Consider the following 114,619-nt stretch of genomic DNA (forward strand, 5'->3'; position numbering starts at 1 on the left):
ACGTCACGCTGATCGAGTTCGACAGCCAGCTGCGTGCCGACGCCGTGCTGCAGAAGAAGCTGCACAGTCTGCCCAACGTCACCGTGATCACCAGTGCACTGACCAGTGAAGTCATTGGCGACGGGCAGAAGGTCACCGGTTTGACCTACAAGGACCGCAATTCCAGCGAGTTCCATAACCTGGAACTGGAAGGCATCTTCGTGCAGATCGGCCTGCTGCCCAACTCCGATTGGCTGAAGGGCACCGTCGAACTGACCTCGCGCGGCGAGATCATCGTCGATGCGCGGGGCGAGACCTCGCTGCCAGGCATCTTCGCGGCGGGCGACGTCACCACAGTGCCGTACAAGCAGATCGTTATTGCAGTCGGCGAAGGAGCCAAGGCATCGCTGAGCGCCTTTGACCATCTGATCCGCAGCTCCGTCGAAGACTGAGTCTGACGGGCACAAAAAAGGGGGAGCAGATTTCGGTCTGCTCCCCCTTTTCGTTTTTGTGGTTCGCTACGCTGGCTGAGGGCTGAGGGCTGAGGGCTGAGGGCTGAGGGCTGGCGGCGAAGGATAGATAGCGAAGTTCCGGGGTCTATTTCATTACACCGGATCCGCGTCGGTCGGGTGGAAACGAGCGAAAGATGCGGCAACGCAGACCGTGAAAACGTAGCGAGCGAAGGTTAAGCAAGGCAAAACAGGTGAGAAAGCGGACTGGGCTCGCATCCGAGCCTGTTTTAACGCGGCATAACCGAGCGCAGTAGTTTTCAGTCTGAACGGGTCGCTTCGTCGCACATGTACCAGTCGTCCATGGAGCGAATCCACCTATGAAAAAAGCGGATACGCCGCAAGACGTCCGAGGCGCTGTCGTAACCTTTGCCAATCGATCCAATGAACCTCAACACGAAAGAGTCGTGCACGAGCAACTCGCCAAACGCCTGGCGGAGTTGCAAGGGTTCGCCTTTCTCGGGGAATACGACCGCAGCGTCAGCTATCCACACCAGCTTTACTTCGTTCCATCCGGCACGGTGATCGGCACCGAACAGGCGCGTGAGCTGGGGCTGGAGAGCGAGCAGGATATGTTCGGTGGGGTCGTACCGCATGCGTTCATCGAAACCAAGGCCATCACGCATCCGCTGGTACGGCCGGATGCCGATTCGCCGCTGGGCTGGTCGCGGAGTTTCACCCGGCGCGTCACGGGCGGCGTTCTGCCCGGTTACAGCGTTTTTTCCCTGCACGATGCGCGAGAGGCCGGCCGGCGATTGCTTAACGAAGGCGCGCTGCGCATCAAACCTGTGCGTGCCACTGGTGGGCGAGGGCAGAAGCGGGTGACGACCGAGCAGGAACTCGACCATGCCCTGGAAAATATCGACGAGACCGAACTCAGCCAGTACGGGCTGGTGCTCGAAACGCACCTGGATGACGTGACGACCTTGAGCGTCGGGCAAATTCGCGCAGCGGGGAGGGTACTGAGTTACTACGGTACCCAGCGACTGACTCAGGACAACACGGGCGAAACGGTCTATGGCGGCTCGGATCTGTTGGTCGTCGAAGGCGATTTCGATGCCTTACTGAACCTGAATCTGCCCGAAAAGACCCGTCTAGCCATCTCCCAGGCTCAAATCTACGACGCTGCCGCCTCGGCCTGCTTTCGCAATTTCTATGCTTCTCGGCGCAACTACGATATCGCTCAAGGCATCGATGGCCGAGGGCGCGCCTCTTCCGGCGTGCTGGAGCAATCCTGGCGCATTGGCGGCGCGAGCAGTGCCGAGGTTGCGGCACTGGAGGCGTTTATCCGGGGCGAGGGCGGTCCGGTGGTGCGCGCGTCATCGGTTGAAGTCTACGGGGAATCAACCGTGCCCGAAGGCGCAACGGTGCTGTTTCGCGGCGAGGACGCCGAGGTCGGCTTCATAACCAAATACGCAGTGGTGGAGGCTCATGGCAACCCATAGTGAAAGCGTGGATATCCTCGTAGATGACGAGCACATTGCCGGCACCTTTCTGTCGCCTCCGACGAAATTGCCGGGTGTGCTCTTCGTGCATGGTTGGGGCGGTAGCCAAGAGCGTGACCTGACCCGTGCTCGCGGTATTGCCGGTCTGGGCTGTATCTGTCTGTCGTTCGATCTGCGGGGCCATGCCCAGACGCTGGCGCAACAGCAGACCGTCACGCGCGAGCAGAACCTGCGTGACCTGCTGGCGGCCTACGATCTCCTGGTACAGCATCCGAACATTGATCCTTCCGCAATCGCCGTGGTCGGCACCAGTTACGGCGGTTATCTGGCTGCGCTGCTTACTTCCTTGCGTCCGGTCAAATGGCTGGCGATGCGCGTGCCGGCGTTGTACAGGGATGATGACTGGGCGATACCCAAGCGCCAGTTGAGTCGCGATCTGCTCAATGAGCTGCGTGGTCGGCGGGTCGTTCCAGAGGAGAATCGGGCGTTAGCGGCCTGTGCCGAGTTTCGTGGCGATGTATTGATCGTCGAGTCCGAGCACGATCATCTGGTCCCGCACAGCACGATCATGAGTTACCGGGCGGCATTCCATCAGACCCATTCGCTGACTCACCGCATCATCCTTGGGGCCGATCATGGTCTGACCCATGAGAATTGCCAGCAGGCCTACACCGATATTCTCGTCAAATGGGCCACCGAGATGGTGGTCGGTGGACGTGTCGGCCAGCAGCACGGCGCAGCCGCCGCGCGGTTGGGCTAACCCGGCGGCGTCGGCGGCTCGATGGGGCCGACGAAGCGGCTCCAGCGCCGGTCGAGCACCTGCTGCTTGAGCACTTCAATGACATCGACCAGCAATTCTTCCAGCGCGAGGTCGGTGTTTTCGTCCTGATACACCCAGGCCTCGAAGCACTCGTCAGCAAGGCTCCGAGCCAAACGCCGGAATTGCGGGCCCTGCAGCCCGTCCACAGCCCCTTGGAGAAGCCGAGCCGCGATATCGGTGAGTGCATCGTCCAGGGTATCGACGACCCGGTCGCCAAGCGGCAGGCGACGCAGGCGGATGACCTCCGGATTATTCGCCAGCGCCTGGTGGATCAACCCGTCGACATAGCCTTCGATGGCGCCGCGGTTGTCCCGATAGCCGTTCTCCAGCATGGCGTTCAGGCGTCGCGATAGATCGTCGAGCAGTCGCTCTTTGCGCGGTCTTACCACCTCCTGCAGCAGCCGACGGGAAAGGTCGTCGCTGGCACCGATCTCCTGCTGCAGGCGGCTGAACAGCCGAACCATGACGCGATCGGACAGCTCTTCCAGCAGCAGCGAGTAGTAGCGGTGAACCAGCCCATAGACCGGCCACCGGCGCATGTCGATAAGGCCCAGCCGTTGCAGTCGGATCAGCAGACTGCCGACCCTCAATACGCGAAGCCAGCGGAAACCGCTCAGGGGAATGCAGCCGAGTACGTCGTACCAGTGAGCGAAAGGGTAGTAATACCAGCGTGCGTAGCGTCGCTCGAACAACGCAACGGTCCAGCCAAGCAGCACGTCGAGAATGAATACCGCGACGAAGCCGAGATCGATCAGCTGGAAATTGCGGTGGATCAGCGTGTCGTAGCGCTGATGCAGCTCGGGCAGCCATCCAGCGAGGGCCTGATTGATTGGCTGCACGATGAACAGGCTGTCGAACAGGATCAGCCCAAGATTGATGCACACCAGCAGGACGATGAACGCTTCCCAGGCTGCGTGCAGCCCGTCGCGCAAGCGTGCGTGCTGGCCTGCGGCTAACTCAGGCATCGGCGCTGACAGGTGCGCTGGCGGGTTGCCAGAGGATTTCGGCACAGCCCTGGCGACGTGCGATCAGGCGCGCCACGACGAAGAACAGATCCGACAGGCGATTGAGGTAAGCCAGCCCGACTGGACGTAGCGGTTCGATGGCATTGAGCTGTTGGCAGCGCCTTTCGCTGGTGCGAGCCATGCTGCGGCATAGATGCGCGAGCGCGATCAGCCGGGTGCCGCCAGGCATGATGAAATCTTCCAGCGGTCCGAGCTCCGCATTCCAGCGGTCGATCGCCGCCTCCAGGCGCGCTACCTCGGTAGGGGTCAGCGCTTGATAGTCCGGCATCGCCAGTTCGCCGCCCAGATCGAACAGGCGGTGCTGGCAAGGGCTCAGCACCTCGATAAGTTCAGCCAGATCCGGCCAGCGCGCCTGTGCTTCGGCCAGTTCGGCAAGCAACAGGCCAAGTTGACTGTTGAGCGTATCGATTTCCCCCATGGCTTCGACCCGTGGGTGATCCTTGGGGACGCGGCGGCCATCGGCCAGGCCGGTTTCTCCGGCATCGCCGGTGCGGGTATAGATCTTTGACAGTCGATTGCCCATCTCTAGGTTCCTGGTGGTGCTTCAGTTGGCGTCGGACGCGGATAGTAGCGGCAGGCGCAGGGTGAAGGTCGTTCCCTGGTCCGGCTTGCTTTGCACTTCCATCTGGCCCTTGTGATTGTTGGTGATGATGAAATACGAAACGGAAAGACCCAACCCGGTTCCCTGGCCCACCTCTTTGGTGGTGAAAAAGGGTTCGAAGATTCGCTTGCGGATGTGTTCGGGGATGCCACCGCCGTTGTCTTCCACATGAATTTCAGCCCATGGCGGGTTCAGGCGCGTCCGCAACGTGATCTGCCCACGGCCTCGCTCCGGTTTCTGGTGGATGGCCTGGGCCGCGTTTTTCAGAAGATTCAGCAGCACCTGTTCCAGCTCGTTGCCGATGCAGGGGACTCGGTCCACTTGCGGATCGAAGTCGCGGATAATTTCCAGCGAGCGAAAGTCGAAGCCCTCCATCAGCGCGAAATCGTTACCAGCGATCTCCAGCGCCTGATCGATCAGTACGGGCAGTTGGCATTCGGCCAGTTGCCGGTTGCTCATGCGGCTGAAGCTCAGCATGTGGCTGACGATCTTGGCCGCGCGCGAGCCGGCCTGCTGGATGCCGTCGAGCAGCTGCGGGATTTCTCGCCGTTGCAGGTATTGATTCACCGCTTCCAGTCGAACGCCGGTGTCGTCGGCCGCTTCGCGGTTTCGCTCCAGGTCCGGTGACAGACGTCGACGGATGTTCTGTGCGTTATGCAGGATCGCCCCGAGGGGGTTGTTGATCTCATGTGCCATGCCTGCGGCGAGACCGCCCACCGAAAGCATCTTTTCCGATTGCACCATGATCTCTTCCATGTTGATGCGTTCGGTGATGTCGTCGATGCGAATGACTACGCCACCGCCGCCCATCAAGGGGTAGAGCGTCAGCGCGTAATGTCGGGGCTCGTCGTCGAAGGCCCAGGTGACGCGCTCGATCTTTTCCACCTGATGCCGTTCGGATGCTCGGCGAATCTCGGTCAGGAAGGGCCTTAGCGGTTCGAAGGCGATGAACACGGGCTGGTTCAGCGCATCGTCGATTGAGGTACCCGAGAGCTCGCTGGCCTGCTGGTTCCATTGGGTCACGTAGAGCTGCTCGTCCAGGGCGATGAGCACCGATGGCATCGAGTCGATGATGCTGTTCAGGTAGCTCTGGAATCCGGTGAGCTTCTTCTCGATCTTGCTGCGAACCTGTACCTCCAGTTCCAGCTTGCGGTTGGTGTGCCGGGTTTCCTCTGCCAGCCCCTGGGCATGGTCGAAGGCGTCCTGGGCATCGTCGCGGGCGCGCTTGAGCTGTTGTTCGCGTGCCTCCATGCGCGACAGCATGGTGTTGAAGGCATCGGCCAGATGTCCGATTTCGTCGCGGTTCCTCGGTGTTGCGCGAAGCGAATAGTTTTCTTCGCGCGTGACCTGGCGGGACAGGGCCTCGAGGTCATGGATCGGGCGGGTGATCATCTGCCGGATCTGCCGGGCGACCAGTATCCAAAGCAGCAGGCTGGTCAGAAGAATGGCGACGCTGGCGGTCAGGGTTCCGGTGTAGAAGGCCCCGGGCAATTCGCTACTGGCCACGATCAGCAGGTGGCCCGGAGGCCCTTCGGCTTGCGGTAGTTCCACCAGTAAATTGGCGCGCATCTCAGTCTTTTGCCATGCGGGTAGCTCGCTTACCTGCTGCGGCAGGCCCAGCGAATCGCCGTGATACAGCTGTGCCAGGCTCTGGCCTTCGCTGTCGTAGATCGCCGCTGCGCGCAGCGGGGCATAATCGTTCAGCTTCTGCAGGAGCCCGTCGGCTGCCGCTTCGGATGCCAGGGCGCGGTTACTCAACTCGGGCGTAGCGAACAGCGCCCCAAGGGTATGCATGGCCTGCGGCGCGACGCTCTGGCGGGAGATCCAGTAGGCCGCGCTGATGAAGACGAGATTCGATACCAGCAGCACTGCGGCAAGCAGTACGAGCAGGGCGATCAGCAGCTTGCGGCCGACCGGGAGATTTTCAAGGCGCTGGCGCAGGGTCATGGCAGGCACTGGCTAAGGGTGTTTCAGCAGGGTAGCGGTGCCTCAGTCCGCGGGCAATCTGCGAGCGTGCAGGAATGCCTGGAGCTGTTGCTGCAGGCTGAACAGCGCCGGCACGTGCAGATCGTGCTGCTCGGCGGTCCGGCACGCCTGACCGAGCAGGAAGCTGACTTCGGTCCGGCGTCCGTTTCGTACATCTTGGTGCATCGACGAATAGTTGTTGGCCGTTGCCTCGATGATCGAGAGCACTTCGTCTTCCAGTCCACGAGCCGCATCACGCTGATTGGTGGCCTTGAGCACTTCCGCAAGTTCGTTGCAGAGTCGGTGGAGCTGCTCGGGGAACGCGCGCAAGTCGCCGTTGCGGCAATCATTCAGGACGGTCAGGGGATTGATGGCGCAGTTGATCGCCAACTTGCGCCAGAGTTTGCCCATGATGTCTTCCGTCCAGCCGTGCGGAATGCCGGCGGTGACCAGATCGGCGAGCCAGGATGGCTGGTTGCGATGGCCGGGTTCGCCCAGCCAGTTCTGCCCCTGACCGGCATGGACGATTCGGAAGTCAGCCTGACGATAGGCGCCCTCGGTACTTGAAACGAATATGCAGCGGCTGCCGGGCCAACGTGCCGCAATGGCCTGCTGACTGCCCAGGCCGTTCTGCAACAGAAGAATGTGCGATCCCTTGACCAGACGCGGTGCCACCTCGGCGATTGCGTCTTGCGCATCGTATGCCTTGCAGGCAACCAGTAGCCGGTTTATCGGTGTAGCTGCATCGGGTAACTCTACGGGTACCGGATAGACAGCGGTGACGCCGGCCTCGGTCAGGCTCAGGCCACCCGCGGCTCGGTAATCAGCGAGGCGTTGCGGGTTGCGCAGGATGATTTGCACCGGTACGCCGGCACGGAAAAGGCGCGTTGCCCAGAGCCCGCCGAGGCTACCAGCGCCCAGAACATGCCAGGTGTCGTTCATCAGGCTGGCTGCCGGTAACGCAGGGGCACGATACGTCCTGTGGTGTACGCGTCGGGCAGCAGAGCGGCGGCGCTTTCGATCAGCGTCTGGGGCTCGACCGGCAGGGCACTCGCATCGAGGCTGACCAGACCGATGCCGGCCTTGATCGAAATGAACCCTTCGCTGGTCTTGAACGCTTTGAGGTTGAGCCCTTCGTGCAAACGTTTGAAGCTGCTCGGCGAGCAGCCGCGTAAGTCGTCGACCAGGGCGAGCAGGCCGAAGTGGTGATCATCCAGGCGGGTCAGCGTGTCCAGCGGCCGTACAAGTTGCCCCAGTCGCCGTGCCACACCTCTGAGCAGCTCGTGATGAAGAAGCTCGCCGTAGCGCTCTCGCTGACCGAGGAGTTCCGGCAGACCGATCACCAGGTAGCACAACGCGCCGCCACGGCTCTCGATATGGCTCAGGCTGTCGCCGAGCCGTTGGCGAAGATGACGCAAGTTGCCCAGTCCGGTAATCGGGTCGATCAGGTTGCGATTTTCCAGGCTGGCGATGTTCTCCGTCAGCAGACGGTTTTCCCGCATCAGCCGCTGTAACGAGCCACAAAGCCGGTCGGCGGCATATACCCGAGGTACCAACTGCTCGTTCATCACCGACTTGCCGATGAAATCATCCACGCCATGATCGAATGCCTTGCTCAGCACGTCCTGGCCGTCCCGCCCGGTCAGTAGAATGATATAGGTGTAGTGATGGGACATTTCGTCCTGCTGACGCACCTGGGTGGTCAGTTCCAACCCGTCCATTTCGGGCATCAGCCAATCGGCGAGCAGAACATTCGCCGGGCGTTGCTCAATGAGTTCCAGTGCAGCACTGGCGCTATTGGCGAAGCGAATGTCCTCGTACCCGGCCTTGGACAGGGCGCGGCCGATCATCACGCTTGAAAACTTGGCGTCGTCGACCACCAGGATGCTGAGTTGGGGGTTGGGCATTCATGCGCTCGGTTAAGAAGGGTTGCCGTAACAGGCCGGTGGCCGGGCGTTATTGGCCTGAACCGTTATAATGATCGCGCATTTGAATCGTCAAGCTAAGCGCGCTGGGTCACACCGCAGCGCCCTTTTTATAGGAGGAAAGGCCATGCCTTCGTTCGACGTGGTGTCCGAACTGGACAAACACGAAGTTACTAACGCCGTCGACAATGCGCTCAAGGAACTGGACCGGCGTTACGATCTGCGCGGTAAAGGTACCTTCGAGTTCAAGGAGCTGACGGTCCATCTGACCGCCGATGCTGACTTCCAATTGGAGCAGATGCTGGAGATCCTCAAGCTGAGCCTGGTCAAGCGCAAGATCGATATTCAGTGCCTGGAGTTCAAGGATCCGTACCCATCCGGCAAGTCGGTCAAGCAGGACGTGGTGCTGCGCGAAGGCATCGACAAGGAGCTGGCGAAGAAAATCGTCGCCCATATCAAAGATGCCAAGCTCAAGGTGCAGGCGGCCATTCAGGGCGAGCAGGTTCGGGTGACCGGCAAGAAACGCGATGATCTGCAGGAGGCCATCGCCCTGCTGCGGGCCAAGGATTTTGGCATGCCATTGCAGTTCAACAACTTCCGCGACTGATGCCCCGGGCATCGTTGATGCCTTCCGCTTTAGCCGAGCGGCCGTCTGACGGCACGCTCGGTTTCCCTGAGGAGTTTTCCACTGATGGATTTCAGTGTCGATTATCTGGTCGATCTATCCGAGGCTTGGCTGCCGATCGTCCTGCAATACGGTGCTCAGCTATTGCTGGCGCTGGCAACTTTCCTGATTGGCTGGTGGCTGATCAACAAACTCGTCAGCAATCTTGGCGGCCTGCTACAGCGACGCCAGGTAGACCCTTCACTGCACGGCTTTATCGAGAGCCTGTTGGGCATCGTGCTGAAGGTGCTGCTATTGGTCAGCGTGGCGTCGATGATCGGGGTGGAAACCACCTCCTTCATCGCCATGATCGGCGCGGCTGGTTTGGCCATCGGTCTGGCACTGCAGGGCAGTCTCGCGAACTTTGCAGGTGGGGTATTGATCCTACTGTTCCGTCCGTTTCGAGTCGGCGAGTGGATCGAGGCTCAGGGTGTGGCTGGCACCGTGCATTCGATCCAGATCTTCCACACGATTCTTAAATCGGGCGACAACAAGACCATCGTGGTGCCCAACGGCAGCCTGTCCAACGGACACATCACCAATTATTCGCGCGAACCGCGTCGTCGCGCCGATATCAACGTCGGAATCGACTACAGCGCGGATATCAAGCTGGCGCGCAAAATCCTGCTGGAAATCGCAGGGGACGAGCGCGTGTTGCGTGACCCTGAACCGGCGGTCTTCGTGACAGGGCTGGGTGATAGTTCTGTCAATCTGTCGCTGCGGGTCTGGGTAGCGACCGGCGACTTCTGGCCGGTGACCTTCGATTTCACCGAGCTGCTGAAAGAACGCTTCGACGAGGCGGGCATCGGCATTCCGTATCCGCAGCGTGTGATGCATCTGGTCCAGAGTTGACGCTCAGTAAAGACGCTCAGTAAAAAAAAGAAGCCGGCGATTTCGCCGGCTTCTTTTTCAGCTTCGCTCGGTAGACGGGACCGAATCAGAGGCTTCTGGTGGCCGGCGGCTGCGGGACCACTGCCAGGCAATCAGCACCAGAGTCGGTACGCCGAGCAGTGCCGTGACCAGGAAGAAATCGCTGTAACCCAGGTGCTCGACCATGACGCCGGAGTAGCCGCCCAGCAGGCGCGGCAACAGCAGCATCAACGAACTCAGCAGGGCGTACTGGGTTGCCGAAAACTTCAGGTTGGTGAGGCTCGACAGATAGGCGACGAACGCCGTGGAGGCCAGGCCGCCACTGAAGTTGTCGCAAGAGATGGTGACGATCAGCATGTTCAGGTTGGCGCCCATCTCCACCAACAGCATGAACATGAGGTTGGTGGCCGCTGATGCGACACCGCCAATGAACAGGATCGGCAGGATGCTGAAACGGACGATCAGCAGACCGCCAAACGCCGCGCCGAGCAGCGTCATGATCAGTCCGAACAGCTTGCTGACGCTGGCGATCTGATCCTTGCTGAAGCCTTGGTCGATATAGAAGACATTGGCCATCACGCCCATCACCGTATCCGACATCCGGTACGTGGCGATCAGCCCCAGCAGCAACAGCGCCTGCCAGCGATAGCGCAGAATGAAATCGGTGATCGGCGTCAGCACCGGCCCCATCAGAATGCGGCCAGGACCGGACAGACAGCCCCAGCAGATCAGCAGATACATGGTGCCGCGTGGCCAGTAGCCGCCCCAGTACGACTGGAACATGCCGGTGGTCGAAACCATCAGAATGATCAGCACGATCACCGAGACCGCCTGATGCACGAAGTCGAATCGTGCCGGGCGCTGACGCTGTCCGGCCTGGTGCAGCATCTGTCGAACGGGGAACAACAGCGCGCGGCCCCAGGGCGACAGCGAGCCGATGATGAATAGCAGATACAGCGTTGCGCGGGGCCAGGCTTGTGCGATCAGCGCGTTGATCATCGCCGGTACGGATATCAGCAGGACCAGCAGCAAACCGACTCCCGCCAACTGGTGGTTGAAGCTGTATTTCGAGGGCTCGTTGGGCAGCGGCGCGGCGCCCTCCGGCTCGGGAATCAACAGGCTGGTCACCAGGCCCGGCAGTATCAACAGCGCGAAGGCGATATAGGTCGTAGCCCAGGCGCTCTGGCTGTATTCGAGATTGGTCGAGCCCAGCCATTCGGCGAGAAACAGTGCGCCGGCGCTGGCCAGCAGCATGGCGATCCGGTAACCGGTCATGTAGCTCGCGGCCAAGGTTGCTTGCAGCTTGTCCTCGGCGATCTCCAGCCGATAGGCGTCGATGGCGATGTCCTGGGTGGCCGAAGCGAAGGCCACAGCGACAGCCAGGGCGATCAACATGGTCAGGTTGTGCTGCGGGTTGCACAGCGCCATGCCGATCAGCCCAACGGCGATCACCGCCTGTGACAGCACCAGCCAGGAGCGGCGGCGCCCCAAAGCGCCGATCCAGGGCAGACGCCACTGGTCGAGCATCGGTGACCAGACCCATTTGAATGCGTACGCCAGGCTGATCCAGCTGGCGAAACCGATGGTTTCGCGCGATACGCCTGCTTCCCGCAACCATACCGAAAGCGTGGAAAACACCAGGATTGCGGGCAAGCCTGCTGCGAAGCCGAGCACCAGCAGGGTCAGCGAAGCGGGGCTGGCATAGGCGGCGAGTGCGGCGCGCCATGTTTCACGGGACATATGACGGGACGGACAGGAATATGAAGCGCGCACTCTACCCGCTGTGCTCCGACGAATGCCAGCCGTGCCGACGTATGTCGACGCGGTCGTTGATGATGGTCACGCCCTCGGCGCGTAACCGCATGCGCTGCTCATGCCCCGCGGCGGTGCCTGCTGGCAGGCTGAGCCGTCCGCCTGCGCCGATCACCCGGTGCCAGGGCAGGCTGGTGCCATCCGGTAGTTGCGACATCAGCCGGCCAACCCAGCGCGCGGCACGACCGAGTCCGGCCATGGCGGCCACCTCGCCATAGCTCACCACCTTGCCCGTCGGGATCTGGGCCATGATGAGGTAGACGGCGGCGCGACGCGCTTCGGCGTCGGCACCCGGAGGTAATAAAGGTGGCTGGGCAATCATGTGGAATGCTTCCTTCGTGAGCCGGGACCGATTGAGCGGCGCTGAACTCGTTTCCCGTTCAGCGGTCAGTGCTTGCTGTGACCAAAAGCATAGGGATAATGCCTGCCTTTTAACCGCATCTGCCCAGAATTTCAGTCATCTATGCTCTCTAGAACCCTGCTTTGCGTGTCTCTTTCCGTACTCTCCCTGCCTTCGTTCGCCGATACCGTATGGTTGAAGAACGGTGATCGCCTGACCGGCAAGATCAGTGTGATGGATGGCGGTAAATTGCTGATCGAGACCGACTACGGCGGCTCGATTCCAGTGAAGTGGAGCCAGGTCGCGACGCTGGAAAGCAACCAGCAGTTGCTGATCAAGCATGACGATGTGACCGGAGAAGTGGCCAAGTCGCTCCAGGCTGCTGACGACGGCACGGTCACGCTGAGCAACGGCGGGGTGCCGCGTACGGTTTCGCTGGCCAGCATCACCCAGATCATCCACCCGAAACCGCTGATCCAGGATCTGACCTGGAAAGGCAATATTGACGTGGCGCTGGATTACAAACGCGCAGAAACCGATACGGACGATTACGACGTCTCCTTCGATACTTCGGCACGTCATGGTCTCTGGCGGCATAACGGAACGGCCAATTACAACCGTGAATACCGCGACGGCGTGACCGCGACCGATAACTGGGACGCCGAATACGCGCTGGATCGGTTCATCGACGAGCATTGGTTCTGGCAAGGACGCTTCGAATACAAGCGCGACAAGGTCGAGGACGTTCGCCGTCAGCGCACACTGGGTACCGGTCCGGGTTATCAGTTCTGGGATAACGAGCTGGGTGCCTTCTCCCTTGCCTCGCTAATCAACCGCAGCGACTACGAGTTTGCGAGTGGAGAGACGGAAAATTTCTATTCGTTGGCTATGAAGTGGCAGTACAACCGCTATCTGGTGGGCAAAACGTTCGAACTGTTCAGCAACGGTGAAATCGGCAAACCGCTGGAAAACGTCGCCGATTATGAGCTCGATGCCGAGGTGGGGTTGCGCTACAAGGTGACCGACTGGGCGTCGCTGAACATGAAAGCCGAAAAGGACATCGTCAGCGGCTCAGAAAGCGAGATGGACGAAACGCGCTACAGCATCGGCTTCGGAGTGGGTTGGTAAGCGCCTAGTAAAGACGAAGAGAAGCGCTGAACGCTGGAGGCTTGACGAAAGCTTGCCGGCGTACAGCGCGGAACCTGCAATATTGCCTCCAGCCTCCAGCCTCCAGCCTCCAGCCTCCAGCCTTCTTCCTAGAGGCGCAGCCCGCCATCCAGCTCCAGAATGCGTCCGGTGTAGTAATCGTTTTCGAAGATGTAGGCGACCGAGTGGGCGATTTCCATCGGCTTGCCGAGCCGCTTCAGTGGAATGCCGGCGGCCATCTTTTCCAGCGCTTCGGGCTTCATGCTGGCCACCATCTCGGTCTCGATGAATCCGGGCGCAACGCCAGCGACTCGAATGCCATAGCGTGCCAACTCCTTGGCCCAGACTACGGTATCAGCCGCAACGCCGGCCTTGGCGGCGGAATAGTTCGCCTGGCCCATATTGCCGGCTCGTGAAATTGAAGAGATGTTGACGATCGCGCCCTGACGCTTCAGCTCGATCATCTTCGCGGCCACTTCGCGGGTGCAGAGAAACACGCCGGTCAAGTTGACATCAATCACCGCCTGCCATTGCGCCAGGCTCATTTTCGACAGCTCGCCATCCTTCACCTTGATGGTCAGGCCATCGCGGAGGATGCCGGCATTATTGACCAGGCCGTCCAGGCCGCCGAAGTCGTCGCTGACCTGGCTCACCATGTGGCTGACCTGTTCTTCATTGGCCACGTTGCACACGTAGGCCCGTGCATCGCCACCCGCGCTCTTGCAGGCCGCGACCGCTTCGTCCAGTCGATCCTGATTGAGGTCGACCAGCGCCAGTCGCGCGCCTTTGCCGGCGAGGTATTCGCCCATCGCGCGACCCAGGCCCTGGCCACCGCCCGTAATGATGATGACTTTGTCTTTGAGCTGCATGCGAATCTCCGTCTGTGGTTCTTGTCGCGGGAAACGACGCCCGCAAGTGAAACCGTTATGCTGAGCGCCCCGCCGAATCGAACAAACCTATCGAGGAATCCCTGTGAGCGCTGAAGCCGTCAAGCATGCCCGACAACTCCTGCTCAAGGAATACCGAGGCGTGCTCTCGACGCACTCCGCAGCTATGCCCGGATTTCCCTTCGGCTCCTCGGTGCCCTACTGCCTGACCGAAAACGGCTGGCCGCTGATGCTGATCAGCCGAATCGCCCAGCACACGAAGAACCTCAAGGCCGATCCGCGCTGCTCGCTACTTGTGGCCGAGCGCGGTGTCGAAGACGTACAGGCCAACGGGCGCCTGACTGTGTTGGCCGAGGCGCGTCAGCTCGACGATGCGTCAGCCATCGACGCCGCGGCAGCGCGCTATTACCGCTATTTCCCCGAATCGCGTGATTACCACAATGCACACGACTTCGATTTCTGGGTCCTGCAGCCGGTGCGTTGGCGCTACATTGGCGGCTTTGGTGCGATTCACTGGTTGGACGACGTGGCGCTAGGCAACCCATTCGCGCGTGCGGGCGGCGCTGAGAACGGCATGCTTGAGCATATGAATGACGACCATGCCGCAGCCATCGCCCATTATGTCGAGCGGGCCGGGTTGCCATCCGCGCCTGCTGCGCAGATGGTAGGAATCGACAGCGAAGGCTTTCACCTTCGCATCGGCCAGGCCATTCACTGGCTGGCGTTTCCAGACACCTGCGACAACCCGGGTGCGGTGCGCCAGGCCCTGGTGAGCATGGCACGCAACTGATTCAGCCTGATGTAAGCACAGGGGTGAATAATCCGGTTACAGCCTGCTCTTTGGGCGGGTTGAATTCGGTACAAGCTGCCGTCATCTACACGAGATCGGAAGCCGTTCTTCCGCCAAGGACTATCGATGCGTATTTTCTTACTGCTGTTTCTCCTATTTCCGCTGGCCGAGCTGGCGTTGCTGATTCAGGTCGGCAGCTCGATCGGTGTGCTGCCGACCATTCTGCTGCTGGTCATTAGCGGTATGGCCGGCATTCTATTGTTGCGTCTGGCAGGTTTCGCCACCGCCTGGCGGGCACGCGAGCGATTGGCGCGCGGCGAGTTGCCAGAGCGCGAAATGCTTCAGGGTCTGATGATGGCCATCGCGGGGGGCTTGCTGTTCCTGCCTGGCTTCCTCAGCGACATCATCGCGTTGCTGGTGCTGTTTCCGCCCTCGCGCAAGCTGTTTCTCGGCTTCGTTGGCCGCCGTGTCGAGGCCCAGGCTCAGCGCCGTCGAGCTTTTGCCGATGACCTGCGCCAGCAACAGGAGCGTCAAGCCGGGCCACAACGCCCCAACGTGATCGAAGGCGAGTGGGAACGCCGCGACAAGTGACGCTCGGTGTTCGTGAGAAGGCATGCGCAGGCATGCCTTTTTCATTTTTCAATGCAAAAAATCAACGCTGTGCCCTTGAAATCATTTTTGCCGCCCGCATGTAGCGGTCACCGCAAGGTCGCTGTCGTGTTCGACAGTCCGTCTTCTGCGGCTCGCATTGCGGGCCGCAACCGGCACCGCCGGATTTGCCCAACCCGCCGATGAGAATGCATCGGCATGGAAACCACTGTACTAGGAGAGATCGACAATGAAGCTTCGTCCTCTGCATGACCGCGTCGTGATTCGCCGCAGCGAAGAAGAAACCAAGACCGCAGGCGGCATCGTGCTGCCGGGCTCCGCTGCCGAAAAGCCGAACCGTGGCGAAATCGTTGCAGTTGGTACTGGTCGCATTCTGGACAACGGCGAAGTACGTGCGCTGGCCGTCAAGGTTGGCGATCAGGTCGTATTCGGCCCTTACTCCGGCAGCAACACCGTCAAGGTCGACGGTGAAGACCTGCTGGTGATGAGCGAGAACGAAATCCTCGCCGTCGTCGAAGCCTGATCAGCGCTCGCCCCATAGCGAACTGCGCTCCATCAACAGAATTTGAGGAAGAATCAACATGGCTGCTAAAGAAGTTAAATTCGGCGACTCCGCTCGCAAGAAGATGCTCACCGGCGTCAACGTCCTGGCTGACGCGGTAAAAGCGACCCTCGGCCCGAAAGGCCGTAACGTGGTTCTGGAAAAGAGCTTCGGCGCTCCGACCATCACCAAGGACGGCGTTTCCGTTGCCAAGGAAATCGAGCTGAAATGCCGTTTCGAGAACATGGGCGCGCAGCTGGTCAAGGACGTTGCGTCCAAGGCCAACGACGAAGCCGGTGACGGCACCACCACCGCTACCGTTCTGGCTCAAGCCATCGTCAACGAAGGCCTGAAAGCCGTCGCTGCCGGCATGAACCCGATGGACCTCAAGCGCGGCATCGACAAGGCGACCATCGCCATCGTTGCCGAGCTGAAGAATCTGGCCAAGCCATGCACTGACTTCAAGGCCATCGCCCAGGTCGGCACCATCTCCGCCAACTCCGACAGCTCCATCGGCGACATCATTGCCGAAGCCATGGAAAAGGTCGGCAAGGAAGGCGTCATCACCGTTGAAGAAGGCTCGGGCCTGGAAAACGAACTGTCCGTCGTAGAAGGCATGCAGTTCGACCGTGGCTACCTGTCCCCTTACTTCATCAACAAGCCGGACACCATGGTTGCCGAGCTCGACAGCCCGCTGCTGCTGCTGGTCGACAAGAAGATCTCCAACATCCGCGAATTGCTGCCGGTGCTGGAAGGTGTCGCCAAGGCCGGTCGTCCGCTGCTGATCGTCGCTGAAGACGTCGAAGGCGAAGCCCTCGCCACTCTGGTCGTCAACAACATGCGTGGCATCGTCAAAGTCGCTGCCGTCAAGGCGCCAGGCTTCGGCGATCGCCGCAAGGCCATGCTGCAGGACATCGCTATCCTGACTGGCGGTACCGTGATTTCCGAAGAAGTCGGCCTGAGCCTGGAAACCGCTACCCTGGAGCATCTGGGTAACGCCAAGCGCGTCGTGCTGAACAAGGAAAACACCACCATCATCGATGGTGCTGGCCAGCAGGTTGACATCGAAGCCCGCGTTGCGCAGATCCGCAAGCAGGTCGAAGACACCACGTCCGACTACGACAAAGAGAAGCTGCAAGAGCGTCTGGCCAAGCTGGCTGGCGGTGTTGCCGTGATCAAGGTCGGTGCCGGTACCGAAGTCGAGATGAAAGAGAAGAAAGCCCGCGTCGAAGACGCCCTGCACGCCACTCGCGCAGCTGTCGAAGAAGGCGTGGTGCCTGGCGGCGGTGTTGCCCTTGTACGCGCTCTGCAATCCATCTCCGAGCTGAAGGGCGAGAACGAAGACCAGAACGTCGGTATCGCGCTGCTGCGTCGTGCGGTCGAAGCGCCGCTGCGTCAGATCGTTGCCAACGCCGGCGGCGAGCCGAGCGTGGTGGTCGACAAGGTCAAGCAGGGTGAAGGCAACTACGGCTTCAACGCTGCGTCCGACACCTACGGCGACATGATCGAAATGGGCATTCTCGATCCGGCCAAGGTTACCCGTTCCGCACTGCAGGCTGCTGCCTCCATCGGTGGTCTGATGGTTACCACCGAAGCCATGGTCGCCGAAAGCATTGACGACAAGGCTGCTCCAGCCATGCCGGATATGGGTGGCATGGGCGGTATGGGTGGTATGGGCGGCATGATGTAAGCCAGCCGGCTCCCGCTTAGCTGTATGAAAAGGCCCCGCTTCGTGCGGGGCCTTTTTTTTCGTAACTGAAGCGACATTCATGGCGCTGTCATGCTTCGGTGGCAGCGTGACCACCTTTGCCGTTCGTTGCCCTTGCGAGCGAAAGCGACCATTGGTCGTCTGGCTGGGCGGCAGGCTAAATTGTGATCTATGGTGAGTTTCTCGACTCACCTAATAACAAGGGCTTGCGCGATGAAGCTTGAAATTGCTCGAGGACTTTTTTTAGTCGGCGCACTCAGCGTTGCTTCCTTGTGCGCTGCTGCCTGGAGCGAGCCCGACGCTCGCGTCGTGTCGCGCAGCGATGTCAGTGATCATTGTCCAGTGCCGCGAGTCGCTCGAGTTTCTTCGATCGACGTGCGGCCAGATCACGATCTGCTGCTATTCATGTACGGCCTATCTCAAAGCCTGATCGGGCGTGGTTGACGGACAAGCTCCGCGCTATCGCTGACGGGGCGGTGTTCTTCAAGGAGGCGGTAATGAAACGCGCTGCGCTTATCTCGGTGTTAGGCGCGTTTTTTCTTGGACAAGCCCATGCAGCAACCATGCGCTGTGACGGCGGACTAATTGCCACAGGCGCAGGTTCGTTTGAGGTGCTGACCAAATGCGGCGAGCCTTACGACAAGGAAATCGTGGAGCCTGCAACCCGGCCTGACGGGAATCCGGCAAGGGGATCTGTGACTGTAGAGACATGGATTTATGGTCCAGATAATGGGGCGCATCGCTTCCTGCGTTTTATAGACGGGCAGTTAGTCAAGATCGAAACCCGTCGGTTATAAGCCCCACATCAGGCTATTTACTCAATCAAGCCGCCCTGTCTGGACTTGCCAATAGCGTGTAAACGGCCGGCAGAACGAATAGCGTGAACAGGGTGCCGACCGTCATGCCCGTGGCGATCACCATTCCGATATCGAAGCGGCTGACGGCGCCGGCACCACTGGCCAGGATCAGCGGAATCATGCCGAATACCGTTGCCGCCGTCGTCATCAGGACCGGTCTCAGTCGAATCGCCGCCGCTTCTTCCACGGCTTCGCGGCGGCTCATACCCTGCTCGCGGCGAAGCTGATTGGCGAACTCGACGATCATGATGCCGTGTTTGCTGATCAGCCCGATCAGCGTCACCAGTCCGACCTGGGTATAGATGTTCATGCCCGACAGGCCGAGAAAGAGCGGCACCAGCGCGCCACAGATCGACAGCGGCACCGTGACGAGGATTACCAGCGGATCGCGGAAGCTCTCGAACTGCGCCGCCAGCACCAGAAAGATCACCGCCAGCGCGAGCGCGAAGGTCGTGTACAGGGCGTTCCCCTCCTGAATGTACTGGCGCGACGCGCCGGCGTAATCGAAGGTGAATCCCTGCGGCGCTTCTTCCTGAGCGATGCCGAGCAGCGTGTCGATCGCCTCGCCCATGCTGACGATAGGGAAGCCCTGTATCGTCGCTGCGTTGAGCTGCTGGAACTGCTTCAACTGCGTCGGCCGAGCCCGGTCGCGCACCTTGATCAAGGTCGACAAGGGCACCATCTCGCCCTGGTCGTTCTTCACGTAGTAGTTCTTCAGCCAGCCGGGATTGTCCCGGTAGGCCCTTTCAACCTGGGCGATCACCTTGTAACTGCGACCCTCGATGGTGAAGCGGTTGATCTCGCTTTCGCCGAGCAGGGTGGCCAGCGTCACGCCGAGGTCTTCCATCGTTACGCCCATTTGCGCGGCCTTTTCGCGGTCGATATCGACGACGATTTCGGGTTTGTCGAACGCCAGATCCACGTCGAGGAAGGCGAACTTGCCGGACGCTTCGGCTCTTTCCTTGATGCGCTCGGTGACCTGCAGCAGCGACTCGTAGTCGCTCGCGGTATTGATCACGAACTGAAAGGGAAGGCCTTCGCCAGTGCCGGGCAAGGATGGCAGGTTGAAGCCGAACACCTGCAAGCCAGGAATGCTGTCGAGCTTGGCCTGGACCTCCGGCAATACCTCCATCTGAGTACGCTCGCGCTCATCCCAAGGCTTCATCAAAAACCCGCCAATGCCGCTCTGTACGCCGTCGAACCCATTGATCTGGAACCAGGAGTAGTACTCGGGGAAGGATTTGAAGATTTCCAGAAACTGGTCGGTATACGCGTTCAGATAATCGAGGTTGGTCGTTTGCGGTGCGCTGGCCATCATGAAGATGATGCCCTGATCCTCTTCCGGAGCCAGTTCGCTTTCGGTGAATGTGAGCAGAACCGGAATCAGCCCGAGCACGATCACGGCGAACACCAGTACCACGGGACGGGTATTCAGCGTGCCGTGCAGGGCGCGCTGGTACCGCAGTTTCAGGCGGTCGAACAGATTGTCCAGCCGGTGCGCCAGGCCCGTCGAGCTCTCTTCATGACGCAACAGCCGCGAGCACATCATGGGCGACAAGGTCAGCGCCACAACGCCGGAGATCAGCACCGCGCCGGCCAGCGTCAGCGCGAATTCCTGGAACAGCGCGCCGGTCAGCCCTTGCAGGAAGCCGATGGGCGCATACACCGCCGCCAGGGTGATGGTCATGCTGACCACCGGCATGGCGATCTCGCGCGCCCCGTCGATGGCCGCCTGGAAGGGGGTCTTGCCTTGTTCGATGTGCCGGTGGATGTTTTCGACCACGACAATGGCGTCGTCCACCACCAGGCCGATCGCCAGCACCATGGCCAGCAGCGTCAGCAGGTTGATCGAATAACCCATGGTCTGCATGAAGAACATCACGCCGATCATCGACAGCGGAATGGTCACCACCGGAATCAGTACCGAACGCAGCGAACCGAGGAACAGGAAGACCACGATGATGACGATGACCACCGCCTCGGCGAGGGTTTTAACCACTTCGTCGATCGACGCCTGGATGAAGCGCGTCGCGTCATAGGCGATGGTCACCTTCAGATTCGGTGGCAGTTGCGATTCGATCTCCGGCATCACTGCACGCACTTCGCGGATCACATCCAGCGGGTTGGCACTCGGCGTGCTCTTGACGCCGATGTAGACCGACGGGATGCCGTCGAACGAGCTGATGGCGTTATAGCTTTCGGCGCCCATTTCGACCCGTGCAACATCGCCGAGCAGCACGCGACTGTCGCCCTGGGTTTTCAACGGAATCGCCGCAAAGGCTTCCGGCGTCTTCAGATCGGTGTTGGCATTGATGCTGGTGACGACGTATTGGCCTTTCACCTCGCCGGCAGCAGAAAGGAAGTTGTATTGACGCACCGCCTCGTTCACGTCGCTTGCGGACAGGCCATGGGCGGCGAGTTTCACCGGGTCCAGCCAAAGCCGCATGGCGAAGACCTGATTGCCGAGAATCTCCGCCTCGGCCATGCCGGGCAGGGTGGCCAGCTTCGGCTGAATCACCCGCGATAGGTAATCGGTAATTTGCGGATTGCTCAGCTGCTCGCTGTAGAAGCTGATGTACATGAGCGCGGTCGAATCGGCGGCTTGCTTGTTCAGCACCGGGTCTTCGGCGTTCTGCGGCAGCTGGTTCTTTACCGAGTTGGCCTGGCTCAACAACTCGGTGTAGAGCCGGTCAGTGTCGGCGCCGATGCGGGCGTAAACCGAGATGACCGACAGGTTCTGCCGGCTCACCGAGGTCATGTAATCCACGCCTTCGGCGCTGGCCAGACTCTGCTGCAGTGGTTGAGTGATATAGCCCTGGATCGTTTCGGCGTTGGCGCCGGGATAGGCGGTGGTCACCGTGATCAGCGCGCTTTCCATCTGCGGATACTGACGAATCACCAGGCTGTTGAACGCCTGGAAGCCGAGCAGCACGATCAGCAGGCTGACCACGCTGGCCAGCACCGGGCGGCGAATGAATGGGTCGGTAAAAGCCATGAGGATGTCTTTCCTGTGTCGACGTCAGCGGGCGTCGGACCCGTTGTTCGGCTCGAGTTCGAGCGTGCGCTTGTCGGCGATGGCCACGTGCGTGCCGGTGTCCAGCTTGAGCTGGCCGGCAATCACCACCTGTTCGCCGGCATCGAGCCCGTCGAGGATCACCACGCGGCCGTTGCGCCGCTCACCGGTTTCGACGAAGCGACGTTCCACCACCAGATACGGCTCGTTGCGTTCGGGCGCTTCGTCGCCTTCCTCGGGTTCGGGCGCCTGGCCTTCCTTCACCAGCAGTACCGAATTGCCGTACAGCGTGTAGGTGATGGCAGTCTCCGGCACGACGACCTGGGGCTCGTCGTCCGGCAACAGCACCTGCAGGTCGGCGAACATGCCGGGTAGCAGCCGCTCGCCGGGGTTGGCCAGCTCCGCGCGCACCTGAATGTTGCGGGTGGTGATGTCCACCTTGGGATTCAGGGCGACGAGGGTGCCCGTGAACCGCTCGCCGGGAAAAGCCGGCACCTGGATGTGCACGGGCAGGCCGATGGCGAGCGAGGGAACCTGTTGTTCGGCCACGTAGAAATCGACGAACAAGGTGGACAGGTCCTGCAGCGTCGCGATCGGCGTACCGGCGGCGACGAAGTCACCGACGTCCACCTGGCGAATGCCGATGGTTCCGGAAAAGGGCGCAAGAATGCGTTTCTTCGCCAGGCTGGCTTTCAGCTGCTCGACCGCGGCAGCTGCTTTTTGCGACTCGGCATTGAGCCGATCGAACTCGCTGCGCGAGATGGCCTGAGTGTCGATCAAACTGCGGGCTCGCTTGAATTCCACGTTTGCCAGATGCAGATCGGCTTCGGCCGCCGCAAGGCTTGCCTGCTCGATCTCGCTGTCGAGCAGAACGATCGGCTGGCCCTTGCTGACCTTTTCACCCGAACGAAACTGTACGTCGCTGACGGTGCCGACGACCTCCACGGATAGATCGATGCCCTGGGACGCCGTGAGCGTGCCGATCGCCGAAATTTGGCGCTGCCACGGCTGTCGGCGCGACTCCACGACCTCGACGTTGACGGGCGGCTTCGGGGCCTCGAACTGTTGGATCTGCGTGTATATGGAATTGAACTTGATGGCGGCGAGAATCAATACAACGACGATCACCGCGCCCAGCATGAGCAGCATGCGGCGCAACATTTTCCGTATTCCCTGGAGAGGTGAGCCGGCTGACTACTGCCATGAACGAGGCAGCCGTGCGGGTAAACACTGGATCACCGAATGCCGCCCTGACGGGATGCTCGGCCTTTTACTGTTCCGACCGGTGTGGTCGAGAACAGCGAAATTAGTCCCGAATTGAATGTATGTAAAGCAGTCGATAGACAGGCCCGACGTGCAGTCTTGGGCGCGCAAACAAGAGGGATAGAGCGGTGCGTCCAGCATTCGCCGTCACCGGCCCGCTTTTATGGCGAGGCCGGTGGGTCAGGGCAGGTTTGCGTCAGCCTGCGAGACGGTGGGTCACTTCACTGAGCTGCGCCGACAAGCCGTGCAGGTTCTGGCTGGCTTTTTCGGTGCGCTCGACATTGCTCTGATTGGTGGTGGCGATTGTGGTGATCTCGGTGAGGTTGCGTGAGATGTCTTCCGCCACGGAGGTTTGTTCCTCGGCAGCGGTGGCGATCTGCCGGTTCATGTCACGAATCGCTTCGACTTCCAGCGTGATGCGTTGAAGCATGCTGCCCGCTTCGGTGACCCGCTCGACTCCTTCATCGCTACGGCTCTGGCCGTTTTCTATCGCGCGCACCGCATCCACCGCGCCGGTCTGCACCGTATCGATGATCTGGTGAATCTCGGCGGTGGAATCCGCCGTGCGCCGGGCCAGCGTACGCACTTCATCGGCCACGACGGCGAATCCGCGGCCTGCATCGCCGGCCCGTGCAGCTTCGATGGCTGCGTTCAGGGCCAGCAGATTGGTTTGATCGGCGATGCCGCGAATGACCTCCAGCACCTTGCCGATTCGGCCACTGTCAGCCTCCAGACGGCGAATGACGTCGGCCGTATTGCTGATCTCGCCACGCATGTGAGTAATCGTCTGAATGGTCGAGCGCATCATGCTTTCGCCCTGCTGCGCCGAGTGGTCGGCAGCGTCCGCGGCGCGCGCGGCGTCAGCGGCGTGGCGTGCCACTTCTTGAGCCGTAGCGGACATTTCGTGCATGGCGGTTGCGACCTGATCGGTGCGCGAGAATTGTTCACGGGTACCTTGGCCCATCAACGCCGCGATGGCGTTCAGTTCGCCGCTGGCATTGTCCAGGTCCGAGGTGCTGCGTTGCAGGCGGGTGAATGTATCAGCGAGAAAGTCGCGCAGAATGTTAGCTGCGGCTGCTAGACGTCCTAGTTCGTCGGCACGGCTGCTGTCGACGTGTTCGCTGAAATTGCCCTGGCTGAGTTTGGCGATGTGGTCGATCAGATGACGGATCGGGTTAATCAATTGGCGATTGACTAGCCACAGGCTGAGAAGAGCGACCAGCGCGCCAGCGATCACCATGATCAGCGACCCGGAAATGATGGCCTGGTCGGCGGCGTGGCCGATTTCATCGGAGCTGTGCAGCGCTGACTCACGCAGCTGTTCGACCAGAGCGCTCAGCTGTTCGCTGGTGGCGCGATCGATTCCCTGAACGGCTTCATCGCCGGCTACCGGATCGTTACCGGCGGCGATGTAAGCATCGCGCCCGGCTCGATAAGCGACACCGAGGGCACGATGTTCCGCTCGTAGCGCTTCGATCTTGCTCGACAGGTCCGGTCTGTGGCTGCTCAGTTGTACGAGCGTGGACAGTAACTCCTGGACGTTGCGCTCCTGCTTTTCGAAGCTCTGCCAATACTTGTCCATGGCGTCAGGCGATTTGCCACGCAGCAGGACGTTCTTCCACTCCTGCACCTGCACCTTGAATTCCAGATTGGCTTCGTCAATCAATCGTGACGCCTCGATCGGACCTTTCAGCAGCGTCTGGTAGGCGGAAATGTCCTTGGACAGGAAGGAAAAACTGGCGAGGGCGATCACGAGCATCACCAGCAGGCTGGCGCCGATCAGGCCCAGCAACTGAGCCCGTAGGGATTTTTTCAGAAACATCAGAGCGTTCTCGTATCGAGGAGGTGCGCTTGCACTATTGGCAAGAACTAACCGGGTGCTCACAAGTGTGACCGCCCGGTCGCTCTGTTTTTCGGCGCGTCGTCTCGATACTTGAGAACTTTCAGACCAGGCGCAAATGGTTGTCCCAGAGCCCTGCCGGAAGTTGCAGTGGGGTACTGACGAAGCGCTCGCCCTGGCAGTCGACCAACCGGCAGCGGCCTTGCCCCGAACTCACCACGAAGCCCTGTTCGACCGCCGCGACGCCGGCGCAATCGGGCAGGTGGATTTCTTCGCGCAGCGCAGCGCTGTCCAGATCCCAGATGAAGACCTTATTGCCGCGCGGCGCCGTCACGGCCAGCAGGCGCAGCGGATCATTGATCGCCAGGCTGGCGGTGTACTGGTTCATTGTCTGGCGCTGCGCTTCACCCAGCGGGAACGCCTGGAACGCCTCACCGGGACGCTTGATCGCCAGCAGCGGGACCGCGTCCATCGGATCACCTTCGTACTGCTGGCCCGATACCACGGTGCCGTCTGCGGCAACCGCGAGGTGACGCACGCTATTCATCTGCTCGGGCAGTTGCTCCTTGCTGATTAGCGCGCCGTCGCGATGGAGCAGCACCAGACTCGGCTCCATGGCATCGAGATTCATCATCTCGCGGCTGTCGGCCTCGGTGCGGATGCCGCCGTTGGCAATTACTAGCGTCTCGCCGTCGGGCATCCAGAGCAGCTGATGCGGGCCGATGCCGTGGCTGGAGTGTTCGCCTTCGCGGACCAGCCGGCGCTCCTCGACGCGATATATGCCAATCACTCCGCGACCGGCATCCGTGGTGTCGTTCTCTGTGGCGTAGAACAGGTCGCCGCTGGCATGGAACACGCCATGACCATAGAAGTGGCGGTCGGGTGGCGAGGCGATGATCTGTAGCAAGGTGCCGTCCCTGCTGTCGATCAGATAGCTCTCGCGGCTCGGCCGGCGCCCGACGAATACCGCCAACGGCAGATGGGGATGGACATAGACATCATGGCAGCGCTCATTGACCGGCGTGGCGAACACGCGGCTGCCGTCGAGTCGATAGCCGACCGCGTAATGACGGCCATCGGCATCGTCGCGCGCGGAGAGCAGCAGCGGTTGCTCGCTATGACGGGTCAGTGTCCAGCCACCGACGGCGGAGACGGCGACCAGAGCACTGCCCAGTCCGAGAAAGGCTCTACGTTTCATATCAATCTCCGTCGTGAGCGTTGAAGCCGATCTGTACGCCCAGCGCGCGGGCCAGTTCCGTCTGGTGCAAGCGGTGTAGTACGTCGATGTCCTGGTACAGCGCATTCAGTCTTTCGCGACCGGCCTCGTCGGCGATTAGTTCGCTGAACGGCAGCATGATGTCCGTCAGGTGTTGGCGGGCCGTCGCGTAGGCGACGTCGATGCGTTTGACCAGGTCGGCCTGATCGGCCGGTACCAGACGTTTGAAGCCGTTGTCATCGGCGCCTTGCCACAGTTTTTGTGCACCGGCGAGGGCGGCATCGATACTGCCGAGCGTGGCGTCGCTGCGCCAGGCTTCGGCCTGGAATGGCTGCGGGTAGCCTTTGGTCTGACGACCCAGCGGGGCGCCGAGCTTTTTCTTCAGGCCGTCCAGCGCGGTGACCTGGACGCGCAACAGATCGGCGATCGCCTCTTGCGATTCGGCGTAGCGCTCGTTGGGAAATTCGCTGAGTTGCGTGACCATGCCGCCTTCGGCCTGCCATTCCTCAAGCATGCTCGCGGCGAGCTTCTGCTGATGCTCGCCAATGGCCTCGAGCAACCGGCAATGACGCGCCTTGGACGCGTCGTCCTGCAGGTCGACGGCCTTGTCGAACAGCACGTATTCGTAAGCCGAAAGGCCCTGCAGCACGACGCTGGCGTTTTCCAGATCGGCCTGGGTCAGCTGGGGGTTCTTCTTCAGCAGGGCGGTGACCTGCCGTCCTACCAGGTTCTTTTTGTCGGGCCAGAACTGCACTTGCCAGGCTCGGTTGCCTTCGCCCATCGGCCCGATCAGCAGTGGTTGCAGGCCCGCCCAAGCGAATTGCGCCTGCAGGAAGGCCTTGCGCGCGTCGTCCAGCTCTTCGTTGCCTGCGCAAAAAGCAATGCTGCTCGCGGCCATGCGCCGGTTGGTTTCGGCCCACTGGCTATATGAAGGAAGCAGGACTTCATCGGCCAGGCTCTTGCTCGTTTCGGTAAAAGGATCGGACGGCGCGCAGGCGCTTAGCATCAGCCCCAGTGCGGTGACGGTAATGGCTGAAAGGTAACGGTTGGGATACATGTTGCTCCTCGGCAAAGGCAGGCGCCGGTTGAAACGGCGCTAGAGTGATTCGAGAAAGGCCAGCAGGGCGCTGCGTTCATTGCTGTTTAAACCGAGCACGGCCTGTTTGGCTCGTTCCGCTTCGCCGCCGTGCCAGAGTATGGCTTCGAGCAGGTTGCGCGCCCGTCCGTCATGCAAAAACTGAGTATGCCCGCTGACCGCTTCGGTCATGCCGATGCCCCACAGCGGGGGGGTTCGCCATTCGCTGCCGCTGGCCTCGAACTCGGGACGATGATCGGCAAGCTCTTCACCCATGTCATGCAACAGCAGATCGGTATAGGGGCGAATCAGCTGATTGGCCAATTCAGGCTCGGCGGCATCGCCAGTGGTGAACGTTGGTACATGGCAGCTCTGGCAGCCGACGCGGTGGAACAATGTCTTGCCCTGGAGAACCTGAGGCGCGTCAACGTCGCGGCGCGCCGGTACACCTAGATTGCGAGTGTAGAACGACACCAGATTAAGGATGTTGTCACTGACCTCCGGCTCGCCACCGTGGGGCATGGCTAGGCAGTCCAGCTGTCGATCGGTACAGCTGTTGCCGGTGAACAGGCTCGTGGTCAGGCCCATGTCGTTGAAAAACGCATCGGCATTCTGCTGGTTGAGGTTCGGTTGTCCGGCTTTCCAGCCGAAGCGGCCAATCGCGGTGTCACGCGTGACCTGATCGAACACCCGATTGGGGCGGCCGGAAATGCCGTCGCCGTTGCTGTCGTCCGGGTCGGCGTTGGCCAGTAACGCTGCTTCGGGAATGGCCTCCAGAAGACCCAGGCCGATCATTTGCGGTGCCACACGAACGGAAAATTGTGTATCGGGATGCATGGGGCCGTAACCGAGCTCGGTGATGGCCAGCTTCGGTTCGCGCAGCTCGACTTCGAATCCGTCGGCGAATCGCTCGGTCCGGGTGGCATAGCTAAGACGGACCTTGCCCTCCGGCGCCACGCCCGGAATGGCCATGTCCTGCAACTGACCACCGTAGACGGGCTCCGGTGCGATACCGCGCTCGCGGACAACCTCGGCGTGCTCGGCACCAGCGGGAATCGACAGCCGTACCAGCATGGAAACGGCATTGCCGCGCTCGGCATCCGCGGGATGGCCGCGACCGTCCTTGATGTGGCAGCTTTGACAGGCGTTGGTATTCATCAGCGGACCGAGGCCGTCGCGCGCCGTGGTCGAAGCCGGCGCAATGACCCAGGGATTTCGGAAGAAGCTGTTGCCGACACTGAAATCCAGTCGCCTCACAGGCGATAGATTGGCAGAGGGCATCGAGAAGGCGTTCTGATCGAACTTCATCACGGTCGCGCTACCGGCGGAAAGCGCTTCGCCCGGCTCGGCCTGCTCGAAGCGTGGCGCCTGCTCGTCACAGGCGGCGAGGCTCATGGCCAGCAGCAGGGCGATAGCAGAGCGAGAAAGCGGGTGCATCAGGTGTACCTGGACGTGGCAGGGCGGCAATCTTAGCAGCCTAACGGAGTGTGAATAAGAGCAGTTTGCATTTGGTCTGGCTCTGGTTGCTATAGCTTGGCTGTTAGCGGAAGAGCGCACCATGAAACGGCATTCAGGGAGCGGCCTTGCACCGCTCCCTGAAACACAGGATCAGAACTGATGATCGGCAGTGTCCGGGTTCAGGTCGCTGATACCCAGTGCGGCAGCGGCTTTCTCGATCGAGCCGGTTTGCTGTACCAGTGCCCCGATCGCGGCGCGGACTTTTTCCTGCCCTTCATTATTGTCAGGTGCGATCAGCTGATCGAACGCTTCACCCTCGTTGGCGCTGACGACCAGCACCTGCATTTTGGCTTCGGTGGTTTCCAAATCGGTCTTCAGCGTGGTGTTGACCTGCGGATCGACGCCATCGACCAGCGAGGCCAGGCTCGGCCCGCTGAGCGTGCTGCCATCGACGCGAGTGTACTCGCCGAGGTAGACGTTCCGGATGCCCTTGGCATTGAAGAAATGCGAGTTATGGGTGTTGTCGCTGAAGCAGTCGTGCTCGTCTTCCGGCGAGTTGGCTTCCAGCGCGACCTTCATACGCTCACCTGCCAGTTCGCCGAGCGAAAGGCTGCCCATGCCGAAGAACATCTTGCGCAGGCCATTCTCTGCAGATTCGCTTTCCAGGCTGGCGCGATAGTTATCCGCGACACCGGGCTTCCACTCGTTGACCATTTCTTCGAGATCGGTGACCAGAAGATCGGTCGCGGCTTTCAGGTAGGTGCGGCGACGGTCGCAGTTATCGCCGGTGCAGCCTTCTCCTTCGATATAGTCGCTGACAGGGCGGTTACCAGCACCGGGGCCGGTGCCGTTCAGGTCCTGCCCCCAAAGAAGAAATTCGATGGCGTGATAACCGGTGGCGACGTTGGCTTCCGAGCCGGCCAGTTCGTTCAGGCTGGCGAGCTTCTCGCCCGTGATTTCGCTGACGTCGATCTTGTCTTCACCGATCTGCAATTCCTGGTTGGCGATGATATTGGCGGTGGCGCCAGGGTTGCCCAGGGCATGCTGATAATCGCCCTCGACGTAGTCGATCATGCCTTCGTCCAGCGGCCAGGCGTTGAGCTGGCCTTCCCAGTCATCGACCACGGCGTTGCCGAAGCGGAACACTTCTGTCTGCATGTAGGGCACACGTGCGGCGAGCCAGGCGTCCTTGGCGGCCTGCAGGGTTTGCTCTGTAGGGTCGGCAAGCAGGGCGTCGATGGCTTCCTGGAGCTTCATTGCAGTGCTGTGCGCATCGCTGAAGATGGCATGCGCCATGTCCGCATAATGCTTGACCACCGCCTGTGCGGCTTCTTCGTTCAGGGTCGCTTCTGGCGCGCTCGCTGCTGCCGGCTCGCTCTGGGTGGTTTGCGGAGCGGCGGCCTGTTCGGCTGGCGCTTTGTCTTCGCCGCAACCTGCGAGTGAAATGGCGACAGCGAGAAGGCTGGCGGTGGCCCAGACGGGGGTGCGTAGCATGGCGGGTTCCTTTGCTTGCAGGTGAGTAAAGGGAATGCCGACCGACGAGGTGCGGCTATTCGCTGCAGGGCATAATGCGAAAGATTTGCATTTTGTGCAAAGAAATTGCGTGGAGCAGGTCGCGTCTGCGATTCGGCTGTGTGGCTAGAATGCGTCTCCGAATCCGGACCTTTAATGGAGATATTCGATGAGCCTGGGCGCCGTGCTTTCATGGGTCGTGCTGTTTCTTGTCGTCGCTTATGCGGTGGTGCTTTACAACGGTCTGGTGCGCCTCAAGCACGGCGTAAGCAAGGCCTGGTCGAATATCGATGTGCTGTTGCGTCAGCGACATGAAGAGCTGCCCAAGCTGGTGGAAACCTGCAAGCAATACATGCAGCACGAGCGCAGCACCCTGGAGCAGATCATCAGGGCGCGTAACGCCGTGTCCGATGCGCGCGAGCAGGGCGATGTCGGTGCACTCGGGCAGGCCGAAACCGGGCTGCGTGCGGGGCTCGGGCGGCTGTTCGCGCTGGCCGAGAACTATCCGGAGCTGCGTGCCAACGAGAGCTTCCGGCATTTGCAGCAGCGCATCAGCGGGCTGGAAAGTGGTATCGCTGATCGTCGCGAGCTGTACAACGAGTCGGTCAATCTGAACAACGTGCGCATCGAGCAATTCCCCGACGTGCTGCTGGCGCGCGCATTTGGTTTCCGCGAGGCGCCCTTGCTGCAGTTCAGCGAAGCGCAAAAGGCGGACGTCGACCTGAAACCCCTGTTCGGCTGAGCGGGCTACCGAAGTGCTACTAGCGGGGGTTGGCGTGGCGATGTGTCTGGGCGGCGGTTGGCTGTGGGTCAGCCGATGGTCGAAGGTTCGCCATCTGCTGGACACGCCGACGTCGAAAATACGCTCGGCCGCGCAGGGCTATGTCGAGCTCGCCGGTATGTTGGGCGAGGTTGCCGATCTGCCGGTCATGCTGGCGCCGCTGACCGCCAAGCCCTGCCTCTGGTGGCGCTATCGGATCGAGGAATACCGCGCCGCGGGCAAGCGCAGCAGTTGGCGGGTCGTCGAACAGGGCAGTAGCGAACGCCTGCTGCGCTTGAGCGACGCCACCGGCGATTGCCTGATCGACCCAAAGGGTGCCGAAGTATTGCCTGCGCGCCGCGACGTCTGGACCGGCGACTTGCGTCATCCCAGAGGCCTGCCGCCGACGGGACTTCTCGCCTGGCTAAGCGGAAATCGCCGCTACCGCTACACCGAAGAACGCCTGCACGCGGGCGAGCCGCTGTACGCCATCGGCGATTTCCGGACCACGGCGGGCGGTCGGCAGGGGCTTGATCTTAATGCGGCGCAAGGACAGGTCGTGCGGGAGTGGAAAGGTGATTACGCCGGTTTGCTGCGGCGTTTCGATAACAATCGTGACGGCCAGCTCGACGACGCGGAGTGGGCGCGGGTTCGGCTCGCTGCCGGTCTCGAGGCGGAGCAGCGTCACCGCCTTGCCAGTAGTCGTCCGGCGGAGCATCGGCTTGCACGGCCGACCGAAGCGCTGCCATTCGTGCTTTCCAGCCATGGCGAGGAAGTCCTTGCGCGCCGCTACCGCTGGCAGGCGATCGGTGGCGCTGCGCTATGCGTTGGCGGTGCCTGGTTGCTGACAACGCAGCTGGCGTTTATCTGATCCACAGCTTCGCGATCTCGGCCGCGCATTATCATTGGTTGAGGTTATCCCGGGCTTGTTGGTTGTCCGGCCTAACGAGGTTTTTTCTCTGCTATCCAGATTGTGTGTCGCGTGCCGCGGTTGCCATGGGCGAATACCTGGACTTCTTGGGCCTTGAAGCCCGCCTTGGCCAAGCGCTGCGAGAAGGCTTGGTCCGCGCTGGCTGACCATACCGCCAACAGGCCGTTCGGGCGCAGAGCTTGCGCGCAGGTATCCAGACCCGCTGCTGAATAGAGCCAGCTGTTGTGCTTTTGGGTCAGCCCTTCCGGTCCGTTGTCGACATCCAGCATGATCGCGTCGAACCCTTGAGGTTCACGTCGCAGCACGTCGGCTACATCATGGTTGAGTACCCGGGTGCGTGGATCGTTGATCGGCAGTCCGGCCTTTTCTCCAAGGGCGCCGCGGTTCCACTCGATCACGCCGGGCACCAGTTCGGCGACCTGAACTTCAGCGTCCTCGCCGAGGTGCTTCAGGGCCGAGGCCAAGGTAAATCCCATGCCCAGTCCGCCGATCAGCACGCGTGGACGTGGGCGCTTGGCGATTCGTTCGCAGGGGATCTGCGCAAGGGCATCTTCGGAGCCGTGCGTGCGTGTGTTCATCAGTTGGTTGCCATTGCCGCCCTGAATCTTGATGACAAAATCGTCACCGTACTCAAACAGGCAGAGGGCGCCGCCACCGGGGATATCAGCGGTGTCGATCAATACGAAACGCTTCATGCAGGGCTCATTACGGAAAAAAGGGGAAACGCAGAAAGGGCTGCGCAATGGAGGAATAGCCTTATAGCGATTCTGAATTGAAGCTGCGTTCGAAACGTCTGGATTGGCGTAGTAGGGCGGTCAGCTCGGGGCCAGGCAGGGGCTTGCTGTAGTAATAGCCTTGGCCTTCATTGCAGCCTTCATCGATGAGATAGCGCTCTTGCTCGGCGGTTTCCACGCCCTCGGCGATCACCAACATATTGAGGCTCTTGCCCAGCTGGATGATCGCTCTGACGATGGTCGTGTCGCCATCATCGGCAGACATGTCGCGCACGAAGCTCTTGTCGATCTTGATCTTGTCCAGGGGCAAGCTTTTCAGATAGCTGAGCGAGGAATAGCCGGTGCCGAAGTCGTCGATGGCGATCAGCGCGCCGGAGCGGCGCAGGCTGTGCAGGTTGTGAGTGGCGGCGGCGATGTCTTCCATCAGCCCGGTCTCGGTCACCTCGAGCTCCAGGGTCTCGGGCGGCAGCCGATGGTTTTTGAGCAGGGTGTTGATCATCGTCGGCAGTTCGGCGTGGTGCAGCTGGACCGTGGAAAGGTTGACGGCCATGCGCAGGTCGTTGAAGCCCTGCTGATGCCATTCGCTCAGCTGTTGGCAGGCCTGATCGAGCACCCATTCGCCAATGGCGATGATGCTGCCGTTCTGTTCGGCGAGGGGAATGAAAATGTCCGGCGGAATCATCTTTCCGTTCGGCTGCGTCCAACGCAGCAGGGCTTCGACGCCGGTGATTCGCTTTAGTCGATAGTCGATCTGCGGCTGGTAGACCAGATGAAATTCATTGCGTTTGACCGCTTCGGCCAGGTCGTTCTGCAATTCCCGGCGCGTTCGCATTTCGCTGTCGATGCTCGCCACGTAAAACTGGTAGCGGTTGCGCGAGCGGTTCTTGGCCAAGGTCATGGTCTGTTCGGCTTTCTGCAACAGCTTCTCGGTACTGTCGCCATCTTCTGGGTACAGCGTGATACCGATGGTGGCGCGCAGGCGGATGCTTTGCCGATCGAGGGTGACCGGCCGCTCCAGATCGTCGAGTACTTTCTGCGCCAGTTCCGCGGCCTCGTAGGGTTGTTCGCAGCCGAACAGCACCAGCACAAACTGGTCGCCACCCAGGCGGGCAAGGGCGCCGACACGTCCGCTCAGGCTTCGCAGGCGATCGGCCAGTGCGACCAACATACGGTCGCCGCACTGGTAGCTGAACTGCTCGTTCACACCTTTGAAGTCGTCCAATCCCAGGCAGAGAACGGCCACACGGCGTTGCAGCCGCGCGGCCTCGCCGAGAATATTGTCGAGCTGTTGCTGCAGCTGTTGTCGATTGGGCAGCCCGGTGAGCGAGTCGTATTGAGTCATGCGTTCCAGGCTGCTTTCCGCGGCATGGCGCAGCTGCATGTTGTGCTGGATAGAGGCAAGCAGGCCGTTGGCGGTTTCGACCCATAGGCCCAGCTCGTTTCGCTCGTGCCCCTTCGGCATTGGTAATGAATGCTCGCCAGGGCGGCCTGGATTGATTCGCGACAGGTGCTCGGTGAGCTTGGTCAGCGGGCGCGTCAACAGCCATTCGTAAATCAGGTAAAGCAAAAGACCCAGGGCCAGCGCACGGAGAATGCCGACGAAGAAGATGACGATGGAGTCGCTGACGAATTCTTCTCCGTAGGGAGCGGTATCAAGCGTAATGCGCAAGTCGCCGTAGTACTCGTTGTAAGGAGGGCGGCCGATCAGTGGAATCGAAAAATTCTGACTGCGGCCTAGAATCGGATCGGTTAGCCAGCGTGTCGGCGCCGATATGAGTGGGCGGGTTTTGACAGCGAGAGGCTCCTCGCCAGGGTGGGCAATCGATGCTTCTTGAATCGACTCGTGCTGAAACAGGCCTTCCATGACCTGTGAGCCCATCTCGCGGTCCAGGCTGTAGATCGCCTGTGCCGAGGGGTCGCGCGTCATGCGCAGGATTCGCTGGGCCTCTGCATTGATCAGTTGGCGAGTTTTATAGGCATCGAAAACGATCTGTGCGCAGCTCAATACCAGCCCAACGGCGAGCGCTGACAGCAGAACGATACGGAGTAATTTCCTCGACAGGCTGTTGCGCAATGCAGTCAAAAGAATTTCCTTTTTCCAGGCCGATGCCAGCGCAAGTATTGGTAGTCATGAAGGAAACGTCAAAAGCTGGGCATGCCTATGGGGCAAAACGTTATCAGAACCCTCGATGACCCGCCGAACCTTCCGTCGACCACCTCAGGAATAGTGATATGCCGTGCAAGCGGCATGCTAGAGGCTTTGATAAGCATAGTTGGTTCAGCTGACTGCGGACGTTTCCTTTACCTCGCAACCCTTGATGACCATACGAATGATCGTATCGGCAGCGGCTTCGTAATCTGCATCGTCGAGAGAGGCTTTTCCCGTCACGGTGGATATCTGCCAGTCGAAATCGGCATAGGTCTGGGTCGCCGCCCAGATGCTGAACAACAGATGATTAGGGTCGACCTTCGCCATCAGTCCCTGATCGATCCAGCCCTGGATGCGAGCCACGTTGTGGCTGGCCTGGGCGTTGAGCTGCTCCGCCCGCTCGGCTGGCAGATGGGGCGCGCCATGCATGATTTCGCTTGCGAATACTTTGGAGGCGCAGGCGTGCTCGCGTGAAATCCGGATTTTGGTGCGGATATAGGCGCGTAACACATCGGCGGGTTCGCCGGGCTGATTGAAGGGGGCGGATGCTTGCAGCAGCGGCTCGACGATGCTGTCGAGCACCTCGCGGTAGAGGTTTTCCTTGCTCTTGAAGTAGTAATAGACGTTGGGCTTGGGCAGCCCGGCGCGGTCGGCGATGTCGCTGGTCTTGCTGGCGGCGAAGCCCTTTTCGGCGAATTCTTCACTGGCAGCGCGCAGGATCAATTCTTTGTTGCGCTCGCGGATACTGGACATAGGGCCTGTTCAATTCACGACCACCCGCCTGGTGGCCAGCCGCGGCATGCTAGCACCGGCCTCCAGACTGCCTCAAGGCGGGTCCGTCAATCCGTCTATTTGTGAACAAATGCTTAAGTCTTTGTACACAATTCTAAAAAAACGCTGCTACGCTACTGCCATCAGTGCAGCGTCATGGATATCGCCTTTCGCATTTTCCTGCCGGCTCGCCTCAAGCCTGCCGAGCGGGTCGTCCAACTTACAAGGAGTTCCAAATGAAGAAATTTCTTGCGGTCGCCTTGCTGGCGCTTTCAGTGCCTGTAGCCGCCGAGCAAACCTACGTAATCGGCGTCGAGCAGGCAGCATTCATGCCGCACTACAGCGGCGATGCACAAGGCAATTACGGGGGCTTCGCCCGCGAGTTGCTGGATAGTTTCGCCGCGTATAGCGGTGTGCGCCTGACATACAAGGTGTTGCCCGCGGACGAGCTTTTGCCGGCGCTGCTGGACGGGCGTGTCGATGCCAAATATCCCGATAATCCCAACTGGTCCGGACCCGCTAAAGCCGGGCATCGGCTCTACTACAGCCAGGCGGTGGTCAGCTATGTCGACGGTGTGATGGTGGCGCCGCGGCGTGTGGGGCGAGGTATCGATGAGCTCAGGCGGTTGGCGCTGGTCGATGGCTGGACGCCCTGGGGCTACGAAGACCGGGTCGCGGCCAACCAGATCTTGCTGGTCAGTAGCGAGAATCTGCCGCGCATGGTGCGACAGGCACTGCTTAAGGATAGCGACGGTGCCTATTACAACGTGGTGGTGGCTGCGCATTACTTGAACAACGTGCGCGCCAAGCCGGGAGCGCTGGTCTTCGATGCCGATCTACCGCACACACGTAGCACCTTCAACCTGTCCAGCCTCGATCATCCCGAACTGATCGAGCATCTCGACCGTTACCTCAAAATCCAGCAGCCCGCCGTCGCCGCGCTCAAAGCCAAGCACCAGGTGGAGGCGAACCTGTCATCGGAATACATCGGCATGGAGCAGTGGAAGATCGAGTTTCTGCAGCGACAGAAGGCCAAGGAAGCCGCCAGCAACTAGCGCATCGGTGGCGATGATCAACTGGTAGCTGTGCCCGTTGCGCTGCAGACCTGGTTGCGTCCGCCATTTTTCGCCCGATACAAGGCCCGATCGGCAGCGCCCAGCAGAGACTCCAGGTTACCGCCCGGTGACAGTTGGGCCGCGCCTATACTGACCGTCACTCGCAATGGCGTGCCTTCGAAGTCGAATGTCGCAGCCTCGGTGGCTGCACGGATTTTCTCCGCTAGCGCCAGTGCGGTGGCCAGATCGGTGTCCTTGAACATGATCACGAACTCCTCGCCACCCCAGCGTGATATCAAGTCGCTCTGGCGTATTTGTTGGGCCAGTAGCCTGGCGAAGCTGCGCAATAGAAAATCGCCACCGAGGTGGCCGTAGGTATCGTTGAACGTCTTGAAATGATCGAGATCCAGGATCAGGACGCAAAGGTCGCTACGCTGGCGTTTTGCTTCAAGCATCGCCTGCTCGGCGACCAGGCCGAAGCCGCGCCGGTTGAGCAAGTCGGTCAGCGCATCGTGGATGGCCATGGCTTCGATGCGTTGCAGATAGCGGCGACTGATCGAACCCACCAGCCCGAGCACTATCAGCATGACGCTGAATCCGATCAGCAGATTGATCCAAAGGGTGCGCTGTACCGGCGCCATGACGTTGCGTTCGCGCTTGTCCACCATCAGATACCACTTCAACTCGGGGATGTAGCGGATATTGATGAAATGCTGCTCGCCATCGCTTCGGTAAAGAAACGAGCCGGTCCGCAGCTCGGGTAACTGCTGCTTGAGGTCGTGCAGTGCGGGGATATCGCTCAGATGAGCACCGCGCGGAATCTCTTCCGAGCCAGCTTCGCTACCGGTTACGACGACGTTCTGCTGGCTGTCGACGAAGTAAATGGTGCGCTGATAGCGCCGTTGATAGGTATCCATCAGATGACGCATGCGATCCAGACTCATACCGACCCCGGCCACACCGAGGAACGAGCCATCACTTGCTGTCATTCGATAGTTGAGAAACAGGGTCAGACGCCGGACATCCACGACGACTTCCCAAGGCGTCCCGGCACCTTCGAAACGGTAGAACCAGTGGTGCGCCGGCTCATCGGGGCGCATGGGCTGGTGTGCATCATCGGTGTAGTAGATCTGCGAGCGATCGGAGGCGAAGAAGGCGTTTGACGTGTCGTAACGCTTCTTGATGGCTTGGAGGTAACGAGTGATCAGCTTCGTGTTGCGCTCACCCTGATCCACCCAGTCGAGCAGCAACGGATCTTCGGCCATGGCCGAGGCGACCTGGACCAGCTTGACCAGATCCTTTTGCAGCTCCAGGGAGATCACGTCTGCTGTCAAGGGAAGCTCGGTGCCGATGATGCTGTGGCGGATGGTGTCGCGTGACGCGAAGTAATTGGCGATGGTCGCGATCAAGAAGCCTAGCCCGATGATGAAGGCAAGCAGCGTCAACAGCGTGGTCTGCTTCAGATTCGGTTGATACATCCATTCCCCTTGTAGCCCGACTAATGCTGGCGAGGCGCTTTGCCTGAGCGCGATTGCCGAGCCGCCGGACGGTATCTAAAGGCATCGAAAACCTGGCCGATAGCCATTTAAGCTCTAGAAGCTAATATTTCGTATACATTTCGGCAATGAAATGTGTACGTTAAGAAAAAACAAAAGCGAGATACCTCCATGCCTTTCATGCGACGCAGTATTCAGTGGCAGTTGATCGTGAGTATGGGGGCAGCCCTGCTCACAAGCATTCTGATCGTCATCGCCGTTTATTCCTCGGCGGTCAACCGTCTGGCGGAACGCTATCTGATCGGAGAAGCGCTGCCAGCCAACGTCACAGCGATCCGTAACGATATCCAACGCACCTTGGCGGAGCCGATCACCGCGACGAGCGGCATCGCCGGCAATACCTTCGTGCAGGAGTGGATGCGCGATGGCGAGAGCGCGGACCAGGCGGCCGCGATCAGCCGCTACCTCGACGGTGTGAAGATGCAGCAGAACGCGCTAACGACCTCGGTCGTGGTGCTGGAGAGCGGCAACTACTACTCCGAGACGGGCTTGTCGCGCACGCTCAACCGCGGTGCTGCTGCCGATGGCTGGTTCTACAGTCTGATCGACGGCAACATCGAACAGCGCATCGAGATCGATATCGACAAGGCCTCGCGCCAGCCAACGCTGTTCATCAATCAACGCATCAGGTCCGGCGGCAAGACGCTCGGCGTGGCGGGGCTTGGATACAGCCTGAAAAGCATGTCCGAGCTGATCAGCAATTTCCGTTTCGGCGAGCGTGGGAATGTCTATCTGGTCGGCAGCGATGGCCGGGTCAAGGTCCATCCGGCTACCGAGCACAATGATCGTACCGAGCTTCGCACCTTGACCAGTGCGCAAGCGGCCCAGGAACTGCTTGCCGGCGCCAACAAGGCGATACGTTTCGAGCGTGACGGCGAGGTCATCCTCGCAGTGGCTCAACCGATCGAAGGCTTGGGCTGGTTACTGGTAAGCGAGGTTCCCGAGGCGGAGATCTTCGGTGAAGCGCGACGCACGCTGTGGACAATCAGCCTGATCGCCGCCTGTATCGCGCTGTTCTTCCTGGGGCTGGTGGTGGTGCTGGCACGCGGGCTGGTACGGCCTATTCGCCAGGTGACCTCGGCGCTGGTGGAAATCGGTGGCGGTGGCGGCGACCTGACCCGTCGGCTTGACGAGAGCCGTGCCGATGAGCTGGGTGATTTGGCGCGTGGCTTCAACCGTTTCATTGGCAGCCTGCGCGGTCTTATCGGCGACGTGCTGAGTACCAGCCAGCAGCTGCGTACCGCAGTGGGACAGGTGGCGGAAGTCGTCGATAACACCGCAAACCGTGCCGAGCGCCAGAACGAGATGACCGACATGGTCGCCACGGCCGTCAACGAAATGGGCCTGACGGTGCAGGAGATCGCTCGCAACGCCAGCAGCGCCGCACACGCTTCGCAAGGTGCGCGTGAAGAGGCGCTGCAGGCGGGCAAGGTGGTTGGAGAGTCCATCGCGCACATCGAGAAGATGTCCGGTGAGATTGGCCACGCCGCTGAATCGGTCACCGATCTGGCTCAGCAGGTGGCGTCCATTGATAAGGTGCTGGCCGTGATCCGCAGCATCTCGGAACAGACCAACCTGCTTGCGCTCAACGCGGCCATCGAAGCGGCACGTGCCGGAGAAATGGGACGTGGCTTTGCGGTCGTCGCCGATGAGGTGCGCACCCTGGCCAGCCGCACCCAGGCATCGACCGATGAAATTCAGCAGATGATTCAAGGCCTCAAGAGCGGCGCGGACAACGCGGTCAGCTCGATGCATGCCGGGCAGGCTGCCACCGGTACCGGTGTGCAAGCCAGCCAGCTCACCGGCCAGTCATTGAACGCCATCACCGAGCAGGTCGAAGCGATCAGCGACATGAACGCCCAAGTGGCCGCAGCGACCGAAGAGCAGAGCAGTGTGACCGAAGAAATCACTCGCAACGTCCAGGGCATCGCCGACCTCGCCCAAGCGACCGCCAGTGACGTACAGGGTTGCCGCGAGGACTGTCATGCGCTGAGTCGCCTGGCGGACGACCTGAGCCGGCAGATGGGCAGTTTCAAGTTGTGATGAGCGAAGGGCGCCGGGGAGAACTGGCGCCCTTCATTTACAGGATGAGTATGTTCGGCAACTGAATCCTGCAGAAACGAAGAAGGCAGCCATTGGCTGCCTTCTTTGTATTCATCAACCTGACCGTATCGTCAGAAGTGCGCTTTCACCAGCAGGCTGAAGGTGTTCTGGTCGGTTGGGCCAACGAAGTTCTCACTAACGAACCCGCCGTCCTCGATGCCATATTTGTTGGACCAGTAGTCGTACTCGATACCCACGTAGAGCTTGCCGGGCTCGCCGTCGAGCGCCTTGCCCAAGTCATATTTGATCTGCGGGTTGATGTGCAGGTTTTTCGAGATGAAATCGCCGCGGCTCTCGGAGCCGGCATCGTTGACTACCCAGTCGATATAACCATCGAAAAGAATGTCGGATTTGCCTACCGGGAAAGTCATGGCCCAGGTCGGCGTGACCTGCCATTGGCCGGACGGTTTGCCTGTGGTGCCGTCGGGCTTGCGGTAGTAGACGTTGATCGCCAGACGATCGAAGCCTGGCACATCCAGGTCGACGGCCGGGCCAAGCAAGTAGTTCTGGTTCGGGACCCCGTCGGTGCTTTCGCCGCGCTCGTAAGTGGCTGCCAGGAGAACATCCTTGATCGGGCCGAACGACATTTCCTGGCCGGTAATCTTGCCTAACGACAGGCGCGGGCTGAACTCGCCGTAGTAGGTATGCCCATCACTGCCACTGACGCCGTTGTACCAGATGTTATCGACGAACAGGAACATGTCGCCCCAACTCCAGCCGCTGGCATGTTCGAACGTGATCGTCTGTTGGATATCTGGGTTGATCTTGAAATCCTTGCCGTACAGGTACGTCAGGCTGTTGTTCTGCCAATGCATCTCTGCGAAGGCCGGAGCGGCAAGCAGACTGCCGGATAGCGCCAGCGAAAGAGGAGCGAGTTTGAAGTTCATGCGGAGTGCCCTTTGGTTTTGTTGTTGTGAATGCAGTGCTGCCAGGGCACCGTTGTGCCCTGGCGCAAGGGCTGATCAGCCCGTTGGTGTCAGGTGCGCTGAGGGATCGTTGCTGGTCGCCTTCGGTGCGACCTTCGAATAATCCGGGATGTTGACCGCCAGGGTATTGGTGCCGACCGAATCCTCGATCAGGTTGTCGGGGTCATAGTCGTCCAGTTCCTCCGGTTCGCGGGGCAGGATGAAGTTGAGCAGGATTGCGCTGAAGGCGCCAATGGTGATCGGCGACCCGAAGATGTTCTTCAATACCTCGGGCAGATTGTTCAGCACATCCGGTACCGCAGCCACGCCCAGCCCGAGACCCAGCGAGATGGCGACGATGAGCATATTGCGACGGTTCAGGCCTGCTTCGGCGAGGATCTTGATCCCGGCGATCGCGACGGTACCGAACATGATCAGCGTGGCACCGCCGAGGACCGGTTTGGGCATCAACTGCAGTACGCCGCCCACTGCCGGGAACAGCGCCAGCAGAATCAAGATGCCAGCGATATACAGCCCGACATGGCGGCTGGCGACGCCGGTCAGTTGGATCACACCGTTGTTCTGGCTGAAAGTCGTCATCGGCAGGCTGTTGAAGGTTGCCGCCAACAGCGAACTGCAGCCATCGCCCAAGATGCCACCCTTGATGCGCTTCATGTACAGGGGACCCTTGACCGGCTGGCGCGAAATCATCGAATTGGCTGTCAGGTCACCCGCAGTTTCCAGAGGTGTGATCAGGAAAATCACTGCGATCGGAATGAATGCCATCCAGTCGAAGGCGAAGCCGAACTTGAACGGCTGCGGCACGCTCACTGCCGGGAGCGCCGCGAGGCTGGAGAAATCCACCATGCCCATCATCCAGGCGGCAAAGTAGCCTACCGCCAAGGCGACGATCACTGCCGACAGCCGCAGCAGTGGCATACCGAAGCGGTTGAGCAGAATGATGGTGCCAAGCACTAGCCCAGCCAGCGCCAGGTTGTGTAGCTCGCCTGGATTTTCAACCCCGTAGCCGCCGGCAATATCCGTCATCGAAACCTTGATCAGCGACAGGCCCATCAGACAGATAATGGTGCCGGTAACCACCGGCGTGATGATCCTACGTAGCCGATGGATGCACTGACTTACCCCAATCTCCACGAAGGCGGCGCAGAAACCGACACCGAACAGCGTAGCCAGGATTTCTTCGGGGCTGCCGCCACGACCTTTGACAATGAAGCCTGCCGCTAGGATCACGCTGAGAAAGCCGAAACTAGTGCCTTGCAGGCAGAGCATGCCAGCGCCGACTGGGCCAACCCGTTTGGCCTGGATGAAGGTGCCGAGGCCGGACACGAACAGCGCCATGCTCACCAGATAGGGCACGTATTCGCCCAGGCCAAGCACGCTGCCAATGATCAGGGTCGGAGTGATGACACCAACGAAACTGGCCAGCACGTGCTGGATAGCGGCAAATGTGGCGGGAAGCGGACCCGGGCGATCCTCGAGTTGATAGATCAGGTCCTGGTTGGGAGCGTCACCGCTCCTGGATTCGGTTGCGGTCATGGTCAAGCCTGCCATTAGTTATTGTTCGGTCATGGGCTTTGGGGCTGCACGGACCCCGATCGCTGGTCGCCGAAAAGTTGTTCCGGCGGTCAGGATGAGCTGACTATAACAACCTGTGAACATATGGTTAAACAATTAATTTCAATATTGTGCACAATTGCGACAGGCGCAAATAGAAGGTGAGCGGCGCCCGATCGGGTGGGTAGTGCGGTTGGCTGGCGTTGGTGTCCGGCAGGGCGGTGACAGTTTGGTGGCGAGCTTTCGTCGGCGGGGCGGACGCAGCGGAGTCGGTTCGGCGCCGCGTTCCGTCGCGGCGCGCTCCGTCATGGATCAGTGTTGAGCCGCACCGGTCAGCGCATTGCGCTCCGGCCCGCCGAGCACGTTGAACAGCAGGTTCAGCGTCACAGCGCTGATGGTGGCTACGGCGATTCCGCTGTGGGTGATGGGCTCCATCCAGTGCGGCAGGTGCGCGAAGAATTCAGGACGGACTACCGGCACCATGCCTAGACCGATGCTCACCGCGACCAGCAGCTGGTTGCGACGGTCACCGATATCGGCTTCTTGCAGGATCTTGATGCCCGTGGCTGCGACCATGCCGAACATGGCGATGCCGGCGCCGCCCAAAACCGCCGCGGGAATCGAGGCGACCATGAACGCGGCCTTTGGCAGCAGGCTCAGGCTGATCAGGAACAATCCGGCAACGGCGGTCACGTAGCGGCTGCGCACGCCGGTCATCTGCACCAGACCGATGTTCTGCGCGAACGACGAATGCGTGAAGGTGTTCATGAAGCCGGCAAAGAACGTCGCACCGGCATCGCACAGCAGGCCGCGGCGCAGCTGTTTGGGGTCGACGTCCTGTCCCGTGATCTTGCCCAGCGCGAGGAACATGCCGGCGGACTCGACAAATATGATCACCACCACCAGACACATCGACAGGATTGGCGCGAGGAGGAATTGCGGTGCGCCGAAGTGATTCGGCGTGACCACCTGGAACGCCGGCGCCGAGTTGATGCCCGACAGGTCGACCATCCCCAGGCTGGCCGCCAGCACGTAACCCAACGCCATGCCCACCAGTACCGAGACGTTGACCCAGAAGCCGCGCATGAACTGGTTGATCAGCAGGATTACGGTCAGCACCGCAGCTGCTACGCCGAGGTAGGGCAGGGCGCCGAACTGGCCGGTGGTGCTGCCGCCACCGGCCCAGTTCACCGCTACGGGGAACAGCGATAAGCCGATGGCGGTGATCACCGTGCCGGTCACCAGCGGCGGAAACAGGCGAACGATCTTGGAGACGAAGGGTGCGATCAGCAGCCCGAAGAAGCCGGCGGCAATGGTCGCGCCGAAAATACCCGTCATGCCCACGCCGGGCATGCCGGCCATGACAACCATGCTGCTGACCGCAGCGAAGCTGGCGCCCATCATCACCGGCATGCGAATGCCGACCGGACCGATCCCCATGGATTGAACGATCGTGGCAATACCCGCCACCAGTAGATCGGCATTGATCAGGAAAGCGATTTCCTCACGAGAAAGACCGGCAGCCTGGCCGACGATCAGCGGCACGGCGACGGCCCCGCCATACATCAGCAGTACGTGCTGAAAACTCACCAGCAGCATCTGCAACAAAGGCAGCTGCTTTTCTGTAACGGGCGCGGTTTCCCGCTGGGTTACATCGTTCATGCAAAACACCTCGGACGCTTTTGTTATTGGATGTCGCGTGGCCCCGCTGAACGTGCGGGGCTGATATTCGAGCTGGGATTCTGCTAGGGCAGAACCCTGTTACGGCTATTCATGAGGTAGGTAATGGACAAAAAAAAGCCGCGCTCGAAAGCGCGGCCTGCGGGCACGATCAGTTGATCTGCGCGCCCTTGTCGATCCAGGCACCGAGCAAGTCGCGCTCTTCCTGAGTCATGTTGGTCATGTTGCCCAGCGGCATGATCTGGCTGGCCACGGTCTGAGCATGAATCTTCGCGGCTTGCAGTTTGATCTGCTCAGGCGTGTCGAACATGACCCCGGCGGGTGGCGCGCTGAATAGCGGGCTGCTCGGCTGGGCGGCATGGCACACGGTGCAGCGCTCGTCGATCACCTGCTTGACCGCGGCGAACTCGCTATTACCGGCTTCGGCGCTCGCGGTGCCGCTTTGCTGCGCGGCCATGCTCGCTTGCTCCGGGGAGGTGGCGGCCAGGTTGGGTGCAGCGGGCTGACGGTTAGGCGACAGTACGAAAGCCAGGCAGATCATGCCGACTGCCGCGGCGGGCAGGGCCCAGGCGAAGCGGTTGCTGTCGTGGCGGGTGTTGAAGTAGTGGCGTACCAGTACTGACAACGCGCCGAGTGCGGCCAGGATCAGCCAGTTGTACTGGCTGCCGTAGGTGCTCGGGAAGTGGTTGCTGATCATGATGAACAGCACCGGCAGGGTGAAGTAGTTGTTGTGACGCGAGCGCAGCAGGCCTTTGGCGGGCAGCACCGGGTCCGGCGTGCGGTTCTGCTCGATGGCGGCGACCAGCGCACGCTGGGCCGGCATGATGATACGGAACACGTTGCCGACCATGATGGTGCCGATCAGCGCACCGGTATGGATGTAGGCGGCGCGACCACTGAAGATCTGCGAATAGCCCCAGCACGCGGCGATCACCAGAACGAACAGGACCAGACCGAGCAGCGCTGGTTTCTTGCCCAGTGGCGAGTCGCAGAGCAGGTCATAGACGAACCAGCCGACGATCAGCGAGCCGAAGCCGACGGCGATAGCGGCGGCAGGCGAGAGGCCGCTGCCAGGCAGGATCAGGTACAGGCTGGGGTTGAGGTAGTAGACCACCATCAGCAGGGCGACGCCCGACAGCCAGGTGGTATAGGCCTCCCACTTGAACCAGTGCAGGTTCTCCGGCATTTGAGGCGGTGCGAGTTTGTATTTTTCCAGGTGGTAGATACCACCGCCGTGGATCGCCCAGAGATCGCCGGACAGGCCTTCTCGGGGGTTGGCACGGTTAAGGTTGTTTTCCAGCCAGACGAAGTAGAACGAGGCACCGATCCAGGCGATACCGACGATCATATGAATCCAGCGAATACCCAGGTTCAGCCATTCGGTCAGATGTGCTTCCACGATAATTACCTCTTGCACGGCTGGCGCACCAGCCGGTTATTTCTTCTTATTCGACTCGTTGCAAGTGTTCCGCTTGTTCGGCGGCGCGTATATCCGGCGTCGGTTGTGCGCGGCAACCGTGCCGGCGTGGCGCTTGGTCGATCAATCGGTCGCTTGCTCGGAGTCCCGGTGGGGGTCGAGGAGAACCAGTTCGTCCTCGGTGAAAAAATGCTCGTCGCAGTTGTTGCCAGAACCGCTGCGATCGACCACCAGGAATTCATCCCGCTTTTCGATCGTCAGCACCGGGTGGTGCCAGACGCCGCGGTGGTAATTGACGCCCTGCCTGCCGTTGCTGCGGAAGGCGCGGACGTGTCCCGGTACAGGTGCATCGCCAAGTGGCGCGACCACGACCAGAAAGGGGTTGCCGAGCAGCGGAATGAACGCCTGGCTGCCCAGCGGATGTCGTTCGAGCATGCGAATGGCCAGCGGCATCTCCAACGCATCGGCGGCGAAGATGCTGATGATGGCCTGATCTTCCGGCTGCGCGGTCTCTACCGACGCCAGCTTGTGATAGCGGCGGGTGGAACCGTTGTTGATCATGAAGTAATCGCTGCCTTCGGTTTCGATCACATCACCGAAAGGGGCGAAGGCTTCCTTGGTCAACGGTTCGATCTTGAGTGTTCGCATGGCTGGGTTACTCGTGTGTTCGTTGTTATTCGAGTGGGATGAGACTCTCACCCCATCCCTCGGCGCATGGCAGAGGGCTTGCTTCATTCTGTTGCTTGGCTACGCGGCGGCTTGCCGCGAAGCCAATGGTTTCGCCTCCGACGCTTTGCTCACATCGTCTGCAGACGGAACAGCGCGATCTTGTTGATCTCGCTCACTGCCCGGTCGAATTCCTGCTCCGGGGTGTTGTGCAGACGTTCCTCGAACGCCGCCAGGATCTGGTGCCGGTTGCTGCCCTTGACCGCCATGATGAAGATGAAACCGAACTTGTCCTTGTAGGCCTCGTTCAGCTCGGTGAAGCGTGCGAATTCCTCGGCGGTGCATTCATGGATGCCGGCGCCGGCCTGCTCCGAGGTGCTGGAGGCTGTCAGCTCGCCACGCACGGCGGCCTTGCCGGCCAGATCCGGGTGCGCGTTGATCAACGCCAGCTGCGTTTCACGCGGCGCGCTCAGGAGAATGTCGGCCATGCGTGCATGCAGCGTCTCGATGTCGTCGAGACTGGCATCGACACCCTTGTCATAAGCCTGCTCCGCGACCCACGGCGAGTGCTCGTAGATGTCGGCGAAGGCAGCGACAAATGCGTCACGGTCGAGGCTGGAAGGCTGCAATGTCTGAAAACGGCTCATGCGGCGGGTTCCTGTTTCAAAGGGTGAGTGGCGTGCCAGTGGCGTGCGATATCGACACGGCGGGCGAACCATACCTGCTCGTGACTCTTGGCGTACTCGACGAAGCGCTGCAGTGCGGCCAGACGTGCCGGGCGACCCAGCAGGCGACAGTGCATCCCGATGGACAGCATCTTGGGCGCGCCCTCGGTGCCTTCGGCATAGAGCACATCGAAGGCATCCTTCAGGTACTTGAAGAAGTCGTCGCCGGTGTTGAAGCCCTGCACCTGGGTGAAGCGCATGTCGTTGGTGTCCAGCGTGTAGGGGATCACCAGATGCGGCTTGTCCGGAGTGGATTCGGGGTCCCAGTAGGGCAGATCGTCGTCGTAGGTGTCGCAGTCATAGAGGAAACCGCCTTCCTCGCGTACCAGACGGCGTGTGTTCGGGCCGGTGCGGCCGGTGTACCAGCCCAGCGGACGTTCACCGGTGATATCGGTCAGGATGCGGATGGCCTCGAGCATATGCTCGCGCTCTTCGGCCTCGTCCATGTACTGATAGTCGATCCAGCGATAGCCGTGGCTGCAGATCTCGTGGCCATCGGCGACCATCGCCTTGATCACGTCCGGATGCCGTTGCGCGGCCATGGCCACGGCAAAAATGGTCAGCGGAATATCGTGTTTGCGGAACAGCTTGAGCAGACGCCAGACACCGGCGCGGCTGCCGTATTCGTAGAGCGACTCCATGCTCATGTGACGCACGCCCTGGAACGGCTGGGCAGAAACCATCTCGGAAAGAAAGGCTTCGGACTCCTTGTCACCATGCAATACGCAGCGCTCGCCGCCTTCTTCGTAATTGAGCACGAAGGACAGGGCGATGCGGGCATTGCCCGGCCATTGCGGATGGGGTGGGTTTTCGGCATAGCCGATAAGGTCACGAGGGTAGTCGGCGCTCACTTGTTATTCCTTATTTGAATACGGGTCGCCACCGTGAATTGCTGTACGACCGTCATGGATCAATTGTATACAAAACGTTTTGCAGTTTGTAAATCACCAATCTTTAAATTTTCTCGCGCGCCGTTCGGTGGTAGCGATTGCCACGCTCGTCCTTCAAGGACGTACGCTCTGGATAGGGCGTCTGCAACGGGCAGGGTGGTAGGTAAGATGAAAAGGTTTTAGATTGTGTACAATTTTTATTGAAACTGTCTTTCAAAAGCCTGTACGCATGCTATGCTCGAACCCAGTCCACACCAATCACAAGAGGAGGCGGGCATTAGCGGTTTATCCGCGATGCCAGAATCTATGGGACGTTTGACTACTCATGTACTGGATGCCGCGCACGGCTGCCCCGGCAGCGACATCCGCATCGAACTCTATCGGGTTGAAGGCGAGCGCCTCGAGCTGATCACCACGCGCCAGACCAATGCCGATGGCCGTTGCGATTCACCATTGCTGGAAGGGGACGACTACCGTTCCGGCGTTTACCAGCTGCAGTTCAGTGCCGGCGATTACTATCGCGGTCGTGGCGTGCAACTGCCCGAGCCGGCGTTTCTGGACGTGGTCGTGCTGCGCTTCGGCATCAGCGCCGAGCAGGATCATTACCACGTGCCGCTGCTGATTTCTCCGTACAGCTACTCTACTTATCGCGGTAGCTGAGCGGCAGTACGCGCTCCCATGCGTAAAACTTGACTCTCTTTGAGTCTTCGCCCCGCCTCTATGGCGGGTTTTTTTTGGGCTTAGGAAAGGGCCTGTGCAGGTGAACTCGCCTTGCTGTTCGCGAGCAAGCTCGCTCCTACAGACAGAGCATGGAGCTTAGGATCGTATAGGAGCGAGCTTGCTCGCGAACAGCAAGGCTAGAGCACAACCCGCACGCAGCGGAGTGGTTAGGGGCAAGCAGCGATGCCGTCCGATATCCACCGAACAAGGCGGTTTGGTGCGGTTGAAAGGCCTGGTCTTAGCAGTACGCGATAGCGCGCCGAGGCTGTACACCGGCTCGCAGCATAGATCCGGCACGGCTACAGATCATGCTGGCAGCTGCGGAGCGATGGGCAGGTCGGCGCTGAGAAGCTGCCGCAGAACGGCGGCGAAGAACAGACTAACTTGGCGCCCAAGCCGAAGAGCTGCCAGAGCAAGAGCGCTTGGCGCAGCCAAAACATAAAAAGCCCCACCGCCGAAGCGATGGGGCCGCTCGATTCGCCAGGCTTAGAGGAAGGCGAACTTGGCGATGAAGATCACGCAAAGTACATACAGGCTGATCGACACCTTGTCCCGCTGGCCAGTCAGGATCTTCAGCGTGGCGTAGGTCAGAAAGCCCAGGGCGATGCCGTTGGCGATGGAGAAGGTCAACGGCATCATCACCACGGTCACGATCGCCGGGATGGTATCGGTGTGGTCCTTCCAGTCGATGTGCGCCATACCACTCATCATCAGCATCGCTACGTAAATCAGCGCGCCGGCAGTGGCGTAGGCGGGAATCATGCCGGCCAGCGGGGCGAAGAACATGGCCGCGAGGAACAGCACGCCAACAGTGATTGCGGTCAGACCGGTGCGGCCACCGGCCGCCACACCCGCAGCGCTCTCCACGTAGCTTGTGACCGGCGGGCAGCCGACAAAGGCCCCGGCGACGCTGGAGGTACTGTCGGCTTTCAGCGCGCGGGAGAGGTTCTGGATCTGACCGTCGTCGTCGACCAGGTTCGCCCGATGTGCGACGCCCATCAGCGTGCCGGCGGTGTCGAACATATTGACGAACAGGAACGCCAGAATGACGCTGATCATCGCCACGTTGAAGGCACCGGCGACGTCCATCGCCAGGAAGGTCGGCGCCAGGCTCGGCGGCATCGACACCAGCCCGTTGTATTCCACCAGACCCATGGCCAGGCCGATGCCGGTGACTACGAGCATGCTGACCAGGATTGCGCCGAACACATTGCGATGACTGAGCACGGCGATCATCAGGAAACAGATCGCTGCCAGCAAGGCGTTGGGTTCGCCGAACGACCCCATGGTCAGCAGCGTGGCAGGGTTGTCGACGACGATACCGGCGGTCTTCAGGCCGATCAGACCGAGGAACAGCCCGACCCCGGCGCCCATGGCGAAGCGCAGGCTCATCGGAATGCTGTTGAGCAGCCATTCGCGTAGCCGTGACAGGCTCATGATCATGAACAGAATGCCTGACAGGAAAACCGCTCCCAGCGCAATTTCCCAGCTGTAGCCCATCTCGCCGACCACCGTGTAGGTGAAGAACGCGTTCAGGCCCATACCCGGCGCGAGACCCACCGGCCAGTTGGCATAGAGACCCATGAGCATGCAGCCCAATGCGGCACCGACACAGGTTGCGACGAACGCCGCGCCGTGGTCGATGCCCGCAGCCGCCATGATGTTCGGGTTGACGAAGATGATGTAGGCCATGGTGACGAAGGTCGTCAGGCCAGCGAGCAGTTCCGTTTTGACGCTGGTGCGGTGTTCGCTGAGTTTGAAGAATCGGTCGAGCCAGCCGGGGTTGTTTGGTTGCAGCGCGGCGGTCTGCTGTTCCTGCTTGGTGGTGTCCACAAGGTGTTCCTCATCGTTCTTGTTGTCTATCACCCAGAGCGCGGTACTCTCGAGGGCAGGTGATGGTTAGGCTCGTCCTGTTCGGTTTTTTTGACCGAGAGGTCAGGAAGGCTTGACGCGATTATGCTTTTGTATACAAGAATTGCAACTCGATTTGCAGAATTTCCGCCTGTTAATCGTCGCTGCAGAATTCTTCTCAGCCGTGCGGCGACTTTGCTGCTGGCAGAGGGGACTTCCCAAGAGGCGATGTTTCTTCTTGATTGTGCACAATAAATAGCTATTTATTTGCCTGTTTGACTATCTGACTACTGCCAGCAACGTCCCGAAGGCAGTAAAGTTCGGTCTGCCGAAATTTCTGACGCGAGTCACCATGAACGAACAGCTGCAGCCTCTGAAAAAGCCGACACGAAATGGCAAGGCCCGGACCGGAACCCAGGACGACATCGTTTACGCTCATATTTTCGACGCTATTCTCGAACAACGGCTGGCACCGGGCACCAAGCTCAGCGAAGAAGCGCTGGGGGAAATTTTTGGCGTGAGTCGCACCATCATCCGGCGCGCGCTGTCGCGGCTGGCTCATGAAGGGGTTGTGCTGCTGCGCCCGAACCGCGGCGCGGTGGTCGCCAGTCCGAGCGTCGAGGAGGCCCGGCAGATCTTCTTCGCGCGGCGCCTGGTGGAGCGGGCAATCACCGAGCTGGCGGTACAGCATGCTACTGACGAACAACTCGCCGAATTGCGACAGATGGTGCTCGATGAGCAGGATTGCTTCGCTCGTGGTGACCGTGGCGCCGGTATTCGACTCTCGGGCGAGTTTCACTTGAAACTGGCAGAGGCGGCGAAGAATGCCCCGCTGGTGAGCTTTCAGCGCAGCCTGGTGTCCCAGACCTCGCTGATCATCGCCCAGTACGAAAGTGGCAATCGCTCGCATTGCTCGTACGACGAACACAACCAACTGATCGACGCCATTGCCGCTCGCGACAGCGAGAAGGCGGTGAGCCTGATGCTGCACCACATGGATCATATCGACAGCAAGCTCAATCTTGACGAAGACAGCGCCTCGGATGATCTGCATGCGGTGTTTTCGCACATCTTAGGAAAGGCCGGGAAAGCCGCAAAAAAGCGCTGAACCCAATTTCACAGCGCTGTCGTCGTACATACGTAGGGTGAGCTAGCCCACCAGTAAGTTAGCCCTTGGTGGGCTGAAGCGGAACGCCGCCCGGCCCACCTGCCATCCTGGGGAAGTGGGAAAGTCGAAAAAGACGCTGAGGCTGGAACGGCTTATTCAAAGCCAAAGGTGCGCGGAGCGCACCCTACGGTGCTGACTCAGCTTCACAGCGCGGTCGTCGGATGCCAGCGTGAATAAGTAGGGTGGGCTTTAGCCCACCAGCAGAATAGTTCTTGGTGGGCTGAACCGGAACGCCGCCCGTCCCACCCTGGATTGCTGGAGAAGGCGGGAAAATCCGCGAAAGCGCGAAGGCTGGACGAAAAGCAGGCCCTACGGCGTAGCGCTTTTCTCCTCCAGCCTCCAGAGTTTCTATCGTCTTTACGCTTTCTTGTGCACCGAAACGCCAGCGGCGTAGGTTTCCTTCACAGCGCGGTCGTCGCCGAGGATCATCAGGGCGAAGAGCCGCTCTTCCAAACTGCGTGCCTGGTTCAGGCGGTACTCGATCAGCGGCGTGGCCTTGTAATCCAGCACCACGAAGTCCGCATCCTTGCCCGGTTGCAGGTTGCCGATCCGGTCGTCCAGATAGAGCGCGCGGGCACCGCCCAGGGTGGCGAGATACAGTGACTTGAACGGGTCCAGTTTCTTGCCCTGCAACTGCATGACCTTGTAGGCCTCGTTCAGCGATTGCAGTTGGGAGAAGCTGGTCCCGGCGCCGACGTCGGTACCCAGGCCCACGCGCACGCCAAAGCCTTCCACTTTCTCCAGATCGAACAGGCCGCTGCCCAGGAACAAGTTGGAGGTCGGGCAGAAGGCCACCGCCGAGCCGGTTTCGCCCAGGCGCCGACATTCGTCATCGCACAGGTGCACGCCGTGGGCGAACACCGAGCGCGCGCCGATCAGGCCGTGATGGTCGTAGACGTCCAGGTAGCCCTTGCGCTCTGGGAACAGCTCGCGCACCCATTCGATCTCCTTGCGGTTCTCGGACAGGTGGGTGTGCATGTACAGCTCCGGGTATTCCTTGAACAGCTTGCCGGCTAGCGCCAGTTGCTCCGGTGTGCTGGTCGGCGCGAAGCGTGGCGTGACGGCGTAATGCAGGCGGCCTTTGCCGTGCCAGCGTTCGATCAGTTCTTTGCTGTCGGCGTAGCCGGATTCGGCAGTGTCGGTGAGGTAGTCCGGTGCGTTGCGGTCCATCAGTACCTTGCCGGCGACCATTCGTAGGTTGCGCTTTTCACAAGCCTCGAAGAAAGCATCCACCGATTCCTTGTGCACGCTGCCGAACACCAGCGCCGTGGTGGTGCCGTTGCGCAGCAGTTCGCTCAGGAACATCTCGGCGACTTCGCTGGCGTGAGCCTTGTCGGAGAAGGCGCGTTCGGTTGGGAAGGTATAGGTGTTGAGCCAGTCCAGCAGCTGTTCGCCATAGGACGCGATCATGCCGGTCTGTGGGTAATGAATATGGGTGTCGATGAAGCCGGGGGTGATCAGCGCATCCTGATATTCGATCACCTCGGTGCCGGTCGGCAGGGTGGACAGCAGGTCGGCAGCCGCGCCGATACGCGCGACCTTGCCGTCCTCGACGACCAACAGGCCATCTTCGAAATATTCGTAGGAAGATTCGATGTCCACCTCGCGCGGGTCGGCGAGAGCGTGGAGTAGGGCGGCACGGTAGGCTTTGCGGGACATGACAATTCTCGGTACAGGATATTTTGTAGGGTGCGCTGCGCGCACCGTGACGGTGGTATTGATCGGTGTGCGGAGCGCACCCTACGGTCAGCCCCGGCGTGACGCGGGCACTAGCATCGGTACGGGCTTTTCGCCGTCTACGCTCTTTTCGCCGCTTTTGTCACCAAAATGGGCGTTGTAAGTGGCGATTACTTCGCCTGCGATGGAGACAGCGATCTCCACCGGCAGCTTGCCTTTCACCTCGGCGATGCCCATCGGGCAACGCATGCGCTGGACGGTTTCGGGCTGGAAGCCGCGGTCGCGCAGGCGGTGCTCGAACTTGGCTCGCTTGCTCTTCGAGCCGATCAGACCGTAGTAGGTAAAATCGTTGCGCTCGAGGATCGCCGCGGTCAGCTCGAGATCCAGCTGGTGATTGTGCGTCATAACGATGAAGTAGCTGCCGGCGGGCATGTGCTCCACCTCGTCGACCACTTCGTCATTGACGACCTTTTCCACGCCGGCGGGAATCTGCGCGGGGAATTCGTTATCGCGCGAATCGATCCAGCGCACCTTGCACGGCAGGCTGGCCAGCAGCGGCACCAACGCACGGCCGACGTGGCCGGCGCCGAACACGGCGATGTGCGCCTGCGGTTGGCCCATGGGCTCGAACAGCAGCACCGTGGCACCGCCGCAGCACTGCCCGAGGCTGGCGCCGAGAGAGAAGCGCTCCAGACGGGTGTCACGCACGCGGTTTTCCAGCATTTCGCGGGCGATCTTCTGGGCCTTGTATTCCAAATGACCGCCGCCGATGGTGTCGTACAGGCGCTCGCGGCTGACTACCATCTTCGAGCCGGCATTGCGCGGCGTCGAGCCGCGCTCCTCGATGATGGTCACCAACACGCAGGGTTCGCCGCGTTGCTGCAAGTCGGCGAGTGCTTCGATCCAGACCGTGTTGCTCATGGTTCTGTCCTTCGTTGTCCGGGTGGAAGGCCGCAAAGCGTCTTCCACCAAACGATCATGCTGCGACTTATTGTAGGAGCGAGCTTGCTCGCGAAAATGCGCTCGCCAACTGCTTCGGCGTTACGTCAAAAAGCTTCGCGAGCAAGCACTGGGCGTCCCCCTCGCTCCTACAGGTCAGTGCGCGGTTTCCACTGCGGGTTCGGATATGGACGCTGCCTGCTGCTTGAGCTTGCGCATCTGCTCGACGCCCCAGAGCACCCGCTCCGGCGTGGCCGGCGCGTCGATCTTCGGCTGTGCCTTGTAGTCGGCCAGGCTGGCCACGGCATCCTTGATCGCGCACCAGACCGAGATGCCGAGCATGAACGGCGGCTCGCCAACGGCCTTGGAATGGAACACCGTGTCCTCGGGGTTCTTGCGGTTTTCCACCAGCTTGACCCGCAGATCCAGCGGCATGTCGGCCACTGCCGGCACCTTGTAACTGGCCGGGCCGCTGGTCATCAGCTTGCCCTTGTCGTTCCACACCAGTTCTTCCATGGTCAGCCAGCCCATGCCCTGGACGAAGCCGCCTTCCACCTGGCCGATGTCGATGGCCGGGTTCAGCGAGGCGCCGACGTCGTGCAGGATATCGCTGCGCAGCATGCGGTACTCACCGGTCAGGGTATCGACGATCACTTCCGAGCAGGCGGCGCCGTAGGCGAAGTAGTAGAACGGCCGTCCACGCGCCTGGTCGCGGTCGTAGAAGATCTTCGGCGTGCGGTAGAAGCCCGTCGAGGAAAGCGACACCTGGCCGAAGTAGGCCTGCTGGATCAGCTCTTCGAACGATACGAACTGGTCGCGGATACGCACCTGGCCGTTCTTGAATTCGACATCTTCCTCGGTGACCTTGTAGTGCCGTGCTGCGAATTCGACCAGACGCTGCTTGATGATCAGCGCGGCGTTCTGCGCGGCCTTGCCGTTGAGGTCGGCACCGCTGGAGGCGGCGGTCGGCGAGGTGTTGGGCACCTTGTCGGTGTTGGTGGCGGTGATCTGGATACGATCGATATCGACCTGGAACACCTCGGCCACGACCTGCGCGACCTTGATGTTCAGCCCCTGGCCCATCTCGGTGCCGCCGTGGTTCAGGTGGATGCTGCCATCGGTGTAGACGTGCACCAGCGCGCCGGCCTGGTTGAGAAAGGTGGCGGTGAAGCTGATGCCGAATTTCACCGGCGTCAACGACAGGCCCTTCTTCAGGACCGGACTTTTGGCGTTGAACGCGCGGATTTCCTCGCGGCGCTTGGCGTATTCGCTGCTTGCCTCAAGCTCGGCGGTCATCTCCTGGAGCATGTTGTGCTCGACGGTCTGGTAGTACGGCGTGACGTTGCGCTCGGTCTTGCCATAGTAGTTGCGCTTGCGCACGTCCAGCGGGTCCTTGCCGAGGTGACGCGCGACGGCGTCCATGATTTCCTCGATGGCGACCATGCCCTGTGGGCCGCCGAAGCCGCGGTAGGCAGTGTTGGAGGCCAGGTTGGTCTTGCAGCGATGACCGTGGATCGTGGCATCGCCCAGGTAATAGGCGTTGTCGGAGTGGAACATGGCGCGGTCGACGATGGAGCCCGACAGGTCCGGCGAATAGCCGCAGTTGCCGGCCAGGTCGATCTGGATGCCACGTAGTAAGCCATCGTCATCGAAGCCCACGTCGTATTCGACGTAGAAGGGGTGACGCTTGCCGGTCATGGTCATGTCTTCCATGCGTGGCAGGCGCATCTTGGTCGGGCGACCGGTCAGGTGGGCGATCACCGCGCACATGCAGGCCGGCATCGAGGCTTGGGTTTCCTTGCCGCCGAAGCCGCCGCCCATGCGGCGCATGTCGATGACGATCTTGTTCATCGATACGCCAAGGACTTCGGCCACCAGCTTTTGCACCTCGGTGGGGTTCTGCGTCGAGGTGTATACGATCATGCCGCCGTCTTCGGTGGGCATCACCGAGGAAATCTGCGTCTCCAGGTAAAAGTGTTCCTGGCCACCGATGTGCAGTGTGCCCTGCAGGCGACGTGGCGCGGCAGCCAGCGCGCTGGCGGAATCGCCGCGCTTGTGGGTGTGGCTGTCGAGCACGAAATGCTTCTTGCGCAGCGCGTCGACCACATCGAGCACCGGCTCCAGATCTTCGTATTCGATGATCGCGGCCATGGCAGCCTTGCGCGCGGTTTCCAGGCTGTCGGCGGCGACGGCGATCACCGGCTGGCCGATGTACTCGACCTTGCTGTCCGCCAGCAGCGGGTCGCCAGCGACTACCGGGCCGATGTCCAGCTGACCGGGCACATCTTCGGCGGTAATGGCGATGGCCACACCGGGAATCTGGTAGCAAGGCGAGGTATCGATGCTGACGATGCGGGCATGAGCGCGATCGCTCATGCGTGCATAGACGTGCAGCTGATTGGGGAATTCCAGGCGGTCGTCGACATATACCGCTTCACCGGAAACGTGCTTGTCCGCGCTGTCGTGCTTGACGCTCCGACCGACGCCGGTGACCAGGTCCTGCTTGAACAGGGCGGCGATCTCTTCCTGGGTCTTGGCAAGGCTGTGGTTAGACATAAGCGGTCACCCTCGTTTCGGTTTTCGGTGCGTGCTGTTCCAGGAAGCACTTGCGCAGCAGGTTCTGTGCGACGAGCAGACGGTATTCGCGGCTGGCGCGGAAGTCGGTCAGTGGCGTGAAGTCCTGGGCCAGGGCTTCGCAGGCGCGCTCGGCCGTCTCGATGGTGAAGGACGCACCATTCAGCACGGTCTCGCAGGCAGCGGCCCGCTTCGGGATCGCCGCCATGCCGCCGAAGGCGATCCGTGCGTCGGCGATCACGCCATTCTCGACACGTATATCGAACGCCGCGCACACTGCGGAAATATCATCGTCCAGTCGTTTGGACACCTTGTAGGCGCGGAATATCTGCTCCGGCCGGGCGCGCGGCACGATGATCTTCTCGATGAACTCGCCTTGCTCGCGGGCGGTGACCTTGTAGTCGATGAAGTAATCCTGCAGCGGCAGGGTGCGGCTGTTGCCACCCTTGCGCAGTACCACCTGGGCGCCGAGAGCGATCAGCAGCGGCGGCGAGTCGCCGATGGGCGAGGCGTTGCCGATATTGCCACCCAGAGTGCCTTGGTTGCGGATCTGCAGTGAGGCAAAGCGGTGCAGCAGTTCACCGAAATCCGGGTACTCGTTAGCCAGCGCTTCGTAGCAATCGGTCAGCGCGGCAGCGGCACCGATTTCGATGCTGCTGTCTGTGACTTCGACTTTCTTCATCTCGGCGATGTGCCCGACGTAGATCATCACCGGCAGTTCGCGGTGGAACTGAGTGACTTCCAGCGCCAGATCGGTGCCGCCAGCGAGCAGGCGGGCATCAGGGTTGGCGCTGTAGATATCGGCTAGATCACTTACTGTGAGCGGCGACAGGCAGCGCTTATCGCCGCTGTTTAGCTCGGCGGTTTCGCGCGGTTCGATGGCTTTCAGCTGGGCGATGGTTTCGGCTTCGCGCGCGTCGAACTGGTCCGGCTGCTTGCCGCGGCAGGCTTGTTCGGCCGCTTCGAGAATCGGGCGATAGCCGGTACAGCGGCAGAGATTGCCGGCCAGTGCTTCGTGAGTCTGGGCCGGATCGTATTCATTGACGGCACCTGACGCGGCGCGACTGATCGCAGCCCGATTCTTCTGCAGGGCAAACAGGCTCATTACGAAGCCCGGCGTGCAGAAGCCGCATTGCGAACCGTGGCAATCGACCATCGCCTGCTGGACGCTGTGCAGCTGGCCTTGATCCTTCAGGTCTTCGACGACGATCAGTTGCTTGCCATGCAGGGCGGAAACGAAGGTCAGACAGGAGTTGAGCGTGCGATAGCGCAGCCGGTCGCCGTCCAGCTCACCGACAACGACGGTACAGGCACCGCAGTCACCGGAAGCACAGCCTTCTTTCGTACCGGACTTGCCGCGGTATTCGCGAAGGTATTCAAGTACGGTGGTATTCGGATCGAGTGTCTGCTCACGGCGCAGTTCTCGATTGAGTAGGAACTGGATCAAAGAGGGCCTCCGGGGATTTTTGTTCTGGGCTCTGGCGTGGAAATTATCCTTATCTGACTTTTCGGTCAAGAAATTGCTGACTGAAAGACAAATCGCCTGACAGGCGCGCCTGCCGGCAGAATTCTATGAATGCGCCGGGTTACCTCGTGTTTGCAGTAATGCCTGTTCAGGCCGTGTTGGCGTCGGCTTCGCGGCGGTAGGCATAGGTGTCGGCGAAGCGCGACAACATATAGGCCTCGCAGGTGGTTGCCGGGTATTTCGGTGGGTTGTCCGCATCGTGACAGCCGGGTAGGCAACTGATCGTCGTGTCTGGATGCGGCTCGGCGAAGAATGGCATCGAGTAACGATCCACGCCCAGCGGGCTGAGCACTCGATGCGGGGTGGATTTGTAGCGGTCGTTGCTCCAGCGCGCCATCATGTCGCCGATGTTGACCACGTAGGTGCCCTCGATCGGTGGCGCGTCGATCCAGTCGCCGTTGACGCTCTGCACCTGCAGGCCGCCGGCCTGGTCCTGATAAAGCAGGGTGATGCAGCCGTAGTCGGTATGGGCGCCGGCGCCCTGTTGATCGGGCCGAGTGGCGGTGAGCCGCGGCGGATAATGGATCATGCGGAACACGCTGATCGGTTCGACGAAGCGCTTGTCGAAAAAGCTCCGCTCGATGCCCAGGGCAAGCGCGATGGCGCGCAGCAAGGTGCCGGCCAGTTCGTGCATGTCGCGGTAGTGATCTTCCATCAGCGTGGCCCAGCCGGGAATCTGTGCCGGGTGCCGATTGGGACCGCGCAGGGATCTGCCGGCGAGCACGTCCGGATGCTCGGCGCTCATGTGAAACCCCATGTCGAAGGTTTCCTTGAGGTCGCACGGCTGATTCGGGTCCAACTGCTCGGTGGCAATGGCACCGTAGCCGCGATGATGCGGGCTGCGGGTGATGTCGATGTCGAGCTTCTGCTCGTCAGGCAGAGCGAAGAAGCGCTGGGCATGATCGCTCAGCTGGGCGATGCGCTCTGCGCCGATGGGATGGCCTTCGATATAGAAGAACCCCCACTCGCGGCATGCGCGGTCGATCTGCCGGGCGACCCCGAGATGCGCAGCCTCGTCGGCAGTGTAGAGCGGGGAAATGTCGATGATGGGAAGGGTAGTCATTCTGCAGACTCGTGCGTGTGCGTTTCGATACCGGCGCTGGAAGCTGAAGGCTGAACGAAAGACCGCCTCGTTCAGCCTGGAGCCTTCAGCCTCCAGCGGCTTCTCGTTTTACTTCGGCAGCTCGGCCTTCACGCCTTCGACGTAGAAGTTCATCGATGCCAGGTCCTTGGTGGTTGCGGTCTGGCCGTCGGCGATGCGCACCTGGCCGGATTGGTCCTTGATCGGGCCGGTAAAAGGATGGAAGGCACCGCTGCGAATGCTGGCGATGATTTCCTCGGCTTCTCTCTTCACGTCAGCGGGGACCAGGTCGCTGATCGGCAGGCTGATGCTCTCCTCGGCGAGGCCGCCCCAGAAATCTTCCGGCTTCCAGGTGCCGGCGGCGACCGCTTCAGCGGCCTTCACATAGTGAGGACCCCAGTCGTTGACAATGGAAGTCAGCACGGCCTTGGGGCCGAAGTGCTGCATGTCCGAGGCGTAACCGACGGAGTAGGCCCCGCGGCGCTCGGCGGCCTGGATGGGTGCTGGGCTATCGGTGTGCTGGAAGACCACGTCGACACCCTGATCGATCAGCGCGTTGGCGGCGTCGGCTTCCTTGCCCGGATCGAACCAGGTATTGACCCAGACGACCTTGATCTCGGTGCCCGGGTTGTACTTATCCAGGGCCAGCTGGATCGCATTGATGTCGCGAATGACTTCCGGAATCGGGAAGGAGGCGATGTAACCGACCTTCTTCGTTTTGGTCATCTTCGCGGCAAGGAAGCCGCCGACGTAGCGGCCTTCGTACGAGCGGGAAAGGTAGGTGCCGACGTTATCGGCCTGCTTGTAGCCGGTGGCATGCTCGAAGGTGACATCGGGGAATTGCTTGGCGACCTTGATCGTGGGGTTCATGTAGCCGAAGGAGGTGGTGAACACCAGGTCATAGCCGCCCTTGGCCATGTTGCGGATCACCCGTTCGGAGTCGGCGCCTTCCGCGACGTTCTCGACGAAGCTGGTCTGGACCTTGTCGCCGAGCTTCTCTTCCAGGTACTTGCGTCCCTGTTCGTGCTGGTAAGTCCAGCCGTGATCGCCGATCGGGCCGATGTAGACGAAGCCGATCTTCAGCGGATCGGCCGCCGAGACGCAGAAGGCGGTGCTAAGGCCGATGGCTGCGGCGAGGGTACGCAGCAGGGGTTTTCTTATCTTGGCTTGCATGGGTGACGCTCCTGTTGTCGTGATGCGAAAAGCCGTATGGCTACCGTTGCCAAGTGCAAAAAGCTGACCAAATGGACAGTTCCCCTCGGAGGTCGCGCTAAATCTGGGAACGCCGGCCGTTTGCCTGTCGCAGCGGGTGCGCAACTGGTGCGCGTCTCGCTGTGAATGCCCTGCGGCAGTGCATTCAATGCCCGGCTTTCCACGGCTGACTCAGCGACACCGGCGCGAACAGCCGGGTGCGGATGGCATCGCGCGACAGCAACACCAGCACCAGGATCGTCGCGACGTAGGGCAGCATCGCCAGCAGGTTGCCCGGGATTGCCAGACCAATGCCCTGGACCACCAGATGCAGGATGCTGGCGAGACCGAACAGGTAGGCGCCGAGCAGCACCCGGCCAACCCGCCAGCTGGCGAACACCACCAGCGCCAGGGCGATCCAGCCGCGTCCGGCGGTCATGTTCTCGGCCCACATGGGCGTGTAGGCCAGCGACAGGTAGCCGCCGGCGAGGCCGGCCATGGCGCCGCCGAACATCACCGCCAGGGTGCGCACGCGCAACACCGGCAGGCCAATGGCGCTGGCCGCGTCAGGGTTCTCGCCGACGGCCTGGATGATCAGGCCGATGCGGCTTTTCAGCAGCACCCAGGCGATCCCCGCGAACAGCGCGAACGACAGATAGACCAGCAGATCCTGGGCGAACAGCATGCGGCCGATCAGCGGGATCTCGGCCAACAGCGGGATGGCGACCGGCTCGAATCCGGCCAGCGGCTTGCCGACCCAGCTGGCGCCGACGAAGGACGACAGGCCAACGCCGAAGATGGTTAGCGCCAGGCCGGTGGCCACTTGATTGGCCGCCAGGCCGAGGGCGACAAAGGCGAACAGCAATGACAGCAGCACCCCGGCCAGACAGGCCAGCAGCACGCCCAGCCAGAGATTGCCGGTGGCGTAGGCGACGATGAAGCCGATCACCGCGCCGAACAGCATCATCCCCTCCTGGCCGAGGTTGAGTACGCCGGTCTTCTCGCAGACCAGCTCACCGAGCGCGACCAGCAGCAGCGGTGTACCGGTGCGGATCATGGCGTAGAGGATGTTGGTTAACAGATCGAGGTCCATGGGAAGTCCTTAGCTGGAAGCCAGAAGCTGGAAGCCGGAAGAAAAAGCGGAAGTGGAGGTCATGGCTGCGTCACCGACTTCAAGCTTCCAGCTTTCCGCTTCAGGCTCCGCGCGATGCGCGGCCGATAAAGAATCAGCACGTCGCAGGCCAGCAGGAAGAACAGCACCATGCCCTGGAACAGCTGAGTGATGGACTGCGGCAGGTTGGCGGCCATCTGGGCGTTTTCGCCGCCCAGGTAGAGCAGCGCCATCAGCAGGCTGGCGAAGACGATGCCGAGCGGGTGGAGGCGACCGAGGAAGGCCACGGTGATCGCCGCGTAGCCATAGCCCGGCGAGACTTGCGGCACCAATTGGCCGATGGGGCCGGTGACTTCCGCCACGCCGGCGAGCCCGGCCAGGCCGCCACTGATCAGCAGCGCGAGCCAGATCAGCCGACGCTCGCGGAACCCGACGAGGCCGGCGGCCCTTCGATCGAGTCCGAGCACCTTGATCTGGAAGCCGAGAAAGCTTCGCTGCAGCAGTACCCAGACGGCCACCAGTGCCAGCAGTGCGAACCAGAAACCGGCGTGCACGCGCAGGCCGTCGATCAGCTCCGGCAGGCGGGAGGCGTCGCCGAACATCGCCGACTCGGGAAAGTTGAAGCCGTCCGGGTCCTTTAGCGGACCATGCACCGCGAACAGCAGCAGATTCAGCGCGATGTAGTTGAGCATGATGCTGGTGAGAATTTCATTGGCGTTGAAGGCCGTCTTCAGCCAGGCGCAGAGGCCGGCCCAGGCGGCGCCGCCGAGAACGCCCGCGCCCAACGTCAACAGCAGCGCCAGGCGGGAATCCCAGTCGATGAAGTTGACCGCCAGCGCACTGCCGGCCAGCGCGCCGATCAGCAGCTGGCCCTCGGCGCCGATGTTCCAGATGCGGGCGCGATAGACCACCGCCAGCCCCAGGGCGCAGAGCAGAATCGGCAAGGCCTTGACCAGCAGCTCGGACAGCCCGTAGAGGTCGCTGACCGGATCGATCAGCAGCACCTTCAGTGTCTGCAGCGGCGGATGGCCAAGCAGGGCGAACAGCAGGGCGCCGCTGAACAGGGTCAGCAGCGCGGCGAACACTGGCGAGAGCCAGAGCATGGCGCGGGATTCGGCCCCGCGTGGTTGCAATGTGAACAGCATGGCGAGGGCTCGTCAGGCAGCGGTGGACAGGGAGGGTTGGTCGAACTGGCCGGCCATCCAGCGGCCGACGTCGCTAGGGGCGCAGGCTTCAGTCCGGTGTTGCGGCGAGAGACGGCCGTCGCAGAGCGCGGCGAGGCGGTCGCTGATCTGGAACAGCTCGTCCAGGTCTTCGGAAATCACCAGAATCGCCGCGCCCGCGTCGCGCAGCTCGATCAGCGCGCGGTGGATGGCTGCCGCGGCGCCGACATCCACGCCCCAGGTCGGGTGCGCCGCCACCAGCAGCCGGGGCTGCTGAAGAATCTCGCGGCCGAGGATGAATTTCTGCAAATTGCCGCCGGAGAGGCTCGCCGCCGCGGCCGCGCTGTCCGGCGTCTTCACCGCGAAGCGCTGGATCACCTTTGCCGCGAATTTCTGCACGCGCGTGCGCTGGATCAGCCCGTGCCGGAGCATGCCCCGCTGCTGGAAGGCGGTGAGCAGACCGTTATCGGCCAGGCTCATGCCGGGCACCGCGCCGTGGCCAAGACGCTCGGCGGGCACGAACGCCAGTCCCTGGCGGCGGCGTGCATCCGGGCGCAGGTGCGCCACCGGCTCGCCAAGAAAGCGGATGCGTTCGGCATCGCGCCCCTGCAGGGTGCGCTCGCCGGACAGCAGCGCGAGCAATTCGTCCTGGCCGTTGCCGGCGACCCCGGCGATGCCGACGATTTCGCCGGCACGTACGTCCAGGCTCAGGTCCTTGAGCGAAACGCCAAAGGGATCGACATTTCGCCAGGACAATCCCTCCACCTGTAGAAAGGCCGCGCGGCCTTCGGCCTTGCGGTACTTCGCTTCCAGACCCTCGGCGTCGCCCACCATCAACCGCGCCAGATCCAGGTCGCTGCACTGGCTTGGCACGCAGGTACCGGACACCTTGCCCGCGCGCAGCACCGTGGCCTTCTGGCAGAGGGCGCGCACTTCGTTCAGCTTGTGGCTGATGAACAGCACACTGCAGCCCTCGGCGGCCAGACGCCGCAGCACCACGAACAGCTCATCGGCTTCCTGCGGAGTCAGCACCGAGGTCGGCTCGTCCAGGATCAGCAGGCGGATGTCCTGCATCAGGCAGCGCACGATCTCCACGCGCTGGCGCTCGCCGATGGACAGGCTGTGCACCAGGCGCTGCGGCTCCAGTGGCATGCCGTAGCGCTGAGAAACCTCACGAATTCTCGGCTCCAGTTGCTTTGGCGTACCAGCGCCCGCGCCTAGCGCGAGGGCAATGTTCTCCGCCACGGACAGCGTTTCGAACAGCGAAAAATGCTGGAACACCATGCCGATGCCGCGTTCGCGCGCCTGGGCCGGGTCGCGCATGACCACCGGCTGTCCTTCCCAGACGATGCGACCGGCATCGGGCTGAACCACGCCGAAGATGATCTTCATCAGCGTGCTCTTGCCGGCGCCGTTCTCGCCGAGCAGTGCATGTATTTCGCCAGGGGCGATGGCCAGGTCGATGCCATCGTTGGCGACGGTTCCGGGGTAGCGCTTGGTAATGCCGCGCAGCGCAAGCCGCGTGGGAAGGGAAGATGTGGACATGATCATCGCTCATCGGGACGTTGCCAGGGAGGAAGCAAAAATCTGGCCATAAGGTCAGGAATTCGCTCGCAGCGCCCGCCGGGTGAGCTTGCGGCGCGGGGGCTTGAGCCACCCTGCACGCCGCTGTGTTGTCTCGTGGTGCATGGGCAGCCAGAGGGGAAGGGCTGCGCACCCCTAAGGTGCTCTGGCGAGGGTTTCTGTGGGTTACCAGATGCCCTCGTGCAGTGCAGCGGCTTCCTCTTCCAGCAGTGGGCCGAGCACCTCGACCTTGCGCTGGCCGGCTTCGAAGACGATGCGGCAGGGCAGGTCGAGTGTGGGGTTCTCCGGATGGTTGCCGGTGATTTCCTTCAGGCTGCGCTCGGACAGGCCATAGACCACTCGTCCCAGGCCCGCCCAGTAGGCGGCGCCGGCGCACATGGCGCAGGGTTCGGCGGAGGTGTACATGCTGCAGTCGGCGAGAAATTCCGGGCTGTAATGCGTCGAGGCGCGGGTCATCAGCACCCGTTCGGCGTGGCCGGTCATGTCGTGGTCGGGCATGTAGGCGTTGCCCTGTTCCAGCAGCACTTCGCCGTCCGGCCCGACGAGGATCGCGCCGAAGGGATGAGTGCCGTTTTCCAGCGCGCGGCGGGCCACGTCGAAACTCTTGCGCAGCAGGGTGAGGTCTTGTTCGTTCATGGGTATCTCATCGTTGGCAATGTTTTAGGTGAGCCGTTCTTGTAGCGCGGTCTGCAATCGCGCTTTTGTAGGGGCGAATTCATTCGCCCATGGGCCGCCAATACGGGCGAACACGTTCGCCCCTACAGCATTACGCTCATGACTGCTGCGTCTTGGGCAGGCTCCAGGGAAAGCACAGCTTCTGCAGCAGGCCGATCAGGTGAAACAGCACCAGGCTGATCACCACCAGCATCATCAGCGCGGCGAAGGCCTGCGGCACCTGAAACATGGAGGTTGAGAAGTTGATGAAGTAGCCCAGGCCCTTCTCCGCGGCGACGAACTCGGCCACCACCGCGCCGATCACCGCGAGGGTGATGGAGATGCGCAGCGCCGAGAACAGGTGCGGGATGGCGTAGGGCAGGCGGATATTGCGGTATTCGCGGGCCTTGGAGGCCCCCAGCGAACGCGACAGTTCCACCAGTTCCTCGGGCGTCGCCAGCAACCCAGTGACGCAGGACACCACGATCGGGAAGAAGGCGATCAGGAAGGTGATGAACACCCGCGGCAGGTCGCCAGCGCCCATCACCACCACGATGATCGGCGCCACCGCGACGATCGGTGTCGACTGCACGATCACCAGCAGCGGGTAGAGCGTGCGCGACAGCAGCCGCGAGGATGCCAGGGCGATGGCCAACGGAATGCCGATCAGGATCGACAGGCCGTAACCCATCAGCGTCACCCGCAGGGTGGCGAAGAGGTGTTCCGACCAGGCGGCGAAGCCGACCTTCTGTGTCGCGGCGAGAATGGCGCTGGGCGAGGGCAGCACGAAGCTCGGTAGCTTCAGCAGGCGGCAGGCTGCTTCCCACACCAGCAGCAGGACGAGCAGGGCGAGCCAGGGCGCGAATCGCTCGACCCTGGCCTTGAACCGCGGTGCCTTGAGCTTAATGGTTGGCATGGCGCGAGAAGACTTGGCGGCGGATATGGTTGGCGAGCTCATTGAAGCGGGGCTCCGTCAGGGTTTCCATGGACCGCGGGCGCGGCAGGTCGACGTCGATGATTTCCTGCACGCGGCCGGGGCGCGCCGACATCACCAGGATGCGGTCGGCCAGCAGCAGCGCTTCGGGAATCGAGTGGGTGATGAACAGCACCGTCTTCGGGCGCTGGGTCCAGATGTTCAACAGTTCCAGGCTGAGTTCGTCGCGGGTCAGGGCGTCGAGGGCCGAGAACGGCTCGTCCATCAGCAGAACCTCAGGGTCATGCAGCAGCGCCCGGGCGATCGCCGCGCGCTGCTGCATGCCGCCGGACAGTTCGTCCGGGCGCTTGTTGCCGAACTCCTTGAGCCCTACCAGTTCCAACAGCTCCTCGGCGCGGATGATTTCCTGCGCGGTGACGCGGCCGTACTTATGGCGCATGGGGAAGGTCAGGTTGTCGCGGATGTTCAGCCAGGGCAGCAGCGTCGGCTTCTGGAAGACGATGCCGATCTCGTCGCGCGGGCCATCCACCGGGCTGCCGTAGATGCTGACCTGGCCGTGGGTCGGTCGGACCAGCCCGGCGAGGATGCGCAGCAGGGTGGACTTGCCGCAGCCGGATGGACCGAGCACGGCGATGAACTCGTGGCGGCTGATGTCGAAGCTGGCATTGTCCAGCGCCACCACCTCGCTGCCATCGGAGGAGGTGAAGACCTGGCTGACCCGGTCGAAGCTGATGTTGGGGCGCGATGTGGCATTCAGGGCGGCGCTCATCAGCATCACTCGCTCAGGCTGGAATCGACGGCGCTGGCCGGATCGAGACTGTCGACGGCCATTCCCTGCGCCTTGGCGACCCATTCCCAGGTGGTGGCCAGGCGCTTGGCATCGAAGCTGCTGCCTTCGGCGGCGCTGATCTCGTTCTGCATCAGCGACACCGACGCGGCGAACTGTTCTTCGGCCTGCTGCTCGTCGACTTCGGAAACCATCTTCTTCAGCGCAGCCGCCGCCGCGGCCGGATCGGCGATGGCATTGGCCTGGGCCTGCTGGTAGGCCTTGACGAATTTCTTCGCCACTTCGGGGTTGTTCTGCACGAAGCGCTGCGAGGCCACCAGCGACAGGCCGTAGCCTTCGAAGCCATATTCGGACCAGGGAATGGTCGTCAGCGTCTTGTCCGCTTCGCCGAGGGCGCGGACGAAACCAGGAGCGACGGTTAGCCAGTTGATGGTGGCGTCGACCTTGCCGGTGGCGAGCATCGGTGCCAGCGCGCCGGGGTCGACCTTGAGCAGCCTGACACTGGCCGGATCGATGCCGTTGCGCTCCAGCAATAGCGGCCAGACCACGTTGGAGGCGGAGAAGGTCGGCGTGGCGACCGTCTTGCCGACGATGTCCTTGAAGCTGGCGATGCCTGAGCCTTCGGCGGTGAAGAAGGCGTCCGGCTGCTTGTTATAGATCGGCGCGACCGCCACCACCGGCACGTCGCCCTGGGCCTTGGCCTGCAGCAGCGAGGCCAGGCCGGCGGAACCGAAGTCGGCGCTGTTAGTGGCCAGCTTGGTCACCACGTCGCTGCCGCCGCGGGCGCTGGCGATCTCCACCTCGATGTCTTCGGCGGCGAACAGGCCCTGCTCGACACCGAGGTAGATCGCCGCCTTGTCGCCGGCCGGCAGCCAGTCATTGAGCCAGCGCACCTTGTCGGCGGCCAGGACGGAATGGCTGAACAGGGCCAGCAGGGCACTGGCGATCAGGGTTTTCTTGAACATGGGGAAGCTCCTTGAGAGTGGCCGCGAAGGGCCATGCAATAAACGCGTCAGAGAACGGGGTTTGGGTGGCGGGCGAAGAAATCCAGCAGGGCGGCAAGCAGCGCTTCGGGCGCAGCCAGCTGCGGTGCGTGGCCGCAATCGAGCGCTACCCGCTCGGCGCCAGGAACCAGCTGCTGCATGCGCTGCTGCACCCGCGGCAGCACCGAGCGGTCCCGCGTCGCCTCGATGTACAGGCGCGGCAAACGACCGAAGCGCCCGGCCGTCCAGTGCGCGGCGATATCGCGGCCGCCATCGGGTTGCACCGTCAGGCGGCGCGCCGCATCGACCGCGGCCCGTGCCGGTGCATCGTGGAAGAACACCGCGCAGGCAGCGTCGCTGGGTACGCGGTTGCCACTGGGCACGGCTTCGAGATAGGGGCCGATCCCGCTGACTTCAGGAAAGTCGCGGCTCATTTCGGCGCACAACTCGGCGAAGCCCATGCCGCTGGGCAGCATCATGCCGGCGACGTAACTGACCCCGGCGATGCGCTCGGCATAACGTTCGGCCAATGCCGTGGCCGTGACGCCGCCGCCGGAATGGCCAACCAGCTGCACCGGGCCGTCTAGCGCCTCGATCTGAGTGCCGACGTGCTCGACGTAGCGTTCCAGCGAGACCTCGGCGAGCGGCGTGGCGTCGCTGCCATTGCCCGGCAGATCGACCGCGTGGGGACGGTGCCCGGCGTTGCGCAGGCCGTCCTGCAGCGAATCCCAGACCCAGTTGCCGGCCCAAGCGCCGTGGATGAGGACGATGTCAGCCATAGGTCCTCCGGTACATCTCGCGCAGGTGCTCTTCCACGGTCACGGCGGGATAGCGTGGCGTCTCGCCCGGCCCCAGGCAGACGGGCAGGCACTCGACGGCCAGATCTAGGTTGCCGGTGTAGAAGAAGGGCACCGAGTAGCGTTCGCGCCCGGAGCGGTTGATCACCCGGTGGCGGTTGGAGTGGTAGCGGTCGTTCGTCCAGCGGCTGATCAGGTCGCCCAGATTGACCACATAGGTGCCTTCGATGGGCGGCGCGTCGATCCACTCGCCGCTGTCGATGGCCTGCACCTGCAACCCGCCGGCATCATCCTGGAGCAGCAGCGTCAGGGCGCCGAAGTCGGTGTGTGCGCCGCAACCTTTCTCGCCGGGTGCGGACTGTGGTGGCTGGGGCGGGTAGTGCAGCAGGCGCAGGGTGGCCGCGGCGTCTTCGAGCAATGGGTCGAAGTGATCGCCGGGCAGCTCCAGCGACAGTGCCAGCGCGCCCATCAGCTGCTCGCAGACTTCATTGACGGCCCGGAAGTAGCGCTCCATGACGGGGCGGAACTCGGGTAGCTCCGCCGGCCACTGGTTCGGCCCCTGGTTGAACTTGCCGGCCAGCACGCGTGGATCATCCTCGGCGACCTCGTTGCCGATGTAGAAGCCTTCCTTCAGATCGGGCGGGCTACCGGCTTCCAGCGTCTGGCCACGCAGCGGCTCGTAGCCTCGGTTGCAACCCGACAGCGCCTTGTCCAGCGCCAGCTTCGCCGCACTCGGCAGGGCGAAGAAGCGTTCGGCCTGCTGCTGCACGGCGGCGATCAGTTCGGCGTCGATGCCATGGTTGTGGATATAGAAGAATCCGCAGCGCTGGCAGGCGTCGCGAAGCTGTTGCGCAATCTTCTGGTGGGCGGCGGGATCGTCGTGGCGTAGGCCGCCGACGTCGATCAATGGCAGGCTGGGGACGGGGCGCATCGGGCTCCTCCTGTGGGGTGTGAACCCATCCTAGTGAGGCGCTCGCTGCGCTCGATAGCGCTGATTTTGTGCCGGGCCGATGCCGAAACGGCATCAACCCAAAAGGGTGCGCCTCATGCGTCGTACAGGTGCGTTTCGGCGCTCACGCGCTGCGCCAGTTCGTCTTCCACCAGGCGAATGAAGGCATCCAGCGCAGCAGGCAACGAGCGGCCGCTGCGCACGTAGACGCCCAGCTCGGAAACCACGAATTGCGCGGCTTTCAGCGGCACCAGCTGCAGCTGTCCGGCAGCCAGCTCCTCTTCGATGCCGAGACGGGTCTGGAACGCCAGCCCCATGCCACGCATCGCCAGGCGCTTGGCCAGGTCCACCGATGCACTTTCCAGGAGCACGGTCAGCGGCTTTTTCGGGTTGAGTAAAAAAGGCTGCAGATGGCGGCGGATCGACAATTCCGGCCCCGGCAGGATCAACGGATAGCGTGCGCATTCGGCGAAGCTGACATTGGCCTGCGCCGCCAGCGGGTGCTCCGGCGGCATGATTGCGCCCAGGGCGAAACGCCCGACGGCGTACTGGCGCAATGACTCGCTGCGTTCCACCGCGTAACCCAGGGCGACATCCGCATCGCCGTCGGCCACCGCACACGCCGCTTCCGCGGAGCCGGCCGAGCGCACGCTGACCCGCAGCATCGGATAGCGAGTCAGCAGCTGTTGCAGAACAGTTGGCAGGAAGCTGCTGTTCAGACCTTCCACCGAGACGATGGACAGCTCGCCGCGGCGCAGTCCCTTGAGTGCATCCAGTTCGCTGACCATGCGGTGCTCGTCCTGCAGAACGGTGATCACATGCAGCGAGAAGATTTCTCCCGCTGCGGTCAGCCGCAGCCCGCCGGGTAGGCGCTCGAATAAAGGTGAGCCGATTTCCTCTTCCAGCTGCAACAGCTGGCGGTTGACCGCCGAGGAGGCGACGTGCAGCCGCCGCGCCGCTTCGCGGATGGAGCCGCAGCGGCGGATCATGTCGAAGTACTTCAGCGCCCGGGCGTGAATATGCATGGCGATGTCCTGGTCGTGGAGCAGGCTTCTTGGTGGTGAAACTCAGCCCGCTGTAGCCGGAAGCGCCAGCCCGCAGCCCTTGAGGATGATCCGCACGAGGTTGTCGGTGGCGCGGGCAAAGTCGCTTTTGGTCATGCGCTTGCCGTTGATGCGCAGGATCTGGTCGGAGAAGTCGGCGTAATGCTGGGTGCCGGCCCAGATCAGGAAGATCAGGTGCATCGGGTCGACCGGGTCCATCTTGCCCGCCTCGATCCAGGCCTCGAACACCGCCGCGCGGCTGCGGAACCAGTTGCGGTAGTCCTGGTTGAAGTGCTCGGACAGGCATTCGCAGCCGCTGATGACCTCCATGGCGAAGATCTTCGAGGCCTGCGGGTGGCGACGGGAGAATTCCATCTTCATACGGATGTAGTCGGCCAGTGCGGCGGCCGGGTCGTCATCGACGGTGAGGTCGTCGAAGGCGGTGTCCCACAGATCGAGGATGTGCCGCATCACCTCGACGTACAGCCCCAGCTTGCTGTTGAAGTAGTAGTGCAGGTTTGCCTTGGGCAGGCCGGCACGTTGCGCGATTGCGTTCATGCTGGTGCCTTTGAAACCGTAGCGGGCGAATTCCTCGGCCGCCGCATTGAGGATGGTTTCCTCGTTCTGCTGGCGGATGCGGCCGGCGGGTTTGCCGTCGCAGTTGTAGAGCGGCGCGCAAGCGGTGTTTTTCATCGTCCTTGTCCTGAGCGGGCGGGCCCGCCGTTGCGTAAGAAACCGCCAGCCCAACGGGCGTGGCGGTCGATGTCGGGGTGCGTTTCGTCGATGACACGACCGGTGTGACAGACCGGGGCAGGCACGACGGCGGATGCTCAGGCGCTACGCACGCCGATTCAGAAATGCGCCTTGACGATGAAGTTGGTCACGTTGTTGTCAGTGTTAAAGGCGTCGCTGTCCTCGATGCCGTACTTGTTCGACCAGTAGTCGTACTCAATGCCCACGTAGAGCTTGCCCGGCGTGTAGTCGAGCGCCTTGCCCAGGTCGTACTTCACCTGCGGGTTGAAGTGGAAGTTTTTGGCGAGGTAGTCGCCCCTGGCTTTGGAGCCGGCGTCATTCACGACCCAGTCGATGTAACCATCGAAAAGGATGTCGGATTTGCCCACCGGGATGGTGATGGCCCAAGTCGGGGTGATCTGCCACTGGCCGCCGGGCTTGCCGGTGATGCCGTCGGGCTTGCGGTAGTAAGTGTTGATCGCGAGGCGGTCGAAGCCGGGCGCCTTGAGGTCGACGGCCGGGCCAAGCAGGTAGTTGCGATTGCGTCCCTCGCCGCGCTCGTAGGTTGCCGATAGCAGCACGTCGGTAATGGGGCCGAACGACAGGTTGCGACCGCTGATCTTGCCAAGAGACAGACGCGGGCTGAATTCGCCGTAGTAGGTGTGGCCGTCATTTCCGGACAGGCCGTTGTACCACTTGTTGTCGACGAACAGGAACATGTCGCCCCAGGTCCAGCCGCTGGCATGTTCGAAGGTGATGGTCTGCTGGATTTCACCCGCGTCGACGGAGAAATTCTTGCCGTACAGGTAGGTCAGGCTGTTGTTCTGCCACAGCATGGGGGAAGCCAGGGACTGGCCGGCGAACAGCAGGCCAGCGGCGAGGCCGGCGAGGGTGAGGCTTGCTTTCATCAATCTCTCCTTGAGGTGTATCCGCTGGCTTTAAGTTGGCCGAACGGTCAGGCATCGATGCCATAGCAAGCGCCGGGCCAGCTCTCGGAGAGGGCTCTCTTTAGAAGGTAAGCCTTTGAATCAATTGATTTTTAATAGACGAGAAAGTCTATGCTGATGGGTAGGAGTCAATACGCAAGCTGACCAATCGATCAGGCTGCCTCAACCTGGCGCACCGCTACGCTGCGTTGCACGCTGGTGTGGCAGCCGAATCGAACCGAGGCTCAGCCGCTGATCAGCTGCGCGGCCGCCTGGCGATGGTCAGCGATCAACCCTGCCACATCCAGCCCCTCGATCTGCCCGTCGACTACCTGCCAACGACCGCCGACCATCACCCGATCGGCACGGTCGGCACCGCATAGCAGCAGTGCCGAGAGCGGGTCGTGGCTGCCGGAGAAGCGCAGTTCATCCAGTTTGAACAAGGCCAGGTCGGCCTGTTTGCCAACCGCCAGTTGGCCGAGGTCGTTGCGGCCCAGCAAACGTGCAGAACCCTTGGTGGCCCAGCCCAGCGCGAGTACTGGGGTGATCTTTTCGGCACCGTAACGCAGGCGCTGCAGGTACAGCGCTTGGCGCGCTTCGAGAATCATGTTGGATGCGTCGTTGGACGCCGAGCCGTCCACGCCCAGGCCAATGGGTGCGCCAGCCGCTTCCAGCTCCAGCGTCGGGCAGATGCCGGACGCCAGGCGCATATTAGAGCTTGGACAGTGACAGATGCCGGTCCCGGCCTGGCCGAGGCGGGCGATTTCATCGGCGTTGAAATGGATGCCGTGGGCCAGCCAGGTGCGGTCGGAGAGCCAGCCGACGCTGTCGAGGTAGTCCACGGTGCGCAGGCCGAAGCGCTGAAGGCAGAAATCTTCTTCGTCGAGGGTTTCCGCCAGGTGGGTGTGCAGGCGCACGTCCAGCCGCTCGGCCATGGCGGCACTGGCGCGCATGATCTCCGGGGTCACCGAGAAGGGCGAGCAGGGCGCCAGGGCGATCTGGATCTGCGCACCGTCGCCGCGCTCGTGGTAGCGACCGATCAGCCGTTCGCTGTCGGCCAGGATCACCTCGGCTTCCTGCACCGTCTGTTGCGGTGGCAACCCGCCGTCGGCTTCGCCCAGGCTCATCGAGCCGCGGGTGAGCATCGCGCGCATGCCCAGGTCGCGCACGGCCTGCACTTGCACGTCGATGGCTTCTTCCAATCCTTCGGGGAACAGATAGTGGTGATCGGCTGCGGTGGTGCAACCGGACAGCAGCAGTTCGGCCAGCGCGACCTTGCTCGCCAGTTCGAGCTTTTCCGGCGTCAGCCGTGCCCAGACCGGATAGAGCGTTTTCAGCCAGGGAAACAGCGGCTGGTTGACCACCGGACCCCAGGCGCGGGTGAGTGTCTGATAGAAGTGGTGATGGGTGTTGATCAGCCCCGGCAGCACGACGTGCTCGCGGGAGTCGAAAGTGCTGTCAACCGGCGCGGCGGGCGTCTGGCCGGCGGCAAGCAGTTCGGTGATGACGCCATTTTCGATGACCAGCCCGCCGGAAGCGTCCTGATCGTTGGCGGTGAAGATGGCGAGAGGGTTCTTGATCCAGATGCGGGTAGCGGCCATTGCCGGCTCCTCCTGAAATGATGAGTTCAGAAAAGCCAGCTCAGTTATGCCCTGTCTGCTGATCCAGGGGGACGCCTTGGGCGCGAGGCGTACGATAATATCTGGCTGCTGGGTTGTCACCTTTCCGCCCATGCGCATTTTCCAAGAGGCGATGGGCTGCATCCATCCTATGCATGGCGTCGGGCTCGGGTTCCATGCGTAGGGTGAAGCGGGCGGTGCAGCTGTAGGATGGGTGAAAACCCATCAATCATGGCAATGGCATCGCATTGCATCCACAAGCGGATCATTCATGGTGACGGGTCAAGGTGAGCAGGCGGAGCCCATCAGGCACATTGATGGGTTGCACCCATCCTACGACTGCGGGTGTTGGGCATGAAAAAGCCGGGCGGGTGCCCGGCTTTGAGGGGCCCTCCGATCAGCCGCCCAAATAGGCGTCGCGGACCTTGGGGTTGCTCAGCAGCTCTTCACCGCTGCCTTGCATGACGATGCGACCGTTCTCCAGCACGTAGCCACGGTCGGCCAGCTTGAGCGCCTGGTTGGCGTTCTGCTCGACCAAGAAGACGGTCACGCCATCCTCGCGCAGCTGCTCGATGATCTCGAAGATCTGCTGGATGATGATCGGCGCCAGGCCCAGCGACGGCTCGTCGAGTAGCAACAGCTTGGGCTTGCTCATCAATGCGCGGGCGATGGCGAGCATCTGCTGCTCGCCGCCGGACATAGTGCCGCCGCGTTGCTGGTAGCGTTCCTTCAGTCGCGGGAACAACTGCAGCGCTTTGTCCAACTGCTCCTGGAAATCGCCCTTGTTGGTGAAAAATCCGCCCATGGCGAGATTTTCCTCCACGGTCAGGCGGGCAAAGATGCGCCGCCCTTCAGGCACCACGGCGATGTCCTTGCGCATGATGTCGCAGGTCTGTTTTCCGACCAGTTCTTCGCCCTCGAAGCGGATGCTGCCTTCGGAGGCCATCGGCGTACCGCAGAGGGTCATCAGCAACGTGGATTTGCCTGCGCCGTTGGCACCGATCAGCGTGACGATTTCGCCCTTGCGGACCTCGACGTCGACGTTATGCAGCGCCTGAATCTTGCCGTAGCAGGTCGAGACGTTTTCGAAATACAGCATGGTTACGCCTCCCCCAGATAGGCTTTGATCACGTCCGGATTGTCGCGAATCTGCTCCGGAGTGCCATCTGCCAGCGGGCAGCCCTGGTTGATCACGACGATATGGTCGGAAATGCTCATGACCAGCTTCATGTCGTGCTCGATGAGCAGCACCGTCACGCCATGGGTGTCGCGCAGCATGCCGATCAGCGCCTTGAGGTCCTCGGTTTCCCTCGGGTTGAGGCCAGCCGCCGGCTCGTCGAGCATGAGGATGCGCGGGCGCGTCATCATGCAGCGGGCGATTTCCAGGCGGCGTTGCTGACCATAGGCGAGCGTGCCGGCTGGGCGGTTGGCGATATCCGTCAGGTTGACCTGCTCGAGCCAGTGCGCGGCGAAATCCATCGCTTCGTGCTCGCTCTCGCGGAACGCCTTGGTCTTCAACAAACCGGAGATGAAGCCGGTGTTGAGGTGGCGATGCTGGGCGACCAGCAGGTTTTCCACCGCGGTCATGTCCTTGAACAGCCGGACGTTCTGGAAGGTGCGAACCACGCCCTTGCGTGCGATCTTGTGGCCGGGCAGGCCCTGGATCGCTTCGCCGTCCAGTAGGATCTCGCCCGAGGTCGGCTGATAGAAGCCGGTCAGGCAGTTGAATACGGTGGTCTTGCCCGCACCGTTGGGGCCGATCATCGAGACCACTTGCTTATCGTGTACGGTCAGGCCCACCCCGTTGACGGCCAACAGGCCGCCGAAGCGCATGGTCAGGCCGCTTACTTCAAGAATCGGGCGGCTCATCGCTTCAGCTCCAGGTGTGGACGTTGCATGGGCAGAAGCCCCTGCGGACGCCAGATCATCATCAGCACCATCATGGCGCCGAACATCAGCATGCGGTACTCGCTGAACTCACGCATGAGCTCGGGCAACAGGATCATCACGATGGCGGCGAGAATCACCCCTAGCTGCGAGCCCATGCCGCCGAGTACCACGATGGCGAGGATGATGGCCGATTCGATGAAGGTGAACGACTCCGGTGACACCAGGCCTTGGCGTGCGGCGAAGAAGCTGCCGGCAAAACCGGCGAACGTCGCGCCGATGGTGAACGCGGAGAGCTTGATCACCGTGGGGTTCATGCCCAGCGCGCGGCAGGCGATTTCGTCCTCGCGTAGTGCTTCCCAAGCCCGGCCAATGGGCATGCGCAACAGCCGATTGATCACGAACAGCGTGAGCAGAACCAATAGCAGCGCGATCAGATAGAGAAAGATCACCTTGTTGATCGAGGCGTAATCGACCCCGAAGAACTCGTGGAAGGTCTGCATGCCTTCGGCCGCGCGACGGTCGAAGCTCAAGCCGAACAGCGTTGGTTTGTCGATGCCGCTGATACCGTTTGGTCCACCGGTAAGCTCGGTCATGTTGCGCAGCAACAGCCGGATGATTTCACCGAAGCCCAGGGTCACGATCGCCAGGTAGTCGCCCCGCAGCCGCAGCACCGGAAAGCCCAGCAGAAAGCCGAACAACGCCGCCATGGCGCCGGCTATCGGCAGGCTGAGCCAGAACCCGAAGCCGTAGTAGTGCGAGAGCAGCGCGTAGGTGTAAGCACCGACGGCATAGAACCCGACATAGCCCAGATCGAGCAGGCCGGCCAGACCCACTACGATGTTCAGGCCCAGGCCGAGCATCACGTAGATCAGGATCAGCGTGGCGATATCCACCGCGCCGCGCGAGCCAAAGAATGGCCAAGCGAGCGCCACCAGCACCAGGCCGATGATGATGTAACGCTGAGTTGAGGGTAGGGTGAAGAAGTTGCCGGCGCCAGCGGGTATGGTCGGCAGGCTGGGGCTGGCCGCCCATCCAGCTGCCAGACGGGTGCGAACCAGCTGCCAGAAAAACATGGCCACGGCGCAGGCGGCGATGATCCAGAAGGTGGAAGCTTCAGCGCCATGGACCTCGACCTTGATACCCACCGTGGTGAGCTTCAGGCCGAATACCGGCACCGCGACGGCGATGACCAGCAGGGCACTGAAGAAGGCAGTACGCAGATGCAGAGTCATACCTTTTCCACCTCCGGACGACCAAGAATGCCGGTGGGGCGGAACAGCAGGACCAGGATCAGCAGGGTGAAGGCCACCACGTCCTTGTACTGGTCGCCGAAGATATCGGCGCCGAAGGCCTCGGCTACACCTAGTACCAGGCCGCCGAGCATGGCGCCCGGGATGCTGCCGATGCCGCCAAGTACCGCGGCGGTGAACGCCTTGATGCCGGCCAGGAAGCCGATATGCGGGTTGATCACCCCGTATTGCATGCTGATCAGTACGGCTGCGACCGCCGCTAGCGCTGCGCCGATGACGAAGGTCAGGGCAATGATGCTGTTGGTGTTGATACCCAGCAGGTTGGCCATTTTCAGGTCTTCGGCACAGGCGCGGCAGGCGCGACCCAGACGCGAGCGTGAAATGAACAGCGTCAGGCCCAGCATGGCGAGGATAGTGACCACGAAGATCAGTATCTGCATGTAGGAAATGACCACACCGTTCATTGCACTTTCACCGAAGATGAAATTGCCAGGCATCAGGTTAGGAATCGCCTTGTCCTTCGAATCCTGGGACAGCAGGACGACGTTCTGCAGAAAGATCGACATGCCGATCGCGGAAATCAGCGGGATCAGACGGTTGCTGCCTCGCAGTGGCCGGTAGGCGACTCGCTCGATGCTGTAACCGTAAGCGCTGGTGACGATCATGGCGGCGGCGAATGCACCGATCATCAGAATCGGTAGTGCATCGAGCCCCATCATCGTAAGCCCGACGATGGCGATGAAGGTCACGTAGGAGCCGATCATGTACACCTCGCCGTGGGCGAAGTTGATCATGCCGATGATGCCGTAGACCATGGTGTAACCAATGGCTATCAAGGCATAAGTGCTGCCAACGGTCAGGCCGTTGATCAGCTGTTGGAAGTAGTGGTAAAGCTCAGGCATTACATTCTCCTGAACATCCTGCGTCCGTGCTCGCTACCAATGCAGGCCTGCTTCGAACACGCTGCATGGAGAATGCAGCGCCAAGGGCTCAGTGCGGATCACACACCTACCTGTTCGACGCGGGCCAGCTCTGCAGGCTGCTCGCTTGGTTAAGGATGTTGCTGGGGCGGCCCTGTGCTTGTGGCCGAGTCAGCCCCGATCAGCTAAAACAAAGCCCACAGCGGATGCCGTGGGCTTCGGTTGGTGGTTACTGGCTCACTTGGCTTCGGTCTTGGTGCCGTCCTGGTGCCATTCGTAAACCACGAAGTTGAAGTCCTTGAGGTCTCCCTTCTCGTCGAACGAGAGGTTGCCGGTCGGAGTATCGAAGGTGTTGCTGCGCAGCGCTTCGGCCACCTTGTCGGTGTCGGTGCTACCAGCTTTCTCGATACCCTCGGCAATAACCTGGACTGCGGCGTAAGCGGGGAACACGAACGGGCCGCTCGGGTCCTGCTTCTTGGCCTTGAAGGCTTCGACCAGTTCCTGGTTGCGAGGATCTTGGTCGAAGGATTTCGGTAGGGTGACCAGCATGCCTTCGGAGGCAGCACCGGCGATGGCGGAAATTTCGGAGTTGCCGACGCCTTCAGGCCCCATGTAGCGCACGTTCAGGCCTTTTTCTTTGGACTGACGCAACAGCAGGCCCAGCTCTGGGTGGTAGCCGCCGTAATAGACGAAGTCGACACCGGCCTGCTTGAGCTTGGAGATCATCGAGGAGAAATCCTTGTCGCCGGCATTGATGCCCTCGAACACGCTGACCTTGACGCCTTTCTCTTCCAGCGTTTGCTTGACTGCGGTAGCGATGCCCTCGCCGTACTGCTGCTTGTCGTGGATGACCGCGACGTTCTTCGGCTTGACGTGGTCGGCGATGTAATTGCCGGCGGTCGGGCCCTGCAGGCTGTCCAGGCCGATGGTGCGGAAGATCATTTCGTAACCGCGCGAGGTGATGTCCGGGCTGGTCGAAGCCGCGGTAATCATCAGAATGCCTTCGTCTTCGTAAATGTCCGAGGCCGGCTGGGTCGAGCTGGAACACAGGTGACCGACTACGAAACTGATTTCGTCATTGACGATCTTGTTGGCCACCGCGACCGCTTGCTTCGGGTCGCAGGCGTCGTCGTACACCACGCCCTCCAGTTGTTGCCCGTTGACGCCGCCCTTCTTGTTGATCTGCTCGATGGCCATCTGGGCACCGATGAATTGCATGTCCCCGTACTGCGCGACGGCCCCCGTGACCGGACCGGCCAAACCGATCTTGATAGTATCGGCGGCAAGCGTATAGCTCGCGGCTCCCGTCAAAGCGATAGCCATGAAAAGTTTGGACAGACGCTGCTTGGTCATCATTTGCGCTCCACTTGCATATTATTGTTTGAATCCTGCTGGCTGCAGTGTCGTTAAGGGGCAAACGTCCCCAAACGGTACGGCAACTGTACCGGCACAGTGTAGAAGCGTCAGCCCCTATTTGCACAGCCAGGAATTCGAACTCATTTGATGAGATTTACCCGGGCGCTATCATTGCGCCCTTTCGAATCGGGTGAGTCTCATGAGCGAAGTACCAAGCACTCTCTATGCCAAGCTGCTGGGCGAAACCGCGTCGATCTCGTGGCAGGAATTGCAGCCTTTTTTCGCTCGGGGCGCACTGCTGCGCGTCGCCAGCGACTTCGACCTGATCGAGGCCGCTCAGGCCGTGGCACAGGATGACCGGGAAAAGGTGGCTGCGTGGCTGGCTTCAGGCCATATCGCCAAGCTCGAGGCCGGGCAAGCGCAGGACTGGCTGGAGCGTGACCCGTCATTATGGGCTGTGGTCGTTGCGCCCTGGGTGTTAGTGCAGGAACGTGAGCGTCCGGCGCTGCACTGACCTCTAGGCTACCGGAAAGGTTCATGGCCTTCCCGTCAGCTCATGCAACTTTCTTGCAGGTGTCCTTGCGATTGGGCATCTGTTTGCACTTCTCGCCGAGTGTTCGCAGTGTGCTTTCATCCTGCTTCAGCTTGTTGGCCAACATCTTTTCGACAATGAACAATTCCTCCGAGCCCAGGTGCCGCTCGGCCTGTTCGATGGCGGCGAGCGCAGCGGTCGGGTTGCCGTTGCTCAAATGGTAGTTCACCAGCAGTTCGTACACGCCGGGGCCCGCCAACGACCAGTCGCCGATGGCTTTCAGGTGAGTCAATGCCTGACGCTTCTCACCTGCAGCCATGTGCACGTTGAACAGACTGCGGCGGATGCCAGGCTGGCTTGCAACAGGTGACTTGAGCGCGCGCTGGGCCAGTATCCGGGCGTCCTTGAGGTTTTTGCTGCTCAGCGCTTCGTTCGCTCCGTAGGCGTTTCTATAGGCATCCATGGAGGCCTTGACCGTCGGATTGTCGCGCACGCTGCGCCAACTTCGTTTATTGACCCTGTTGTAACGCGCCTCATCGTATTCGCGCTGCAGATACTGTCGCAGGTCGGTATCGCGGCGCTGCACGGACATGTGTGAGCGCGTCAGGTGCTGACCGACAGCGCTGACGGTGGTAGTCAGCCCTTGATTGACGAAGACGTTGATCTCCTGGGCGACGCCGTTGAGGTCGAATCGCTGCAGCGATTCCTGCATGGCGCCTTTGCGTGCCTGAATGAAACTGGCAAGGATCGGTTCCTGCTTGCCTTGGAAGTCATCGAGCCGCTGCAGGCTATGGCTTGCGGCTCGGGGGGCGTAGTTGGCTTTGACGAGCAGGTCGGTGCCGAGCAGATCGGCCTGGTCTTCCTGGACTCGACCCCACGCCGTGTTCCATACATTGTCGGAGAAGGTATTGGCCAGTGCGGTGTAAAGCACCGTATCGCCAATCATCTTCTGGGTGCCTTGAGGATCCTTGCTCAGCAACTTGAACTGGGAGGCGCCTCGGTCCACCCGAGCATCCGCGACCACCGCGGCGATGACTGCGGTGCTGGCCAGAGTGGTCAGGAGTTCGCGCTGCTGATCGAAGGCCAGCCGCCGGTCATGATGGCGTAGCAGCACATGACTCATTTCGTGAGCCAGCATCGATGCGATTTCGTCCTCGCTTTCCACGCCTTCGAGCATGCCGAGCGGTACGAACAGATTGCCGTAAGGATCGGCCGATGGTCCGAAAGCATAACTGTCGACGACCTTCACCTGCAGGTCAGGCAGCTCGCCTGGCCAGCCTTTGCCAAGCTTGTCGACGATACCTTGCAGGTAGCTCTGCAAGACTGGAATCACGACAAGGTTCTGCTGGCGGATTTCGGTGGCCGGCAGGTTACGTCCGTCGTAGCTGAGGCGTAGATTCTGCCTGTGCTGCGGATCGAGCTTGAAGTGACTGTGCACCTCCTGTTGCGCCAGATACTTTCCTTGAAAACCGTCATGGGTGCTTCGGCCGGCAAGGTTGATCAGGGCATCCGGCGCACCTTTGAGTGTCGTGCAGCCGCTCAGAGCGGCTATCAGCGAGACGAATATCAGTGTCGTGGGTTTTAGTGGCATGACGTCAGTTCCTTGCGCAACCGGCGCCGTATCCAATCGTGGACAGGTTGGTGGCGCCTTCAGCCTTGGCTCTTGGCAGGGATGCGCAGGGCATTGGAACGGTTTTGCCTTCGCTCAGACGCACGTCGACGCCGTCGAGCCATACCGGTCGGCCACCAATTTCGACCTGTACCAGCTCCATGTCCTCGTTCCACTGCTGTGCGGCAAGCGGGGTCGGGGGCAGCTCGGCGCGCGGAACCCTTTGTAGAAGTCGGCCAGTTTCGTCGAGCAGCGCGATCGGGTCGCTGGTGTACTCCTCCACGGTCAGGCCGGCTGCATGGGAAACGCTGCTGAACAGCAATACGCAGAGCAAGGTGAGAGGTTTACGCATGGTGACTCCTTTCGCTTGAAGTGGATCCGGAATGGCCGTCACACCCTTCCTTTGGTAGCAGCAGGCCTATCAGCAGTAACAGGCCCAAAATGTTCACGGGTGTGATTCGCAATGCGTAGAGCACACAGCTGAGCAGAACCAGTACGGCGATTGCGCCAATGGGAACTGCTTTGCGCAGACAGGGGCGGGACTGGTTCTGGCGTGCCTGGGCAGCCAGCAGCAAGACCACGAACGCCACTTCGAACAGGTCGAGAATGTCCATTTCGGTGCCGAACAATCCAGGTGGTGCGGTGAAATAGTGCATGCCGTATTGGATAAGGTTATCCAGTGCCATGGCGTGAGCGTAGACACCCGGCAGTTGGCCGTGGACGGGGGAGCTGGTGAGATCTTCGGCCGAAGCGATGGCGGCCCCCACCAGCACCAGGCGATCAGCCAGTAGGTCCCTTAGGAGGGCGCGCTCCTCTGGCACGTTCGTAGCCAGAGCACTTGCAGGAATGGTCAGGTGATAGGGGCAACGCGTCTCGCTGGGACCGGTGAAACGCCAAAACACGGCTTGTAAGATTCGCTTTCCGGCCTCCGCCCAGGCGCTATGTTCGGTTGGGCATTGGCTGGTATCGCTGACGTGGCGCTGTGCGTAGGCCTGACCTCGGCCCCACTGCAGAGCCATGGCTGGGGCTGCCGCGGCCAGCTCAGCCGTTGCCGGTAGCGACTGGCAGCGGTGCTGCTGGCAATAGGTCCGGTACAGTGCGGTAGCGGCAGTGTCCATCCAGCCGTCCGCAGTTTCGGCCGCCAGCGGGTAGTCGTTGTGAAAACCACTCCAGCTCACCAATGCTGGCTGGCTGACCGAGACGAACCGTGGCAGCGTGTTGGATATGGAAACACCGGAGTTTGCCAGGTACAGCGGTATGGAGGCCGCGCTATAGCGTTCGAAGACGTTGGCGAGCAGCTGGCTGCTGTCGTTGCTGCGACCCACTGCGTGGTCATAGCTGTACATCAGATCCACCATCACGGCCGCTGGTCGATAAGCCAGCAACTGGCGGAACAGTTTGCTCTGTTCGGCGTACGGAAGCGGCCAGTGGCTGCTGCGTTGGTGTAGGTAATCGTCATCGATGATGACTACCGCGATCTGCTGCTGAGGGCCATCGTCATAGACATTGGCCAGTAGCTGATTCAGTAGGCGGGCGGAGGCTTCGTCGGTTGCGGTAGTGAGGCCAAATGGGTCCAGAGCGATGGCGAGCAATGCGCCGATGCTGGCTATCCTGGAAAAATGACGCATAAGCCCTGGCACTCAACTCGTCCCTGATGATTGCAATCTGATATCACGCATGTTCGGTGACGAAGGACAACAAAGTCAACGCCGGTTGCTTGTTTCGCGCGTCAGCCACGCACCCAGCGCATCCTCGCCCAGCCGCTCAATGCGTCCACGGCCAGTACCATCAGCAGCATTGCCAGAATGACCGTCGACGCCTGAGCTTGCTGGAACAGGCTGAGGCTCATGTAAAGCATCTGCCCCAGGCCGCCGGCGCCGACGAAGCCGAGCACGCTGGCCATGCGGATGTTGTTCTCCCAGCGATACAGACTGTAGGCCATCAGTTGTGGCCATAGGACGGGCAGGGTGCCGTAGCAGAAGGCGCTGATGCGATCGCTTCCTGAAAGTCGCAACGCCTCGGCTGGGGCGCTTGGGGTGTTTTCCAGGGCTTCGGCAAACAGCCGCCCAAGCACGCCGGCCGTGTGCAGCGCCAGCGCCAAGGTGCCAGCGTTTGGCCCCAGACCTGCCGCCAGCACCATCAGTGCAGCCCATACAAGCTCGGGAATGGCCCGCAATGCGTTGAGCAACAGCCTGGCGAGTCCCTTGCCGAGCCATCCAAAACGCCCGGATGCCGGCAAGGCCAACGCCAAACCGAGCATTGCGGCCAGCAGCGTGCCGATCGCCGACATCGCCAGGGTTTCCATCGCGGCATAGCCCGTCGCGCGCAGGTGGGCAGGTGATAAATCCGGATCGAGGAAGCCCGACGCATACTCGGCCATCTGTCCCAGCCCGTCGCGGCTGAACAGTGCACTGGCTTCGAGCTGCAGAAAGACGAACGAGCCGATCACCGCTGCGATCAGCAACAGCGGCAAGGCATAGCGTGACAGTGCCTTCACACGAACCTCCGGCGCAGCAACTGGCTGATCAGGTCCGCCATCAGCACCAGCGCCAGGAAGGTCAACAGCATGCTCGCGACTTCGCCTCCAGCGAACATGCGCATCGATAAGTCCAGCTGCTGGCCCAGCCCGCCAGCGCCGACGAAGCCCATTACCACCGAAGCGCGAATCGCGCATTCCCAGCGGTAAACGGTGTACGAGAGCATTTCACCCGCCGCCTGTGGCAGCACGCCGTAGGCAAATGCCTGCAATCGCGAACCTCCAGCACCGAGCAACGCGCGCGTCGGCAGCGGATCGACGGATTCGAAGATTTCCGCATAAACCTTGCCGAGCATGCCGGCATAGGTGATGGCAATGGCTAGTACGCCGGCAGTCGGGCCGAGCCCCACCGCACGGACGAACAGCAGTGCCCAGACGATCTCTGGCACGCTGCGCAGCACGATCAGTAGACCACGCACCGGCCAGCGCAATGACTGCGCCCACCAGTGCGGGCGCCCGCCGCGGCTGATGGCCGAGATCGATAAGGCACGCGTGGCCAGGATGCCGCAAGGCAGCGCCACGACCAGCGCCAAGGTCATGCCGGCAGTTGCGATGGCGAGCGTTTCCCACGTGGCGCGCCACAGCAGGAGCAGAAAGTCCTCGTCGTGCGCCGGCGGCCAAAAGCCGGAAAGGAATACCGCCATGGTGTCGGCGTTGCTGCCGTCGAACAGCACGCCGAGGTCCAGCTCGCTCAGCGACAGGCCTGGCCATAGCAAGGCCAGTGTCAGCAAGGTGACCAGCAGACGCGGCCCGGCGGCCGGGTCGCGTTGTGCGATTGCAGGGTTCAGCATCGGGGGACGTGCAACGGCTGGCCGGGCAAGGGCAGAGGCTTTTGTTCATTGCCCAGCTGCTCGTTGGCGTAGAGCGCTTCGAGCTCGGATGGCGTCACGTCCGTCGAGGCTTTGTCGAACAGGATGCGTCCGGCGCGCACGCCGATAACGCGCGGGAAGTGCTCAAGCGCCAGCTCTACCGCGTGCAAGCTGGCGACCAAAGTCGCCTGGCGGCGCGTGGCTTCGCGGTTGAGCACATTCAGTGAGTACGCTGCGAGCACCGGGTCCATCGCCGAGACGGGCTCGTCGGCGAGGATCAGCGTCGGGCTCTGATACAACGCACGGGCAATGCCAACGCGCTGTAGCTGGCCGCCGGAGAGTTGATCGCAGCGCTCGTAGAGTTTGTCGGCCAGATCCAGTTGAGCCAATGCCTGTGCCGCGCCTTCCTTGTCCAGCGGATAGAGCAGACTGAGCAGGCTGCGGCCCAGCGACCATTGCCCGAGGCGACCGGCCAGCACCGAGGTGATGACTCGCTGGCGCGGCGGCAATGGTGGCGCCTGATGAATCAGTCCGATCCGGGCGCGGAGCGTCTGGCGGGCGCCGGCCGACAGCGACCAGGGCTGACATCCGAGCAACTCCAGCCGGCCAGTACTTGGCGGTAGATGAGTCGCGAGCAGACGCAGCAGCGTTGTCTTGCCCGCACCGGAAGGTCCGATGAGGGCAATCCGCTCGCCTTTGACGATCTGCAGGTCGAGATCATGCAGCGCGACATGGCCGTTGGCGTGGCGATAGCTCACGCCTGATAGCGTCAGGACAGGTTCGGCGCTGCTCGTGCATGCCGCCGGCAGCGCCGAACTCGATGTTGAATAGCTCATCTCGACCTGCCTGCTTGCCGCTCTCCAAATGCCCACCGGGCCGTTGCAGAACGGCCGGCAAGGCTCACTTCAACAGGCCAGCGGCGCGCGCGGCTTCCTCGATGCCCTTGTAGTTTTCCGGGCGGGTCTCGATGAAGCGGCTGGCAGCCTGCAGGTCGAGAATTTTCTTGTGCTCCGGATTTGCCGGATCGAGTTCGAGGAACGCGGTCTTGATCTTCTCGACCAGCGTTGGATCGAGGTTGCCGCGCACCGTCCAGTTGTAGTCGTAGTAGGGCGGCGTCGTCGAGATCACGCGGACCTTGTTGGTATCGACTTTCCCGGCGGCGACCAGTTTGTCCCAGACCGAGGCGTTGAGCACACCGGCATCGGCTTTGCCCGCCTCGACCCAGGCGGCTGTGGCATCGTGCGCGCCGGAGTAGGCGATGCGCTTGAAGAACTGCTCGGGATCGATACCGTCCTTGATCATGAAATAGCGCGGCATCAGGCTGCCGGACGTCGAAGACACGGAGCCGAAGGCGAACGTCTTGCCCTGCAGATCCTGCAAGGTTTTCACCTCGGGATCGGCAGTGATGAATTTGCTGGTGAATTTCTCGTCCTGCTCGCGCTGTACCAGCGGGATCGCGTCGCCAGTCTTCAGGCGGGTCTGGACGAAAGTGAAGCCGCCGAGCCAGGCCAAGTCGAGGCGGTCGGCTGCCAGCGATTCGACCACGGCGGCGTAATCGGATACGGGGGTGAACTTCACCGGCATGCCCAGCTGTTCCTCGAGGTACTGGCCCAGCGGCTCGAATTTGCGGATCAGCTCGGTTGGCGCTTCATCGGGAATCGCCGATACACGAAGGGTCTCGGCGGCATGGGCGGTGGCAAAAGACAGGGAAATGGCAAGGCCGGCGACGGCTGCCAGGGAGCGCTTTAGCATTGTGGTTCTCCGGTTCAATAGCGGAAAAAGCGCGCGGATTATAGAGCTAGACCGGTGCGACGGGGCAAGTGGCTGGGTGGCGGCAGGTTTGGCGGCCCGTTAGGGGCCGTTTCTGCTTCGTACACGGCCGCGTCGGAGCCAGATCCCGTTTCAGGCTTGTTCAGTAAGCGAATTAGTTGGAATCACTCAAGTCCGTAGGGCCGAATTCATTCGGCAGCAGATTGTGAAAGCAGGTCTCGGAAATTTTGTGATTCAGTTCGCCGTTGTTCTAGAATCCGCGCCCTTCTTGGGTGATGGCCTATTGCTATGGAACAGCAGCGAGACAAACGTACGCTTCACTCTCTTCGCAAACACATCGACGAATTGCTGGCAGCTGGCGCGACGATTATCGCGCGCGATCCGGTGACGCTGGTCAGCGACGGCCAGACGCTCAAGGTCAAGCACGGCATGCTCATCGGACATTCCGGTTTGCTCGATCTGGTCGAGCCGCTCACCGATCACCAGTGGCCGGATGCCTTGCGGCAGATGGCGATCGATCTGTGCATACAACAGCTGGACGAAGCGATCCGTGCATTGGAGAACAAGCCCGTCATGATGGCGTCGGAATCGGCGAACGACGGCTAGACTCAAGAAAATGTCCAGGCGAGGAAACGCAGCGGACGGGACCTGATCAGATATGCACGGATGCAGCCTGCGTTCGTGTCGTATTGAAGGGGGTTTTGCATGTTCGCTCGGAACTCGCACCACGGCTTCATTCCGCCCTATATCCTCAAGCGCATCATCGATAACGGCTCGCAGCACCAGCGCGACCGGGCGCTGGGGACGCTGGCCCACGTGCGCAACCTGTTGCCCAATCCGGGGCCGCCCAATCGCCAGCCGATGGCCAGCGTATTGCCCGAGCGTGGCCGGCCAGGCGAGCCGCGGCGCAGCGTTCACGATGCCCAGCAGCAGATGGTGCTGCCAGGTGTGCTGGCGCGAATCGAAGGCCAGCCGCCGGTCGCCGATGCGGCGGTGGACGAAGCCTACGATGCGCTCGGCACGACCCATGAATTTTTCTGGCAGGTGTTTGGCCGGGACTCGATCGACAATCACGGCTTTCCGCTGATCGGCACGGTGCACTACGGCGTGGATTACGAGAACGCCTTCTGGAACGGCGCGCAGATGGTGTTCGGTGATGGCGACGGCGAAATCTTAAACCGCTTCACGCTCTCCTTGGATGTCGTGGCCCATGAGCTGGCCCATGGCGTGACTGAAAGCGAGGCGGGGCTGGTGTACTTCAACCAGTCGGGGGCGCTGAACGAATCGGTTTCGGACGTATTCGGCGTGCTGGTGCGGCAGTTCAGCCTGAAGCAGACGGCGGACCAGGCCGACTGGCTGATCGGTGCCGAGCTGCTGACCGATAACGTGCAGGGCGATGCGCTGCGCTCGATGGCCAATCCCGGCAGCGCCTATGACGATCCTTTGCTGGGCAAGGACCCGCAGCCCGGGCACATGCGCGATTTCATCGACACCCGCGACGACAACGGCGGAGTGCATCTGAACTCCGGCATCCCCAACCGCGCGTTTTATCTGGCCGCGACCGCCCTGGGTGGCTACGCCTGGGAAAAGGCCGGACGCATTTGGTACGACACGTTGTGTGATCGCCGCCTGGCTAACGACGCGGATTTTTCCGCATTTGCCCGGTTGGCCGTGGACAACGCTATCGCCCGCTTCGGCGCGGGCAGCGATGAAGAGCGCGCCGTCGCGCAGGCCTGGGCAGATGTGGGCGTGAACCCATGATCGAGGAGACTTGCATGAAACAGTTACCGGCCTTGGATTCGGACGCGACCATTCGCCTGTCGCGGCAAGGCGGCTTTGCCGCGATACAGGCGCTCAGCCGTCCGCGAGAAATCGATTTCGCCAGTTGTAACGAACGACAGCGCCAACAAATTTGCTCGGTACTTGAAGGCTGCCTGCCGTTGGCAACTTCTCCCAGCGGGCAAGGCGACCGCCGCTATTACCAGATCGAATTGCGCTTTCGGCAACAGGAACGCGACGATGAAATGGTGCTCCAGGTGCCAGAGGAGCAAGCGCCCGGCGAGCTGGTGCGGCTCTGGGATAAGGGTGAGGTGCTATGAGCGCGACTTGGTCGCACGGGCCGCTGCAGCGCTAGAATCTCACTCTTTATCGAGGAGCCCTCTCATGTCTGAGTTGCCATCCATTGCCTTTGCCGGTATCGGCCTGATGGGCCTGCGTATGTGTCGTCGGCTGATTGCCGCCGGTTATCCGCTAACGGTATGGAACCGTTCGCCGGACAAATGCGCGCCGTTGGTCGAAGCCGGTGCGCGGCAGGCGAGCACGCCGGCCGAGCTCTGCGCCGTTGCTGATGTGGTGTTGCTGTGTCTGGCCGATACCGCAGTGGTGCGCGAGGTGGTATTCGGCGCGGGCGGTATTGTCGAAGGCGCGCGAGCGGGGCAAGTGCTGGTCGATCATTCCAGCCTGGAACCGGCGGCCACGCGCGCCATGGCCGTTGAGCTGGAGTCGCGCAGCGGCATGCGCTGGGTCGACGCGCCGGTATCGGGCGGTACCGCTGGCGCCGAGGCGGGCAGCCTGGCGATCATGGCCGGCGGGCGGGTCGAGGATGTGGAGCGGGTCCGACCGATATTGATGCAGCTGGGGCAGCGGCTGACGCGCATGGGCGAGGTCGGCGCGGGGCAGGTGACCAAGGCCTGCAATCAGATGATCGTGGCCTGCAATGCCCTGGTCATCGCCGAAGTCGTGGCGCTGGCGGAGCGCTCGGGCGTCGACGCCAGCCTGATCGCGCCGGCGTTGGCCGGTGGTTTCGCCGACTCCAAGCCGTTGCAGATTCTCGCCCCGCAGATGGCCAACAGTGAATTCGAGCCGATCAAATGGCACGTGCGCACTCTGCTCAAGGACCTAGACACCGCCGTGCAGCTTTCCCGCGAAGAAGGCAGCGCCACGCCGATGACCGGGCTGGCAGCGCAGCTGATGCGCCTGCATGGCAGTCAGGGTCATCTCGAGCAGGACCCGGCCACCTTGGTGCGGATGTACCGGGAGCAGGGCCAATGAAGATCGCCGCCAATCTATCCATGCTGTTCAACGAGCTGCCGCTGGCCGAACGCATCATGGCGGCGCGCGTCGCCGGTTTCGATGGCGTGGAGATCCAGTTTCCCTACGAACTGCCGGCGACCCGCCTCAAGGAATTGCTCGAGCGTGCCGGCTTGCCGTTGGTGCTGATCAATCTTCCGGCGGGCGATTTCATGCAGGGCGGCCCGGGTCTGGCCGCGGTCCCGGCGCGTCAGCAGGAATTCGATGCGGCGCTGCAGGAAGCGCTGACCTACGCGGCGATGACACGACCGGCCTGCGTCAATGTGCTGCCGGGGCGGCTGGCCGAGGGCTTCACCCGCGAGCAGGCGCTTGAAACGCTGGCCGATAACCTGCGCAAGAGTGCCGAAGCCTTCGCGTTGCTCGGCGTGCGCGTGGTGTGCGAGGCGATCAATCCGCTGGACATGCCGGGCTTCCTGATCAACACCCCTGAGCATCTGCAGGCCTTGCTGGAGCGCGTCGATCATCCCAACTGCCAGGCGCAGCTGGATCTGTACCACATGGCGCGACAGGGGCTCGACATCGCTGCCGGGATCAGGCTTCTGGGTTCACGCATCGGCCACGTGCAGTTCGCCGATTGCCCTGGACGCGGCGCACCGGGTAGCGGCGGGGTGGCATTCGTGAGTCTGATCGAAACGCTGCGGGAGGCGGGTTACGACGGCTGGTTGGCCGCTGAGTATCGGCCCGATGGGCAAGATACCGAAGCGAGCCTGGGCTGGCTGGCGGAGTGGCGGCAGCGTTGATGCCATCGCCCGGCATAAGCGGGAATGATGTTGACAGACAGAAGCGTGAAGGAGCTCTAGAGTCATTCGCAGGAGAGCCGATTGACTCCATGGTCGGCCTATAACAATAAATCGAGAGCGACGTCATGCAGCCATCCAACCAAGCCGCGAACGCCTGGCGCGTCCTGTTCCTGCTATTTCTGGCCAACCTGTTCAATTTCTTCGACCGCACCATTCCCGCCATCATCGCTGAGCCCATACGCCTGGAATGGAACCTCAACGACTTCCAGCTCGGCCTGATCGGCACCGCGTTCACTATCGTCTATGCGATAGCCGGAGTACCGCTGGGGCGCATGGCCGACATTGGCTCGCGCCGCAAGATCATGGGCTGGGGCCTGACCGCCTGGAGCGGCTTGACGGCAGTCAACGGCTTGGCCTGGAACTTCTGGAGCTTTCTGCTGGTGCGCATGGGTATCGGCATCGGCGAAGCCAGCTATGCCCCGGCGGCCAACTCGCTGATCGGCGATCTGTTCCCGGCGCACAAACGCGCTCGTGCCATGGGCATCTTCATGCTCGGCCTGCCGCTTGGGCTGCTGCTGGCCTTTTTCACCATCGGCTCGATGGTCGAGTATTTCGGCAGCTGGCGCGCGCCGTTCTTCATCGCCGCCGTGCCTGGATTGGTGCTGGCGGTGTTCATCTTCTTCGTCAAAGAGCCGCAGCGTGGCGCCGCCGAGACGGTGAAGGTGTCCCAGGAGCGGGTGCAGCAACCGGTGCGTAAGGTGTTGGCGATCCGTACCTTCTGGTGGCTGGTGCTGGCCGGTCTGGCGTTCAACTTCGCGACTTACGCCTGTAACGCGTTCATGGTGCCGTTGCTGATGCGCTATCACGCGGTGCCGTTGGTCGAGGCATCGATTGCCACCGGCGTCATCGTCGGTCTCACCGGTCTGGTCGGGCTGACCTTTGGCGGCTGGGTTGCCGACAAGATCCATCAGCGTTTCGCCCGTGGCCGGCTGATTTTCGCGGCGGTGAGCATGTTCATCGCTACGCTCGCCACCGGTTACGCGCTGCTGGCGGGGCGCATCGAGGTCGGCGTGTTCGTCGCGGTCTTCAGCATCGGCTGGCTGTTCTCCTACAACTTCTACACCTGCGTTTACACCGCCATTCAGGATGTGGTCGAGCCACGTTTGCGCGCCACTGCCATGGCGCTGTTCTTTGCTGGTCTGTACCTGCTCGGGGGTGGCATGGGCACGGTGGTGGTGGGGCTGTTGTCGGATCATTTCGCCGAGTCGGCAATGCTCGCCGCGGGCGCCAGCGAGATGAGCGAAGCGTTCCGCGCCGAGGGTCTGCACGGTGCGATGTACCTGATCCCGGCGTCATTGCTGCTGACCATGGCCTTCCTGTTCCAGGCCTCACGGACCTTCTGTCACGACGCCAAGCGCATGACCGACGGCATGAGTCAGTCTGCCAGCGAAGCGGAAGCGGCACTGGCCTGATTCGCCTCCCCATCGACAGCGCAGCCGCGCTGTCGATGGGCCCAGCTATCCCCCCGACGATTGGCCTGCATTTGCCGGCAGGCTCGCATAAACTGCGCGGCCGTTTTGGCAGTCCGGATCGCATATGCACACCTCGTCTCCCGCCCGCGCCTGCGGCATCGACTTCGGCACCTCCAATTCCACTGTCGGCTGGTGGCGCCCCGCCTGCGAGCCGCTGATTGCACTCGAGGACGATCAATACACCTTGCCTTCGGTGGTCTTCTTCAATGTCGAAGAACGTCGTCCGGTATATGGCCGGCTGGCCTTGGCCGAATACCTGGAGGGCTACGAAGGGCGGTTGATGCGCTCGCTCAAGAGCCTGCTGGGCTCCAAGCTGCTGAAGAGCGAAACCACGGTGCTGGGCAGCGCCATGCCGTTCAAGGACATCCTCGGGCTGTTCCTCGGGACGCTCAAACAGCGCGCCGAAACCAGTGCCGATCGAGCCTTCGACGAGGTAGTACTGGGCCGTCCGGTGTTCTTCGTCGACGACGACCCGCAGGCGGACAAGGAGGCCGCCGACACCCTGGCCGCAGCGGCGAAGAAGATCGGCTTCAAGGACGTCTCGTTCCAGTACGAACCCATCGCCGCGGCTTTCGACTACGAATCGCGCATCGAACGGGAAGAGCGCGTATTGATCGTCGATATCGGCGGCGGAACGTCGGACTTTTCCCTGGTGCGCCTGTCGCCGGAGCGACGTCAGATCGACGATCGACAGGGCGACATTCTCGCCACCTCGGGCGTGCACATTGGCGGCACCGATTTCGACAAGCAGCTCAGCCTGCAGGGCGTAATGCCGTTGTTCGGCTATGGCAGCCGGATGAAAAGCGATGCACCGATGCCTACCAGCACGCACCTCAACCTCGCCACCTGGCACACCATCAACGCGGTCTATGCCCAGGCTTCGCTGCGTGCGCTGCAGAACATGCGCTACGACATTGTCGACCCCACCGGGATCGACCGGCTGTTTAATCTCATCGAACAACGCGCCGGGCATTGGCTGGCGATGCAGGTGGAGCAGGGCAAGATCGAGCTGACCGAGCAAGACCGCTATCTCATCGACTTCGCGCGGATCGAAGCGGGGCTGCAGGCGAGTCTGACTCGCGACGGCTTCGAAACGGCCATCGACCCGCTGCTCGAACGAATCCGCAGCAATGTCAGTCAATTGCCGGCCAGTGCCGGGCTCAAGCACGATGACATCGACACGGTGTTCTTCACCGGCGGCTCCAGCGCGATACCAGCACTGCGCCAGCGCATCGCCGCACTGTTGCCAAGCGCCCGTCATGTCGAAGGCAACCGCTTCGGCAGTATCGGCAGCGGCTTGGCCATCGAAGCGAAGAAACGCTACGGTTGATTTCCCCGTGAGCCCCTGTCCGGCACTCGCGGGCCTGTTGGGAGCTTTCATGGTTTACACACTTCGTCCGCAAGGTCCCGCCGCCGAGGTGCGCAAGGTCGCTCGACAGCGCATCGATAAAGCCATCGAGGCACTGAGCGTGCCAGCTGCCGAGCGAGCCGAGGGTGTGCATCAGGCGCGCAAGCGCTTCAAGGAATTGCGCGCGTTGCTGCGATTGGTGCGAAAGCCCTTGGGTGCTGAGTTCAAGCGCGAGAATCAGCGCCTGCGCGATCTTGGCCGCGCGCTGGCCGAATCTCGCGACGCCACCGCCATGCTGGAAAGCTGGGATCTGCTGAGCGAGCGGTTCCCTAAGCTGTTTGCCGAGGCGCGCTTCAAACAGATCCGTCGGCGCCTGCAGGCAAGAGCCAGGCAGGGCGAAGGCGATGCCGTCGACCTGGATGCCCGTATTGCCCAGGCGATCGATGAACTGCGCAATGCCAGCGCCTGTATCGACAGCTGGCCATTGAGCGCCGAAAGTTTCGAGCTGTTGGCCGCCGGCGTGGAACGCACCTACGCTGACGGGTGCGCCGAGCTGGCCAAGGTCAAACTCGAACCGAGCGACGAGCAGTTCCATGAATGGCGCAAACGGGTCAAGGATCACTGGTATCAGACGCGGCTACTGGCTCCGAGCTGGCCGACGCTAATGCAGCTGCGCAGCGACTCGCTCAAGCGTCTGGCCGATCTGCTCGGCGACGATCATGACCTGGCCATGATGCAGCAGTTGATTCAGTCGCAGCCGCCGCTCTTCGGTGACCAGGCGCTACGTGAGCGGCTCGGCGATTTGATCGTTCAGCGGCGTAGTGAAATGCAGCGCGACGCGCTGGCGCTGGGTGATGAGCTCTATCTGGAGGCACCGCGAGATCTGGTGGCGCGCTGGCAGCGCTACTGGGAAACCGCCGAGGCCTGACTGCACCAGGCGCCCGGCCATGAGGCCGAACGCCGGCAGTGGAAGGGGGAATCGAGGTTAGAGCTTCTTCGCGGAAACGATCGTCACCGGCTGCAGCGGGACGTTCTGCATCATGCTGCGGTTGCCGGTCGGCACCTGGGCAATCTGATCGACCACATCCATTCCGCGCACCACCTTGCCGAACACCGCATAGCCGAAATCGCGGCCGCCGTGGTCGAGGAAGTCATTGTCGCGGTGGTTGATGAAGAACTGGCTGGTGGCCGAGTTGACGTTCTGTGTGCGGGCCATCGCCAAGGTTCCGCGAACGTTGTGCAGACCGTTGTCGGCTTCGTTCTTGATCGGCTCGCCGGTCTTCTTCTGGCCCAGGCCTTCGTTGAAGCCACCGCCCTGGATCATGAAACCGGGGATCACGCGGTGGAACACCGTGCCATCGTAGAAGCCGCTTTCGACATAGCTGAGAAAGTTCTTCACGCTGATCGGTGCCTTCTCGGCTTCAAGCTCGATTTCGATTTCGCCCATGCTGGTGTTCAGCAGCACGTGTGGATTGTCTGCCGCCAGGAGGTTTCCGGCGAGCAACAGCGAGCAGGCGGCGAGTACGAGTCGTTTCATGGTGTAGTCCTGTTGAGGGTGGAAGCCTGGGCCGGTCGGCCATTGGCAGACGGCGATTGCGCATCGTACGTCTTGATCAGGTCGATGAGAATCTGCGTTGCCGGGCCGAGCGACTTGTCGGGGTTAGTGTAGAGATAGAACAACGGGCGGCGAATGCTGCCCTGGATCAACGGCAGCGGCTTGAGCACGCCTTCGGCCAGCTCGCGGCCGATCATGTGTCGCGGCAGCCAGGCGAAACCCAGGCCGCTGCTGACGAAGGCGACCGAGGTGGCCAGGCTGCCGACGGTCCAGCGTTGCTCGGCGCCCAGCCAACCGGCGTCGCGCGGCTGACGTTGGCCGGAATCGCGCACCACCACCTGCATCTGATTCTGCAGATCCTGCACGCTGAGCTTGCGCTGCAACTGGTGCAGCGAATGGTCGGCATGGGCGACGGCAACGAACTCAACGCTGCCCAGTTCGGCACCGAGGTAGCCGGTGATGTCCAGACTGGTGATTGCCAGGTCGGCGGTGCCATCCCTGAGCACGTCTTCGACGCCCGACAGCACCTCTTCGCGTAATCGCACCCGGCAGCCCTGGCTTTGCGGCATGAAGGCGGTCAACGCGCGGATCAGCTTGGCGTTGGGGTAGGCGGCGTCCACCACCAGGCGCACTTCGGCTTCCCATCCCTGTTCCATGTGATGCGCCAGCTCTTCGAGCTGTCCGGCCTGGACCACCAACTGCCGCGAGCGGCGCAACAGCACCTCGCCGGCATCGGTGAGCACCGCCTTGCGACCATCGATGCGCAACAGCGGCACGCCGAGCTGTTCCTGCATACGCGCCACGGTATAGCTGACCGACGACTGCGAGCGATGCAGCATCTCCGCCGCCTGGGCAAAGCCGCCGTGATCGATCACCGCCTGCAGGGTTCGCCATTGATCGAGGGTCACGCGTGGCACTTTCATTCCATTATTTTCCTGTCGCGTCTGTCTGGTACGCTGCACGTCTTCATGAGGAGCCCGCATAAATGAAAAAAATACGCTTCGCCGCGCTCGCTTCGCTCGCAATCATCCCACTGAGCGCCCTGGCCGTCAGCTATCCGGTGGAACTGGAGCAGCAGCTCAATGGCGCCGAAGTGCTGGCTACCACCGAAACCATCGACCGGGACATGGCCGGTCTGCTGTTGCAGAACTTCGGCGAGCGCCCTGTGAGCTGCTCGGCTGTGTTTCGCAACGGCCCGGAAGCACCGCGTACCCGTCGTACCACGCTCGAGGCTGGCGAGCGCAAGCCGCTGACCGCCAAGTTCAAGCGCGATGTGATCCGCTTGCGTATCAAGCTGACCTGCGAGCCGCAATGAGGTTCGCACGCTGAGCCGATCGGGACGCGGCCGGCTTCCGAGGCTCGGCTGAGCGCGCCCCCAATGTTCACTCCTTAATCGCGTTCGCGCGGGCGCATCCGTCCGCGACGGGCTCGATCGAAGATCCGGTCGATCGTCGCGCTGCATAAAGCCGCCTTTCCACCGGCCGGACGCGTTAATCTATGCGACGTTTTTCGACCTTGAGGTGTCCCCCTTGTTTGACCAATTCGCCCTGCATGAACGCCTGCTCAAGGCGGTCGCCGAACTCAAATTCGTCGAGCCGACGCCGGTGCAGGCCGCGGCCATCCCCCCGGCGCTGGAAGGGCGCGACCTGCGGGTGACGGCGCAGACCGGCAGCGGCAAGACGGCGGCGTTCGTGCTGCCGATGCTCAACCGGCTGATCGGCGATGCGGTGGTGCGCACCGACGTGCGCGCACTGATTCTGCTACCGACCCGTGAACTGGCCCAGCAGACCCTCAAGGAAGTCGAGCGCTTCTCGCAGTTCACCTTCATCAAGTCGGCGATGATCACCGGCGGCGAGGACTTCAAGGTCCAGGCGGCAATCCTGCGCAAGGTGCCGGACATCCTCATCGGCACGCCGGGGCGGATGATCGAGCACCTCAATGCTGGCACGCTGATCCTCAAGGACGTCGAACTGCTGATCCTCGATGAAGCCGACCGCATGCTGGATATGGGTTTCGCCGACGACGTGCAGCGGCTGGTGGGCGAATGTGCCAAGCGCCAGCAGACCCTGCTGTTCTCCGCCACTAGCGGCGGCGCGGCCCTGCGCGAGATGGCCGCCAGCGTGCTGCGCGATCCGCTGCACCTTCAGCTCAACCGCGTCAGCGAGCTCAACGAAGGCACTCGCCAGCAGATCATCACCGCCGAAAGCGTCGAGCATAAGGAAAAGCTCGTGCACTGGCTGCTGGCCAACGAGACCTACAAGAAGGCCGTGATCTTCACCAATACTCGTGTGCAGGCCGACCGTCTTTATGGGCGCTTGGTGGCCGAGGGTGTCAAGGCCTACGTGCTGCACGGGGACAAGGACCAGAAGGACCGCAAGCTGGCCATCGACCGCGTCAAGGAAGGCGGCGTGAAGGTGCTGGTGGCGACCGATGTGGCGGCGCGCGGCCTAGATATCGAAGGCCTGGATCTGGTGATCAACTTCGACATGCCCCGCTCCGGCGATGAATACGTACATCGCATTGGCCGGACCGGGCGCGCGGGTGCCGAAGGGCTGGCGATCTCGCTGATCTGCCACAACGACTGGAACCTGATGTCGAGCATCGAACGCTACCTCAAGCAGCGCTTCGAGCGCCGCGTGATCAAGGGCCTGAAGGGCAGCTACATGGGCCCGAAGAACCTCAAGGCATCCGGCAAGGCGGCCGGCACCAAGAAGAAAAAGGACGAGAAGAAGAAGGCCGCCGACAAGAAAACCAAAGTGGCATCAAAACCGACGGCCAAGCGACCGAAAAACGCCAAACGCGAAGCGCCGGCCTCGCAGGTCGTCAGTCAGGACGGCATGGCACCGCTGCGGCGCAAGAAGCCCGCCGCCGAGTAAGACCTGCACGCCGGGGCGACCAAGCCCCGGCCCTTCGCATGCCCGTCAGCGTTTCTCCGCCGGTGCGATATCGGCCTTTTTCTCCGCTTCCTCTACATGCTGCAGGCGTCGGTCGTACGCCTGACATTCATCGCCCAGTTCGTCGGCGGTTCGCTTGACCTCCATCTCCCGCAATTGCTCATTGATCTCCGCAGCACGCTCGGGATCGTTCTCGGTCAGCTGGTTGACGCGCTCGGCCAGCTGTTCGGCCTTGGCATTTATCTGATCCGTGGTGCATTCGGCCAGTGCCGGCTGGCTGGCCAGCAGGGCGGCGGCGAGGGGAATCATCAGGTATTTCATGGCATGTGCTCCGTTGCGACCTGTTCGGTGGATGCCATCCGAGCGCTTTGGTTCAGCCCTTTCCGATGTGCTGGTGATCGAACCATGCCGCCGCCGGCAGGGTCCGTATTAGCAAGAGCCGCGTGCGATGCGGTGCAACGGGAGAACGGACATGACCTACAACTGGGACCTGATGCTGCGCCTGCTGCGCGAAGCGCAAAAGCCCGGCAACGAGGCCTTCGCGCCGCGCCATTATGCCGACGAACATGCGATCGCCATGGCGGATGCCGGCCAGCCGCTGCCCAATATCGATTCGCTCAAGGCAGACGCGCAGAACTATGAAAGCCTGCTGTTCGAAGGCGGATTCATGGTGTCGCGTCCGGAAGAGCAGGGCGGCAATGGCGAGAATTTCGTCCTGACCGAGCGGGGCTCGCGGCTCCTTGAAATGCTCGAAGGCGAGACTGCGGCGGCTGCGCATCGCCAGCGCCTGGATGACAAAGGCGAGGCTGCGTTGACGCCGGAAGTCTTCGACGGGTTGGTTGGCTAGCACCAGATGTACAACGCCCCGCTGATGCGGGGCGTTGTGTCGAGCGCTACTGCAGCGGGCCGATGGTCCCGCAGGATTTGTTTGCAGCGTGCTTCTGCAGAACCGGCAGTTGCGGGCGTGGCTTGCCGCTTTTCACATCCAGCGACAGTGCGTAGTCGCCCCACCATGGACCGGCGGCCCAGTAGGTACTTGGGATGCAGTGCTGGTTGAGATACTTCAGCAGGTTATCGGTCGCTACGATTGCCGAAGGCGAAAAATCCGGCGCGCCGTGTTCACCGATGAAACCACGCAGCTTGTTTTTGCTAAGCCACTCGACGAAGGGCTTGGCACGAACCACCCCGATCATCGGATCGTAGACCTCTTTTCTGTTGGTGTAGTAGCCCGAATAGTCCTTGTCGAAGTACAGGTGGGCTTCGAACACCAGATTATTTTTCGAATCACGCATCCAGGGGTCGTTAACCAATTGGGTGTTATAGGACGGCCAGTGGAAAGCGCTGGACCAGCGGTCACCGGCGACAACCACCCAGCGAGTCGAGTCGATGGTGCGGATGCTCTTAGCCGCGGCCAAGGCTGCGGCGGGCCATTTGCCGTTTGTGGTGTGTGGCTCGTTCATCAGTCCATAGCCATACACTGCTGGGTGGCTGGCGACCTTTTGTGCAATGCGTCGCCAGGCGTCGGCAAAGGCGCTGACGGGTACTTCGTTGGAACCGATCATCTTGCCGAAGTAGCGGTAGTAGTTATGCATGTCGAGGATGACCTGCATGTTGTACTTCTTTGCATGGTCAAGGGTCGCCATCATTCGTGCCAGCTCGACGCTGTTCAGTTCGCCGTTGAGCCTCGGTTGAATCCGTTCCCAACGAAATGGCAGACGTACCAGCTTCAGGTTGCGTTCGGCGTAGCGCTTGAAGTCAGCTTCGCCCGGATAGATGTAGTGCTTTAGGTATGTCCCGGGCAGGGCGACGTCAGCACCAAACTCGGCACCGGCCAGGTTGATACCGACCAGGTTGATGGGGTTTGCCGGAGGTGTGTTCGTGGTGGGAGCGGTACTACCGGTGCCTGGGCTTGCCTGGCTGAAACCGGTGCTGCTGACCGACACGGTTCGCGGGTAACCCACGGCCTTCCCGTTGATGGCGCCACCGTCCATCATCACGGTCATATCGCCGCCCGAGTAATAGATCAGGTTGATGGTGCGTACCTGACCATCGGCAAACCTGACCTTTGCGCCCTTGTGGAATGCCGCCTTGTTCTGTGCATTCGCCTTGACCGAAATGCCTACGAACTTGCTGGTGTTGTAGACGCCGTTAACGAAGTCGCCGCCGTTGAAGGAATTCAGCGCGATCGTCAGGGAAGAGGATGAACTGTTAGAAGGCGCGGTGACGACGGGTCCGGAGGGCTGGCTGGGTGCAGCCGGAGTCGGAGCCGGAGCCGGAGCGGTGCTGCTGGTTACAGAGAACAGTTTGTTCGGATAGCCGAGTTTGCCGCTCAATGCCGCGCCTGAGAGCATCACGCTCATATTGTTGCCGGACACATACACCGCATTGATTTTGCGTACCTGTCCGTCCGCCAGCTTCACCGAGGCGCCAACCTTGAATGCGGAGCGGTTGGCACTGCTTGTTGGAATCGATAAACCTGCCGACTTGCGCCACACGCCGTTCTGCCAATCGCTGTTGGTGTAGTTGTTGATGGCGCTGCTATGCGCAGCCGTGCTGGTCGAGGGCGCCGGCTGCGGTGCGGTGATCATCTGCGAGCTTGCATCCGAGCCCAGGGCTGCGACGGTTTTCGGATAGCCGGTGGCCGCAACGTTGAGCGTTGCGCCCGACAGCATCACGCTCATGTGGGCGCCGGAAAAATAGACGACCTTCACGCTGCGAATCTCACCGTTCGCCAGCTGCACCTGTACGCCTTTCTTGAATGCGGCCTTGTTGGCCGTTGTCGCCGGGATGGAAAAACCGGCCGATTGGCGCCAGGTTCCCTTGTTCCACTCGGGACTGGTGAAATTGTTGACCTGCGCGATGGCGACGGCCCTCGTCGCGCTTGCAGCGGAAGAAGAAGCTGCGTTGGCATCCTGGATCACCGAAGTGAAGCCGAACATCGCGGTCAGCATGAAGGCGCCGAGCATGGTCCTTGGTGCGCCCGAGACTGCTTTGAGGGACATTGATATCTCCGGAACTTAATACGACAAAAGGCACGGGTGCCCTTTAAAAAATTGCGGAGGCATTCATAGGGGATGCAACAAACGAAGCACTGCCGACGACGCCGCCCACGCACAACAAAGCAGCGAAACGGTTAAACCGTTGGCTCGCTTTGCATGGATAGGCTTTATATAGAAGGAAGTTCAGATAGCCAAATTATTTTGGCGCCGACAAATCGACGTTAACCTTGTTTTTTGTTATGTGCTGCCACATTGATATTATTTGATATCAATAAGCTAGTATTTTATTAAATAGTTAAGTTATTGATTTATATGTCTTTTAGTTAAATTGAAAGTATCGACTTTAGATAGACACGTGTTTTATCGCTTCGCTTGTTGTTTCACCGCGGCATGTTCGTGCTTTATTGGTCTATTGCAGAATATTTCTGTCGCGCACGGGCGGTTAACAAGCGAGACGCAAGTAGTCGTTATTGATCGGCAGGTGAGTTAAGAAAAAGCGAATCAGCCCAGGGCGGGCTGACTCGCTAGATTGGGCGGCGACTCAGCGCACCTGATCCAGGCTGTCGACAGTCAGCTCCAGCGCCTGGCGCATGTCCAGGCGGGCCGAGCGGCCGACATCCTTATTGTTCATCTGATAATTGCGCTCAGAAGGCAGAATCGGCGCGGTCAGGTCGTCGGCTTCGACTGGCTCGAAATCGCTGTCGCGGCCAATGGTCAATGCGCTGCGGCGCAGCAGCTCGCGCACCTGATCCGGTTCCAGCTGCGGATTGATCGACAGCATCGTCGCCACGATGCCCGTCACCATCGGGGTGGCGTACGAGGTGCCGCAATGCACTTCGCCGCGCTTGCCGGGTTCCAGCGTTGCGGCGCGCGTGCAGGCCGAGGCGGTGATGTCGACGCGCATGTCGACGTTCGATGAAGGCCGCTTGGTGACGTATTCCGGATGCTCCACCGGTACGTCCTGCTTGGCGTTGCGCTGGTGGCCGCCAACTACCAGCAATTGCTCCGTAATGAACGAAGATGGCAGGCGGTAATCGTCCAGGCTGGAGCGCGCCGAGCCATTGCCAGCGGAGTTCACCACCAGCACGTCGGGGTGTTCGCGGCGCAACCAGAGAAAGAATTCTTCGAGCAGTTCTTCGTAACCGCTCATGGCGATGCCCGAACGAATCAGCGAGCCGACTTCCTCACCGTCCACGTCCCGCGTGCCGATGCGGTGGATGCCCCAGCTCCAATTCAGCACGCGCACGCCATCCTCGACCAGATTGACCGACGCGGCGATATTGGCGGTGATGCCGGCATCGGAGTTGCGCTCGACGATCACCTCGAAGCCGGCGCTGGCTGGCTCCAGTGCGCTGAGAAAACCGCTGTCGCTGGGCTCGGTGCTGCGCGCGGCGAGGATGCCCGTGACGGTTGTGCCGTGTTCGTCCGGCGCCTCGGCGTCCCTGGCGTAGAGGCATGTGCGCGGCTTGCGTGGGTCGCAGTCGCCCAGGTAGCTCGCGAACTCGGGCGCGTCGAAATCGACGTTGCGCTCGATGATGCCGATTCGCACGGGGTGCGTCTGGATCGGGGTTTGTTTGGATGGCAGGCGGTGCTGGTAAAAGTCGACGGCGTCCAGGTATCGGTTGGCGACCCATTCACTGTGGCGCGGCTTGGGCTGCTTGTCCTGTTCCAAGGGCTCCTCGGCGCCAGACTCCTCGATTACCACCGCGTCCACGCCGACTTCGTTACCCAGGCGCAGGACCATGGCGTCTCGCTCGGTCAGGTTCTTTACCGGTAGGCGTAACTGATAGGTGTTGAGCGGTGCGATGGCGCCGACCACTTCGGCGCCATATCGCTTGGCCAGGCGCTTCGATGCGTCCAGGCCGTCGAGATCTTCCTCGATGATCAGGCTGATCAGATCGACATAGGTGTTCAGCCCGTCCATGTTCTGGGTCACTTCGTCAGGTCCGGCCGCCAGCACGTGGCTCCCGTTCATCGTCAGCCACACCGGATTGCTGCGGCGTTCGCCTTGCTCCAGCCACAGCGGCCCGCTCTCGTGCTCGGACTTACGCAATGACAGCCGCAGCTTGCCGTCATCCGAACGGGTGGCTTCGACCGGTTTGCCGCGCAGCATCAGCCTGACGTCACCGTCATCGAGTCCGGTTGCGCGCAGACAGAAGGTCAGCTGATCGACCGAGAAGAGGTCGCCGCAACGCTGCATCTCCTTGAGTCGCAGCGCAGCCGTTTCCGCCATTGCCAAGCCTGGATTCAGCAGGCCCAGCGCAAGCCCGATCGATACGCAGAGGTGAGCTGCCTTCATCGTTGACGCTGCAGATAGTGAACGCTGAACAGCTCGCCGGAATCGGTCCATTGACCGCTGCAATCGAAGCCGGCGCTGTTGGCGAGGTTGGCGAAGGATTCGAGCGTGTATTTGTAGGAGTTCTCAGTGTGCAGACTTTCGCCGGCATCGAAGTGAAACCGCTGGCCTTCGACGGTCACATCCTGCGCCTCGCGGCTGATCAGGTGCATTTCGATGCGCGAGTCGCTTTCGTTGAAGAAGGCGCGGTGAGCGAAACGTGAGGGATCGATATCGCTGCTCAGTTCCTCACGGATACGTCGCAGTAGGTTGAGGTTGAAGGCCGCGGTGACATGCGCGCGGTCGTTGTAGGCGGCTTCGAGCACGTCGCGGTCCTTGACTAGGTCGACGCCAATCAGCACGCCGCCTCCGGGCGGAAGGATGTCGTGCAGATGCCCGAGCAATTTGCGTGCTTGCAGGGGTGTGAAGTTGCCGATGCTGGAGCCGGGAAAGAACACCAGCGGGTGATGAATGGTGAAGTCGTCCGGCAGTGTCAGCTCATCGGAGAAATCGGCGCAGGCGGCGTGGACTTCCAGCCACGGATAGTCGGCGGCCAGGCGCTGAGTGCTGGTCAGCAGGAACTGCTCCGAGATGTCGATGCCCAGATAACTGACCGGCCGCAGCCCTTCGAGCAGCAGGCGCACCTTGCGGCTGGCACCGCTGCCCAGCTCGATCAGGTCGGTCTGAGGGCCGGCGATCTCGCGGATGTCGTTCGCCGCGTCGGCGAGAATGCGCTCCTCGGTACGGGTCAGGTAGTACTCGGGCTGCAGGCATATCTGCTCGAAAAGCTCCGATCCGCGCCGGTCGTAGAAGAACTTCGGCGAGATACGCTTCGGCGAGGCGGCGAAGGCGGCCAGCGTTTCGTCACGCAACGAGGCCTCATGAGGTTGCTGGGTCTGGTCATGGAAATGCACGGCAAGTGCCATCGTCATAGCTCCCTGGCCAGGCGCAGCCCGGCGAATTGCCAGCGCATGGCCGGCTGGAAAAAATTGCGGTAGGTGGCGCGGATATGGGCCTGCGGCGTAGCGCAACAACCGCCGCGCAGCACCATCTGGCCGGACATGAACTTACCGTTGTACTCACCCAGGCTGCCTTCCAGCGGGCGGAAGCCGGGATAGGGGCGATAGGCGCTGGCCGTCCACTCCCAGACATCGCCGAACAACTGCGCTGGCCCCTCATGGGGGCGGCTCGCTGCGACCGGTTGCAGGTGGTCGTTTTCCACGAAGTTGCCGCGCAGTGGCTGATCCACCGCGGCGATCTCCCATTCGGCTTCGCTGGGCAGCCGGGCATCGGCCCAGCGTGCATAGGCATCCGCCTCGTAGAAACTGACGTGGCAGACCGGCGCCTCCAGATCCAGCGGCCGCAGCCCGCCAAGGGTCATTTCGTACCAGGCGCCGTCGTCGCGGTGCCAATACAGCGGGGCGTTCCAGCCGTGCTGTTGGATATGTGCCCAACCGTCGGACAACCACAGCTCACTGCGTGCGTAACCGCCATCGGCGATGAACGACAGGTATTCGCGATTGCTCACCGGTCGATCGGCCAACTGGAAATCCTCGACGAACTGCCGATGCCGCGGCGTCTCGCAATCGAAGGCGAATCCGTTGCCCTCGTGGCCGATATGGCGCACCCCGCCGCCATAGTCGTGCCAGCGCAGGCGGTCGTTGTGCAGCTTCGGTGCCGGTTTCAGGTCGTTCCGATAGATCGGATGCAGAGGGTTTTGCGCCAGGATGTGCTTGATGTCCATCAGCAGCAATTCCTGATGCTGTTGTTCATGCTCCAGGCCTAGCTCGACCCGACGCAGGATTTCAGCGGCATGCTGCTGGGGTGGATTGGCCAGAAGCTCGCCCATCGCCTGATCGACGTAATGGCGAAAGCGGTAGACGTCGTCCACGCCGGGCCGTGAAATCAGCCCGCGCTGAGCGCGTGGGAATGGTGTGCCATGGGTTTCGTAATAGGAATTGAACAGGTGGTCATAGACCGCATCAAGCGGCTTGTAGCCAGCCAGATACGGCTTGAGCACGAACGCTTCGAAGAACCAGCTGACGTGCGCCAAGTGCCATTTCGGCGGGCTGACGTCGGGCATGCTCTGGATGACGTAATCCTCGATCTGCAAGGGTGCGCAGATCGCTTCGCTGGTGGCGCGTACCTGCCGGAAGCGCTGCAGCAGGTGATCCGGTTCGGCGAGCGCCAGTTGCTGGTTTGGCCGTTCTGCCAGGTTGCCCATAGGCGTCCCCCTTGTTTATGCCCGGCTAATCGAGACCGGGGACGGCAGAAAACCGCCTCTATAGCGACCCGAAGCGAGGCGCAAAAGTTTCTGTGATGCGGATGCGAGAGCGCTGCCGCGCGCCTGCCGTAGGGCCGAACCTATTCGGCCTTCGCCAACATTGCTCGCCTTCGCACATCCGCGGCCGAATGAGTTCGGCATTTGGTGTAGGTCTAGCACTGGCGCCTCCGTTCGATCGAACGAACGGGCTCCGGCTAGGCTGTTGCCGTTCTATTGCGCGCCTACCGTAGGGCCGAACTTGTTCGGCCTTCGCAGATTGCTCGGCCTCCGCAAAACTGCGGCCGAATGAATTCGGCCCTACGCGTTCAGCATTTGGACAATCCCCTAGCCTTCTTCGACCGGCGGAGTAGGGCGGATAAGGATCTCGTTGACGTCCACATGCGCCGGTTGCGACAGCGCGTAGACCACTGCCCGGCCGATGTCCTCCGGTTGCATCGCGTACGCTGGCGGTTCGTCGAACAGTGGCGTGTCGACCATGCCCGGCTCGATCAACGTGACCCGCACGCCAGTGCCGCGCAATTCCTCGCGCACGCTGAGGCCCATACCGGTTACCGCCCATTTGCTGGCGCTGTACATCGAACCGGGAATGACGAAGCGCCCGGCGGCCGAGCCCGTCAACAGCAAGTGGCCGCGGCTGGCTTTGAGCGCCTCGATGCTGCAGCGCAGGGTGAGCCCGACGCCGTAGACGTTTGTCAGCAGCATCTCGCGCCAGACTTCCGGGTCGGCGCCGCTGAAGCCGCCTTCGCTGCCGGGTATTCCGGCGTTGGCGTAGACCGCGTCGAGCTGGCCGAAATGCTCCAGCACCTGCCGCACCATGGCTTGCTGTTCGGCGTATTGCTTCACGTCACAGCGGATCGCCAGGGCGCGTTCCGGGCCGCCGAGTTCGCCCACCAGCTTCGCGAGCTTGTGTTCGGAGCGGGCTGCCAACGCAACGCGGTAACCGGCTTCGGCGGCGAGCCGCGCGGTGGCCGCGCCGATACCTGAAGACGCGCCGGTGATCAGTAGAACCGGATCGCTCATGGTCACCTCCGGCCCTATTAATAATTCGGTGGGGTTTCCGGAATGCCGGTGTCGTCGGTCAGCACCGGCATGGTCCAGGGTTCGAGGCGCTGGTCCTTGTCTTCGACGTCGAGCCGCGCCTGCTCGATGACGCTGCCGAGTCGCTGCGCGCTGCTGTATTCCTCACGCGGCACGCTGGGCACGCGCAGCATCTCGGCACCGCTGCTCGACATCACGGTAAAGCCGAAACTGTCGTCGTCCGGGTTGGCACTGGTCACGCAGCCGCACGGCAAGAAGGCTTCGGTGACCAGCTGCATCGCATCGTCGAGTGTCAGGGGTTGAGTGTTCATGGTGCTCTCCATTGGCGGGCTGTCTCCAAGTTGACCGCTAGGGTCTGTTGACGTTTCGTCGCGAGCCGCGTTGCTGCGCCAAATGGCGCCAGGCCGGACGGCGTTCCGCCAGGCGCGGGACAAAGGTAACGGCCTGGGCCGGCCGCGTCGTTCCCCAGCCAAATCCCGCAACGCCGCATGGCGCCATTTGCTGCGCAACCTTCTGGCCGGGCCTTTTTTTTGCGCGATGCGGCGTTTCTCGTCGTTTATTTGGAACGACCAAACTTCACTCCTCGTGCGATCTCCATGGATGGAGTGAATGCCGCAAGCCCGCCGGGAGCGGGCGCTGCCTTGCCTCGCGCAAAAACAGGCTCCGGCGCGGCCGCGTACGAAACGTCAACAGACCCTAGGGCGAGCGGCCGTTTCCGAGCAGGCGACGGGCTGCGGCCGTCTGCTCTTGTAGCCGCGCCGCGGCGCCAGCATATTCAAGCGCATGAATCCAACTTCTCCTCTGCACGACGCCGTTACCGCGTTCCATCCAGCGGTAGCTGGCTGGTTCGGCCGCAGCTTCCCTTCACCGACGTCGGCTCAAATTGCCGCCTGGCCCCTGATCCGTTCCGGTCAATCGACGTTGATCGCCGCTCCCACCGGCTCGGGCAAGACGTTGACGGCCTTTCTCGCCGCGATCGATCAACTGGTTCGGCAGAGCGTGGCCGAGGGCGGCTTGGCGGACGAAACGGCCGTGCTTTACGTCTCGCCGCTCAAGGCGCTGTCCAACGATATCCGGGTGAACCTCGAGCAACCGCTGTTGGGTATCTCCGCCGAACTGGAGCGTCTCGATTTGCCGACACTGCAAATCCGCACCGCCGTGCGCACCGGCGATACGTCGCAGGCCGAGCGGGCGGCGATGCGCAAGCGGGTGCCGCACATTCTGGTGACGACGCCGGAGTCTCTCTATGTGCTGTTGGGTTCCGAATCCGGTCGGCAGATGCTGACGGGCGTGCGCAGCGTGATCGTCGACGAGATCCATGCCATCGCCGGCAACAAGCGTGGCAGTCATCTGGCGTTGTCGCTGGAGCGGTTGGAAGCGCTGTGCCAGCGCCCGCTGGTGCGCGTCGGGCTGTCGGCTACGCAGAAACCCATCGCAGCGGTAGCGGACTTCCTGGTCGGCATCGGGCGGCGCTGCGAAATCGTCGATATCGGCCATGGCCGCGCGCGTGACCTGGCGCTGGAGGTGCCGCCGGTGCCGTTGGAAGCGGTGATGAGCAACGCGGTATGGGAGTTGGTGTATGACCGACTTGCGGCGCTGGCCGGCGAACATCGCACGACGCTGGTCTTCGTCAACACGCGGCGAATGGCTGAACGCGCCGCGCGACATCTGAGCGAGCGTCTCGGCACTGCCCTGGTCGCCGCCCATCACGGCAGCCTGGCGCGCGAGCAGCGGCTGGACGCCGAGCAGAAACTCAAGCGTGGCGAATTGCGGGTGTTGGTGGCCACCGCCTCGCTGGAGCTGGGCATCGATATCGGTGATGTGGAACTGGTCTGCCAGTTGGGCTCGCCGCGCTCGATATCAGCTTTTCTGCAACGCGTCGGCCGTGCCGGGCATCAAGTTGGCGGCGTGTCCAAGGGTCGTCTGTTTCCCAGTTCGCGCGACGACCTGATCGAATGCGCCGCCTTGCTAGACAGCGTGCGCCGTGGCGAGTTGGATACGCTGACGATTCCCGTAGCGCCGCTGGACGTGCTGGCGCAACAGATCGTCGCCGAGGTGTCGTGCCGCGAATGGCAGGAGGATGCGCTGCTGGCGCTGATTCGCCGAGCCATGCCTTTTGCAACGCTTAGTGAACCGAGCTATCAGGCATTACTGGCGATGCTCGCCGAGGGCTACACCACGCGCCATGGCGCGCGCGGGGCCTATCTGCATCGCGATCTGGTCAGCCGCAGCCTGCGAGGCCGACGCGGCGGGCGCCTGACTGCGTTGACGTCGGGCGGCACCATTGCCGACAACGCCGACTATGCGGTGCTGCTCGAACCCCAGGGCTTCAACATCGGCACGGTGAACGAAGACTTCGCGGTGGAAAGCCTGGCCGGCGATGTCTTCCAGCTGGGCAACACGTCCTATCGCATTCTCAAGATCGAGTCTGGCCGGGTACGGGTCGAAGACGCCCAGGGCCAGCCGCCGAACATTCCGTTCTGGCTGGGTGAAGCGCCGGGGCGTAGTGATGAGTTGTCGTTTGCGGTGGCTCGCCTTCGCGGTGAAATCGACGAGCGCTTGGCTGACGTCAGACCTTGTAGGAGCGAGCTTGCTCGCGAACCTGACGCAGCCGAGGCCTCGATATTCGCGAGCAAGCTCGCTCCTACTAAAGCGCAAATCAGCGAGGCGCTTGGGAGTTCGGTGGCCGCAGGCTTGTCTCCCTCTTCCCTTGTGGGAGAGGGCCGGAGCGAGGGGGAAGCGGCGCGCACGCTGGACCTGACTCCCGCCATTGACTGGCTAACCGACACCCTCGGCCTGCCAGATCCCGCCGCCCGGCAGATAGTCGAATACCTGGCCCGCGCGCGTGCCGCTTTGGGCGCGCTGCCAACGCAAAACCGGCTGATCATGGAACGCTTCTTCGATGAGTCAGGCGGCACCCAACTGGTCATCCATTCGCCCTACGGCAGCCGGATCAACCGCGCCTGGGGCCTGGCCCTGCGCAAGCGGTTCTGCCGCACCTTCAACTTCGAACTGCAGGCTGCAGCGACGGAGGACGCGATCATCTTTTCGCTTTCCACCAGCCACAGCTTTCCCCTTGATGACGTCTGGCGTTATCTCCATCCGAACAGTGCCGAACATGTACTGATCCAGGCGCTACTCGACGCACCGCTGTTCGGCGTGCGCTGGCGCTGGAACGCCACCACCGCCCTGGCGCTGCCGCGCATGGCCGGCGGGCGCAAGGTAGCGCCGCAGTTGCAGCGGATGAAGAGCGAGGATCTGCTCGCCACCGTCTTCCCCGATCAGGTCGCCTGCCTGGAAAACATCGTCGGCGAGCGCGAGATTCCCGAGCATCCACTGGTGGCGCAGACCCTGGACGACTGCCTGCACGAAGCCATGGACAGCGAAGGCTGGCTGGCACTGTTGTGGCGCATCGATGCGGGCGAAATCGAGCTGCTGGCGCGTGACCTGCCGGCGCCGTCACCTCTGGCCATGGAGGTGCTCGGCGCGCGTCCCTACGCCTTCCTCGACGATGCGCCTTTAGAGGAACGGCGCACCCAGGCGGTGCTCAATCGACGCTGGACCGACCCGGAATCCAGCGACGACCTCGGCGCGCTGGATGCCGCCGCCATCGAAGCGGTGCGCGAGCAAGCCTGGCCGCAGGTGCGCAATCCGGACGAGTTGCATGAGGCGCTGGTCGGCCTTGGTGGTATCGCCGAGAGCGAGGCATCGGCCGAGCAGGATTGGCCCGCCTGGCTGGATGAACTGGCCCAGGGAGGCCGCGCTACTCGACTGCGGATCGCACAGGATCGCGCGCTCTGGCTGCCGCTGGAACGGCTAACGCTCGGCCAGGCCATCTACCCAGGCGCGTCACCTGTACCGGCCTTGCAGCCCTTGCCCGGCTTCGATGAAGTGCCGACCGAGGACGCCGCCGTATTGGAGCTGGCGCGCGCCCGGCTGACCGGATTCGGACCCTTACCGGTTTCGCTGATCGCCAGGCCGTTGGCCTTGCCGGCCTCTGCCGTAGCCCACGCCCTGATCCGTCTGGAGGCCGAAGGCTACGTGCTCCGTGGTCGGTTCACACCTGGCGCGAGCGAAGATGAATGGTGCGAGCGGCACCTGCTGGCGCGCATCCATCGCTATACCGTCAAGCGCCTGCGCCGCGAGATCGAACCGGTAGAGCGCGCGGATTTCATGCGCTTTCTGTTCGACTGGCAGCACCTGTCCGAATCGACGCAAATGCAGGGCCGCGACGCGCTCGGCACGCTGGTCGAGCAGTTCGAAGGTTTCCAGGCCGCCGCCGGGGCTTGGGAGAGCGACCTGCTGCCTGCTCGGTTGCAGGACTACGGTCGAACCTGGCTGGACGAACTCTGCCGGTCCGGGCGCATCGTCTGGACGCGCCTGGCCGGGCGGGTCAAAGCCAGCAGCGGCCCGGTACGCGGCACACCCATCGTGTTGTTGCCGCGCCGGCACCTTGCTGCCTGGTACGCGCTGGCTGGCGACGCGCCGCAGCCGGAACTTTCGTCACGGGCGCAGCGGGTCTTCGAGGCGCTGCAAGCGCAGGGCGCGCTGTTCTTCGATGAATTGCAGCAGGAGGCGCATCTGCTGCGCAGTGAACTGGAAGATGCGCTCGGTGAGCTGGTCGCGGTCGGGCTGGTCAATGCCGACAGCTTCGCTGGCCTGCGCGCCTTACTGACGCCCGCCGCCAAGCGGTCACGCGGTGCTCGGCAGAGCCGCGGCGGCGCGTTCATCGGCGGCATGGCTGATGCCGGACGCTGGGCACTGGTTCGCAAGGGGACGAAACCACCGGTCGAAACGGCCACACCGCGCCCGCCTGCGCTGGATCCCGAAGCGCTGGAACACATCGCCATGACGCTGCTGCGCCGCTACGGCGTGGTGTTCTGGCGGCTGCTGGATCGGGAAGCGGACTGGCTGCCGCCGTGGCGTGAGCTGCTGCGCGTGTACCACCGACTCGAAGCGCGTGGCGAGATTCGCGGCGGGCGCTTCGTGGCGGGCGTACCGGGTGAACAGTTCGCTTTGCCAGAAGCGGTCGGCCTGCTGCGTGAAGTTCGCAAACGACCGCTGACGGGTGAAATGATCGCCGTCTCGGCAGTCGATCCGCTCAACCAGGTCGGCACCTTGCTGCCCGGTGAGCGCGTGTCAGCGGTGGCGGGCAACCGCATCCTCTATCGCGACGGCGTGCCGCTGGGCTTGTTGATCGCCGGCAAGCCAGAACTACTGACGGAACTGGACGAAGAGGATCAGCGCAAGGCGCGGCAACTGCTAGCGGTGGCGCGGCGCTAGCGGTATTGGAAGCGTCAAGCCGCAAGCTTCAAGCGGCAGTCCTGCGGCCTGCATTCGCCGCGGGTCGCGCCTTCTTGGTGCTGTATGCACGGCTGCTTTTCGTAGGAGGCCCGCCCTCGGGGCGAAGCGGCTAGATCAATGTGGACGGCAAGGCCTACTGTGAGCTTGAAGCTCTCAGACTGCAGCCTCAGGCCTTCAGCTCAACGCCAAAGGCCTGAGTCTCCCAAGACCATCACCCAATCACCCAATCACCCAGCAACCAGCACGCGTATCGCCTCCAGGCGCAGCGCTGCTTTCTCCAGCATCGCCAGACCTTCTTCACGCTGCTTGCGCAGGGCTTCGATTTCGCTGTCACGCACGCTGGGGTTGACCGCTTGCAGCGCGGTCAGGCGCGCCAGTTCTTCGTCGAGACTGGCTTTCAACCGGCGCTGCGCTTCGGCGACGCGCTCGGCATGGCGCGGGGTGATCTTGGCTTCGGCGCCAGAAATCTGCGCCGACAGTACGTCGCGTTGGGCCTGCACGAACTTGTTGGCGCTGGCGCGCGGCACGCTTTCCAGCTGATCGGTGAGGGTTTCAAAGGCCACTTTCGGTGCCAGGTCGTTGCCGTTGGAATCGAGCAGGCAACGCAGCGCCAGCGGCGGCAGGAAGCGGTTGAGCTGCAGCGCACGCGGCGCCACCACTTCGCTGACGAACAGCAATTCCAGCAGCACGGTGCCAGGCTTGAGCGCCTTGTTCTTGATCAGCGCCACGGCGGTATTGCCCATGGAGCCGGACAGCACCAGGTCCATGCCGCCCTGCACCATGGGGTGTTCCCAGGTGAGGAACTGCATGTCTTCGCGAGCCAGGGCCTGCTCGCGGTCGTAGGTGATGGTCACCGCTTCGTCGTCGCCGAGCGGGAAGCTGGCGTCGAGCATCTTCTCGCTGGGGCGCAGGATCAGGGCGTTCTCGGAATGATCTTCGCTGTCGATACCGAAGGCGTCGAACAGCTCTTCCATATAGATCGGCAACGCGAACTGATCGTCCTGTTCCTCGATGGCCTCGACCAGCGCTGCGCCTTGTTCGCCGCCGCCGGAATTGAGCTCAAGCAAACGGTCGCGACCGGCATGCAGTTCGGCTTCCAGGCGTTCGCGTTCGGCGCGGGCTTCGTCGATAAGCTGTTGAAACTCGTCATCGTCGCCTTCTTCCAGCTGGCTCAGCAGGCGCGGGCCGAACTGGTGCTGCAGGGCGTTGCCGGTGGGGCAGGTGTTGAGGAAGGCGTTCAGCGCCTGGTGATACCACTGGAACAGGCGTTCCTGCGGACTGGTTTCCAGATAGGGCACGTGCAGCTGAATGACATGCTGCTGGCCGATGCGGTCGAGACGACCGATGCGCTGCTCGAGCAGGTCCGGGTGCGCCGGCAGGTCGAACAGCACCAGATGGTGGGCGAACTGGAAGTTGCGACCTTCACTGCCGATTTCCGAGCAGATCAGCACCTGCGCACCGAACTCCTCATCGGCGAAGTAGGCAGCGGCGCGGTCGCGCTCCAGGATGCTCATGCCTTCATGGAACACCGTGGCCGGAATGCCGGAGCGCACGCGCAGGGCGTCTTCCAGGTCCAGCGCGGTCTCGGCGTGGGCGCAGATGACCAGCACCTTGAATTTCTTCAGCATTTTCAGCGTATCGATCAACCACTCGACGCGCGGGTCGAAGGTCCACCAGCGATTCTGTGCCTCGGGCTCGTCCTGCTGGTTCTGGAAGGCGACTTCCGGATACAGCTCGGCGTGCTCGCCCAGCGGCAGCTCCAGATATTCGGCGGGGCAGGGCAGCGGATAAGGATGCAGCTGACGTTCTGGGAAGCCACGGACAGCGGCGCGGGTATTGCGGAACAACAAGCGCCCGGTGCCGTGGCGGTCGAGCAGCTCGCGGATCAGGCGGCTGCTGGCTTCTATGTCGCCGTCGGTAGCCGCTGCGAGCAGCGCTTCGCCCTCGGCGCCGAGAAATTCGTGAATCGTCTGGTGCGCCTTTTGCGACAGGCGGCCTTCGTCGAGCAGTTCCTGCACCGCTTCGGCGACCGGCTGGTAGCTGGCGCTTTCGGCGCGGAAGGCTTCCAGATCATGGAAGCGGTTCGGGTCGAGCAGGCGCAGACGGGCGAAATGGCTTTCCTGGCCCAGCTGCTCGGGCGTGGCGGTCAGCAGCAGCACGCCCGGGATGACTTCGGCCAGTTGTTCGACCAGCTTGTATTCGGGGCTGGCGTTCTCCGGATGCCAGACCAGGTGATGCGCCTCGTCCACCACCAGCAGGTCCCAGCCGGCGGCGAAGGCGGCGTCTTGGGCGCGTTCGTCGTCCTTTAGCCATTCCAGCGACACCAATGCCAACTGGGTGTCTTCGAAGGGGTTGCTGGCATCGCTTTCGATGAAGCGTTCGTCGTCGAACAGCGCAACTTCCAAGTTGAAGCGCCGGCGCATCTCCACCAGCCACTGATGCTGCAGGTTCTCCGGGACCAGGATCAGCACGCGCTTGGCGCGACCGGAGAGCAGCTGGCGATGGATCACCAAGCCCGCTTCGATGGTTTTGCCCAGGCCCACTTCATCAGCCAGAAGTACCCGTGGCGCGATACGGTCGGCGACTTCGCGGGCGATATGCAGCTGGTGCGCGATAGGTTGTGCACGCGCGCCACCCAGGCCCCACAGCGAGGAGGTCAGCTGTTTGCTCTGGTTTTCCAGGGTGTGGTAGCGCAGCTTGAACCAGTTCAGCGGATCGATCTGGCCGGCGAATAGGCGATCGCTGGCGAGGCGGAACTGGATGAAATTGGACAGCTGGGTTTCCGGCAGGGTGCGGGCTTCGTTCTGCGCGGTCAGGCCGTGATAGACCAGCAGACCGTCGACGTCGTCGACCTCGCGCACGGTCATCTTCCAGCCTTCGAAATGCGTAACTTCATCGCCGGGGACGAAGCGCACGCGGGTCAGTGGAGCACTGCGCGCGGCGTACTGGCGGGTTTCGCCGGTCGCGGGGTAGAGCACGGTGAGCATCCGCCCATCCTGCGTGAGGATGGTTCCAAGGCCGAGTTCCGCTTCG

General features: G+C 61.9%; 98 protein-coding genes and 1 pseudogene (1 of these 99 cut by a window edge). 31 read left to right on the forward strand and 68 right to left on the reverse strand.

Going from position 1 to position 114,619, the window contains the following annotated elements:
* From NA645_RS11980 to NA645_RS11990, 3 genes are all read left to right on the forward strand, one after another.
* Positions 1 to 431: FAD-dependent oxidoreductase (locus tag NA645_RS11980; RefSeq protein WP_256049010.1), on the forward strand; the 431-nt coding region annotated here is incomplete at its 5' end.
* A gap of 377 nt (positions 432 to 808) precedes the next feature.
* A complete protein-coding gene (locus NA645_RS11985) occupies positions 809 to 1,933 on the forward strand; it encodes a DUF3182 family protein (RefSeq protein WP_256049011.1) in 1,125 nt (374 codons plus the stop codon).
* Entirely contained in the window at positions 1,920 to 2,693 is a 774-nt protein-coding gene (locus tag NA645_RS11990) for an alpha/beta hydrolase family protein (RefSeq protein ID WP_256049012.1), read from the forward strand. Before NA645_RS11985 ends, NA645_RS11990 begins: the two co-directional genes overlap by 14 nt.
* Here NA645_RS11990 and NA645_RS11995 read toward each other — a convergent pair.
* Genes NA645_RS11995 through NA645_RS12015 form a run of 5 tightly spaced genes read right to left on the reverse strand, consistent with a single transcriptional unit; the run spans position 2,690 to position 8,251 of the window.
* A complete protein-coding gene (locus tag NA645_RS11995) occupies positions 2,690 to 3,718 on the reverse strand; it encodes an ion transporter (RefSeq protein WP_256049013.1) in 1,029 nt (342 codons plus the stop codon). The genes NA645_RS11990 and NA645_RS11995 overlap by 4 nt on opposite strands.
* Positions 3,711 to 4,301: a cob(I)yrinic acid a,c-diamide adenosyltransferase gene (locus NA645_RS12000; RefSeq protein WP_256049014.1), complete on the reverse strand. Its 591-nt coding sequence runs from the start codon at positions 4,299 to 4,301 to the stop codon at positions 3,711 to 3,713. The genes NA645_RS11995 and NA645_RS12000 overlap by 8 nt, the downstream gene beginning before the upstream one ends.
* A 21-nt stretch (positions 4,302 to 4,322) precedes the next feature.
* A complete protein-coding gene (locus NA645_RS12005; protein WP_256049015.1) occupies positions 4,323 to 6,326 on the reverse strand; it encodes a HAMP domain-containing sensor histidine kinase in 2,004 nt (667 codons plus the stop codon).
* Between the two features lie 42 nt (positions 6,327 to 6,368).
* Positions 6,369 to 7,286: a putative 2-dehydropantoate 2-reductase gene (locus NA645_RS12010; RefSeq protein WP_256049016.1), complete on the reverse strand. Its 918-nt coding sequence runs from the start codon at positions 7,284 to 7,286 to the stop codon at positions 6,369 to 6,371.
* Positions 7,286 to 8,251, reverse strand: a complete 966-nt coding sequence (locus NA645_RS12015; RefSeq protein WP_256049017.1) for a GGDEF domain-containing response regulator — start codon at positions 8,249 to 8,251, stop codon at positions 7,286 to 7,288. Before NA645_RS12015 ends, NA645_RS12010 begins: the two co-directional genes overlap by 1 nt.
* Positions 8,252 to 8,396: 145 nt before the next feature.
* On the opposite strand from NA645_RS12015, the gene NA645_RS12020 reads away from it, so the two are divergent.
* Positions 8,397 to 8,876: a YajQ family cyclic di-GMP-binding protein gene (locus tag NA645_RS12020; RefSeq protein WP_131651017.1), complete on the forward strand. Its 480-nt coding sequence runs from the start codon at positions 8,397 to 8,399 to the stop codon at positions 8,874 to 8,876.
* A gap of 84 nt (positions 8,877 to 8,960) precedes the next feature.
* Positions 8,961 to 9,785, forward strand: coding sequence for a mechanosensitive ion channel family protein (locus tag NA645_RS12025; protein ID WP_256049018.1), 825 nt, complete (start codon positions 8,961 to 8,963; stop codon positions 9,783 to 9,785).
* A 57-nt stretch (positions 9,786 to 9,842) separates the two neighbouring features.
* Here the strand turns inward: NA645_RS12025 and NA645_RS12030 are convergent, their stop codons facing one another.
* Both NA645_RS12030 and NA645_RS12035 read right to left on the reverse strand, forming a co-directional pair.
* Entirely contained in the window at positions 9,843 to 11,543 is a 1,701-nt protein-coding gene (locus NA645_RS12030) for an AmpG family muropeptide MFS transporter (RefSeq protein ID WP_256049019.1), read from the reverse strand.
* 34 nt (positions 11,544 to 11,577) lie between these two features.
* Positions 11,578 to 11,937 (reverse strand): MGMT family protein, encoded by a 360-nt coding sequence (locus NA645_RS12035; RefSeq protein ID WP_256049020.1) that lies wholly within the window; start codon positions 11,935 to 11,937, stop codon positions 11,578 to 11,580.
* Between the two features lie 141 nt (positions 11,938 to 12,078).
* Between NA645_RS12035 and NA645_RS12040 the strand changes: the two genes are divergently transcribed.
* On the forward strand, positions 12,079 to 13,083 hold the full coding sequence (locus NA645_RS12040) for a DUF481 domain-containing protein (RefSeq protein WP_131651021.1): 1,005 nt from the start codon (positions 12,079 to 12,081) through the stop codon (positions 13,081 to 13,083).
* Between the two features lie 128 nt (positions 13,084 to 13,211).
* Here the strand turns inward: NA645_RS12040 and NA645_RS12045 are convergent, their stop codons facing one another.
* Positions 13,212 to 13,970, reverse strand: a complete 759-nt coding sequence (locus NA645_RS12045) for an SDR family oxidoreductase (RefSeq protein ID WP_256049021.1) — start codon at positions 13,968 to 13,970, stop codon at positions 13,212 to 13,214.
* Positions 13,971 to 14,073: 103 nt separating this feature from the next.
* On the opposite strand from NA645_RS12045, the gene NA645_RS12050 reads away from it, so the two are divergent.
* The 6 genes from NA645_RS12050 (at position 14,074) to NA645_RS12075 (ending at position 18,433) form a co-directional block, all read left to right on the forward strand.
* Positions 14,074 to 14,778: a HugZ family protein gene (locus tag NA645_RS12050; protein WP_256049022.1), complete on the forward strand. Its 705-nt coding sequence runs from the start codon at positions 14,074 to 14,076 to the stop codon at positions 14,776 to 14,778.
* A gap of 126 nt (positions 14,779 to 14,904) precedes the next feature.
* On the forward strand, positions 14,905 to 15,369 hold the full coding sequence (locus tag NA645_RS12055; protein ID WP_256049023.1) for an FxsA family protein: 465 nt from the start codon (positions 14,905 to 14,907) through the stop codon (positions 15,367 to 15,369).
* Positions 15,370 to 15,616: 247 nt separating this feature from the next.
* Entirely contained in the window at positions 15,617 to 15,910 is a 294-nt protein-coding gene (locus NA645_RS12060) for a co-chaperone GroES (RefSeq protein ID WP_131651025.1), read from the forward strand.
* A 58-nt stretch (positions 15,911 to 15,968) separates the two neighbouring features.
* Positions 15,969 to 17,618 (forward strand): chaperonin GroEL, encoded by a 1,650-nt coding sequence (gene groL, locus NA645_RS12065; RefSeq protein WP_256049024.1) that lies wholly within the window; start codon positions 15,969 to 15,971, stop codon positions 17,616 to 17,618.
* 231 nt (positions 17,619 to 17,849) lie between these two features.
* Complete coding sequence (locus NA645_RS12070) at positions 17,850 to 18,080, forward strand: hypothetical protein (protein ID WP_131651027.1); 231 nt, start codon at positions 17,850 to 17,852, stop codon at positions 18,078 to 18,080.
* Positions 18,081 to 18,133: 53 nt separating this feature from the next.
* On the forward strand, positions 18,134 to 18,433 hold the full coding sequence (locus tag NA645_RS12075; protein ID WP_131651028.1) for a DUF2845 domain-containing protein: 300 nt from the start codon (positions 18,134 to 18,136) through the stop codon (positions 18,431 to 18,433).
* Positions 18,434 to 18,458: 25 nt separating this feature from the next.
* Here NA645_RS12075 and NA645_RS12080 read toward each other — a convergent pair whose 3' ends face one another.
* From NA645_RS12080 to NA645_RS12110, 7 genes are all read right to left on the reverse strand, one after another.
* Positions 18,459 to 21,488, reverse strand: coding sequence for a multidrug efflux RND transporter permease subunit (locus NA645_RS12080; RefSeq protein ID WP_256049025.1), 3,030 nt, complete (start codon positions 21,486 to 21,488; stop codon positions 18,459 to 18,461).
* A 24-nt stretch (positions 21,489 to 21,512) separates the two neighbouring features.
* Positions 21,513 to 22,667 (reverse strand): efflux RND transporter periplasmic adaptor subunit, encoded by a 1,155-nt coding sequence (locus tag NA645_RS12085; RefSeq protein ID WP_256049026.1) that lies wholly within the window; start codon positions 22,665 to 22,667, stop codon positions 21,513 to 21,515.
* A gap of 298 nt (positions 22,668 to 22,965) precedes the next feature.
* Positions 22,966 to 24,591 (reverse strand): methyl-accepting chemotaxis protein, encoded by a 1,626-nt coding sequence (locus NA645_RS12090; RefSeq protein ID WP_256049027.1) that lies wholly within the window; start codon positions 24,589 to 24,591, stop codon positions 22,966 to 22,968.
* Between the two features lie 121 nt (positions 24,592 to 24,712).
* A complete protein-coding gene (locus NA645_RS12095; RefSeq protein WP_256049028.1) occupies positions 24,713 to 25,807 on the reverse strand; it encodes a DUF1513 domain-containing protein in 1,095 nt (364 codons plus the stop codon).
* A 1-nt stretch (position 25,808) separates the two neighbouring features.
* Positions 25,809 to 26,882: an imelysin family protein gene (locus NA645_RS12100; RefSeq protein ID WP_256049029.1), complete on the reverse strand. Its 1,074-nt coding sequence runs from the start codon at positions 26,880 to 26,882 to the stop codon at positions 25,809 to 25,811.
* 39 nt (positions 26,883 to 26,921) lie between these two features.
* Positions 26,922 to 28,337: a di-heme oxidoredictase family protein gene (locus tag NA645_RS12105; RefSeq protein ID WP_256049030.1), complete on the reverse strand. Its 1,416-nt coding sequence runs from the start codon at positions 28,335 to 28,337 to the stop codon at positions 26,922 to 26,924.
* A gap of 171 nt (positions 28,338 to 28,508) precedes the next feature.
* Complete coding sequence (locus NA645_RS12110; protein WP_256049031.1) at positions 28,509 to 29,852, reverse strand: imelysin family protein; 1,344 nt, start codon at positions 29,850 to 29,852, stop codon at positions 28,509 to 28,511.
* Positions 29,853 to 30,039: 187 nt separating this feature from the next.
* Between NA645_RS12110 and NA645_RS12115 the strand changes: the two genes are divergently transcribed.
* A complete protein-coding gene (locus NA645_RS12115; protein ID WP_256049032.1) occupies positions 30,040 to 30,612 on the forward strand; it encodes a LemA family protein in 573 nt (190 codons plus the stop codon).
* Between the two features lie 40 nt (positions 30,613 to 30,652).
* Entirely contained in the window at positions 30,653 to 31,501 is an 849-nt protein-coding gene (locus tag NA645_RS12120) for an E3 ubiquitin ligase family protein (RefSeq protein WP_256049156.1), read from the forward strand.
* Positions 31,502 to 31,572: 71 nt separating this feature from the next.
* Here the strand turns inward: NA645_RS12120 and NA645_RS12125 are convergent, their stop codons facing one another.
* The 3 genes from NA645_RS12125 to NA645_RS12135 all read right to left on the reverse strand — a co-directional run bounded on the left by NA645_RS12125 (position 31,573) and on the right by NA645_RS12135 (position 35,197).
* On the reverse strand, positions 31,573 to 32,256 hold the full coding sequence (locus NA645_RS12125; RefSeq protein ID WP_256049033.1) for a spermidine synthase: 684 nt from the start codon (positions 32,254 to 32,256) through the stop codon (positions 31,573 to 31,575).
* A gap of 61 nt (positions 32,257 to 32,317) precedes the next feature.
* Positions 32,318 to 34,378, reverse strand: coding sequence for a putative bifunctional diguanylate cyclase/phosphodiesterase (locus NA645_RS12130; protein WP_256049034.1), 2,061 nt, complete (start codon positions 34,376 to 34,378; stop codon positions 32,318 to 32,320).
* A gap of 195 nt (positions 34,379 to 34,573) precedes the next feature.
* On the reverse strand, positions 34,574 to 35,197 hold the full coding sequence (locus tag NA645_RS12135) for a TetR/AcrR family transcriptional regulator (RefSeq protein ID WP_256049035.1): 624 nt from the start codon (positions 35,195 to 35,197) through the stop codon (positions 34,574 to 34,576).
* Between the two features lie 254 nt (positions 35,198 to 35,451).
* Here NA645_RS12135 and NA645_RS12140 point away from each other — a divergent pair, with 254 nt between their 5' ends.
* Complete coding sequence (locus tag NA645_RS12140; protein WP_256049036.1) at positions 35,452 to 36,270, forward strand: substrate-binding periplasmic protein; 819 nt, start codon at positions 35,452 to 35,454, stop codon at positions 36,268 to 36,270.
* 17 nt (positions 36,271 to 36,287) lie between these two features.
* Here NA645_RS12140 and NA645_RS12145 read toward each other — a convergent pair whose 3' ends face one another.
* Positions 36,288 to 37,748: a sensor domain-containing diguanylate cyclase gene (locus NA645_RS12145; RefSeq protein WP_256049037.1), complete on the reverse strand. Its 1,461-nt coding sequence runs from the start codon at positions 37,746 to 37,748 to the stop codon at positions 36,288 to 36,290.
* A 189-nt stretch (positions 37,749 to 37,937) separates the two neighbouring features.
* Between NA645_RS12145 and NA645_RS12150 the strand changes: the two genes are divergently transcribed.
* The gene (locus tag NA645_RS12150; protein ID WP_256049038.1) at positions 37,938 to 39,869 is read left to right on the forward strand and encodes a methyl-accepting chemotaxis protein; all 1,932 of its coding nucleotides are present in this window, start codon (positions 37,938 to 37,940) and stop codon (positions 39,867 to 39,869) included.
* A gap of 131 nt (positions 39,870 to 40,000) precedes the next feature.
* Here the strand turns inward: NA645_RS12150 and NA645_RS12155 are convergent, their stop codons facing one another.
* The 7 genes from NA645_RS12155 to puuE all read right to left on the reverse strand — a co-directional run bounded on the left by NA645_RS12155 (position 40,001) and on the right by puuE (position 47,748).
* Entirely contained in the window at positions 40,001 to 40,816 is an 816-nt protein-coding gene (locus NA645_RS12155; RefSeq protein ID WP_256049039.1) for an outer membrane protein OmpK, read from the reverse strand.
* A gap of 75 nt (positions 40,817 to 40,891) precedes the next feature.
* On the reverse strand, positions 40,892 to 42,391 hold the full coding sequence (locus NA645_RS12160) for a uracil-xanthine permease family protein (protein WP_131651044.1): 1,500 nt from the start codon (positions 42,389 to 42,391) through the stop codon (positions 40,892 to 40,894).
* 330 nt (positions 42,392 to 42,721) lie between these two features.
* Positions 42,722 to 44,071, reverse strand: a complete 1,350-nt coding sequence (locus NA645_RS12165) for a nucleobase:cation symporter-2 family protein (RefSeq protein WP_256049040.1) — start codon at positions 44,069 to 44,071, stop codon at positions 42,722 to 42,724.
* A 169-nt stretch (positions 44,072 to 44,240) separates the two neighbouring features.
* Positions 44,241 to 45,488 (reverse strand): urate hydroxylase PuuD, encoded by a 1,248-nt coding sequence (locus NA645_RS12170; RefSeq protein ID WP_256049041.1) that lies wholly within the window; start codon positions 45,486 to 45,488, stop codon positions 44,241 to 44,243.
* Positions 45,489 to 45,629: 141 nt separating this feature from the next.
* A complete protein-coding gene (locus tag NA645_RS12175) occupies positions 45,630 to 46,154 on the reverse strand; it encodes an ureidoglycolate lyase (protein ID WP_131651047.1) in 525 nt (174 codons plus the stop codon).
* A gap of 149 nt (positions 46,155 to 46,303) precedes the next feature.
* Positions 46,304 to 46,819, reverse strand: coding sequence for a 2-oxo-4-hydroxy-4-carboxy-5-ureidoimidazoline decarboxylase (gene uraD / locus NA645_RS12180; RefSeq protein ID WP_181101947.1), 516 nt, complete (start codon positions 46,817 to 46,819; stop codon positions 46,304 to 46,306).
* Complete coding sequence (gene puuE / locus NA645_RS12185; protein ID WP_256049042.1) at positions 46,816 to 47,748, reverse strand: allantoinase PuuE; 933 nt, start codon at positions 47,746 to 47,748, stop codon at positions 46,816 to 46,818. Before puuE ends, uraD begins: the two co-directional genes overlap by 4 nt.
* Before the next feature lie 345 nt (positions 47,749 to 48,093).
* Here puuE and uraH point away from each other — a divergent pair, with 345 nt between their 5' ends.
* Positions 48,094 to 48,447 carry a hydroxyisourate hydrolase gene (gene uraH / locus NA645_RS12190; RefSeq protein ID WP_131651050.1) on the forward strand — a complete coding sequence of 118 codons (354 nt, stop codon included), beginning with the start codon at positions 48,094 to 48,096 and terminating at the stop codon, positions 48,445 to 48,447.
* Positions 48,448 to 48,993: 546 nt separating this feature from the next.
* Here uraH and NA645_RS12195 read toward each other — a convergent pair.
* Positions 48,994 to 50,340: an NCS2 family permease gene (locus NA645_RS12195; RefSeq protein ID WP_256049043.1), complete on the reverse strand. Its 1,347-nt coding sequence runs from the start codon at positions 50,338 to 50,340 to the stop codon at positions 48,994 to 48,996.
* A gap of 370 nt (positions 50,341 to 50,710) precedes the next feature.
* Here NA645_RS12195 and NA645_RS12200 point away from each other — a divergent pair, with 370 nt between their 5' ends.
* Positions 50,711 to 51,466, forward strand: coding sequence for a GntR family transcriptional regulator (locus NA645_RS12200; protein WP_181101941.1), 756 nt, complete (start codon positions 50,711 to 50,713; stop codon positions 51,464 to 51,466).
* Between the two features lie 417 nt (positions 51,467 to 51,883).
* Here NA645_RS12200 and guaD read toward each other — a convergent pair whose 3' ends face one another.
* The 24 genes from guaD to NA645_RS12320 all read right to left on the reverse strand — a co-directional run bounded on the left by guaD (position 51,884) and on the right by NA645_RS12320 (position 79,211).
* A complete protein-coding gene (guaD, locus tag NA645_RS12205) occupies positions 51,884 to 53,185 on the reverse strand; it encodes a guanine deaminase (protein ID WP_272892049.1) in 1,302 nt (433 codons plus the stop codon).
* 87 nt (positions 53,186 to 53,272) lie between these two features.
* Positions 53,273 to 54,124 (reverse strand): xanthine dehydrogenase accessory protein XdhC, encoded by an 852-nt coding sequence (gene xdhC / locus NA645_RS12210; RefSeq protein WP_256049044.1) that lies wholly within the window; start codon positions 54,122 to 54,124, stop codon positions 53,273 to 53,275.
* Between the two features lie 174 nt (positions 54,125 to 54,298).
* Positions 54,299 to 56,698, reverse strand: coding sequence for a xanthine dehydrogenase molybdopterin binding subunit (gene xdhB, locus NA645_RS12215; protein WP_256049045.1), 2,400 nt, complete (start codon positions 56,696 to 56,698; stop codon positions 54,299 to 54,301).
* Entirely contained in the window at positions 56,691 to 58,163 is a 1,473-nt protein-coding gene (gene xdhA, locus NA645_RS12220) for a xanthine dehydrogenase small subunit (RefSeq protein WP_256049046.1), read from the reverse strand. Before xdhA ends, xdhB begins: the two co-directional genes overlap by 8 nt.
* Positions 58,164 to 58,329: 166 nt before the next feature.
* Positions 58,330 to 59,304: a 2-oxoglutarate and iron-dependent oxygenase domain-containing protein gene (locus NA645_RS12225; RefSeq protein ID WP_256049047.1), complete on the reverse strand. Its 975-nt coding sequence runs from the start codon at positions 59,302 to 59,304 to the stop codon at positions 58,330 to 58,332.
* Positions 59,305 to 59,412: 108 nt separating this feature from the next.
* On the reverse strand, positions 59,413 to 60,495 hold the full coding sequence (locus tag NA645_RS12230; RefSeq protein ID WP_256049048.1) for a BMP family ABC transporter substrate-binding protein: 1,083 nt from the start codon (positions 60,493 to 60,495) through the stop codon (positions 59,413 to 59,415).
* A 184-nt stretch (positions 60,496 to 60,679) separates the two neighbouring features.
* The gene (locus NA645_RS12235; protein ID WP_256049049.1) at positions 60,680 to 61,606 is read right to left on the reverse strand and encodes an ABC transporter permease; all 927 of its coding nucleotides are present in this window, start codon (positions 61,604 to 61,606) and stop codon (positions 60,680 to 60,682) included.
* A 59-nt stretch (positions 61,607 to 61,665) separates the two neighbouring features.
* On the reverse strand, positions 61,666 to 62,769 hold the full coding sequence (locus tag NA645_RS12240; protein WP_256049050.1) for an ABC transporter permease: 1,104 nt from the start codon (positions 62,767 to 62,769) through the stop codon (positions 61,666 to 61,668).
* 12 nt (positions 62,770 to 62,781) lie between these two features.
* Entirely contained in the window at positions 62,782 to 64,332 is a 1,551-nt protein-coding gene (locus NA645_RS12245) for an ABC transporter ATP-binding protein (RefSeq protein WP_256049051.1), read from the reverse strand.
* Positions 64,333 to 64,536: 204 nt separating this feature from the next.
* Positions 64,537 to 65,007, reverse strand: coding sequence for a nucleoside deaminase (locus NA645_RS12250; RefSeq protein WP_014853700.1), 471 nt, complete (start codon positions 65,005 to 65,007; stop codon positions 64,537 to 64,539).
* Positions 65,008 to 65,143: 136 nt separating this feature from the next.
* Positions 65,144 to 65,941 (reverse strand): ABC transporter permease, encoded by a 798-nt coding sequence (locus NA645_RS12255; protein WP_256049052.1) that lies wholly within the window; start codon positions 65,939 to 65,941, stop codon positions 65,144 to 65,146.
* Positions 65,928 to 66,734, reverse strand: a complete 807-nt coding sequence (locus tag NA645_RS12260) for an ABC transporter ATP-binding protein (protein WP_256049053.1) — start codon at positions 66,732 to 66,734, stop codon at positions 65,928 to 65,930. The genes NA645_RS12255 and NA645_RS12260 overlap by 14 nt, the downstream gene beginning before the upstream one ends.
* Positions 66,734 to 67,711, reverse strand: coding sequence for an ABC transporter substrate-binding protein (locus NA645_RS12265; protein WP_256049054.1), 978 nt, complete (start codon positions 67,709 to 67,711; stop codon positions 66,734 to 66,736). Before NA645_RS12265 ends, NA645_RS12260 begins: the two co-directional genes overlap by 1 nt.
* A gap of 47 nt (positions 67,712 to 67,758) precedes the next feature.
* Positions 67,759 to 68,508 (reverse strand): alpha/beta fold hydrolase, encoded by a 750-nt coding sequence (locus tag NA645_RS12270; protein WP_256049055.1) that lies wholly within the window; start codon positions 68,506 to 68,508, stop codon positions 67,759 to 67,761.
* A complete protein-coding gene (locus tag NA645_RS12275) occupies positions 68,501 to 69,457 on the reverse strand; it encodes an isopenicillin N synthase family dioxygenase (RefSeq protein ID WP_058077577.1) in 957 nt (318 codons plus the stop codon). The genes NA645_RS12270 and NA645_RS12275 overlap by 8 nt, the downstream gene beginning before the upstream one ends.
* A 113-nt stretch (positions 69,458 to 69,570) precedes the next feature.
* Positions 69,571 to 70,500: a LysR family transcriptional regulator gene (locus tag NA645_RS12280; protein WP_058077576.1), complete on the reverse strand. Its 930-nt coding sequence runs from the start codon at positions 70,498 to 70,500 to the stop codon at positions 69,571 to 69,573.
* A 42-nt stretch (positions 70,501 to 70,542) separates the two neighbouring features.
* Positions 70,543 to 71,211, reverse strand: a complete 669-nt coding sequence (locus NA645_RS12285; protein WP_256049056.1) for a TetR/AcrR family transcriptional regulator — start codon at positions 71,209 to 71,211, stop codon at positions 70,543 to 70,545.
* Between the two features lie 158 nt (positions 71,212 to 71,369).
* The gene (locus NA645_RS12290; protein ID WP_256049057.1) at positions 71,370 to 72,158 is read right to left on the reverse strand and encodes an outer membrane protein OmpK; all 789 of its coding nucleotides are present in this window, start codon (positions 72,156 to 72,158) and stop codon (positions 71,370 to 71,372) included.
* Positions 72,159 to 72,421: 263 nt separating this feature from the next.
* A complete protein-coding gene (locus NA645_RS12295; RefSeq protein ID WP_256049058.1) occupies positions 72,422 to 73,777 on the reverse strand; it encodes an 8-oxoguanine deaminase in 1,356 nt (451 codons plus the stop codon).
* Between the two features lie 415 nt (positions 73,778 to 74,192).
* Positions 74,193 to 74,894 (reverse strand): ABC transporter ATP-binding protein, encoded by a 702-nt coding sequence (locus NA645_RS12300; protein ID WP_131651080.1) that lies wholly within the window; start codon positions 74,892 to 74,894, stop codon positions 74,193 to 74,195.
* A 2-nt stretch (positions 74,895 to 74,896) separates the two neighbouring features.
* Positions 74,897 to 75,664: a high-affinity branched-chain amino acid ABC transporter ATP-binding protein LivG gene (gene livG, locus NA645_RS12305; protein WP_131651081.1), complete on the reverse strand. Its 768-nt coding sequence runs from the start codon at positions 75,662 to 75,664 to the stop codon at positions 74,897 to 74,899.
* Positions 75,661 to 76,917, reverse strand: coding sequence for a high-affinity branched-chain amino acid ABC transporter permease LivM (locus NA645_RS12310; RefSeq protein ID WP_256049059.1), 1,257 nt, complete (start codon positions 76,915 to 76,917; stop codon positions 75,661 to 75,663). The genes livG and NA645_RS12310 overlap by 4 nt, the downstream gene beginning before the upstream one ends.
* A complete protein-coding gene (livH, locus tag NA645_RS12315) occupies positions 76,914 to 77,837 on the reverse strand; it encodes a high-affinity branched-chain amino acid ABC transporter permease LivH (RefSeq protein WP_256049060.1) in 924 nt (307 codons plus the stop codon). The genes NA645_RS12310 and livH overlap by 4 nt, the downstream gene beginning before the upstream one ends.
* Before the next feature lie 255 nt (positions 77,838 to 78,092).
* Complete coding sequence (locus NA645_RS12320) at positions 78,093 to 79,211, reverse strand: branched-chain amino acid ABC transporter substrate-binding protein (protein ID WP_256049061.1); 1,119 nt, start codon at positions 79,209 to 79,211, stop codon at positions 78,093 to 78,095.
* Between the two features lie 199 nt (positions 79,212 to 79,410).
* Between NA645_RS12320 and NA645_RS12325 the strand changes: the two genes are divergently transcribed.
* Positions 79,411 to 79,725 carry a DUF2288 domain-containing protein gene (locus NA645_RS12325; protein ID WP_256049062.1) on the forward strand — a complete coding sequence of 105 codons (315 nt, stop codon included), beginning with the start codon at positions 79,411 to 79,413 and terminating at the stop codon, positions 79,723 to 79,725.
* Between the two features lie 40 nt (positions 79,726 to 79,765).
* Here NA645_RS12325 and NA645_RS12330 read toward each other — a convergent pair whose 3' ends face one another.
* The 7 genes and pseudogenes from NA645_RS12330 to NA645_RS12360 all read right to left on the reverse strand — a co-directional run bounded on the left by NA645_RS12330 (position 79,766) and on the right by NA645_RS12360 (position 86,449).
* A complete protein-coding gene (locus NA645_RS12330) occupies positions 79,766 to 81,334 on the reverse strand; it encodes a M48 family metallopeptidase (RefSeq protein ID WP_256049063.1) in 1,569 nt (522 codons plus the stop codon).
* 4 nt (positions 81,335 to 81,338) lie between these two features.
* The gene (locus NA645_RS12335; RefSeq protein ID WP_256049064.1) at positions 81,339 to 81,704 is read right to left on the reverse strand and encodes a hypothetical protein; all 366 of its coding nucleotides are present in this window, start codon (positions 81,702 to 81,704) and stop codon (positions 81,339 to 81,341) included.
* Positions 81,697 to 82,980, reverse strand: a complete 1,284-nt coding sequence (locus NA645_RS12340; protein WP_256049065.1) for a CHASE2 domain-containing protein — start codon at positions 82,978 to 82,980, stop codon at positions 81,697 to 81,699. The genes NA645_RS12335 and NA645_RS12340 overlap by 8 nt, the downstream gene beginning before the upstream one ends.
* Before the next feature lie 101 nt (positions 82,981 to 83,081).
* Positions 83,082 to 83,849 (reverse strand): phosphonate ABC transporter, permease protein PhnE, encoded by a 768-nt coding sequence (phnE, locus tag NA645_RS12345; RefSeq protein WP_256049066.1) that lies wholly within the window; start codon positions 83,847 to 83,849, stop codon positions 83,082 to 83,084.
* Positions 83,846 to 84,679 (reverse strand): phosphonate ABC transporter, permease protein PhnE, encoded by an 834-nt coding sequence (gene phnE, locus NA645_RS12350; RefSeq protein WP_256049067.1) that lies wholly within the window; start codon positions 84,677 to 84,679, stop codon positions 83,846 to 83,848. The genes phnE (NA645_RS12345) and phnE (NA645_RS12350) overlap by 4 nt, the downstream gene beginning before the upstream one ends.
* 335 nt (positions 84,680 to 85,014) lie before the next feature.
* Positions 85,015 to 85,533 (reverse strand): annotated as a pseudogene (locus NA645_RS20195) (ATP-binding cassette domain-containing protein); the annotation flags it as partial.
* 64 nt (positions 85,534 to 85,597) lie between these two features.
* Positions 85,598 to 86,449, reverse strand: coding sequence for a putative selenate ABC transporter substrate-binding protein (locus tag NA645_RS12360; protein WP_256049069.1), 852 nt, complete (start codon positions 86,447 to 86,449; stop codon positions 85,598 to 85,600).
* Positions 86,450 to 86,755: 306 nt separating this feature from the next.
* On the opposite strand from NA645_RS12360, the gene NA645_RS12365 reads away from it, so the two are divergent.
* From NA645_RS12365 to NA645_RS12400, 8 genes are all read left to right on the forward strand, one after another.
* Entirely contained in the window at positions 86,756 to 87,073 is a 318-nt protein-coding gene (locus tag NA645_RS12365; protein ID WP_256049070.1) for a hypothetical protein, read from the forward strand.
* A 99-nt stretch (positions 87,074 to 87,172) separates the two neighbouring features.
* Positions 87,173 to 88,228: a M4 family metallopeptidase gene (locus NA645_RS12370; protein ID WP_256049071.1), complete on the forward strand. Its 1,056-nt coding sequence runs from the start codon at positions 87,173 to 87,175 to the stop codon at positions 88,226 to 88,228.
* Between the two features lie 14 nt (positions 88,229 to 88,242).
* Positions 88,243 to 88,566: a protealysin inhibitor emfourin gene (locus NA645_RS12375; protein WP_256049072.1), complete on the forward strand. Its 324-nt coding sequence runs from the start codon at positions 88,243 to 88,245 to the stop codon at positions 88,564 to 88,566.
* 64 nt (positions 88,567 to 88,630) lie between these two features.
* Positions 88,631 to 89,518, forward strand: a complete 888-nt coding sequence (locus NA645_RS12380; RefSeq protein ID WP_256049073.1) for an NAD(P)-dependent oxidoreductase — start codon at positions 88,631 to 88,633, stop codon at positions 89,516 to 89,518.
* Positions 89,515 to 90,297, forward strand: coding sequence for a hydroxypyruvate isomerase family protein (locus NA645_RS12385; RefSeq protein ID WP_256049074.1), 783 nt, complete (start codon positions 89,515 to 89,517; stop codon positions 90,295 to 90,297). The genes NA645_RS12380 and NA645_RS12385 overlap by 4 nt, the downstream gene beginning before the upstream one ends.
* Positions 90,298 to 90,422: 125 nt before the next feature.
* Positions 90,423 to 91,769 carry a spinster family MFS transporter gene (locus NA645_RS12390; protein ID WP_256049075.1) on the forward strand — a complete coding sequence of 449 codons (1,347 nt, stop codon included), beginning with the start codon at positions 90,423 to 90,425 and terminating at the stop codon, positions 91,767 to 91,769.
* 124 nt (positions 91,770 to 91,893) lie between these two features.
* The gene (locus NA645_RS12395; RefSeq protein ID WP_256049076.1) at positions 91,894 to 93,159 is read left to right on the forward strand and encodes an Hsp70 family protein; all 1,266 of its coding nucleotides are present in this window, start codon (positions 91,894 to 91,896) and stop codon (positions 93,157 to 93,159) included.
* A 49-nt stretch (positions 93,160 to 93,208) separates the two neighbouring features.
* Positions 93,209 to 94,105: a CHAD domain-containing protein gene (locus NA645_RS12400; protein ID WP_256049077.1), complete on the forward strand. Its 897-nt coding sequence runs from the start codon at positions 93,209 to 93,211 to the stop codon at positions 94,103 to 94,105.
* 57 nt (positions 94,106 to 94,162) lie between these two features.
* Here the strand turns inward: NA645_RS12400 and NA645_RS12405 are convergent, their stop codons facing one another.
* Together NA645_RS12405 and NA645_RS12410 are read right to left on the reverse strand one after the other, a co-directional pair.
* Entirely contained in the window at positions 94,163 to 94,714 is a 552-nt protein-coding gene (locus NA645_RS12405) for a peptidylprolyl isomerase (protein WP_256049078.1), read from the reverse strand.
* Positions 94,711 to 95,655: a LysR family transcriptional regulator gene (locus NA645_RS12410; protein WP_256049079.1), complete on the reverse strand. Its 945-nt coding sequence runs from the start codon at positions 95,653 to 95,655 to the stop codon at positions 94,711 to 94,713. Before NA645_RS12410 ends, NA645_RS12405 begins: the two co-directional genes overlap by 4 nt.
* A 62-nt stretch (positions 95,656 to 95,717) precedes the next feature.
* On the opposite strand from NA645_RS12410, the gene NA645_RS12415 reads away from it, so the two are divergent.
* Complete coding sequence (locus NA645_RS12415; RefSeq protein ID WP_256049080.1) at positions 95,718 to 96,047, forward strand: 3-phosphoglycerate kinase; 330 nt, start codon at positions 95,718 to 95,720, stop codon at positions 96,045 to 96,047.
* A 214-nt stretch (positions 96,048 to 96,261) separates the two neighbouring features.
* Complete coding sequence (locus tag NA645_RS12420; RefSeq protein WP_256049081.1) at positions 96,262 to 97,608, forward strand: DEAD/DEAH box helicase; 1,347 nt, start codon at positions 96,262 to 96,264, stop codon at positions 97,606 to 97,608.
* 45 nt (positions 97,609 to 97,653) lie between these two features.
* On the opposite strand, the gene NA645_RS12425 is transcribed toward NA645_RS12420, so the two are convergent.
* Positions 97,654 to 97,947 (reverse strand): DASH complex subunit DAD3 family protein, encoded by a 294-nt coding sequence (locus tag NA645_RS12425; RefSeq protein ID WP_256049082.1) that lies wholly within the window; start codon positions 97,945 to 97,947, stop codon positions 97,654 to 97,656.
* A gap of 151 nt (positions 97,948 to 98,098) precedes the next feature.
* On the opposite strand from NA645_RS12425, the gene NA645_RS12430 reads away from it, so the two are divergent.
* Positions 98,099 to 98,473, forward strand: a complete 375-nt coding sequence (locus NA645_RS12430) for a transcriptional regulator (protein WP_256049083.1) — start codon at positions 98,099 to 98,101, stop codon at positions 98,471 to 98,473.
* A gap of 46 nt (positions 98,474 to 98,519) precedes the next feature.
* Here NA645_RS12430 and NA645_RS12435 read toward each other — a convergent pair whose 3' ends face one another.
* From NA645_RS12435 to NA645_RS12460, 6 genes are all read right to left on the reverse strand, one after another.
* On the reverse strand, positions 98,520 to 100,628 hold the full coding sequence (locus tag NA645_RS12435) for a glycoside hydrolase family 5 protein (RefSeq protein WP_256049084.1): 2,109 nt from the start codon (positions 100,626 to 100,628) through the stop codon (positions 98,520 to 98,522).
* Positions 100,629 to 101,166: 538 nt separating this feature from the next.
* On the reverse strand, positions 101,167 to 102,924 hold the full coding sequence (locus NA645_RS12440; RefSeq protein ID WP_423836578.1) for a S8/S53 family peptidase: 1,758 nt from the start codon (positions 102,922 to 102,924) through the stop codon (positions 101,167 to 101,169).
* Entirely contained in the window at positions 102,921 to 103,886 is a 966-nt protein-coding gene (egtD, locus tag NA645_RS12445) for an L-histidine N(alpha)-methyltransferase (RefSeq protein WP_256049085.1), read from the reverse strand. The genes NA645_RS12440 and egtD overlap by 4 nt, the downstream gene beginning before the upstream one ends.
* A gap of 2 nt (positions 103,887 to 103,888) precedes the next feature.
* Entirely contained in the window at positions 103,889 to 105,184 is a 1,296-nt protein-coding gene (gene egtB / locus NA645_RS12450) for an ergothioneine biosynthesis protein EgtB (protein WP_256049086.1), read from the reverse strand.
* A gap of 384 nt (positions 105,185 to 105,568) precedes the next feature.
* Positions 105,569 to 106,264: an SDR family oxidoreductase gene (locus NA645_RS12455; RefSeq protein ID WP_256049087.1), complete on the reverse strand. Its 696-nt coding sequence runs from the start codon at positions 106,262 to 106,264 to the stop codon at positions 105,569 to 105,571.
* Positions 106,265 to 106,281: 17 nt separating this feature from the next.
* A complete protein-coding gene (locus NA645_RS12460) occupies positions 106,282 to 106,593 on the reverse strand; it encodes a hypothetical protein (protein ID WP_256049088.1) in 312 nt (103 codons plus the stop codon).
* 472 nt (positions 106,594 to 107,065) lie between these two features.
* Between NA645_RS12460 and NA645_RS12465 the strand changes: the two genes are divergently transcribed.
* Positions 107,066 to 111,565: a DEAD/DEAH box helicase gene (locus tag NA645_RS12465; protein ID WP_256049089.1), complete on the forward strand. Its 4,500-nt coding sequence runs from the start codon at positions 107,066 to 107,068 to the stop codon at positions 111,563 to 111,565.
* A 248-nt stretch (positions 111,566 to 111,813) separates the two neighbouring features.
* On the opposite strand, the gene rapA is transcribed toward NA645_RS12465, so the two are convergent.
* Positions 111,814 to 114,619 carry the 3' portion of an RNA polymerase-associated protein RapA gene (rapA, locus tag NA645_RS12470; protein WP_256049090.1) on the reverse strand. Its footprint extends 44 nt past the window's final position, so the window shows 2,806 of its 2,850 coding nt (coding positions 45-2,850); its start codon lies off the right edge, out of view; the stop codon is at positions 111,814 to 111,816.

It is taken from the genome of Stutzerimonas stutzeri, from assembly GCF_024448955.1.
Taxonomy (GTDB): Bacteria; Pseudomonadota; Gammaproteobacteria; order Pseudomonadales; family Pseudomonadaceae; genus Stutzerimonas; species Stutzerimonas stutzeri_AQ.

What these genes read in the sequence shown, in the direction of transcription:
- livG (WP_131651081.1), bottom strand. Translation starts at nt 75,664, where the DNA reads ATGAGCCGCCCGATTCTTGAAGTAAGCGGCCTGACCATGCGCTTCGGC.
- livH (WP_256049060.1), bottom strand. Translation starts at nt 77,837, where the DNA reads ATGCCTGAGCTTTACCACTACTTCCAACAGCTGATCAACGGCCTGACC.
- NA645_RS12460 (WP_256049088.1), bottom strand. Translation starts at nt 106,593, where the DNA reads ATGAACACTCAACCCCTGACACTCGACGATGCGATGCAGCTGGTCACC.
- NA645_RS12150 (WP_256049038.1), top strand. Translation starts at nt 37,938, where the DNA reads ATGCCTTTCATGCGACGCAGTATTCAGTGGCAGTTGATCGTGAGTATG.
- NA645_RS12415 (WP_256049080.1), top strand. Translation starts at nt 95,718, where the DNA reads ATGAAAAAAATACGCTTCGCCGCGCTCGCTTCGCTCGCAATCATCCCA.
- NA645_RS12270 (WP_256049055.1), bottom strand. Translation starts at nt 68,508, where the DNA reads ATGGCTGACATCGTCCTCATCCACGGCGCTTGGGCCGGCAACTGGGTC.
- NA645_RS12290 (WP_256049057.1), bottom strand. Translation starts at nt 72,158, where the DNA reads ATGAAAGCAAGCCTCACCCTCGCCGGCCTCGCCGCTGGCCTGCTGTTC.
- NA645_RS12115 (WP_256049032.1), top strand. Translation starts at nt 30,040, where the DNA reads ATGAGCCTGGGCGCCGTGCTTTCATGGGTCGTGCTGTTTCTTGTCGTC.
- NA645_RS12085 (WP_256049026.1), bottom strand. Translation starts at nt 22,667, where the DNA reads ATGTTGCGCCGCATGCTGCTCATGCTGGGCGCGGTGATCGTCGTTGTA.
- NA645_RS12335 (WP_256049064.1), bottom strand. Translation starts at nt 81,704, where the DNA reads ATGCGTAAACCTCTCACCTTGCTCTGCGTATTGCTGTTCAGCAGCGTT.
- NA645_RS12230 (WP_256049048.1), bottom strand. Translation starts at nt 60,495, where the DNA reads ATGCAAGCCAAGATAAGAAAACCCCTGCTGCGTACCCTCGCCGCAGCC.
- guaD (WP_272892049.1), bottom strand. Translation starts at nt 53,185, where the DNA reads ATGTCCCGCAAAGCCTACCGTGCCGCCCTACTCCACGCTCTCGCCGAC.
- NA645_RS12405 (WP_256049078.1), bottom strand. Translation starts at nt 94,714, where the DNA reads ATGAAACGACTCGTACTCGCCGCCTGCTCGCTGTTGCTCGCCGGAAAC.
- uraH (WP_131651050.1), top strand. Translation starts at nt 48,094, where the DNA reads ATGGGACGTTTGACTACTCATGTACTGGATGCCGCGCACGGCTGCCCC.
- NA645_RS12465 (WP_256049089.1), top strand. Translation starts at nt 107,066, where the DNA reads ATGAATCCAACTTCTCCTCTGCACGACGCCGTTACCGCGTTCCATCCA.
- NA645_RS12285 (WP_256049056.1), bottom strand. Translation starts at nt 71,211, where the DNA reads ATGAAAAACACCGCTTGCGCGCCGCTCTACAACTGCGACGGCAAACCC.
- NA645_RS12380 (WP_256049073.1), top strand. Translation starts at nt 88,631, where the DNA reads ATGTCTGAGTTGCCATCCATTGCCTTTGCCGGTATCGGCCTGATGGGC.
- NA645_RS12250 (WP_014853700.1), bottom strand. Translation starts at nt 65,007, where the DNA reads ATGAACGAACAAGACCTCACCCTGCTGCGCAAGAGTTTCGACGTGGCC.
- NA645_RS12410 (WP_256049079.1), bottom strand. Translation starts at nt 95,655, where the DNA reads ATGAAAGTGCCACGCGTGACCCTCGATCAATGGCGAACCCTGCAGGCG.
- NA645_RS12075 (WP_131651028.1), top strand. Translation starts at nt 18,134, where the DNA reads ATGAAACGCGCTGCGCTTATCTCGGTGTTAGGCGCGTTTTTTCTTGGA.
- NA645_RS12155 (WP_256049039.1), bottom strand. Translation starts at nt 40,816, where the DNA reads ATGAACTTCAAACTCGCTCCTCTTTCGCTGGCGCTATCCGGCAGTCTG.
- NA645_RS12360 (WP_256049069.1), bottom strand. Translation starts at nt 86,449, where the DNA reads ATGCTAAAGCGCTCCCTGGCAGCCGTCGCCGGCCTTGCCATTTCCCTG.
- NA645_RS12310 (WP_256049059.1), bottom strand. Translation starts at nt 76,917, where the DNA reads ATGACTCTGCATCTGCGTACTGCCTTCTTCAGTGCCCTGCTGGTCATC.
- uraD (WP_181101947.1), bottom strand. Translation starts at nt 46,819, where the DNA reads ATGAGCCGTTTTCAGACATTGCAGCCTTCCAGCCTCGACCGTGACGCA.
- NA645_RS12070 (WP_131651027.1), top strand. Translation starts at nt 17,850, where the DNA reads ATGAAGCTTGAAATTGCTCGAGGACTTTTTTTAGTCGGCGCACTCAGC.
- NA645_RS12395 (WP_256049076.1), top strand. Translation starts at nt 91,894, where the DNA reads ATGCACACCTCGTCTCCCGCCCGCGCCTGCGGCATCGACTTCGGCACC.
- NA645_RS12265 (WP_256049054.1), bottom strand. Translation starts at nt 67,711, where the DNA reads ATGTTCAAGAAAACCCTGATCGCCAGTGCCCTGCTGGCCCTGTTCAGC.
- NA645_RS12275 (WP_058077577.1), bottom strand. Translation starts at nt 69,457, where the DNA reads ATGCGCCCCGTCCCCAGCCTGCCATTGATCGACGTCGGCGGCCTACGC.
- NA645_RS12040 (WP_131651021.1), top strand. Translation starts at nt 12,079, where the DNA reads ATGCTCTCTAGAACCCTGCTTTGCGTGTCTCTTTCCGTACTCTCCCTG.
- NA645_RS12300 (WP_131651080.1), bottom strand. Translation starts at nt 74,894, where the DNA reads ATGCTGTATTTCGAAAACGTCTCGACCTGCTACGGCAAGATTCAGGCG.
- groL (WP_256049024.1), top strand. Translation starts at nt 15,969, where the DNA reads ATGGCTGCTAAAGAAGTTAAATTCGGCGACTCCGCTCGCAAGAAGATG.
- NA645_RS12105 (WP_256049030.1), bottom strand. Translation starts at nt 28,337, where the DNA reads ATGCACCCGCTTTCTCGCTCTGCTATCGCCCTGCTGCTGGCCATGAGC.
- NA645_RS12120 (WP_256049156.1), top strand. Translation starts at nt 30,653, where the DNA reads ATGTGTCTGGGCGGCGGTTGGCTGTGGGTCAGCCGATGGTCGAAGGTT.
- NA645_RS12015 (WP_256049017.1), bottom strand. Translation starts at nt 8,251, where the DNA reads ATGCCCAACCCCCAACTCAGCATCCTGGTGGTCGACGACGCCAAGTTT.
- NA645_RS12135 (WP_256049035.1), bottom strand. Translation starts at nt 35,197, where the DNA reads ATGTCCAGTATCCGCGAGCGCAACAAAGAATTGATCCTGCGCGCTGCC.
- NA645_RS11990 (WP_256049012.1), top strand. Translation starts at nt 1,920, where the DNA reads ATGGCAACCCATAGTGAAAGCGTGGATATCCTCGTAGATGACGAGCAC.
- phnE (WP_256049067.1), bottom strand. Translation starts at nt 84,679, where the DNA reads ATGCTGAACCCTGCAATCGCACAACGCGACCCGGCCGCCGGGCCGCGT.
- egtD (WP_256049085.1), bottom strand. Translation starts at nt 103,886, where the DNA reads ATGGCACTTGCCGTGCATTTCCATGACCAGACCCAGCAACCTCATGAG.
- NA645_RS12240 (WP_256049050.1), bottom strand. Translation starts at nt 62,769, where the DNA reads ATGCTGTTCACATTGCAACCACGCGGGGCCGAATCCCGCGCCATGCTC.
- NA645_RS12280 (WP_058077576.1), bottom strand. Translation starts at nt 70,500, where the DNA reads ATGCATATTCACGCCCGGGCGCTGAAGTACTTCGACATGATCCGCCGC.
- NA645_RS12365 (WP_256049070.1), top strand. Translation starts at nt 86,756, where the DNA reads ATGGAACAGCAGCGAGACAAACGTACGCTTCACTCTCTTCGCAAACAC.
- NA645_RS12390 (WP_256049075.1), top strand. Translation starts at nt 90,423, where the DNA reads ATGCAGCCATCCAACCAAGCCGCGAACGCCTGGCGCGTCCTGTTCCTG.
- NA645_RS12055 (WP_256049023.1), top strand. Translation starts at nt 14,905, where the DNA reads ATGCGTATTTTCTTACTGCTGTTTCTCCTATTTCCGCTGGCCGAGCTG.
- NA645_RS12385 (WP_256049074.1), top strand. Translation starts at nt 89,515, where the DNA reads ATGAAGATCGCCGCCAATCTATCCATGCTGTTCAACGAGCTGCCGCTG.
- NA645_RS12100 (WP_256049029.1), bottom strand. Translation starts at nt 26,882, where the DNA reads ATGTATCCCAACCGTTACCTTTCAGCCATTACCGTCACCGCACTGGGG.
- NA645_RS12030 (WP_256049019.1), bottom strand. Translation starts at nt 11,543, where the DNA reads ATGTCCCGTGAAACATGGCGCGCCGCACTCGCCGCCTATGCCAGCCCC.
- NA645_RS12430 (WP_256049083.1), top strand. Translation starts at nt 98,099, where the DNA reads ATGACCTACAACTGGGACCTGATGCTGCGCCTGCTGCGCGAAGCGCAA.
- NA645_RS11985 (WP_256049011.1), top strand. Translation starts at nt 809, where the DNA reads ATGAAAAAAGCGGATACGCCGCAAGACGTCCGAGGCGCTGTCGTAACC.
- NA645_RS12425 (WP_256049082.1), bottom strand. Translation starts at nt 97,947, where the DNA reads ATGAAATACCTGATGATTCCCCTCGCCGCCGCCCTGCTGGCCAGCCAG.
- NA645_RS11995 (WP_256049013.1), bottom strand. Translation starts at nt 3,718, where the DNA reads ATGCCTGAGTTAGCCGCAGGCCAGCACGCACGCTTGCGCGACGGGCTG.
- NA645_RS12245 (WP_256049051.1), bottom strand. Translation starts at nt 64,332, where the DNA reads ATGTCCACATCTTCCCTTCCCACGCGGCTTGCGCTGCGCGGCATTACC.
- xdhC (WP_256049044.1), bottom strand. Translation starts at nt 54,124, where the DNA reads ATGAGCAACACGGTCTGGATCGAAGCACTCGCCGACTTGCAGCAACGC.
- NA645_RS12260 (WP_256049053.1), bottom strand. Translation starts at nt 66,734, where the DNA reads ATGCTGATGAGCGCCGCCCTGAATGCCACATCGCGCCCCAACATCAGC.
- NA645_RS12005 (WP_256049015.1), bottom strand. Translation starts at nt 6,326, where the DNA reads ATGACCCTGCGCCAGCGCCTTGAAAATCTCCCGGTCGGCCGCAAGCTG.
- NA645_RS12020 (WP_131651017.1), top strand. Translation starts at nt 8,397, where the DNA reads ATGCCTTCGTTCGACGTGGTGTCCGAACTGGACAAACACGAAGTTACT.
- NA645_RS12325 (WP_256049062.1), top strand. Translation starts at nt 79,411, where the DNA reads ATGAGCGAAGTACCAAGCACTCTCTATGCCAAGCTGCTGGGCGAAACC.
- NA645_RS12435 (WP_256049084.1), bottom strand. Translation starts at nt 100,628, where the DNA reads ATGTCCCTCAAAGCAGTCTCGGGCGCACCAAGGACCATGCTCGGCGCC.
- NA645_RS12375 (WP_256049072.1), top strand. Translation starts at nt 88,243, where the DNA reads ATGAAACAGTTACCGGCCTTGGATTCGGACGCGACCATTCGCCTGTCG.
- NA645_RS12295 (WP_256049058.1), bottom strand. Translation starts at nt 73,777, where the DNA reads ATGGCCGCTACCCGCATCTGGATCAAGAACCCTCTCGCCATCTTCACC.
- NA645_RS12440 (WP_423836578.1), bottom strand. Translation starts at nt 102,924, where the DNA reads ATGAAGGCAGCTCACCTCTGCGTATCGATCGGGCTTGCGCTGGGCCTG.
- NA645_RS12165 (WP_256049040.1), bottom strand. Translation starts at nt 44,071, where the DNA reads ATGAACGATGTAACCCAGCGGGAAACCGCGCCCGTTACAGAAAAGCAG.
- NA645_RS12095 (WP_256049028.1), bottom strand. Translation starts at nt 25,807, where the DNA reads ATGAAACGTAGAGCCTTTCTCGGACTGGGCAGTGCTCTGGTCGCCGTC.
- NA645_RS12025 (WP_256049018.1), top strand. Translation starts at nt 8,961, where the DNA reads ATGGATTTCAGTGTCGATTATCTGGTCGATCTATCCGAGGCTTGGCTG.
- NA645_RS12125 (WP_256049033.1), bottom strand. Translation starts at nt 32,256, where the DNA reads ATGAAGCGTTTCGTATTGATCGACACCGCTGATATCCCCGGTGGCGGC.
- NA645_RS12045 (WP_256049021.1), bottom strand. Translation starts at nt 13,970, where the DNA reads ATGCAGCTCAAAGACAAAGTCATCATCATTACGGGCGGTGGCCAGGGC.
- NA645_RS12225 (WP_256049047.1), bottom strand. Translation starts at nt 59,304, where the DNA reads ATGACTACCCTTCCCATCATCGACATTTCCCCGCTCTACACTGCCGAC.
- NA645_RS12330 (WP_256049063.1), bottom strand. Translation starts at nt 81,334, where the DNA reads ATGCCACTAAAACCCACGACACTGATATTCGTCTCGCTGATAGCCGCT.
- NA645_RS12110 (WP_256049031.1), bottom strand. Translation starts at nt 29,852, where the DNA reads ATGCTACGCACCCCCGTCTGGGCCACCGCCAGCCTTCTCGCTGTCGCC.
- NA645_RS12000 (WP_256049014.1), bottom strand. Translation starts at nt 4,301, where the DNA reads ATGGGCAATCGACTGTCAAAGATCTATACCCGCACCGGCGATGCCGGA.
- NA645_RS12140 (WP_256049036.1), top strand. Translation starts at nt 35,452, where the DNA reads ATGAAGAAATTTCTTGCGGTCGCCTTGCTGGCGCTTTCAGTGCCTGTA.
- NA645_RS12200 (WP_181101941.1), top strand. Translation starts at nt 50,711, where the DNA reads ATGAACGAACAGCTGCAGCCTCTGAAAAAGCCGACACGAAATGGCAAG.
- NA645_RS12400 (WP_256049077.1), top strand. Translation starts at nt 93,209, where the DNA reads ATGGTTTACACACTTCGTCCGCAAGGTCCCGCCGCCGAGGTGCGCAAG.
- NA645_RS12235 (WP_256049049.1), bottom strand. Translation starts at nt 61,606, where the DNA reads ATGGACCTCGATCTGTTAACCAACATCCTCTACGCCATGATCCGCACC.
- NA645_RS12175 (WP_131651047.1), bottom strand. Translation starts at nt 46,154, where the DNA reads ATGCGAACACTCAAGATCGAACCGTTGACCAAGGAAGCCTTCGCCCCT.
- NA645_RS12060 (WP_131651025.1), top strand. Translation starts at nt 15,617, where the DNA reads ATGAAGCTTCGTCCTCTGCATGACCGCGTCGTGATTCGCCGCAGCGAA.
- NA645_RS12320 (WP_256049061.1), bottom strand. Translation starts at nt 79,211, where the DNA reads ATGATGACCAAGCAGCGTCTGTCCAAACTTTTCATGGCTATCGCTTTG.
- NA645_RS12340 (WP_256049065.1), bottom strand. Translation starts at nt 82,980, where the DNA reads ATGCGTCATTTTTCCAGGATAGCCAGCATCGGCGCATTGCTCGCCATC.
- NA645_RS12145 (WP_256049037.1), bottom strand. Translation starts at nt 37,748, where the DNA reads ATGTATCAACCGAATCTGAAGCAGACCACGCTGTTGACGCTGCTTGCC.
- NA645_RS12090 (WP_256049027.1), bottom strand. Translation starts at nt 24,591, where the DNA reads ATGTTTCTGAAAAAATCCCTACGGGCTCAGTTGCTGGGCCTGATCGGC.
- NA645_RS12035 (WP_256049020.1), bottom strand. Translation starts at nt 11,937, where the DNA reads ATGATTGCCCAGCCACCTTTATTACCTCCGGGTGCCGACGCCGAAGCG.
- NA645_RS12160 (WP_131651044.1), bottom strand. Translation starts at nt 42,391, where the DNA reads ATGACCGCAACCGAATCCAGGAGCGGTGACGCTCCCAACCAGGACCTG.
- NA645_RS12370 (WP_256049071.1), top strand. Translation starts at nt 87,173, where the DNA reads ATGTTCGCTCGGAACTCGCACCACGGCTTCATTCCGCCCTATATCCTC.
- egtB (WP_256049086.1), bottom strand. Translation starts at nt 105,184, where the DNA reads ATGGGCAACCTGGCAGAACGGCCAAACCAGCAACTGGCGCTCGCCGAA.
- NA645_RS12010 (WP_256049016.1), bottom strand. Translation starts at nt 7,286, where the DNA reads ATGAACGACACCTGGCATGTTCTGGGCGCTGGTAGCCTCGGCGGGCTC.
- NA645_RS12455 (WP_256049087.1), bottom strand. Translation starts at nt 106,264, where the DNA reads ATGAGCGATCCGGTTCTACTGATCACCGGCGCGTCTTCAGGTATCGGC.
- xdhB (WP_256049045.1), bottom strand. Translation starts at nt 56,698, where the DNA reads ATGTCTAACCACAGCCTTGCCAAGACCCAGGAAGAGATCGCCGCCCTG.
- NA645_RS12080 (WP_256049025.1), bottom strand. Translation starts at nt 21,488, where the DNA reads ATGGCTTTTACCGACCCATTCATTCGCCGCCCGGTGCTGGCCAGCGTG.
- NA645_RS12255 (WP_256049052.1), bottom strand. Translation starts at nt 65,941, where the DNA reads ATGCCAACCATTAAGCTCAAGGCACCGCGGTTCAAGGCCAGGGTCGAG.